The 113090-nt window shown below is 74.1% G+C and carries 109 protein-coding genes, 4 tRNA genes and 1 pseudogene (2 of these 114 running past the window's edge); 69 read left to right on the forward strand and 45 right to left on the reverse strand.

The window, feature by feature from the left end; all coding sequences use genetic code 11:
- Window positions 1-1182, forward strand: the 3' portion of a protein-coding gene (locus G9H71_RS08840) for a GNAT family N-acetyltransferase (protein WP_231134458.1). 186 nt of this gene lie to the left of the window's left edge; the window shows 1182 of its 1368 coding nt (coding positions 187-1368); its start codon lies off the left edge, out of view; the stop codon is at window positions 1180-1182.
- Between the two features lie 7 nt (window positions 1183-1189).
- Here the strand turns inward: G9H71_RS08840 and G9H71_RS08845 are convergent, their stop codons facing one another.
- A complete protein-coding gene (locus G9H71_RS08845) occupies window positions 1190-2128 on the reverse strand; it encodes an HDOD domain-containing protein (protein WP_166280869.1) in 939 nt (312 codons plus the stop codon).
- Between the two features lie 215 nt (window positions 2129-2343).
- Between G9H71_RS08845 and G9H71_RS08850 the strand changes: the two genes are divergently transcribed.
- Complete coding sequence (locus G9H71_RS08850) at window positions 2344-2556, forward strand: hypervirulence associated TUDOR domain-containing protein (protein WP_166280871.1); 213 nt, start codon at window positions 2344-2346, stop codon at window positions 2554-2556.
- A gap of 37 nt (window positions 2557-2593) precedes the next feature.
- Here the strand turns inward: G9H71_RS08850 and G9H71_RS08855 are convergent, their stop codons facing one another.
- The 4 genes from G9H71_RS08855 to G9H71_RS08870 form a co-directional block, all read right to left on the reverse strand.
- Entirely contained in the window at window positions 2594-3865 is a 1272-nt protein-coding gene (locus tag G9H71_RS08855; RefSeq protein WP_166280873.1) for an HRDC domain-containing protein, read from the reverse strand.
- A 160-nt stretch (window positions 3866-4025) separates the two neighbouring features.
- Entirely contained in the window at window positions 4026-4673 is a 648-nt protein-coding gene (locus tag G9H71_RS08860) for a response regulator transcription factor (RefSeq protein ID WP_166280874.1), read from the reverse strand.
- Window positions 4674-4802: 129 nt separating this feature from the next.
- Complete coding sequence (locus G9H71_RS08865; RefSeq protein ID WP_166280876.1) at window positions 4803-5453, reverse strand: DUF3000 domain-containing protein; 651 nt, start codon at window positions 5451-5453, stop codon at window positions 4803-4805.
- 26 nt (window positions 5454-5479) lie between these two features.
- The gene (locus G9H71_RS08870; RefSeq protein ID WP_166280647.1) at window positions 5480-5764 is read right to left on the reverse strand and encodes a hypothetical protein; all 285 of its coding nucleotides are present in this window, start codon (window positions 5762-5764) and stop codon (window positions 5480-5482) included.
- Between the two features lie 226 nt (window positions 5765-5990).
- Here G9H71_RS08870 and hemE point away from each other — a divergent pair, with 226 nt between their 5' ends.
- From hemE to G9H71_RS08890, 4 genes are all read left to right on the forward strand, one after another.
- Window positions 5991-7136: a uroporphyrinogen decarboxylase gene (gene hemE / locus G9H71_RS08875; protein ID WP_331272856.1), complete on the forward strand. Its 1146-nt coding sequence runs from the start codon at window positions 5991-5993 to the stop codon at window positions 7134-7136.
- A gap of 140 nt (window positions 7137-7276) precedes the next feature.
- A complete protein-coding gene (locus G9H71_RS08880; protein ID WP_166280880.1) occupies window positions 7277-7693 on the forward strand; it encodes a hypothetical protein in 417 nt (138 codons plus the stop codon).
- Entirely contained in the window at window positions 7690-8055 is a 366-nt protein-coding gene (locus G9H71_RS08885; RefSeq protein WP_166280882.1) for a hypothetical protein, read from the forward strand. The genes G9H71_RS08880 and G9H71_RS08885 overlap by 4 nt, the downstream gene beginning before the upstream one ends.
- A 5-nt stretch (window positions 8056-8060) precedes the next feature.
- Window positions 8061-8678, forward strand: a complete 618-nt coding sequence (locus G9H71_RS08890; RefSeq protein ID WP_166280884.1) for a PRC-barrel domain-containing protein — start codon at window positions 8061-8063, stop codon at window positions 8676-8678.
- A 30-nt stretch (window positions 8679-8708) separates the two neighbouring features.
- Here G9H71_RS08890 and G9H71_RS08895 read toward each other — a convergent pair whose 3' ends face one another.
- Together G9H71_RS08895 and G9H71_RS08900 are read right to left on the reverse strand one after the other, a co-directional pair.
- On the reverse strand, window positions 8709-9422 hold the full coding sequence (locus G9H71_RS08895; RefSeq protein ID WP_231134459.1) for a spermidine synthase family protein: 714 nt from the start codon (window positions 9420-9422) through the stop codon (window positions 8709-8711).
- On the reverse strand, window positions 9419-10357 hold the full coding sequence (locus G9H71_RS08900) for a DUF4349 domain-containing protein (protein WP_166280886.1): 939 nt from the start codon (window positions 10355-10357) through the stop codon (window positions 9419-9421). The genes G9H71_RS08895 and G9H71_RS08900 overlap by 4 nt, the downstream gene beginning before the upstream one ends.
- Before the next feature lie 115 nt (window positions 10358-10472).
- On the opposite strand from G9H71_RS08900, the gene hemG reads away from it, so the two are divergent.
- Both hemG and hemQ read left to right on the forward strand, forming a co-directional pair.
- Window positions 10473-11894 (forward strand): protoporphyrinogen oxidase, encoded by a 1422-nt coding sequence (gene hemG, locus G9H71_RS08905; RefSeq protein ID WP_196791871.1) that lies wholly within the window; start codon window positions 10473-10475, stop codon window positions 11892-11894.
- On the forward strand, window positions 11891-12631 hold the full coding sequence (hemQ, locus tag G9H71_RS08910; protein WP_407939688.1) for a hydrogen peroxide-dependent heme synthase: 741 nt from the start codon (window positions 11891-11893) through the stop codon (window positions 12629-12631). The genes hemG and hemQ overlap by 4 nt, the downstream gene beginning before the upstream one ends.
- An 85-nt stretch (window positions 12632-12716) precedes the next feature.
- Here the strand turns inward: hemQ and msrB are convergent, their stop codons facing one another.
- Entirely contained in the window at window positions 12717-13148 is a 432-nt protein-coding gene (gene msrB / locus G9H71_RS08915) for a peptide-methionine (R)-S-oxide reductase MsrB (RefSeq protein ID WP_166280888.1), read from the reverse strand.
- Window positions 13149-13381: 233 nt separating this feature from the next.
- Here msrB and G9H71_RS08920 point away from each other — a divergent pair, with 233 nt between their 5' ends.
- The 3 genes from G9H71_RS08920 (at window position 13382) to ligD (ending at window position 19090) form a co-directional block, all read left to right on the forward strand.
- On the forward strand, window positions 13382-16489 hold the full coding sequence (locus tag G9H71_RS08920) for an ExeM/NucH family extracellular endonuclease (protein WP_166280889.1): 3108 nt from the start codon (window positions 13382-13384) through the stop codon (window positions 16487-16489).
- A gap of 151 nt (window positions 16490-16640) precedes the next feature.
- Window positions 16641-17876, forward strand: coding sequence for a pyrophosphate--fructose-6-phosphate 1-phosphotransferase (locus G9H71_RS08925; RefSeq protein ID WP_166280890.1), 1236 nt, complete (start codon window positions 16641-16643; stop codon window positions 17874-17876).
- A 122-nt stretch (window positions 17877-17998) separates the two neighbouring features.
- Window positions 17999-19090, forward strand: a complete 1092-nt coding sequence (gene ligD, locus G9H71_RS08930) for a non-homologous end-joining DNA ligase (RefSeq protein ID WP_166280891.1) — start codon at window positions 17999-18001, stop codon at window positions 19088-19090.
- Window positions 19091-19468: 378 nt separating this feature from the next.
- Here ligD and G9H71_RS08935 read toward each other — a convergent pair whose 3' ends face one another.
- A complete protein-coding gene (locus G9H71_RS08935; RefSeq protein ID WP_166280892.1) occupies window positions 19469-19948 on the reverse strand; it encodes a phosphoenolpyruvate carboxylase in 480 nt (159 codons plus the stop codon).
- A 24-nt stretch (window positions 19949-19972) separates the two neighbouring features.
- Complete coding sequence (locus G9H71_RS08940) at window positions 19973-21037, reverse strand: ATP-dependent DNA ligase (protein WP_166280893.1); 1065 nt, start codon at window positions 21035-21037, stop codon at window positions 19973-19975.
- Window positions 21038-21055: 18 nt separating this feature from the next.
- Here G9H71_RS08940 and G9H71_RS25650 point away from each other — a divergent pair, with 18 nt between their 5' ends.
- Entirely contained in the window at window positions 21056-21460 is a 405-nt protein-coding gene (locus G9H71_RS25650; protein WP_231134460.1) for a DoxX family protein, read from the forward strand.
- Here the strand turns inward: G9H71_RS25650 and G9H71_RS08955 are convergent.
- A complete protein-coding gene (locus G9H71_RS08955) occupies window positions 21429-22760 on the reverse strand; it encodes a hypothetical protein (RefSeq protein ID WP_166280896.1) in 1332 nt (443 codons plus the stop codon). The two genes, G9H71_RS25650 and G9H71_RS08955, sit on opposite strands and share 32 nt — an antisense overlap.
- 31 nt (window positions 22761-22791) lie before the next feature.
- Window positions 22792-23550 carry a pyrimidine reductase family protein gene (locus G9H71_RS08960; RefSeq protein WP_166280897.1) on the reverse strand — a complete coding sequence of 253 codons (759 nt, stop codon included), beginning with the start codon at window positions 23548-23550 and terminating at the stop codon, window positions 22792-22794.
- A 71-nt stretch (window positions 23551-23621) separates the two neighbouring features.
- Here G9H71_RS08960 and zapE point away from each other — a divergent pair, with 71 nt between their 5' ends.
- Window positions 23622-24662, forward strand: a complete 1041-nt coding sequence (gene zapE / locus G9H71_RS08965; protein WP_331272857.1) for a cell division protein ZapE — start codon at window positions 23622-23624, stop codon at window positions 24660-24662.
- A gap of 8 nt (window positions 24663-24670) precedes the next feature.
- Here zapE and G9H71_RS08970 read toward each other — a convergent pair whose 3' ends face one another.
- Window positions 24671-24955: a YciI-like protein gene (locus G9H71_RS08970; protein ID WP_166280899.1), complete on the reverse strand. Its 285-nt coding sequence runs from the start codon at window positions 24953-24955 to the stop codon at window positions 24671-24673.
- A gap of 12 nt (window positions 24956-24967) precedes the next feature.
- Window positions 24968-25228, reverse strand: a complete 261-nt coding sequence (locus G9H71_RS08975) for a GlsB/YeaQ/YmgE family stress response membrane protein (RefSeq protein WP_166280901.1) — start codon at window positions 25226-25228, stop codon at window positions 24968-24970.
- Between the two features lie 32 nt (window positions 25229-25260).
- On the opposite strand from G9H71_RS08975, the gene G9H71_RS08980 reads away from it, so the two are divergent.
- On the forward strand, window positions 25261-25959 hold the full coding sequence (locus tag G9H71_RS08980; RefSeq protein WP_331272858.1) for a class I SAM-dependent methyltransferase: 699 nt from the start codon (window positions 25261-25263) through the stop codon (window positions 25957-25959).
- Here the strand turns inward: G9H71_RS08980 and treZ are convergent.
- The gene (treZ, locus tag G9H71_RS08985; protein WP_331272859.1) at window positions 25899-27638 is read right to left on the reverse strand and encodes a malto-oligosyltrehalose trehalohydrolase; all 1740 of its coding nucleotides are present in this window, start codon (window positions 27636-27638) and stop codon (window positions 25899-25901) included. The two genes, G9H71_RS08980 and treZ, sit on opposite strands and share 61 nt — an antisense overlap.
- A 78-nt stretch (window positions 27639-27716) precedes the next feature.
- On the opposite strand from treZ, the gene G9H71_RS08990 reads away from it, so the two are divergent.
- The gene (locus G9H71_RS08990) at window positions 27717-28583 is read left to right on the forward strand and encodes a PPK2 family polyphosphate kinase (RefSeq protein ID WP_166280907.1); all 867 of its coding nucleotides are present in this window, start codon (window positions 27717-27719) and stop codon (window positions 28581-28583) included.
- A 70-nt stretch (window positions 28584-28653) separates the two neighbouring features.
- Here the strand turns inward: G9H71_RS08990 and G9H71_RS08995 are convergent, their stop codons facing one another.
- From G9H71_RS08995 to G9H71_RS09045, 11 genes are all read right to left on the reverse strand, one after another.
- Window positions 28654-29382, reverse strand: coding sequence for a calcium-binding protein (locus G9H71_RS08995; protein WP_166280909.1), 729 nt, complete (start codon window positions 29380-29382; stop codon window positions 28654-28656).
- Window positions 29383-29574: 192 nt separating this feature from the next.
- Entirely contained in the window at window positions 29575-30264 is a 690-nt protein-coding gene (locus tag G9H71_RS09000; protein ID WP_166280911.1) for a calcium-binding protein, read from the reverse strand.
- A gap of 107 nt (window positions 30265-30371) precedes the next feature.
- Window positions 30372-32825, reverse strand: a complete 2454-nt coding sequence (gene treY, locus G9H71_RS09005; RefSeq protein WP_166280913.1) for a malto-oligosyltrehalose synthase — start codon at window positions 32823-32825, stop codon at window positions 30372-30374.
- Window positions 32825-34930: a glycogen debranching protein GlgX gene (gene glgX, locus G9H71_RS09010; protein ID WP_166280915.1), complete on the reverse strand. Its 2106-nt coding sequence runs from the start codon at window positions 34928-34930 to the stop codon at window positions 32825-32827. Before glgX ends, treY begins: the two co-directional genes overlap by 1 nt.
- Before the next feature lie 162 nt (window positions 34931-35092).
- Entirely contained in the window at window positions 35093-36310 is a 1218-nt protein-coding gene (gene cobA / locus G9H71_RS09015) for a uroporphyrinogen-III C-methyltransferase (RefSeq protein ID WP_407939691.1), read from the reverse strand.
- 59 nt (window positions 36311-36369) lie between these two features.
- Window positions 36370-37266, reverse strand: coding sequence for an ABC transporter permease (locus G9H71_RS09020; protein WP_166280917.1), 897 nt, complete (start codon window positions 37264-37266; stop codon window positions 36370-36372).
- Window positions 37253-38089, reverse strand: a complete 837-nt coding sequence (locus G9H71_RS09025; protein WP_166280919.1) for an ABC transporter ATP-binding protein — start codon at window positions 38087-38089, stop codon at window positions 37253-37255. Before G9H71_RS09025 ends, G9H71_RS09020 begins: the two co-directional genes overlap by 14 nt.
- Before the next feature lie 60 nt (window positions 38090-38149).
- The gene (locus tag G9H71_RS09030; protein WP_166280921.1) at window positions 38150-39268 is read right to left on the reverse strand and encodes an ABC transporter substrate-binding protein; all 1119 of its coding nucleotides are present in this window, start codon (window positions 39266-39268) and stop codon (window positions 38150-38152) included.
- A gap of 360 nt (window positions 39269-39628) precedes the next feature.
- Complete coding sequence (locus tag G9H71_RS09035; protein ID WP_407939692.1) at window positions 39629-40348, reverse strand: phosphoadenylyl-sulfate reductase; 720 nt, start codon at window positions 40346-40348, stop codon at window positions 39629-39631.
- A gap of 2 nt (window positions 40349-40350) precedes the next feature.
- Entirely contained in the window at window positions 40351-40551 is a 201-nt protein-coding gene (locus G9H71_RS09040; protein ID WP_166280925.1) for an Insertion element protein, read from the reverse strand.
- Window positions 40548-42209 carry a nitrite/sulfite reductase gene (locus tag G9H71_RS09045; protein ID WP_166280927.1) on the reverse strand — a complete coding sequence of 554 codons (1662 nt, stop codon included), beginning with the start codon at window positions 42207-42209 and terminating at the stop codon, window positions 40548-40550. The genes G9H71_RS09040 and G9H71_RS09045 overlap by 4 nt, the downstream gene beginning before the upstream one ends.
- A 393-nt stretch (window positions 42210-42602) precedes the next feature.
- Between G9H71_RS09045 and G9H71_RS09050 the strand changes: the two genes are divergently transcribed.
- The 6 genes from G9H71_RS09050 (at window position 42603) to G9H71_RS09075 (ending at window position 46214) form a co-directional block, all read left to right on the forward strand.
- Entirely contained in the window at window positions 42603-43565 is a 963-nt protein-coding gene (locus tag G9H71_RS09050) for a YihY/virulence factor BrkB family protein (protein ID WP_331272860.1), read from the forward strand.
- Between the two features lie 78 nt (window positions 43566-43643).
- The gene (locus tag G9H71_RS09055) at window positions 43644-43817 is read left to right on the forward strand and encodes a hypothetical protein (protein ID WP_231134462.1); all 174 of its coding nucleotides are present in this window, start codon (window positions 43644-43646) and stop codon (window positions 43815-43817) included.
- Between the two features lie 116 nt (window positions 43818-43933).
- Window positions 43934-45025: a ribosome small subunit-dependent GTPase A gene (gene rsgA, locus G9H71_RS09060; protein ID WP_407939693.1), complete on the forward strand. Its 1092-nt coding sequence runs from the start codon at window positions 43934-43936 to the stop codon at window positions 45023-45025.
- 68 nt (window positions 45026-45093) lie between these two features.
- Window positions 45094-45306, forward strand: coding sequence for a hypothetical protein (locus G9H71_RS09065; RefSeq protein ID WP_166280933.1), 213 nt, complete (start codon window positions 45094-45096; stop codon window positions 45304-45306).
- Between the two features lie 88 nt (window positions 45307-45394).
- The gene (locus tag G9H71_RS09070; protein ID WP_166280935.1) at window positions 45395-45691 is read left to right on the forward strand and encodes a hypothetical protein; all 297 of its coding nucleotides are present in this window, start codon (window positions 45395-45397) and stop codon (window positions 45689-45691) included.
- A 55-nt stretch (window positions 45692-45746) separates the two neighbouring features.
- Window positions 45747-46214 (forward strand): universal stress protein, encoded by a 468-nt coding sequence (locus G9H71_RS09075; protein WP_166280937.1) that lies wholly within the window; start codon window positions 45747-45749, stop codon window positions 46212-46214.
- 181 nt (window positions 46215-46395) lie between these two features.
- Here the strand turns inward: G9H71_RS09075 and G9H71_RS09080 are convergent.
- The 3 genes from G9H71_RS09080 to G9H71_RS09090 all read right to left on the reverse strand — a co-directional run bounded on the left by G9H71_RS09080 (window position 46396) and on the right by G9H71_RS09090 (window position 46681).
- A tRNA-Val gene (locus tag G9H71_RS09080) sits at window positions 46396-46470 on the reverse strand.
- A gap of 36 nt (window positions 46471-46506) precedes the next feature.
- Window positions 46507-46577: transfer RNA gene (locus G9H71_RS09085), tRNA-Cys, on the reverse strand.
- 31 nt (window positions 46578-46608) lie between these two features.
- Window positions 46609-46681, reverse strand: a tRNA-Gly gene (locus G9H71_RS09090).
- 158 nt (window positions 46682-46839) lie between these two features.
- Between G9H71_RS09090 and G9H71_RS09095 the strand changes: the two genes are divergently transcribed.
- Together G9H71_RS09095 and G9H71_RS09100 are read left to right on the forward strand one after the other, a co-directional pair.
- The gene (locus G9H71_RS09095) at window positions 46840-47844 is read left to right on the forward strand and encodes a chorismate-binding protein (protein ID WP_166280939.1); all 1005 of its coding nucleotides are present in this window, start codon (window positions 46840-46842) and stop codon (window positions 47842-47844) included.
- A complete protein-coding gene (locus tag G9H71_RS09100) occupies window positions 47841-48680 on the forward strand; it encodes an aminotransferase class IV (protein ID WP_166280941.1) in 840 nt (279 codons plus the stop codon). Before G9H71_RS09095 ends, G9H71_RS09100 begins: the two co-directional genes overlap by 4 nt.
- 93 nt (window positions 48681-48773) lie before the next feature.
- Here G9H71_RS09100 and G9H71_RS09105 read toward each other — a convergent pair whose 3' ends face one another.
- The gene (locus G9H71_RS09105) at window positions 48774-49193 is read right to left on the reverse strand and encodes an SsgA family sporulation/cell division regulator (protein ID WP_166280943.1); all 420 of its coding nucleotides are present in this window, start codon (window positions 49191-49193) and stop codon (window positions 48774-48776) included.
- Between the two features lie 218 nt (window positions 49194-49411).
- On the opposite strand from G9H71_RS09105, the gene G9H71_RS09110 reads away from it, so the two are divergent.
- The 6 genes from G9H71_RS09110 to G9H71_RS09135 all read left to right on the forward strand — a co-directional run bounded on the left by G9H71_RS09110 (window position 49412) and on the right by G9H71_RS09135 (window position 55947).
- A complete protein-coding gene (locus G9H71_RS09110; protein ID WP_331272862.1) occupies window positions 49412-49846 on the forward strand; it encodes a TIGR02611 family protein in 435 nt (144 codons plus the stop codon).
- Between the two features lie 45 nt (window positions 49847-49891).
- A tRNA-Val gene (locus G9H71_RS09115) sits at window positions 49892-49966 on the forward strand.
- 466 nt (window positions 49967-50432) lie between these two features.
- On the forward strand, window positions 50433-50786 hold the full coding sequence (locus G9H71_RS09120) for a histone-like nucleoid-structuring protein Lsr2 (protein WP_166280945.1): 354 nt from the start codon (window positions 50433-50435) through the stop codon (window positions 50784-50786).
- 109 nt (window positions 50787-50895) lie between these two features.
- Window positions 50896-53247 (forward strand): putative bifunctional diguanylate cyclase/phosphodiesterase, encoded by a 2352-nt coding sequence (locus G9H71_RS09125; protein ID WP_331272863.1) that lies wholly within the window; start codon window positions 50896-50898, stop codon window positions 53245-53247.
- A 146-nt stretch (window positions 53248-53393) separates the two neighbouring features.
- On the forward strand, window positions 53394-55373 hold the full coding sequence (gene thrS, locus G9H71_RS09130) for a threonine--tRNA ligase (RefSeq protein WP_166280949.1): 1980 nt from the start codon (window positions 53394-53396) through the stop codon (window positions 55371-55373).
- Between the two features lie 16 nt (window positions 55374-55389).
- Entirely contained in the window at window positions 55390-55947 is a 558-nt protein-coding gene (locus tag G9H71_RS09135) for an HIT family protein (RefSeq protein WP_196791872.1), read from the forward strand.
- Here G9H71_RS09135 and G9H71_RS09140 read toward each other — a convergent pair.
- From G9H71_RS09140 to G9H71_RS09155, 4 genes are read right to left on the reverse strand one after another with little or no spacing between them, the layout of a single operon-like run.
- Window positions 55856-56776 (reverse strand): hypothetical protein, encoded by a 921-nt coding sequence (locus G9H71_RS09140; protein WP_166280953.1) that lies wholly within the window; start codon window positions 56774-56776, stop codon window positions 55856-55858. The two genes, G9H71_RS09135 and G9H71_RS09140, sit on opposite strands and share 92 nt — an antisense overlap.
- On the reverse strand, window positions 56761-57204 hold the full coding sequence (locus tag G9H71_RS09145) for a hypothetical protein (protein WP_166280955.1): 444 nt from the start codon (window positions 57202-57204) through the stop codon (window positions 56761-56763). Before G9H71_RS09145 ends, G9H71_RS09140 begins: the two co-directional genes overlap by 16 nt.
- Window positions 57189-58106, reverse strand: a complete 918-nt coding sequence (locus G9H71_RS09150; RefSeq protein WP_166280957.1) for an MFS transporter permease — start codon at window positions 58104-58106, stop codon at window positions 57189-57191. The genes G9H71_RS09145 and G9H71_RS09150 overlap by 16 nt, the downstream gene beginning before the upstream one ends.
- On the reverse strand, window positions 58094-58564 hold the full coding sequence (locus G9H71_RS09155) for a hypothetical protein (RefSeq protein ID WP_166280959.1): 471 nt from the start codon (window positions 58562-58564) through the stop codon (window positions 58094-58096). Before G9H71_RS09155 ends, G9H71_RS09150 begins: the two co-directional genes overlap by 13 nt.
- Window positions 58565-58618: 54 nt before the next feature.
- On the opposite strand from G9H71_RS09155, the gene G9H71_RS09160 reads away from it, so the two are divergent.
- Window positions 58619-60103, forward strand: coding sequence for a glycoside hydrolase family 15 protein (locus G9H71_RS09160; RefSeq protein ID WP_166280961.1), 1485 nt, complete (start codon window positions 58619-58621; stop codon window positions 60101-60103).
- Between the two features lie 165 nt (window positions 60104-60268).
- On the opposite strand, the gene G9H71_RS09165 is transcribed toward G9H71_RS09160, so the two are convergent.
- The gene (locus tag G9H71_RS09165; protein ID WP_166280963.1) at window positions 60269-62431 is read right to left on the reverse strand and encodes an elongation factor G-like protein EF-G2; all 2163 of its coding nucleotides are present in this window, start codon (window positions 62429-62431) and stop codon (window positions 60269-60271) included.
- A 268-nt stretch (window positions 62432-62699) separates the two neighbouring features.
- On the opposite strand from G9H71_RS09165, the gene pgsA reads away from it, so the two are divergent.
- The 8 genes from pgsA (at window position 62700) to G9H71_RS09205 (ending at window position 70001) form a co-directional block, all read left to right on the forward strand.
- Complete coding sequence (gene pgsA / locus G9H71_RS09170) at window positions 62700-63377, forward strand: phosphatidylinositol phosphate synthase (protein WP_166281217.1); 678 nt, start codon at window positions 62700-62702, stop codon at window positions 63375-63377.
- 11 nt (window positions 63378-63388) lie between these two features.
- Window positions 63389-64330: a phosphatidylinositol mannoside acyltransferase gene (locus tag G9H71_RS09175; protein ID WP_331272864.1), complete on the forward strand. Its 942-nt coding sequence runs from the start codon at window positions 63389-63391 to the stop codon at window positions 64328-64330.
- Window positions 64327-65499 (forward strand): glycosyltransferase family 4 protein, encoded by a 1173-nt coding sequence (locus tag G9H71_RS09180; RefSeq protein ID WP_166280965.1) that lies wholly within the window; start codon window positions 64327-64329, stop codon window positions 65497-65499. The genes G9H71_RS09175 and G9H71_RS09180 overlap by 4 nt, the downstream gene beginning before the upstream one ends.
- Window positions 65499-66038 carry a hypothetical protein gene (locus tag G9H71_RS09185; RefSeq protein ID WP_166281221.1) on the forward strand — a complete coding sequence of 180 codons (540 nt, stop codon included), beginning with the start codon at window positions 65499-65501 and terminating at the stop codon, window positions 66036-66038. The genes G9H71_RS09180 and G9H71_RS09185 overlap by 1 nt, the downstream gene beginning before the upstream one ends.
- 196 nt (window positions 66039-66234) lie before the next feature.
- Window positions 66235-67098, forward strand: coding sequence for a M20/M25/M40 family metallo-hydrolase (locus G9H71_RS09190; protein WP_166280967.1), 864 nt, complete (start codon window positions 66235-66237; stop codon window positions 67096-67098).
- A 62-nt stretch (window positions 67099-67160) separates the two neighbouring features.
- The gene (locus tag G9H71_RS09195; RefSeq protein ID WP_166280969.1) at window positions 67161-68171 is read left to right on the forward strand and encodes a DUF3048 domain-containing protein; all 1011 of its coding nucleotides are present in this window, start codon (window positions 67161-67163) and stop codon (window positions 68169-68171) included.
- A 131-nt stretch (window positions 68172-68302) separates the two neighbouring features.
- On the forward strand, window positions 68303-69226 hold the full coding sequence (gene pdxS / locus G9H71_RS09200) for a pyridoxal 5'-phosphate synthase lyase subunit PdxS (RefSeq protein ID WP_166280971.1): 924 nt from the start codon (window positions 68303-68305) through the stop codon (window positions 69224-69226).
- A 40-nt stretch (window positions 69227-69266) separates the two neighbouring features.
- Window positions 69267-70001 (forward strand): SDR family NAD(P)-dependent oxidoreductase, encoded by a 735-nt coding sequence (locus tag G9H71_RS09205; RefSeq protein ID WP_166280973.1) that lies wholly within the window; start codon window positions 69267-69269, stop codon window positions 69999-70001.
- 16 nt (window positions 70002-70017) lie between these two features.
- On the opposite strand, the gene G9H71_RS09210 is transcribed toward G9H71_RS09205, so the two are convergent.
- Window positions 70018-70221: a hypothetical protein gene (locus tag G9H71_RS09210; RefSeq protein ID WP_166280975.1), complete on the reverse strand. Its 204-nt coding sequence runs from the start codon at window positions 70219-70221 to the stop codon at window positions 70018-70020.
- 148 nt (window positions 70222-70369) lie between these two features.
- On the opposite strand from G9H71_RS09210, the gene pdxT reads away from it, so the two are divergent.
- The 10 genes from pdxT (at window position 70370) to G9H71_RS09260 (ending at window position 81301) form a co-directional block, all read left to right on the forward strand.
- Window positions 70370-70972 (forward strand): pyridoxal 5'-phosphate synthase glutaminase subunit PdxT, encoded by a 603-nt coding sequence (pdxT, locus tag G9H71_RS09215; RefSeq protein WP_166280977.1) that lies wholly within the window; start codon window positions 70370-70372, stop codon window positions 70970-70972.
- A gap of 10 nt (window positions 70973-70982) precedes the next feature.
- Window positions 70983-71735: a YebC/PmpR family DNA-binding transcriptional regulator gene (locus G9H71_RS09220; protein ID WP_166280979.1), complete on the forward strand. Its 753-nt coding sequence runs from the start codon at window positions 70983-70985 to the stop codon at window positions 71733-71735.
- 540 nt (window positions 71736-72275) lie between these two features.
- Window positions 72276-72875, forward strand: a complete 600-nt coding sequence (gene ruvC, locus G9H71_RS09225) for a crossover junction endodeoxyribonuclease RuvC (RefSeq protein ID WP_166281223.1) — start codon at window positions 72276-72278, stop codon at window positions 72873-72875.
- Window positions 72872-73495, forward strand: a complete 624-nt coding sequence (ruvA, locus tag G9H71_RS09230; RefSeq protein ID WP_166280981.1) for a Holliday junction branch migration protein RuvA — start codon at window positions 72872-72874, stop codon at window positions 73493-73495. Before ruvC ends, ruvA begins: the two co-directional genes overlap by 4 nt.
- Complete coding sequence (gene ruvB / locus G9H71_RS09235; protein WP_166280983.1) at window positions 73492-74541, forward strand: Holliday junction branch migration DNA helicase RuvB; 1050 nt, start codon at window positions 73492-73494, stop codon at window positions 74539-74541. The genes ruvA and ruvB overlap by 4 nt, the downstream gene beginning before the upstream one ends.
- Before the next feature lie 273 nt (window positions 74542-74814).
- Window positions 74815-75198 carry a preprotein translocase subunit YajC gene (gene yajC, locus G9H71_RS09240; RefSeq protein WP_166280985.1) on the forward strand — a complete coding sequence of 128 codons (384 nt, stop codon included), beginning with the start codon at window positions 74815-74817 and terminating at the stop codon, window positions 75196-75198.
- 65 nt (window positions 75199-75263) lie between these two features.
- Window positions 75264-76955 carry a protein translocase subunit SecD gene (gene secD / locus G9H71_RS09245; protein WP_166280987.1) on the forward strand — a complete coding sequence of 564 codons (1692 nt, stop codon included), beginning with the start codon at window positions 75264-75266 and terminating at the stop codon, window positions 76953-76955.
- A 2-nt stretch (window positions 76956-76957) separates the two neighbouring features.
- A complete protein-coding gene (gene secF, locus G9H71_RS09250; protein WP_166280989.1) occupies window positions 76958-78166 on the forward strand; it encodes a protein translocase subunit SecF in 1209 nt (402 codons plus the stop codon).
- A gap of 81 nt (window positions 78167-78247) precedes the next feature.
- Window positions 78248-78748, forward strand: coding sequence for an adenine phosphoribosyltransferase (locus G9H71_RS09255; RefSeq protein WP_196791899.1), 501 nt, complete (start codon window positions 78248-78250; stop codon window positions 78746-78748).
- Window positions 78749-78829: 81 nt separating this feature from the next.
- Window positions 78830-81301 carry a RelA/SpoT family protein gene (locus tag G9H71_RS09260; protein WP_166280992.1) on the forward strand — a complete coding sequence of 824 codons (2472 nt, stop codon included), beginning with the start codon at window positions 78830-78832 and terminating at the stop codon, window positions 81299-81301.
- 94 nt (window positions 81302-81395) lie between these two features.
- On the opposite strand, the gene G9H71_RS09265 is transcribed toward G9H71_RS09260, so the two are convergent.
- The 3 genes from G9H71_RS09265 to G9H71_RS09275 all read right to left on the reverse strand — a co-directional run bounded on the left by G9H71_RS09265 (window position 81396) and on the right by G9H71_RS09275 (window position 84485).
- On the reverse strand, window positions 81396-82313 hold the full coding sequence (locus tag G9H71_RS09265) for a hypothetical protein (RefSeq protein WP_166280994.1): 918 nt from the start codon (window positions 82311-82313) through the stop codon (window positions 81396-81398).
- A 109-nt stretch (window positions 82314-82422) separates the two neighbouring features.
- On the reverse strand, window positions 82423-83652 hold the full coding sequence (locus G9H71_RS09270; RefSeq protein ID WP_166280996.1) for a DUF349 domain-containing protein: 1230 nt from the start codon (window positions 83650-83652) through the stop codon (window positions 82423-82425).
- 5 nt (window positions 83653-83657) lie between these two features.
- A complete protein-coding gene (locus G9H71_RS09275) occupies window positions 83658-84485 on the reverse strand; it encodes a peptidylprolyl isomerase (RefSeq protein WP_166280998.1) in 828 nt (275 codons plus the stop codon).
- Between the two features lie 234 nt (window positions 84486-84719).
- On the opposite strand from G9H71_RS09275, the gene G9H71_RS09280 reads away from it, so the two are divergent.
- The 5 genes from G9H71_RS09280 to G9H71_RS25005 all read left to right on the forward strand — a co-directional run bounded on the left by G9H71_RS09280 (window position 84720) and on the right by G9H71_RS25005 (window position 90798).
- Window positions 84720-85394 (forward strand): MBL fold metallo-hydrolase, encoded by a 675-nt coding sequence (locus tag G9H71_RS09280; protein WP_166281000.1) that lies wholly within the window; start codon window positions 84720-84722, stop codon window positions 85392-85394.
- A gap of 1 nt (window position 85395) precedes the next feature.
- Window positions 85396-86694 carry a histidine--tRNA ligase gene (hisS, locus tag G9H71_RS09285; protein ID WP_166281002.1) on the forward strand — a complete coding sequence of 433 codons (1299 nt, stop codon included), beginning with the start codon at window positions 85396-85398 and terminating at the stop codon, window positions 86692-86694.
- Window positions 86691-88421, forward strand: a complete 1731-nt coding sequence (gene aspS, locus G9H71_RS09290) for an aspartate--tRNA ligase (RefSeq protein ID WP_166281004.1) — start codon at window positions 86691-86693, stop codon at window positions 88419-88421. Before hisS ends, aspS begins: the two co-directional genes overlap by 4 nt.
- 149 nt (window positions 88422-88570) lie before the next feature.
- Window positions 88571-89293, forward strand: a complete 723-nt coding sequence (locus tag G9H71_RS09295) for a GAF and ANTAR domain-containing protein (RefSeq protein ID WP_166281006.1) — start codon at window positions 88571-88573, stop codon at window positions 89291-89293.
- Complete coding sequence (locus tag G9H71_RS25005; protein ID WP_331272866.1) at window positions 89290-90798, forward strand: PP2C family protein-serine/threonine phosphatase; 1509 nt, start codon at window positions 89290-89292, stop codon at window positions 90796-90798. The genes G9H71_RS09295 and G9H71_RS25005 overlap by 4 nt, the downstream gene beginning before the upstream one ends.
- 22 nt (window positions 90799-90820) lie before the next feature.
- Here the strand turns inward: G9H71_RS25005 and G9H71_RS09305 are convergent, their stop codons facing one another.
- The 3 genes from G9H71_RS09305 to G9H71_RS09315 are packed head-to-tail and all read right to left on the reverse strand — an operon-like array spanning window position 90821 to window position 93194.
- Window positions 90821-92008 (reverse strand): sensor histidine kinase, encoded by a 1188-nt coding sequence (locus G9H71_RS09305; RefSeq protein ID WP_166281008.1) that lies wholly within the window; start codon window positions 92006-92008, stop codon window positions 90821-90823.
- Window positions 92005-92652, reverse strand: coding sequence for a response regulator (locus G9H71_RS09310; RefSeq protein ID WP_166281010.1), 648 nt, complete (start codon window positions 92650-92652; stop codon window positions 92005-92007). Before G9H71_RS09310 ends, G9H71_RS09305 begins: the two co-directional genes overlap by 4 nt.
- Window positions 92649-93194 (reverse strand): hypothetical protein, encoded by a 546-nt coding sequence (locus G9H71_RS09315; protein ID WP_166281012.1) that lies wholly within the window; start codon window positions 93192-93194, stop codon window positions 92649-92651. The genes G9H71_RS09310 and G9H71_RS09315 overlap by 4 nt, the downstream gene beginning before the upstream one ends.
- 438 nt (window positions 93195-93632) lie before the next feature.
- Here G9H71_RS09315 and G9H71_RS09320 point away from each other — a divergent pair, with 438 nt between their 5' ends.
- The 12 genes from G9H71_RS09320 (at window position 93633) to G9H71_RS25010 (ending at window position 108096) form a co-directional block, all read left to right on the forward strand.
- Window positions 93633-95273: an EAL domain-containing protein gene (locus G9H71_RS09320; protein ID WP_166281014.1), complete on the forward strand. Its 1641-nt coding sequence runs from the start codon at window positions 93633-93635 to the stop codon at window positions 95271-95273.
- A 101-nt stretch (window positions 95274-95374) separates the two neighbouring features.
- Window positions 95375-96718 (forward strand): replication-associated recombination protein A, encoded by a 1344-nt coding sequence (locus G9H71_RS09325; protein WP_166281227.1) that lies wholly within the window; start codon window positions 95375-95377, stop codon window positions 96716-96718.
- 10 nt (window positions 96719-96728) lie between these two features.
- Window positions 96729-97127, forward strand: coding sequence for a DUF948 domain-containing protein (locus G9H71_RS09330; protein WP_166281016.1), 399 nt, complete (start codon window positions 96729-96731; stop codon window positions 97125-97127).
- Window position 97128: 1 nt separating this feature from the next.
- Entirely contained in the window at window positions 97129-97404 is a 276-nt protein-coding gene (locus G9H71_RS09335) for a hypothetical protein (RefSeq protein ID WP_231134466.1), read from the forward strand.
- Between the two features lie 2 nt (window positions 97405-97406).
- The gene (gene alaS / locus G9H71_RS09340) at window positions 97407-100085 is read left to right on the forward strand and encodes an alanine--tRNA ligase (protein ID WP_166281018.1); all 2679 of its coding nucleotides are present in this window, start codon (window positions 97407-97409) and stop codon (window positions 100083-100085) included.
- A gap of 11 nt (window positions 100086-100096) precedes the next feature.
- Window positions 100097-100765 (forward strand): Holliday junction resolvase RuvX, encoded by a 669-nt coding sequence (gene ruvX, locus G9H71_RS09345; RefSeq protein WP_166281020.1) that lies wholly within the window; start codon window positions 100097-100099, stop codon window positions 100763-100765.
- A complete protein-coding gene (gene mltG / locus G9H71_RS09350; protein WP_166281022.1) occupies window positions 100762-101820 on the forward strand; it encodes an endolytic transglycosylase MltG in 1059 nt (352 codons plus the stop codon). Before ruvX ends, mltG begins: the two co-directional genes overlap by 4 nt.
- Window positions 101821-102696: a shikimate dehydrogenase gene (locus tag G9H71_RS09355; RefSeq protein WP_166281024.1), complete on the forward strand. Its 876-nt coding sequence runs from the start codon at window positions 101821-101823 to the stop codon at window positions 102694-102696.
- A 114-nt stretch (window positions 102697-102810) separates the two neighbouring features.
- Entirely contained in the window at window positions 102811-104115 is a 1305-nt protein-coding gene (locus G9H71_RS09360; protein WP_331272868.1) for a type IV pilus twitching motility protein PilT, read from the forward strand.
- A gap of 13 nt (window positions 104116-104128) precedes the next feature.
- Window positions 104129-105352: a type II secretion system F family protein gene (locus G9H71_RS09365; protein ID WP_166281026.1), complete on the forward strand. Its 1224-nt coding sequence runs from the start codon at window positions 104129-104131 to the stop codon at window positions 105350-105352.
- 129 nt (window positions 105353-105481) lie between these two features.
- Window positions 105482-107041 carry a Na+/H+ antiporter gene (locus tag G9H71_RS09370; RefSeq protein ID WP_166281028.1) on the forward strand — a complete coding sequence of 520 codons (1560 nt, stop codon included), beginning with the start codon at window positions 105482-105484 and terminating at the stop codon, window positions 107039-107041.
- Complete coding sequence (locus tag G9H71_RS25010; protein ID WP_331272869.1) at window positions 107038-108096, forward strand: PP2C family protein-serine/threonine phosphatase; 1059 nt, start codon at window positions 107038-107040, stop codon at window positions 108094-108096. The genes G9H71_RS09370 and G9H71_RS25010 overlap by 4 nt, the downstream gene beginning before the upstream one ends.
- A gap of 262 nt (window positions 108097-108358) precedes the next feature.
- On the opposite strand, the pseudogene G9H71_RS25495 reads toward G9H71_RS25010, so the two are convergent.
- Window positions 108359-108643: pseudogene (locus tag G9H71_RS25495) on the reverse strand (glycoside hydrolase family 15 protein); the annotation flags it as partial.
- Between the two features lie 196 nt (window positions 108644-108839).
- Here G9H71_RS25495 and G9H71_RS09385 point away from each other — a divergent pair.
- Window positions 108840-109355, forward strand: coding sequence for a DUF421 domain-containing protein (locus G9H71_RS09385; RefSeq protein ID WP_166281029.1), 516 nt, complete (start codon window positions 108840-108842; stop codon window positions 109353-109355).
- 51 nt (window positions 109356-109406) lie between these two features.
- On the forward strand, window positions 109407-110564 hold the full coding sequence (locus G9H71_RS09390; RefSeq protein WP_166281030.1) for an AI-2E family transporter: 1158 nt from the start codon (window positions 109407-109409) through the stop codon (window positions 110562-110564).
- A gap of 209 nt (window positions 110565-110773) precedes the next feature.
- Here the strand turns inward: G9H71_RS09390 and G9H71_RS09395 are convergent, their stop codons facing one another.
- Window positions 110774-111097, reverse strand: a complete 324-nt coding sequence (locus G9H71_RS09395) for a BON domain-containing protein (RefSeq protein ID WP_166281031.1) — start codon at window positions 111095-111097, stop codon at window positions 110774-110776.
- A gap of 404 nt (window positions 111098-111501) precedes the next feature.
- Here G9H71_RS09395 and G9H71_RS09400 point away from each other — a divergent pair, with 404 nt between their 5' ends.
- Window positions 111502-111789, forward strand: coding sequence for a BON domain-containing protein (locus G9H71_RS09400; protein ID WP_166281032.1), 288 nt, complete (start codon window positions 111502-111504; stop codon window positions 111787-111789).
- Between the two features lie 126 nt (window positions 111790-111915).
- On the opposite strand, the gene G9H71_RS09405 is transcribed toward G9H71_RS09400, so the two are convergent.
- Window positions 111916-112698 (reverse strand): N-acetylmuramoyl-L-alanine amidase, encoded by a 783-nt coding sequence (locus G9H71_RS09405; protein WP_331272871.1) that lies wholly within the window; start codon window positions 112696-112698, stop codon window positions 111916-111918.
- 77 nt (window positions 112699-112775) lie between these two features.
- Here G9H71_RS09405 and G9H71_RS09410 point away from each other — a divergent pair, with 77 nt between their 5' ends.
- Window positions 112776-113090: the 5' portion of a methyl-accepting chemotaxis protein gene (locus G9H71_RS09410; RefSeq protein ID WP_166281033.1), read on the forward strand. 1806 nt of this gene lie beyond the right edge of the window; 315 of the gene's 2121 nt are visible here — the first part of the coding sequence; its start codon is at window positions 112776-112778; its stop codon lies off the right edge, out of view.

A 113090-nucleotide genomic window follows, 5' to 3' on the forward strand; every position in this document is an offset into this window, starting at 1 on the left:
GCGAGCGTCCGCCGCTTGGGGACGGCCGACCACACCGCCGCCTGGCGGCTGAGCCAGCTCGCGTTCGGCGGGGACCAGCCGCCGCCCGGCCCCGAGGGGCTCCCGACGGCGGGCCTGCGGCGCTGGGGCGTGGTCTCGGCCGACGGGGCGCTGCTGGCGAAGGCGACCGACCGGGAGCAGGATCACTGGTTCGGCGGCCGGTTGGTCGCGGCGAGCGGGATCGCCGGCGTGGCCGTGGCCCCCGAGGCACGCGGGGAGGGGCACGCACGCCGGCTGCTCGCGACGGTGCTCGAGGCGGCGCGTGAGCGCGGGGCGGCGGTCAGCACGCTCTTCCGGACCGCGCCGCAGCTCTATCGACGGCTGGGCTACGAGCACTGCGGGGCGCTCACGTGGACCGCCCTGCCCACGGCCGCGCTCGCCGGGCTGCGCCGGCCCCCGGGCGTCGCGCTCCGTGCGGCGGCCGCGTCCGACGTGCCGTCGATCCGCCGGCTGTACGCCGCGGTGGCCGCGGCCGGCAACGGCTACCTGGCCCGGACCGGCCCGCTGTTCGCGACCTCGGACGAGGACCTGGTCACGGCCTTCGACGGGCTGACGGTGGCGGTCGACGACGACGGCCGGCTGGTCGGCTACTGCTCGTGGGACCGGGGCAAGGGCTACGACGAGGACGCCCGCGTGACGGTCTACGACCTGCTCGGTGCGACCGGTGGCGCGACGGCGGCCCTGCTCGCGATGCTGGGCAGCTGGGCGAGCGTCGCCCCGACGATCGCGATCCGGCTGCCCGACCCGGACCCGGTGCCGCTGCTCGTCCCGCTGGCTGGGTCCCGCGTCGAGTCGAGCGTCGGCTGGATGCTGCGGGTCCTCGACGCGCCGGCGGCCGTCGCGGCCCGCGGCTGGCCCGTCCACTTGCGCGGCTCGGTCGGGGTGGAGCTGCACGACGAGCTGTGCGGGTGGAACGCGGGCAGCTGGACGCTCGAGGTCGCCGGCGGTGAGGCGCGGCTGGTGCCGGGAGGCCGGGAGGGCGTACGCCTCGATGTGCGCGGCCTGGCGGTGCTCTATGCCGCGGCGGCGTCGCCAGCCGTCCTGCGCCGGGCGGGGCTGCTCGACGGCGGGGGCCGGGACGAGGACGCGTTCCTGGCGGCGGCGTTCGCCGGGCCGCCGCCCGCCCTCCTCGACTACTTCTGACCCGGTGTCAGGCCGTGACGGCTTCCTCAAGGTCCGCCGCGGCCTGGGCGAGCCGCGGTAGCAAGGGCGCCATGTCCTCGTCGTCGATCCGGCCCCGGGACAGCCGCTCCAGCGGCACGGGCTCGTGCTCGGGGTTCGTGAGCCGCTCTCCGATCTCCAGCGACAGCCGCACGCAGACGGCGGCCGGCGCGACCACGCCCGTCGGGGGCTCGTCGACCGCTCGCAGGACCTGCGGCATCTCCACCGGGAACGACCAGGCGGCGAGCGCGGCCGACGAGACCTGCGTGTGCCCCATGCCGTAGCGAGCGCGCTCGGCCTCGAGCAGCCCCGCGCGCCCCGAGGCGGCGGTCAGGAGCCGGGCGTACTCGGGGTCGTGCTGGTTGAGCAGCGCCTGCCCGACCAGCGCCAGCAGCCCGAGGCAGAAGGTGTCGGGGGCGGGGAGCCCGAATCGCCGAGCCAGCTCGCCGGCGGTCACCGCAGTGGCCGTGGAGCGCTGCCAGAAGCCGGGCGGCAGCGCGTCGACGTCGTCCAGGCCGGCGGCGGCCACGACGGCGAGGCTGCGGACGGTGGAGAAGCCGACGGCCGTGACCGCGAAGGGGACGGTCCGGACCCGGCCGGACAGCCCGTAGTACGCCGAGTTGGCCAGCCGCATCAGCCGGGCCGTCAAGGGGGCGTCCGCGCCGAGCACGCCGGCCAGGCCCGCCGCCGAGACGTTGGGGTCGTCGGTCAGCGAGATGACGTGCGCGGCCACGGGCCGCCTGGCCGGGACGGCGTCGAGCCCTAGCAGGAGCGTCGTCAGCGAGACGCGCTCGTCGCCGCCCTCGGCGTCGCCGCCCTCCGCGTCGCCGGCCACCGCGGCCTCCTCCGCCGGGCGGCGCCCGCCGGGCCGCCGGGCAGCCGCGCCGATCCCGTTGCTCCTGCCCCAGGCCCGGTACACGGTGCTCATCTGTCGGGATCCCTCCTCCCGCCGCTGCCTCCATGGTCGGTGCCGAGACGACGGATCCGCGGGGTGCGCGCGATCTCCACTCGCCCGGCGCAGCCCGTTCGTCCCGGGCCCTTCGGGCGCCGATGAGGGAATCGCCCGCGGTGAGCGGTTTGCCCCAGCTGTGAATCGCTCGCCGCGACGGGGGTAGGCCACCGGCACCGACGAAGGAGGCCGCCATGGGTGAGGCGCTGCACAAGGGCGACAAGGTCGAATGGAGCTCGCACGGCGGGAAGGCCGTGGGGAAGGTCGAGGAGAAGATCACCTCCGACACGCACGCGGCAGGCCGGACCGTGCGGGCCAGTGAGGACGACCCGCAGTACCTCGTCAAGTCCGAGAAGAGCGGCGGGGAGGCGGTCCACAAGCCGGGCGCGCTCCGTCCCGCGGACTGACCTCACGCCGGGGTCCCGGTCGCGGGGCGCCTGCCCGTCAGTCGCCCCGCTGCTCGGCCGCGCCCGCCGGCTCCCGCCCCGCACGGTCGAGCGCGCCGGTCAACGGCGAGGCCGTCAGCCGCACCTGCCACTCGCGGGCGCCGTGGCGGCGCAGGAAGCCCGCGACCGTCGCCACGTCGACCGACTCCGGCGGCGCCCAGGCCAGCCGGCGGACGGTGTCCGGAGTCAGGAGGTTCTCGACCGGGAGCTCGTGCTCGTCGGCGAGCGCGCCGACGGCCGCCCGCGCGGCCGCGAGCCGGGCCGCCGCCGCCGGGTCGCGGTCCGGCCAGGAACGGGCCGGGGGAGGGCTGTCGTGCGGGGGCGACACCTCGGGGAGCGTCGACTCGGCAGCGTCGAGGCCGCGGCGGATCGCGTCCACCCACAGGCCCGCGCGGCGCCGGGTCGAGCGCCCGCCGAACACCGGCAGCGCGAGCAGGTCGGGCACGCTGCGCGGGGAGGCGAGGGCGGCCTCCACGATCGCGGCGTCCGGCAGCACGCGGCCGGGAGCGACGTCGCGGTCGCGGGCGACGCCGTCGCGGGCCTGCCAGAGCTCGCGCACGACGGCGAGCTGGCGGCGCTTGCGGATGCGGTGCAGCCCCGAGGTCCGGCGCCAGGGGTCGGTCCGCGGGGCGGGGGGAGGCGCGGCGGCGAGCGCGGCGAACTCCTCGCGTGCCCACTCGAGCTTGCCCGCCGCGCGCAGCCGCTCCTCGAGGACGTCGCGCAGCTCCACCAGGACCTCGACGTCGAGAGCGGCGTAGCGCAGCCAAGGCTCGGGCAGCGGGCGGGTCGACCAGTCGGCGGCCGCGTGCCCCTTCTCGAGCGCGTAGCCGAGGACATCCAGCACCATCGCGCCCAGCCCGACGCGCGGCATGCCGAGCAGGCGGCCGGCCAGCTCGGTGTCGAACAACAGGGTCGGGCGCATGCCGATCTCGGCGAGGCAGGGAAGGTCCTGGCTGGCCGCGTGCAGCACCCATTCGGTGTCGGCCAGCGCGGCCCCCAGGCCGCTGAGGTCGGACAGTGCGATGGGGTCGATCAAGGCCGTCCCGGCGCCGGCGCGGCGCAGCTGGACGAGGTAGGCCCGGGCCGAGTAGCGGTAGCCGGACGCGCGCTCGGCGTCGATGGCGACGGGGCCGCTGCCCGCGGCGAACGCCGCGACCGCCTCCTCGAGCTCGCCGGCGGCCTCGAGCGGGGCGGGGACGCCGTCGCGCGGCTCGAGGAACGGGGCGGCGTCCTCCTCGCTGCTCGGTCCCGCCTCGGCGCGTGAAGTCATGGACCGAACCGTACGACTACGCAGCCCTGTGTCGTGCGACGGCGCTCCGGCGCGCCGCCGGCGCCGCCCCCGACTGCCGTCCGGTGCCGGGCACGCGGACGCCCGCTGGCGCACCCGCGAGGGGCGCGGCCGGCGGGCAGGCGCAGCGCCACCGGCACGGTCAGTCGATCGCTCCGGCACGCAGCGCGACCATGACCATCTCCGCCCGGTCGCCCGTGCCGAGCTTGCGGGCGATGCGGGCCAGGTGGCTCTTGACCGTCAGCGCGGACAGGCCGAGCGCCTCACCGACGTCCTTGTTGGACTGGCCGTCGGCCACGAGGGAGAGGACCTCGAGCTCGCGGGTCGACAGCTGGGCGACCGCGCCGCGGGACGCGGGACGCGCGTCGACCGGGCGCAGCGGCCCGCCCGTCAGCGGCTGCGCGGGCAGCGCGGGGACCGGGTCGCCGGACACGACGAAGCCACGGGCACCGGCCGTCAGGGCGGCGCGCACCGCGTACGGGTCGGGGTTGCCGGCGAGGACGACCCCGTGCTGCCAGCCGGCCGAGCGCAGCTCGGACAGCAGGCCGAGGCCCACGCCGTCGGGCAGGGCGGTGGCGACGACGGCCAGGTCACGGCTCGCGCTGCTGCGCGAGCGGGCGCGGGCCTCCGCTGCGCTGGCGGCCTCGAGGACGTCACGCGCGCCCAGGGCGCGCAGGGTGCGCGCGACCGACTCACGGGCGAACGGGTTGCCTACGACGACGAGCGCCGTGAAACGGGCCGGGCGACCGGTGGGCAATGCCCCGGTCGCGCGGTCGACGAGTGTCGTCATGGTGATCCTCCGTGATCGAACCTGCCTAGCTCCTGACTCCCTCATCGGCGAGCCGGAGGCCGGGCTGAAGCTTTCGGCGGCGCTGCGCCGCGTCACGGAGTGGACGAACCGTCACTAAACGGACGGCTTCTAGCGACGGCTCCCAAGCAGTGCGACCCCCGGCGGCAGCGGCGGCAGCCCGGCGGAGCTCGCGCACAGCTGCGCGAACGCGGAGACGTGCGCGTGCAGAGGGTGGTCGGGAGAACTGCTGTCCGGGCCCGTCCTGAGGGTGTGGCCGAGGTCGATGTCGGCCGGGGTCCACGAGGCCCTGAGCTCCAGCTGTGCGGTCGCCCGCTCCGCCATCGCCCCGAAGCCCTCGGACGTCACCCGGGTGACCGTTCCGCTGAGGTTGGCCGCCCGCGCCCCGTTCGCCTCGAGCGCCTCTTCGAGCCACGCCCAGCCCACCCGCGGAAGCAGCGGGTCCGCGGCCATCTCGAGCTCGAGCTCGGCCCGCACGTACGCGACGAGGCGCGTCGTGCCCTGCCAAGCCTCGTGCCCGGCCGGGTCGTGCAGCAGGACCAGGCGGCCTGTCGCCGCCTCCTCGCCGTCGACGAGCACGTCGGCGGTCAGTGCCGCACTGAAGGGGGCGAGCCGCTGCGGCCCGGCCGTCTCCTCCAGCTCCACCTCGGGCCGGACCCGGACGTCGCGCAGCCCGCCTCGCAGCCGCAGCCAGGCGGCCTGCTCCGGCGAGAGCGTGCCCTCGGCGGCCGGCGGCTGGGGCGGGACCTGCGAGCCTGCCATGCTTCCCGCCGCCCGGGGAGCGGTCCTCAGGCGGTACGGGGGAGCGTCGACCATCGGGCAGCCGTCTCGTCGGTGGGCAGGGGCACGGCGGTGCGCGCCCGGAAGCGCGCGGCCGACGGCGCGGGGTCGGGCGCGGGGTCGGTGAGGCCGACCACGACCGCACTGCCGCAGTCGGTGCAGGCCAGGTCGGGACAGTCGGTGTGGCCCTCTCCGCAGGGCGGCGCCTCGAAGGCGCGCGGGCCCCCGCACTCGGCGCAGTCGAGCAGGTGAAGGGGACGCATCGTCACGGTGCTCAGTGAGACAGTGGTCATGAGGCCTCCTCCGGCCGGGCCGCCCGCACAGGGATGTCGTCGGGTGGCACGGTTGCTTCGCCGAACGCCCTCACCGTCGCACGAGCCACCGACAGAACGCCGTCAGCGCCGCGGGCCGGGCGTGTCGCGCCCGGCGTGTCGCGGCTTCCCGCCGCTGGCGTCGGTGCACCGGCGCTGGCGCGCGGACGGTTCGCGGCACCCGCTGCGCTCTGGGAGCATTGAGCCGGTGAGCAGCCCTGTCGCCGACGTCCCCGCCTCCCTCCCGCCGACGCCCGCCGCGGGGCCGAGGCCCGGCTCCTCCGTCCCGGTCGGGGCGTCCCGCCCGGCCGCGGGCTGGCGCGACCGGCCCGGCGACCCGTCACCGTTCCTCGCGGCCTGCCGCGGCGAGCGCGGGTCGTGGACGCCGGTCTGGTTCATGCGGCAGGCGGGACGCTCGCTGCCGGAGTACCGCCGCGTCCGCGAGGGTGTGCCGATGCTCGAGAGCTGCGCGCGTCCCGACCTCGTCGTCGAGATCACCATGCAGCCGGTGCGTCGCTACGGGGTCGACGCCGCGATCTTCTACAGCGACATCGTCGTCCCGCTGAAGGCGATCGGGCTGGACCTCGACATCGTGCAAGGGGTCGGGCCGGTGATCGCCGAGCCGATCCGCACGGCCGCCGACGTCGAGCGGCTGCGCCCGCTGGAGCCGGACGACGTCGCATACGTCACCGAGGCCGTGCGGGGGCTGGTCGGCCAGCTCGGGGCCACGCCCCTCATCGGCTTCGCCGGGGCGCCGTTCACCCTGGCCAGCTACCTCGTGGAGGGCGGGCCGTCCAAGGACCACGCCCGCACCAAGGCCCTCATGCTCGGCGAGCCGGCGGTGTGGGCGGCCCTGATGGAGCGGCTGGCCGGCATCAGCGCCGCGTTCTTGCAGGTGCAGGTCGACGCGGGCGCGCGAGCCGTGCAGCTCTTCGACTCCTGGGCCGGTGTGCTTCCGCGGCGGATGTACGCCGAGCACGTGGCCCCCTGGTCGGCGCAGGTGCTCGCCCGGCTCGAGGGCCAGGTGCCGCGGATCCACTTCGGCGTCGGGACGGGTGAGCTGCTCGCCGACATGGCCGGGGCGGGGGCCGACGTCATGGGCGTCGACTTCCGGGTGCCGCTCGACGAGGCCGCTCGCCGCGTCGGCGCGGAGCGCCCGCTGCAGGGCAACCTCGACTCGGCCGTCGTGCTCGCGCCGTGGCCGGTGGTCGAGCGCGAGGCGCGCCGCGTCCTGGGGGAGGCGCGCGAGCTGCCCGGGCACATCTTCAACCTCGGGCACGGCGTGCTCCCGGCGTCGGACCCGGACGTCCTCGCCCGGCTCGTCGAGCTGGTCCACACCGAGACGGCGCGGTAGCAGCGCCGGACCCGGCGGGCATCGAAGCGGCCGGCCGGGCCGGGCTCGGCCCGTGCCGGCGTGTGGTTCCGTCCGGCCGGGATGGGTAGCGGTTCCTGCGAAGGCGCGCCGTCGGGCGCGGCCGACGCGAGGAGGAACGGATGAGCGGGCCGGACGAGATCGTCCCCGGCGTGACGGTGCGAGACGAGGACGGCGGGGTCGTCGGTGCCGTACGGCTGGTCTATGCCGACGACGAGACACGGCGGCCGGAGTGGGTCGTGATCGACCTCGAGGAGGGAGCCCGCTTCGTGCCGGTCTTCCCCGCCGTCGTGCGCGACGGCGAGGTCCACGTGCCGTTCTCCGCGGCGACGATCGCATCGGCCCCGTACTTCGACCCCGACGCGGGGCACCTGTTCCGGCAGAACGAGGCGGACCTCTACGACCACTACGACCTGCCCTACGACCGGACCGCGATCCTCGCGGTGGGGCAGCCGAACGCCGAGGACTACACCTCCGGTCAGCCCGCGCCGGGCACGCAGCCGACGCACTCGGCCCAGGCACCCGGGGGCGCGCTGTGACTTCGGGAGCCTCGGAGCAGGACAGCACCGTCGACCCGGCGCTGCACGGCGAGGCCTCGCCGCACGCCGCGACGACGGTCGGCGGCCAGAGCAGCCGGATCAGCGGCGACGAGCCCGGCCTGGAGGGCGCCGACGCCGAGCCGCGGCCGACCGACGGCGGGCAGCCGGCGTACGAAGGCCATCTGCCGAGCCCGGGAGCGCCCACGCCGGCCCAGACCGGTGGGCTGTCCCCGCGCGAGGAGATCCAGCAGGCGGTGGACATCGAGCTGAGCGGGGAGCAGTTGAGCGCCGAGCAGTCGGCGCGGCGGGCAGAGGGCGAGCGGTACGCGGCGGGCAACGCCGCCGGCGAGAACGCGAGGTGAGCCAGATGGTCGACAGCGAGCTGATCCAGCGCCTCATGGGCGTCGAGGTCCACGGGAGCGACAAGACCCTCATCGGCCGGGTCGCGGAGGTCTATCTCGACGACGACAGCGGCGTCCCGGCCTTTGTCACGGTGAACAGGGGAGCGCTCTCCTCCCGGCAGGCGTTCGTCCCGCTCGCCGGGGTGAAGGAGGGGAAGACCGGCCTCGTCGTGGCCTGGCCCGCGGACAAGGTCAAGGACGCCCCGAGCGTCACCGCGAGCGGTGGCGGCATCACGCCCGAGCAGCGTGACGAGCTGCTGCGCTACTACGAGGTGACGCGGGAGGACGTCGCGCGCGGCCCGCAGCTGCCGATGAAGTCGGGAGACCTCTCGGGCGCGCACGGCGGCGAGGTGACGATCGGCACCGGCCCGGACGGGACGCGGACCGGCACGGCAGGGTTCAACAGCGCGGCGGGGACCGCCTCGCTGCGCGAGCGGGGCACGGACGCGGGCGACAGCTACGACCCGAAGGAGTACTACGCCGTCAGCGACTCCGGCGAGCACCTGCCCATCGAGGTCGACGCGGCCGGCCAGCACGTGGTGGACGTGTCCGTGCGCGAGCGGCAGCGCGACCAGCAGCCCTGACCCTCGGGCGGCACCGGGCGGCACCGGGCGTCACGGGCGGACGACCCAGACGACGTCGGGTGCGCCCCTGACGACGGGCACCTCGTGGGCCTGCACGCTGCCGAAGGCGGCGCGCAGCCGCCGCTCGAACTCGGGTGAGGGCGCCGCGCTCCACACCCCGACCGCGCCGTACGGCGCGACCAGCCCGTGGGCGAGCGCGAGCCCGTCGGCCGACCAGAGCACGCCGTTGGCGGGCCGGACGAGCCAGTCCGGCCCGTTGTCGGTGTCCAGGCACAGCGCGTCCACGAGGCTTGCCTCCGGGCCGGCGCCCGCGAGCTCGCGGAGCCGGTCGGCGAGGTCGGCGACCACGACGCGGACGCGCGGGTCCTCGAGCGCGCCGCCGGTGACCCGGCGCAGCGGGCCCTCATGCCAGGCGACGACGGCCGGCTCGAGCTCGACCACCTCGACGGCGGCGACGTCCGGGCGCCCGAGCGCCTGCAGCAGGCTGAAGCCCACCCCGAGGCCGCCGATGAGGACGCGCTTGCCCTGCCCTGCGACCGCATCGAGGGTTGCGTCGACGAGGAGCCGCTCGGACCGGCCGTCCAGGGTGTCCATGAGGAACGTCCCGTCGGCGACGATCTCCAGAGTGCCGTCGCGCTCCTGCAGGACGAGCTCGCCACTGATCCCGCGGGCCCGCTCGAGCACCGTCGCCGGCCCGGCGCCGCTGCGGTCCGGGCCGACGCCGCGCCGTTCCGCCGAGGTCACTCCGGCACGGTAGCCGCCCGCCCGCGGCGCTCGGCGGCACGGCTCGCCACCCTCCGCGCGTACCACGCGGCCAGCCCCAGCAGGGCGAGCACGGGGAGGAACGGCAGCACGGCGCCGAGCACCGTCAGCAGCACGGCGACGCTCGCGGTCAGCGCCTTCCACCCGCCGGAGAGGCCGGCCCCGAACCCCTCGTCGCCGTCGCCCTCGGAGACCGCTCGGCCGACGAAGGTGACCGTCACGGTGGAGTACGTCGTGCTGTCGCGCAGTGCGGTCTGCCGTGCCTCGAGCGCCTCGAGCTCGGCGGTCCGGGTCGCGAGCTCGCGCTCGAGCGACACGACGTCACGGACCGAGGCCGCCCGGCGGTAGAACCCGCGGACGCGCTCGACGCTCTCCCGGGCGTTCGCCAGTCGGGCGTCCACGTCGGCGACCTGCTGGGTGACGTCGGAGACCGACCGCCCGCGGGCGAGCACGTCGCCGTAGCCCTCAACGGCGCGGACGACCTGCTCGGCCTGCTCGGGCGGCACGCGCAGCGTGACGACGGCCCGGGCGTGCTCGGGGTCGTCGGGGTCGCCGCTGCCGTCCTCCCCGTCCAGTCGCCCGCCGCGCTGCGTGGCGAGGTCCGCGGCCCGGCGCGCGGCGTCCGACACGTCGTCGACGCGGACCGTCCGCGTGACCGACACGATGAGGGCGCGCGCGGTCAGGACGGCCGGCTGCGCAGGGGCGGCGACCCCGGCCGACCCTCCGGCCGCGGCGTCCGCGGCGCTCTGCGGCGGGGCGCCCCGCTCGGCGCCGGGGGCCGCGGCCGGAGCCGGCGCGGCCACGTTGGCCGCCGCCGAGTCGCTGTCGTCGTCGTTGGCCGTGCAGCCGGCCAGCCCCACCACCCCCAGCACCAGCACGGCCAGCGCCGTCCCGCGTACTCCCGCTCGGTCGTCCATCGGCTTCCCCTCCAGCCCGGGCCGCTGCTGCGGCGCTCCTTCCTCCGACGCGGCGAGCACGTCCTCGGTTGCGCCCCCGGGTCTCGGTTCGGTTGCGGCTTGGGAGACTGCTGCCATGCACGTGGTGGTCGTGGGTGCCGGCATGGCGGGCCTCGCGGCCGCCTGGGACCTGCTGTCCGGGCCGGGCGCACCCCGGGTCACGATCCTCGAGGGCGCGCCGCGCGTCGGCGGCCCGCTGCTCGTGTCGGAGGTGGCCGGGGTGCCGGTCGACGCCGGCGCCGAGTCCCTGCTCGTGCGGCGGCCGGAGGCGCTCGAGCTGGCTCGCGCGGTCGGGCTCGGGGACGACCTGCGGCCGGCGGCGACGACCGCGGCCGGCGTCTGGAGCCGCGGCGGGCTCCGCGGGCTACCGGCCGGCTCCGTGATGGGCGTGCCCACGTCGGTGGCGTCCCTCGCGGGCACCGGCCTGCTCACCGACGCGGAGCTCGAGCGCGCCGCGCAGGACGAGTCGATGCCGGGCGAGCCGCCGCAGGACGACGTCGCCGTCGGACGCCACGTCGCGCAGCGCCTCGGCGCGGCAGTGGCCGACCGGGTGGTGGAGCCGCTGCTGGGCGGGGTCTACGCCGGGCACGCCGCCGAGCTGTCGCTGCAGGCCACCGTCCCGCAGCTCGCCGCCGCCGTCCGCTCCGAGCGCTCGCTGCTCGCGGCGGCCCGCCGGGCCCGCGGCTCGGCGCCAGGGGGCAGCGGCCCGGTGTTCGAGGCACCCGTGGGCGGGGTGGGCCGGCTTCCGCTCGCCGTGGCGGACGCGGTGGCCCGGCTGGGCGCCGAGGTCCGGCTCGGCGCGCCCGTGCGCGAGCTGCACCGCACGCCGGGCGGGTGGCGGCTCGTGACCGGGGACGCCCGCCACCCGGTCGCCGTCGAGGCGGACGCGGTCGTGCTCGCGGTGCCGGCCGCTCCGGCCGCCCGCCTGCTGGCCGGCGAGGTGCCCGCGGCCGCCGCCGAGCTGGCGACGATCGAGTACGCGAGCGTCGGGCTCGTCACGCTCGCCTGGCCGCTTCCCGCCGCGGCACGCGCGCCGCAGGGGAGCGGGCTGCTGGTTCCGCCCGTCGAAGGCCGGCTGGTCAAGGCCGTGACGCTCTCGTCGCGCAAGTGGGGGTGGTACGCCGACGCCGCCCCCGGGCTGCTGCTCGCCCGCGCCAGCGTCGGGCGCCACCGCGAGGAGGCCGCGCTGCAGCGCGACGACGACGACCTTGTGGCCGCGGTCCGGGCCGAACTGCGCGAGCTGATCGGTGTCGACGCCGAGCCGCTGGACGCGCGGGTGACCCGCTGGGGCGGTGCGCTCCCGCAGTACGCCGTGGGCCACCTGGACCGGGTCGCGCGCGTCCGGGCCGCCGTCGCGGGCGCCCCCGGCCTGGCGGTCGCCGGAGCCGCGTACGACGGGGTCGGCGTCCCGGCGGTCATCGCGAGCGGTCGGCGGGCGGCCGAGCAGGTGCGTGCCCACCTCTCGGATGCCGCCGCACGAGCGGGAGGGGGACAATGAGCGGCATGACCGATGCTGCTGCCCCCGTCGACGCCCCCGCCGCCAAGCCGAAGGCCCGCGACCTCAACAAGGTCGTCCGCTACACGATGTGGTCGGTCTTCAAGGTCGACGGCAGCCTCGGCGACGACGCGCACCGCGCGGCCCTCGCAGCGGAGGCGGCCGAGATCCTCGCCGAGCTGGGGGAGAAGTCCGACCTGGTGGTGCGGGGGACGTACGACCTCGCCGGCCTGCGCGCCGACGCGGACATGATGATCTGGGCGCACGCGCCGACCAGCGACGTGCTGCAGGAGGCCTACGCGCGGTTCCGCCGGACCCGGCTGGGCCGCGGGCTGGCCCCGGTGTGGTCGCAGATGGCGCTGCACCGGCCGGCCGAGTTCAACAAGAGCCACATCCCGGCCTTCCTCGCTGAGGAGGAGGCGCGGCAGTACGTCTGCGTCTACCCGTTCGTCCGGTCCTACGAGTGGTACCTCCTGCCCGACGAGGAGCGGCGGGCGATGCTGTCCGAGCACGGGCAGATGGCGCGCGACTTCCCCGACGTGCGGGCGAACACCGTCGCGTCCTTCGCGCTCGGCGACTACGAGTGGATGCTGGCCTTCGAGGCCGACGAGCTGCACCGCATCGTCGACCTGATGCGCGTGCTGCGCGGCTCGACCGCCCGTCGCCACGTGCGCGAGGAGGTGCCGTTCTTCACCGGCCGGCGGCTGCCGCTGCGCGAGCTGGTTGCCGCCCTGCCCTGACTTCAGCGCGTCGACGGCGCACGCCGCGAGCCGCCTCCCCGACGGGGAGGCGGCTCGCCGCGTCTGCGGCAGCAGGCGGTGCGCCTCAGCCCGCAGTGGGCTCGAGCTTTATCGACACCGAGTTGATGCAGTAGCGCAGGTCCGTGGGCGTGGGGTAGCCCTCGCCCTCGAACACGTGGCCCAGGTGGGAGCCGCAGTTGGCGCAGCGCACCTCGACCCGCACCATCCCGAGCGAGCGGTCCTCAATCAGCTCGACCGCGTCGCTGTCCTTCGGGTCGAAGAACGACGGCCAGCCGCAGTGCGACTCGAACTTGGTCTCGGAGCGGAACAGCTCCGCGCCGCACGCCCGGCACGCGTAGACGCCCTCGGCCTTCGTGTCGACGTACTCGCCCGTGAAGGGGCGCTCGGTGCCGGCCTGCCGCAGGACGTGGAACTCCTGCGGCGAGAGCTGGGCACGCCATTCGTCCTCGGTCTTCTGGACCGGATAGGTCTTCTCGTTCTGCACTCCGGATGCCATACCCCGACGGTACGTCCCCTGCCCCGCCCCGGTCCCGTGCCGCCCGCTCCCGTGCTCCAGGGGGCCAGCCGTCGTCCACAGGCCTCCCGCCCGGCGGACCGGATCCACAGCTTTCGGTCACGGTTCACCGCAACGCCACGACGAGGACATACTTCGGGAGCCCTCACCCGGTTGGGTGCACGCCGACCGCACGGCGCCGCCCTCCGGCGTCACGAGCCGAGAAGGACCGTTCCATGCCCTTATGTCGCACGGCCGGCGCGCTCGCGTTGTCCGCCCTGGTGCTCGCGCTCCCCGCGACGCCGGCCCTCGCCGACCAGACTCCGGCGACCCTGCCCTTCGCCCAGAACTGGTCCGACCCGGGCCTCATCGTCACCGCCAACGACTGGGGCGGCGTCCCGAGCATCGTCGGCTACCGCGGCGACGGCCTCGCGGCGACCAACCGCGACCCGCGCACCGTCGTGGCCGACGGCTCGTCGACCCCGCTCAACGTCTTCGCCCAGTCCACGGCGGCGAACACCGGCGGCGGGGTCCACGAGGTGACCGCCGCGCAGACCATCGCGCTGCAGGGCAGCGGCACGGCCCAGGCCCCGCACATCGTGGTCCGCCTCGACACCCGAGGCCAGACCGAGGTCAACGTCGCCTACACGCTGCGCGACCTCGACGCCGACGACGCCGGCGCCCAGCAGGTCGCGCTGCAGTACCGCGTCGGGGGCAGCGGCAACTACGTCGACGTCCCGGCCGGCTACGTCGCCGACGCCTCGCAGCCGCCCGCGGCCGACGGCACCCCGTGGAGCCAGCGCGTGAGCGCCGCGCTGCCCCCCGCCGCGGCCGGCCAGGCCGTCGTCGACGTCCGCATCCTGACGACCGACACGACGGGCAGCGACAGCATGACCGGGGTCGACGACATCTCGATCACGGGCGCGGGCGGGCAGGGCCCGGCCTCGCCGGTCGCGGCCTGCCCGTCGTCGCTGGCGACCGTCGTCGGCACGGCCGCGTCCGCCCCGGTGAGCGCGGCGGACGCGGACAGCGGAGTGGCTGCCGTCACGATCACGTCGGCGCCCGTCGCCGGCATCGGGCTCACGGCCGTCACGCCCAGCCCCGCGGTCGGCCAGCCGGCGACGGCGACGCTGTCGGTCGGGGCGGCGACCGCGGTGGGCGCCTACCCCGTGACCCTCGCCTTCTCGACCGCGGACTCGCCCGCGCAGACGGTGTCGTGCACGGTCCAGGTCCGCGTGCTGCCGCTGTCGCTCGTCTCCCAGGTCCAGGGCGGCGGGGCCGAGTCCCCTGTCGTGGGCAGCGCGGTCGCGGTCGAGGGCGTCGTGACGTCGCTCCTCACCGCCTCCGACGTGCTCACCGGGTTCTTCCTGCAGGAGGAGGCCGCCGACGTCGACTCCGACCCGACGACGTCCGAGGGCGTCTACGTCTTCTGCGGCGCGGCCTGCCCGGCCTCGCTCACGCCCGGCAGCCGGGTCCTCGCCATCGGCACCGCTGCCGAGTACTTCGGCATGACCCAGGTCGACGTGCGCAGCGGCTCGGCCCGCGTCACCGGCACCGCCACGGTCCCGGCCCCCGTCGACGTGGCCCTCCCGGCGCCGGTGGCGACGACGGACCGCTCGGCCTACGAGAGCGTCGAGGGCATGGTCGTGCGCTTCCCGGCGAAGCTGACGGTCACGGAGTACTTCGAGCTCGCCCGCTACGGCCAGCTCGAGCTCACCGCCGGCAGCCGGCCCTTCCAGTTCACCCACGTCTCGGCGCCGAGCGCGGCGGGCAACGCCGCCTACCTCGCCGAGCAGGCCAAGAGCCGGATCATCCTCGACGACGACAACGACGACCAGAACGACGCCGTCTCGGGGCCGCAGTCGAACGAGCCGTTCCCCTACCCGTCCGGCGGCCTCTCCGTCATCAACCGCTTCCGCGGCGGCGACACGATCAGCGGTCTCACCGGCGTCCTGCACTACTCGTTCAACGGGACGTCCGGCACCGACGCCTGGCGGGTGCGGCCCCTGGCGACCGCGACCTACGCCTTCACCGCGCAGAACCCGCGGACCGCGTCTCCGAGCGTCGGCGGCCGGCTCAAGGTCGCCAGCTTCAACGTCCTCAACTACTTCACCACCATCGACACGACGCCGTCGGACAACACCGGTCCGTGCGGCCCGCTGGGCAACCAGGACTGCCGCGGAGCCGACTCGGAGGTGGAGCGGCAGCGCCAGCTGACCAAGATCGTCGAGGCGATCAGCGGCATCAACCCCGACGTCGCCGGTCTGATCGAGATCCAGAACGACAGCGGCCAGGCGCTGGCCGACGTGGTCGCCGCGCTCAACGCCAAGGTCGGCGCCGGCACCTACGCCGGCCTGGACACCGGTGTCATCGGCGGGGACGCGATCAAGGTCGCGATGATCTACAAGCCGGGCGTGGTCGACCTCGCCGGCGGCTACAAGGTGCTGACCTCGGCCGTGGACCCGCGCTTCCTCGACAACCGCAACCGGCCGACGCTCGTCCAGACCTTCCGCGAGCGGTCGACGGGCGAGAAGTTCACCCTCGCGGTCAACCACTTCAAGTCCAAGGGCTCGGCCTGCACCGGCGACCCCGACCTCGGCGACGGCCAGGGGAACTGCCCGGTCACCCGGCGCGACGCCGCCCGGGCGCTGGCCGACTTCCTGGCGACCGACCCGACCGGCAGCGGCGACCCCGACGTCCTCGTCGTCGGCGACCTCAACGCCTACCGGATGGAGTGGCCGCTCCAGGAGCTCGAGGCGCGCGGCTACGTCGACCTCGCCGAGCGCTTCGTCGGTGACGAGGCCTACAGCTACGTCTTCGACGGCCAGCTCGGCTACCTCGACCACGCGCTCGCCAACCGCTCCCTCAACTCCCAGGTGACGGGGGCGGCCGAGTGGCACATCAACGCCGACGAGCCCCCGCTGTTCGACTACAACGACGAGGTCGCCGACGCCGGCGAGGCCGCGTTCGAGCGCGAGTCCGACGCCCGCCCGCTGTACGCCGCCGACCCCGCCCGGGCCAGCGACCACGACCCGGTGGTCGTCGGCCTCGACCTCGCTCCGGCCCTCCTCGACGCGCCCGCGCTGACCGTCCGCGCCGGGCAGACGTTCAGCGCAGCGCTCGGCCGGCTGCCGTTCGCGGTGCCGAGCACGGCCGGCCTCTCGGCGACCGTCGAGTGGGGCGACGGGACCACGTCGGCGGGCACACTGGCCGGCCCGCTGTCCTCGCTCGGCGTCTTCGCCAGCCACCGGTTCGCCGCGGCCGGCAGCTACCCGGTGGTCGTGCGCGTCGTGCGCGGCGGGACGACCGTGGCCTCGGTCAGCACCACGGTGACCGTGAGCTGACCTCGACCCTGCGCGGCGTGACGCGTCCCGGCGGGCCCCTTCCGCCGGGACGCGTCGTGTGCGCGGCTCCACTCGTCCGCGTGCACGGGGCGCAGGGCCGCTCCCACTACGCTTGACCTGCCACGTTTCGCATCTGCCGGAGGCTTCTTCGATGACCGTACGTCGTGTTGCGCTGCTCACCGCCGGGGGCCTCGCGCCCTGCCTGTCCTCTGCCGTCGGGGGCCTGATCGAGCGCTACACGGAGATCGCGCCCGAGGTCGAGATCCTGCTCTACCCGGACGGCTACGCCGGTCTCCTCGAGGGCCGCGGCACGCTCGTGACTGCTGAGGGCCGGGCCCAGGCCGGCCGGCTGCACGCCTTCGGCGGCAGCCCGATCGGCAACAGCCGCGTCAAGCTCACCAACGTCAAGAACCTCGTCGAGCGCGGGCTGGTCAAGGAGGGCGACGACCCGCTCAAGGTCGCGGCTGACCAGCTCGTCAAGGACGGCGTCGACGTGCTGCACACCATCGGCGGCGACGACACCAACACCACCGCGGCGGACCTCGCGGCGTACCTCAAGACCAACGACTACGACCTGACGGTCGTCGGGCTGCCCAAGACGATCGACAACGACGTCATCCCGATCCGGCAGAGCCTCGGCGCGTGGACCGCCGCCGAGCAGGGCGCGCTCTTCGCCCGCAACATCCTCAACGAGACGACCTCGAACCCGCGGATGCTCATCGTCCACGAGGTCATGGGGCGCCACTGCGGCTGGCTGACCGCCGCGACCGCCAAGGCCTACCACGACCAGGTCCGGCTCGACGACCTCGCCGGCAAGTTCGCGCCGGCCCTCGGGCTGGACCCGCGCCGCTTCGACGTGCACGGCGTCTACCTGCCCGAGCTCGAGTTCGACATCGACGCCGAGGCCGAGCGCCTGAGCAAGCTCGTCGACGAGCTGGGCGGGGTCAACCTCTTCGTCAGCGAGGGCGCGGGCGTCTCCACCATCGTCGCCGAGCTCGAAGCGAGCGGCGCCGAGGTCCAGCGCGACCCGTTCGGCCACGTGATGATCGACAAGATCAACCCGGGCGCGTGGTTCGCCAAGCAGATGGCCGGCAAGATCGGCGCCGAGAAGACGATGGTCCAGAAGAGCGGCTACTTCAGCCGGTCGGCCGCGGCGAACCCGCAGGACCTGCGCCTCATCAAGAGCTGCACCGACCTCGCCGTCGACGCCGCGCTGCGCCACGAGGGCGGCGTGATCGGCCACGACGAGGAGCGCGGCGACGTGCTGCGCCCCATCGAGTTCGAGCGCATCAAGGGTGGCAAGGCGTTCGACACGACCGTGCCGTGGTTCGTCGAGCTCATGGAGTCGATCGGCCAGCCGATCGGCGCCGTCGCCGCGTCGCACTGACCTGCGTCGCACTGACCTACCTGGACGCAGAACGGCGCACGTCCCTGCCGGGGCGTGCGCCGTTCTGCGCCCACGCGGGGTGGCGGGTGGCACCTGTCGGTGCCCGGCCCTAGGTTGACCGCATGCCGTCGCCGTTCACCGAGGTCGAGGTGGGGGACCGGGTCGTCAAGGTGACGAACCCGGACCGCGTCTACTTCAGCCAGCGCGGGGAGACCAAGCTCGACCTGGTCAACTACTACCTCGCCGTGGGCGACGGCATCGTGCGCGCGCTGCGCGAGCGCCCCTGCATGCTCAAGCGCCACCCCGAGGGCGCGGACGGCGAGGCGGTCTACCAGAAGCGCGTGCCCGTGCAGCACCCCGACTGGCTGCAGACGGTCCGGGTGAAGTTCCCCAGCGGCCGCCACGCCGACGAGCTGTGCGTCACGCACCTGGCCGACGTCATCTGGTGCGTGCAGATGTCCACGATCGAGTTCCACCCCTGGCACTCGCGCCGCGCGGACACCGAGCGCCCCGACGAGCTGCGCATCGACCTCGACCCGCAGCCCGGCACCGGGTTCGAGGAGGCGCGGCGGGTCGCGCTCGACGTGATCCGGCCGATCCTGGACGAGCTGGGCTGGGTCGGCTGGCCGAAGACGAGCGGCAACCGCGGGATGCACATCTACGTCCGGATCCGCCCCGAGTGGGGCTTCACCGACGTGCGCCGCGCTGCCCTCGCGCTCGCCCGCGAGGTCGAGCGGCGGGCGCCGGAGCTCGTCACCACCAAGTGGTGGAAGGAGGAGCGCGGGGAGCAGGTGTTTGTGGACTACAACCAGAACGCCCGCGACCGGACGATCCGCTCGGCCTACTCGGTGCGGGCGACGGGGGAGGGGCGGGTCTCGACCCCGGTGACGTGGGGCGAGCTCGAGCACCTGGACCCGCACGACTTCACGATCGCCACCGTGCCGGCCCGGTTCGCCGAGCTCGGGGACGTGCATGCGGGCATCGACGAGGTGGCGGTCGGGATCGAGCCGCTGCTCGAGTGGGCCGATCGCGACGCGGCACAGCACGGGCTGGGCGACGCGCCGTACCCGCCGAACTATCCCAAGATGCCCGGCGAGCCGATGCGCGTGCAGCCGTCGCGGGCGCGGGCACGTCGGGACACGCAGGACGAGGGCGTCGAGGACGCCGCAGCCGGGGTGCAGGCCGGCGACGCGGCCGAAACTCCCGCGAGCTGAGCGATAGCTCACACCGGTAGCATTTGCTATGCGGAATGCCCTCCGCCTGTCGATCGTTGCAGCAAACGACAAGAGATGGCTCGCTGGGCCGCACGGGTGAACCCCCGACGGCTCCTGTCCGAGGCCCGCACCAGGGCCGGGCGGGCGGGAGACACTGCGCAGGCGGGTCGATGCCATGAGGGGGAACGGATGGAGGACGCAGTGCGTGACGCAGTGCTGGATCTGACGACGTCTGAGGAGCCGACCACGAGCGGCGTGGCGAACCCGAAGCGAGTCCGGCTGTAGCTGCGGCGCCGCGAGCGGCCGAGACGTGACGAGGGGCGGGGCACCGGCAGGTGCCCCGCCCCTCGCGCTGTCTGCGGAAGCTGCAGCGGAAGGTCAGCTCACGACCCGGTCGGTGCCGGCGATGACGTGCAGGACGGGCCGCCCGCTGGCCTCGCGCAGCCGGCTCGCCCAGTCACGGCGGACGGCCTCCTCGACGTAGTGCGGCTCCGTCACGACGATGACCTCGTCAGCGCCCAGGTCGCTCGCCGCGACGGCCGCCTCGTCCACCGGGTCGTCCCCGGTGAGCGCCCCGGCGGCCTCGACCCCGGCGGCCTGCAGCGCCGCGACCGAGGCCTCGAGCGCCTGCTGCGCGGTGGCCCGCGCCTCGTCCGGCGCCGGGGCGCCCGGCTCGCGGACGGCCTCGGCCAACCGGCCGAGCGCCACGTCGTCCAGCGCCTCGACCAGCCGGTTGCGCCGGGTGTCGACCGGCACGAGCACGTGCGCGCGGACGGGCTCGGGGTCGTGCAGGTGCGCCACCCGCTCGACGTCGTGGGGGGTCAGGGCGTCCTCGGTCAGCACCAGGATCGTGTACACGTCCCGCACGCTAGCGCCCGCCGGTCACGCGCCGGAGAGCACCTCGGCCAGGTCGTACCTCGCCGGCACCTCGAGCTGGGCGTAGGTGCAGCTCTCCGGCTCCCGGTCCGGCCGCCAGCGGCGGAAATGCGCGGTGTGCCGGAACCGCGTCCCCTCCATCGCGTCGTAGCGCACCTCGCACACCAGCTCCGGGCGCAGCGCGACCCACGACAGGTCCTTGCCGGCGTTCCAGCGGGACTGGGCGCCGGGCATCCGGTCGGCCTCGTGCGCGGAGGCCTGCGCCCAGGCGCCCCAGGGATGGGCGGCCAGGTCGTCGGTGCGATAGGGCGCCAGCTCCTCCACGAGCTCGGCCCGCCGCTTCATCGGGAACGACGCGGCCACGCCGACGTGCTGCAGCGCGCCGTCGGCGTAGAGGCCGAGCAGCAGCGAGCCCACGACGCCGCCGGACTTGTGCCACCGGAACCCGGCGACCACGCAGTCGGCCGTGCGCTCGTGCTTGATCTTGAGCATCGCGCGGACGTCCTGCTGGTACGTCAGCGTCTCCGCCTTGGCGACCACCCCGTCCAGCCCGGCCCCCTCGAACTCGCCGAACCACCGGTGCGCGGTGGCGACGTCGCGGGTGACCGCGGTGACGTGGACTGGTGCCGAGACGCCGGCGAGCGCCTCCTCGAGCCGCGCGCGCCGCTCGGCCAGCGGCCGCTGGGTCAGGTCCTCGTCGCCGAGGGCGAGCAGGTCGAACGCGACGAACGAGGCCGGCGTCTCCGCAGCCAGCCGGTTGATCCGGGAGGCGGCCGGGTGGATGCGCTGCAGCAGCGCCTCGAAGTCCAGCCGCGGCCCGTTCGGGACGATGATCTCGCCGTCGACCACGCACCGCTCGGGCAGGTGCTGCTTGACCGCCTCGACCACCTCGGGGAAGTAGCGGGTCAGCGGCCGCTCGTTGCGTGATCCCAGCTCGACCTCGTCGCCGTCACGGAAGACGACGCAGCGGAAGCCGTCCCACTTCGGCTCATACAGGAATCCCCCTTCGGGGATCTCCTTGACGGCCTTCGCGAGCATGGGCGAGACGGGGGGCATGACCGGAAGGTCCATGCGTGCATCCTGGCACTCATGAGCTCGACGGATGTGCGCAGGCGGGCGCTCGCGGGGCTGCTGCTCGGTGCCGGGACGACGCACTTCGCGTTCCCGCGCGTCTACGAGGCGGTCGTCCCGCCGGCTCTCGGCAGCAGGCGCGCCTGGGTGTGGGGGAGCGGGTCAGCCGAGCTCGCCGTCGGCACGGCGCTCCTCGCGCGGCGTCCCGCTCACCGGCGCGCAGCCGCGCTCGCCGCGGCGGGCCTGTTCGTCGCGGTCTATCCCGCCAACCTCTGGATGACGTACGCCGCGGTGCGCGACCGCCGTTCGCGGGCGTACGTCGTCGCGACCCTCGTCCGGCTGCCGATGCAGGTGCCGCTGGTGCTGGCGGCGCTGTCGGTGGCGCGGGACGTCAGCCGAGCCGCCCCTTCTCCAGGACGGTGACGGCCACCGGCGGGAACCAGGACAGCCGGCGGATGAAGGGCGTGACGCGGCCCGACGTCGGCGACAGCGCATAGACCGCGGTGCGGGTCGCCCCGCCCGGGCGCGGGACCAGGCCGGTCATGAGGAGCGCGTTCCCGCGCCGGCCCAGCACCGGGTTGAGGAAGCCGGTGGGCGCCGGCAGCTGCCGGGCCCGCACCACGCGCGCCGCGCGCCCGTCGACCGGCGAGCGGACGAGCACCGTGCGCGCGGTGCGGTAGTCCTCCCTGTCCTGGGCGAGGAGCCAGACCTCCCGGCCGTCGGAGGAGAAGACCGGCCCGCCGCGCTGCTGCCCTCCCGGGCGCGCGAGCGGCGTGGCCCGCCCGCTCGCGACGTCGACCAGCACCGACCGCCGCGCGACGAGCGTCGGCTCGTTCCCGGCGTAGTCGTAGTCGTCCACGGCCGCCGCGACCCGGCGCGAGTCCGGGCTCCAGGCGAAGGACCCGTAGCGGTCTGCCAGCAGGGTGCGGACGGCGCCCGAGCGCAGATCCAGCACCGCCAGGTCGGTCCGGTTCCAGCGCGGCCCGGGAGCCGCCCGCCCGAGGGCGAACGCCAGCCGGTGGCCGTCGGGGGAGAACTGCAGGTCGGTGGCGGTCGCCCCGCTGGCGACGGGATAGCTGCGCGTCCTCCCCGACGCGACGGCGAGGACCGTGATCCGGGCCGCGCCGCGCGACGCTGTGCCGAAGCCGACGTGGCGCCCGTCCGGGGCGAGGACCAGAGGAGCTCCGAGCCCGCTGCTGGGGAAGGTCTCGCGCCGGGTGAGGGACGACGGGAGCCGGAGCCACTCGCGGCCGCCGTCGGCGTCGAGCGCGACGCGGTCGTAGTAGCCGTCCAGGACCCGCACCGGGCGCCGCGGACCGGCGGGCGGTGCGGAGATCCGCTCGCCGGTGAGGGGGTCCTCTACCACCGAGCGGCTCCAGTCGAGGACCTCCCGCACGGTGAACACCCGCTGCACGGCTGCGTCCGCGAGCCGGCGCAGGCCCGCTGAGTCCTGGGGCACGGCGGGCACCGATCGCGGGACGATCCCATAGCCAGCGGTCGCCGCGGCGCGGCCGGCCGGCGCATCGGCCAGGAGCGGCACGGTCGTCGGGTCCGCCGGCGCCGGTGGCACGGTCCGCGGCAGCAGCCCGGGGCCCGGGGCGACGGCGGCCACGACGGGAGGCACCGCGCCGGCTCCGGGCGCCGCGTACGCGGGCGGAAGGGCTGCAAGCGTCGCGGCGAGCGGCAGCAGGGCGAGGACTCGCAGCGGGCGCGCAGGTGCCATGACGTTCCCCCGTCGGTCGTCGAGCAGGCGATCACCCTGCCACGGGCGACGCCTCCCCGGCAGCCGATCGGTAGCGCAGGAACAGCTCGCCGTCCTCCTCGAGCAGGGACGCAAGCGAGAGGCGCGCCGGCGGCTCGAGCCCCGGGCCGACGAGCAGGCGGCCCGCGCCGCCCCCGCGCAGCTGCGGCGACACGGTGAGGCAGAGCTCGTCCAGCAGGCCGGCGGCCGCCACGTCGCGCAGCAGCGACGGCCCACCCTCGCAGAGGACGGAGGCGAAGCCGCGCCGCCGGAGCGCGTTCACCGCGGCCGGTACGTCCACGGTCTGCTCGCCCACGACGTCCACGTCGGCGACCCGGCGGGCGGCGGCGATGCGGTCGGCGCCTGCTGCCGCGCAGGTCAGCACGACCGTGCGCGCGGGGCCGGCGAACAGGGCCGACGTGAGGTCGAGGTCGAGCGCGCGGGTGACCACCGCGATCGCGGCGGTGGGCGGGCGGCCGGCGGCCACCCTGCGCTCGGGGTAGGTCTCGTGCGGCTGAACGGCGGCGTACCCCTCGGCGCGGGCCGTCCCGGCGCCGACCAGCACCACGTCGGCGAGCGCGCGCAGGACCCGGAAGACGCGCTTGTCGGCGGGGCCCGACAGGCCGCCGGACCGGCCGTCGGTGCTGGCAGCCCCGTCGAGAGAGGCGACCATGTTGGCGCGCAGCCAGGGGCCGTCAGGGCAGGCGTAGGCCGCGAAGAGCGCGTCGATGTCGAGGCCCTCGACGGCCGGGACCGGGAGCAGGCGCCGCACGCCGGGATCCTCGCACGGGGGCGCGCGCCCGGCGGCACGCGGAGCTGGGGCCGGACATAGAGTTCGGGCCCGTGACCGCCGCTGCGCCCGACGCCGTGCCTGCCGCGCAGCCGTCCCGGCTGGTCGACCGGGAGCCACGCGTGCCCGCCGACCGGCTCGTGGCCGAGCTGGTCCCGCCGCCGCACTTCGACGGCGTGCGCTTCGAGACGTACGTCCCGGACCCCGCCCAGCCGTCGCAGTCCGCGGCCGTCGCCGCGCTGCGGTCGTTCGGCGCCACGCTCGCGGCCCCGCCCCCGCGCCGCGGGCTCTTCCGCCGCTCCGCGCCGCCGGAGGGGAGGCCCGGGGTCTACCTCGACGGCGGCTTCGGGGTCGGCAAGACCCACCTGCTGGCCTCGCTCTGGCACGCGTCGCCGGGGCCGAAGGCGTTCGGCACCTTCGTCGAGGTGACCAACCTCGTGGGCGCCCTGGGCTTCGGCGCCACCGTCGAGGCGCTCGGCGGGCACAAGCTGCTCTGCATCGACGAGTTCGAGCTCGACGACCCCGGCGACACCGTGCTGGTGTCGACGCTGCTCGGGCGCCTCGTCGACTCGGGCGTGCGCCTCGCCGCGACGAGCAACACCCTGCCCGGGGCGTTGGGCGAAGGCCGCTTCGCCGCACAGGACTTCCTGCGTGAGATCCAGGGCCTCTCGGCGCGCTTCGACGTGGTGCGCGTCGACGGGGAGGACTACCGCCACCGCGGGCTTCCCGCCGCTCCCGAGCCCGGCGACGACGAGGACGTGGCCCGGCGTGCGGCGACGACGCCGGGGGCGACGCTGGACCGCTTCGACGAGCTGCTCGCTCATCTCGGGCGGGTTCATCCGAGCCGCTACGGCGCCATGCTGGACGGCGTGGCCGCCGTGCACCTGCTCGGCGTGCAGCCGGTGTCGGACCAGAGCGCCGCCCTGCGGCTGGTCGCGCTGGTGGACCGGATGTACGACCGCGACGTCCGCGTGGTCACGAGCGGAGTCCCGCTCGACCGGCTCTTCCCCGACGAGCTGCTGCGCGGCGGCTACCGCAAGAAGTACCTGCGCGCGGTCAGCCGCATCGTCGCGCTCTCCCGCGTCGCCGGCTGACCCGGCGCCTACTGCGGAAGAGCGCTTCCCACGACTGTCGTCCAGGGGCGGATCGACCACTCGAGGACGAGCCCCTCGCGGACGTACGGGTCCTGCTCCACGAACGCCTCGACGACTGCCCGGTCCTCGACGTCCCACACGAGCAGCGCCCGGTCCGCCGGCTCGGACAGCGCCCCGCCGAGCACCAGCTCGCCGCGGTCAGCGGCGGCGCGGGCGAGGCCGAGGTGCTCGTCGCGGAGCGGCGCGCGGCGCTCGACGTAGTCCACGACGAGGGCGTACTCCAGAAGCAGCATTCGTGAACTCTACTACCAGCGGTTGCGACGGGAGCGCTCGAGCGCGCTCACCAGCGAGACGAGGACGGCGGCGACGACAACCTGGATCGCGAACGTGGCGATGCCGCCGGCGTCGATCGAGTTGCCGATCGAGAGCCCGGCGACCGCGCCGACGATGCCGATGAGGATGGTGAAGAGGCAGCCGATGGGGTTGCCACCGGGGGCGATGAGCCGGCCGAGCAGCCCGATGAGGATGCCCGACCCGAGCGCGCCGAGCAGGCTCGAGGTGTCCACGATTCCAGCGTATGCGGCGGCAGGATGGGTGGGTGAGCCGTCTCGCGTGGGACCACAACGAGTACTACCACCGGCTGCTGCTGCGCCAGCTGCCCGCCCGGCCGCAGCGCGTTCTGGACGTCGGCTGCGGCGCGGGCCTCCTCGCGGGCAAGCTGGCCGCCCGCGCCGACCGCGTGGACGCCGTCGACCGGGATGCAGGCATGGTGGCGGCGGCCGCCCGGGCCGTGCCCGCCAACGTGTCCTGCCGCTGCGCGGACTTCCTGCTCGACGACGTGCCGATCGGGGCGTACGACGCTGTGGTGTCGGTGAGCGCCCTGCACCACATGCCGCTCGAGCCGGCGCTGTCCCGCATGGCGGAGGCCCTGCGCCCCGGCGGCGTGCTGGCGGCCGTGGCGCTGCCCAGGGTCGACCTGCCGCGCGAGCTGCCCGTCGAGCTCGCCGCCGCGGTGGCCCAGCGCGGGCTCGCCGTGACGTTCGGCATCGGCCGCGCGGTGCACGGTGGTGGCTGCCACGCCCATGAGCCCGACTCCGACGCCATGCCGATGGTCGACCCGGTCCTGACCACCGACGAGGTGCGCCGGCAGGCGCAGGCCGTCCTGCCGGGAGCGCAGGTGCGCAGGCTGCTGTTCTGGCGCTACCTGCTGCGCTGGCGCAAGCCGCTCGGCGACGGTCAGGCCAGCTCCACGACCGCGACCGAGTCGGCCGGCACCTCCAGCACCTCGCCGTCGTAGGAGACGCCGCCGCTCTCCAGCAGCACCTGCACCTGCTGGTCCTCCGAAAGCACGACGGACGCTGCCTCCTCGGCGAGGTTGACCACGACCCGGATCGGCCCGCGGTGCACGACCAGCAGGCCGCCCTCGTCGTCGAGCTCGACCGCGACCTCGTCCAGCCTCGGGTCGGTGAGCTCCGGGCGGGAGCGGCGCAGCGCGATGAGGGCGGAGTACCACGCCAGCAGGCCCCGCTCGTCGCGCTGGCGCTCGTCCCAGTCGAGCACGGAGCGGTCGCGCGTCGCGGCGTCCTGCGGGTCGGGCACGTCCTCCTCGGCCCAGCCGTGGGACGCGAACTCGCGGCGCCGGCCCTGGCGTACGGCCTCGGCGAGCTCGGGCTCCTGGTGGTCCGTGAAGTACTGCCACGGCGTGGCGGCGGCGTACTCCTCGCCCATGAACAGCATCGGGGTGAACGGCCCGGTCAGCACCAGCGCCGCTGCGATCTTGAGCCGCCCGTCGGTGAGCGTGGCCGCGAGCCGGTCGCCGGTGGCGCGGTTGCCGACCTGGTCGTGGGTCTGGGTGTACGCGACGAAGCGGTACGCCGGGATCCGTGGGTCGACGGGGGCCCCGTGCGTGCGGCCGCGGAAGGAGGACCAGGTGCCGGCGTGGAAGAACGCACCGGTGAACGTGGCGGCCAACGCCTCCGTCGGGTCCTCGGCGAAGTCGGCGTAGTAGCCCTGCGACTCGCCGGTGAGCAGCCCGTGCAGCGCGTGGTGCACGTCGTCGTCCCACTGCGCGGTCAGGCCGTAGCCGTTCGCCTCGCGGGCGGTCACGAACGACGCGTCGTTGCGGTCGCTCTCGGCGATGAGCGAGAGCGGGCGGCGCAGCGCCGTCGAGAGCCGGTCCACCTCGTCGGCCAGCTCGGCCAGGACGTGGGTCGCGCGCTCGTCGACCAGCGCGTGCACGGCGTCCAGGCGCAGCCCGTCCACGTGGAAGTCGCGCAGCCACGTCGTGGCGTTGTCGATGAGAAAGCGCCGGACCTCGTCGGACCCCTCGTCGTCGAGGTTGACCGCGTCGCCCCACGGGGTCGAGTGGCGGCCGGTGAAGTACGGCCCGAAGCGGCTGAGGTAGTTGCCGCTCGGCCCGAGGTGGTTGTAGACGACGTCCAGCACCACGCCCAGCCCGCGCGCGTGCGCCGCGTCGACGAAGCGCTTGAAGCCGTCGGGCCCGCCGTAGGGCTCGTGGGCCGCGTAGAGGTGGACGCCGTCGTACCCCCAGCCGTGCCGCCCGGGGAACGACGCGATCGGCATGACCTCGACGAGGTCGATCCCGAGCTCGGCCAGCTCGTCGAGACGCCCGATCGCGGCGTCGAACGTGCCCTCGGCCGTGAAGGTCCCGACGTGCAGCTCGTAGACCACCGACCCCGCGAGCTGCCGGCCCGTCCACCCGGTGTCGGTCCAGCCGAAGCGGTCGTGCTCGTAGACCCGGCTGGGGCCGTGCACGCCCTCGGGCTGCCAGAGCGAGCGCGGGTCGGGCGTCGGCCCCTCGCCGTCGACGACGTAGCCGTAGTCGGTCCCGTGCCCGGCGTCCGGCACCTCGAGCGTCCACCACCCGCCCTCGCCGGAGGTCATCGGGCTGCGCTGCCCGGACAGGTCGAGCTCGACGTCGTTGGCCTTGGGCGCCCATACGCGGAAGGTCGTCACGGCGCACTCTCTGCCCCGCGGCGGCCCCGGCCACTCCACCAGGTTTGAGAGCCGGGGGAGCCCCGACATGATCCCGTCATGGCGAAGCACAAGAAGGCGCCGGCGCCGAGTGTCAGCGAGCTGCTCCGGCTGGTCCCGGCCGAGCCCGTCGATCTCGCAGGCATCGATCCCCGCGGCACGCCGGGCGTCACCGGGGGCAAGGGGGCGGCCGGAGACGCCCAGCAGGAGCTGGCGGTGCAGCTGGCCGACCTGCAGGAGCGGCTGTACGCCTCCGGGCGCACCGGTGGGCAGCGCCGGGTCCTGCTGGTCCTGCAGGGCATGGACACCTCCGGCAAGGGCGGCACGGTCCGCCACGTGCTCGGCCAGGTCGACCCGCAGGGCGTCACCGTCGCGGCGTTCGGGCGGCCCACGGAGGAGGAGCTGCACCACGACTTCCTCTGGCGCGTCGAGCGCCGCCTCCCGCCGGCTGGGTCGATCGGCGTGTTCGACCGCTCGCACTACGAGGACGTCGTCGTGACCCGCGTGCGCGGCCTCGTGCCGCGCAGCACGTGGAGCCCGCGCTTCGGCATCATCAATCGCTGGGAGGAGCGGCTGGTCGACGAGGGCTGCACCGTGCTCAAGGTCTTCCTGCACATCAGCCGCGAGGAGTCCCGGCGCCGGCTGCTGGCCCGGCTCGACGACCCGCGCAAGCACTGGAAGTTCTCCGGCGACGACATCGACGACTGGGGCCGCTGGGACGCCTACACGGACGCCTACGAGGAGGCGCTGCGCCGTTGCGGCACCGAGCGGTCGCCCTGGTACGTCGTGCCGGCCGACCGCAAGTGGTACCGCAACTGGGCGGTCACCGCGCTGCTCGTCGAGCACCTCACGGCGCTCGGCCTCGAGTGGCCCGCCGGGACGTTCGACGTCGCCGCCGAGCGGGCGCGGCTGCTCACGGCACCCTGACCGCAGGCGAGCCCGCCTTCCGGGGCAGGAAGGCGGGCTCGCGGTCTTTCCGGCGGGAGAGAGCGCTCGCTCAGAGCCACTTCTGGCAGCTGCTGAGCGTGTCGCCGGCGTCCTTGCGGCAGGAGTTGGTGCCGGTGGAGCCGTCGCCGAAGTCGCCGCCGACGCCGTCCCTGGTCCTCAGCACGTCGTCGTCCGCGCCGCCCCAGACGTAGTCGTAGACCCCGTTGTCGCCGCTGGCCGCGTCCAGGACGTCGTCGCCGGCGCCGCCGTCGGAGTAGTCCGAGTCGCCCTGGCCGTAGATCACGTCGTCGCCGCCGTCGCCGGAGAGCGTGTCGGCGCCGTTCGAGCCCGCGATGTAGTCCTCGTCGGCGCCGCCGGAGACTACGTCCTTGCCGCCGCCCCCGATGATCGTGTCGATCCCGGAGCCGCCGTAGATCTCGTTGAGGCCCTCGGCGAAGGTCGGGGTGTCGTCGTCGCCGTAGACGCGGTCGTTGCCCGCGCCGGCACAGATCGTGTCGTTGCCGGTGTAGCCGTAGATCCAGTCGTTGCCGCCGTAGGCCACGATGACGTCGTCGTTGGGCGTGCCGTGCAGCGCGTCGTTGCCGCTGGTGCCGACGATCGTGGCGACCTTGCCGTCGCAGATCGGCAGCTGCATCACGTCGCCGGGGCCCGGGAAGGGCGTCTCCGACTGCCCGGGCGGCGGCACCGTGGCGTGCGCGGCCTGCGGGGCGACCACCGAGAGGCCGGCGCAGAGGGCGGTGGCGGCGAGCGTCGTCCAGCGGACGGAGTTGGCGAACATCATTGTCTCCTCAGGAATTGTCCGTGGGGCACCGTGCCCCGTCGCTGATTAGGAATGCTAGGGCCGCCATCTGATGCGAACTGTCAGCGGAATGACGCGCCGAATGTCATGGCGCTGACATTCCACTCCTCGGGTGGAAGCGGAAAACCCCCCGGCCAACAGGCCGGAGGGCTTTCTGCGCCACGTCACCGCTCAGATCAGGACGTTGCAGCCCGCGACCGCGTCACCGCCGTCCTTCGCGCACTTGTCCGAGCCGGTCCCGGCACTGCCGGTGTCGTTGCCGACCCCGTCGTCGGTCCAGAGGGTGTCGTCCTCGGTGCCGCCGTAGACGAGGTCCATCGAGCCGTCGTCGTGGAGCACGGCGTCGAGCCCGTCCTTGCCGGCGCCGCCGTCGGTGTAGTCGATCCCCGCACCGCCGATGAGGTGGTCGTTGCCGTCGCCCCCGACGAGCGTGTCCCCGCCGTCGTTGCCGCTGACGAAGTCGACTCCCGCCCCTGCGTCGACGGCGTCGGAGCCGCGGCTGCCGAAGACGGTGTCGTTGCCGTCGCCACCGAAGACGGTGTTGAGGCTGTCGTAGTTCTGCGGGTACGGGACGTCCGCGTAGACGAGGTCGTTCCCCGCGCCCGCGCAGATCGTGTCACCGCCGCTGAGGCCGTCGATCCGGTCGTTGCCGCCGAGCGCCACGATGACGTCGTGGCCGGCCGTGCCCACGATGACGTCGGCCGCACTCGTGCCGACGATCGTCGCCGGTTTGTTGTCGCACACCATGATGCCGAAGTCGGGAGGCCCGACGATGCCGGCCGAGGCCGATTGCGGAGCGGCGAGCACGAGCAGGCCGGTGACACCGACACCCGCGACGACTGCCTGGAGAGATACGCGCATGAGCAGTTCCTCCTGTCTCCTGTGGCGGCGGTTTGCCGCCCACAGGAGACAGGAGGGACTGTGAAAGGATTAGATTCCGGACTGTCAGCGCAATGACGCAGCGTTTGTCATCCGGCTGACACTTCGCGGGCGAGCAGCACGACCGGCAGCGTCGAGAGCAGCCCGCCGAGGCGCACGCTTCCGCCGGCGAACGACGCTCCCGTCAGGCGGTCGACCCACCGGCCCGCGGGCAGTTCGACCGTCTCCTCGGCCCAGCCGCCGGCCCGCTCGAGGCCCGCCCCCAGCCGGGTGGTGACGACCGCGACCGAGCCGCCGCGTACGAACCCCAGGGCGTGGGGGGAGGACGACGTCAGCGGCTCGTAGGAACCGGAGGCCCCGAACGCCTCGGGCCGCTCGCTCCGCAGGCGCAGCGCCTGCGACACGACCAGCAGCTTCTCCGCGTCCAGGCCGTCGGGCTCCATGCCCCCGTCGAGCGCGGACAGCAGGTCCTTGCGCCGGTCGTAGTCGACCGGGCGGCGGTTGTCCGGGTCGACGAGCGAGAGGTCGACGATCTCGGTGCCCTGGTAGACGTCCGGGACGCCCGGCATCGTCAGCTGCAGGAGCTTCTGCCCCAGCACGTTGACCCGGAAGTACGGCGCCAGCCGCTCGACGAACGCCTCGACCGATTGGGTGATCGAGGGATCAGCAATCACTGCTTCGGCGAACTTCTTGACGTCCGTGTCGTAGCGCTCGTCCGGCTCGGTCCACGTCGTGTGCACCTTGGCCTCGCGCGTGGCCTTCTCGAGGTACGCCGTGAGCCGGTCGGCGGTGAGCGGCCAAGCTCCGACGACGATCTGCCAGAGGAGGTACTCCGTCGCGGCGTCGGGCCAGCCGACGTCCGACCGGTGCTTCGCGGCGAGCGCACGCCACTCGGTGACCGCGCCGGCCCACGCCTCCGGCAGCTCGCTGAGGACCGCGAGCCGCGCGCGCACGTCCTCCGATCGCTTGGTGTCGTGCGTCGACAGCGTCGTCATGGCGTACGGCCAGTCGCTCTGCTGCCCGGCGCACCACTCGTGCCACTCCTGCGGCCCGACGCCGAAGCGCGCCGGGTCGCCGCCCACCTCGTTGAGCGAGACCAGCGGGTGCCAGCGGTAGAACGCGGTGTCCTCGACGCCCTTGGCCATGACCGGGCCGCAGGTCTGCTGGAAGCGGGTGACGAACTCGTCGAGCCGCCGCCCACGGCCGAGCCGGCCGAGCACCAGGTCACGCACGAGGTCGAGCGTGGCGTGCCGCTCCTCGGGCAGCTGCTCGCGGGCGGCGGCGGCCGCGTCCTCGACCACGCGGACGCTGTCCGGGTGCGGCTCCTCGCCGGGCACGACGTAGGCCCGGTAGACCGGGAACGCGACGAGCAGCTCCACGATCGCCTCGCGCAGCCCGCGCCGCGTGTGGTCGCGCAGGTGCACGTCGTCCGCGCAGACCGCGGCCGCGACCTCGACGAGCCGGGCGACCTCGGCGTAGAGCCCGTGCTCGACGACCCACCGCTTGGCCTCGGCGACGACCTCGTCGAAGTCCTCGGGCAGCGCGGTCAGCTGGGTGTGCAGCGTCCGCAGCGGGTCGGCCCCGTCCGGGTCGACGAAGACCCCGCCGGCCCGGAGCAGGGCGTCGTAGCCCGTGGTGCCGGCCGTCGGCCAGTCGGCCGGCAGCGACTCGTGCCCCTCGGTGATCTTCTCGACCACGACCCACGCGCCGTCCGACGCGCGCTCGAGCCGGCGCAGGTAGTCGCGCGGGTCCGCGAGGCCGTCCGGGTGGTCGATGCGCAGGCCGTCGATGCCGCCCTCGCGCAGCAGCGACACGAGCACCGCGTGCGTCTCGGCGAAGACCTCCTCCTTCTCCACGCGCAGGCCCGCGAGCGTGTCGATGTCGAAGAAGCGCCGGTAGTTGAGCTCCTCGTCCGCGACCCGCCAGTAGGCCAGGCGGTACCACTGCCGGTCCACGAGCCGGTCCAGCGGCAGGTCCTCCGTGCCCTGCCGGACCGGGAAGACGTGGTCGAAGTAGCGCAGCACGGGCTCCCCGCCCGGCCCGCCCTCGCGGTCGAGCGTGATCTCGCCGTCGTCGAGCGCCTCGCCGATGCGCTTGCCGAGCACCGGCATCAGGACGGCGTGCGACTCCACCGACCAGTCGACGTCGAACCACGCGGCGTAGGGCGAGCGCGGGCCGTCGCGCAGCACCGACCAGAGCGCGCCGTTGAGCGTCTCCGGCGTCGGGACGGCCATGTGGTTGGGGACCACGTCGACGACGGCGCCGAGCCCGGCCCCGCCGAGCGCCTCACGCAGCCGCGAGAAGCCCTCGGCGCCGCCCAGCTCCTCGTTGAGCCGGCTGTGGTCCACCACGTCGTAGCCGTGCTGGGAGCCCGGGGCGGCCTGCAGGATCGGGGAGAGGTACGCGTGGGAGACCCCGAGCGAGGCGAGGTAGCCCGCCTGCTCGGCGAGGTCGGTGAAGCCCCACGACGGGTTCAGCTGCAGCCGATAGGTCGACGACGGGACGGGCTTGCCCGACGAGGGCAGGTGGCGCGGCTCGCTCATCAGTGCGCTCGTCGCAGGATGAGCAGGGACCGGGCCTCGACCTCGATCTCGCCGCCGGCCTTGACCGGCGGGCGGTCCTCGACGAGCGGGGCGGCGGTGTCGCACTCGATGTCCCAGGCCGAGCCGTAGTCGCCGTCCGGGATCGTGAACGTGACGTCCTCGTGGCCGGCGTTGAACAGCAGCAGGAAGGAGTCGTCGACGACCTTCGCGCCGCGGGTGTCCGGCTCGCTGATGGCGTCGCCGTTGAGGAAGACCGCGACCTCCTTGGCCGAGGCCTCGCCCCAGTCCTCCCCGGTCATGTGCGAGCCGTCGGGGCGGAACCACGCGATGTCGTCGACGCCCTCGCCGGAGAGCGGGCGGCCCTGGAAGAACCGCCGGCGGCGGAAGACCGGGTGCTCCTTGCGCAGCCGCACGAGCCGCTGGGTGAACTCGAGCAGCGACCACTCCGACCGCGACTCGTCCCAGTTGACCCAGGAGATCTCGTTGTCCTGGCAGTAGGCGTTGTTGTTGCCGCCCTGGCTGCGGCTCATCTCGTCGCCGTGCAGGACCATCGGCACGCCCTGGCTCAGCAGCAGCGTCGCGAGGAAGTTGCGCTTCTGCTGCTCGCGCAGCGCGATGATGTCGACGTCGTCCGTCGGGCCCTCGGCACCGGAGTTCCACGAGCGGTTGTGGCTCTCGCCGTCGGCCCCGCCCTCGCCGTTCGCGTCGTTGTGCTTCTCGTTGTACGACACCAGGTCGTGCAGGGTGAACCCGTCGTGCGCGGTGACGAAGTTGATCGACGCGAAGGGCCGCCGGCTGTCGTTGTGGTAGAGGTCGCTGGACCCGGTGAGCCGGGACGCGAACTCGCCGAGCGTCGAGGGCTCACCGCGCCAGAAGTCGCGCACGGTGTCGCGGTACTTGCCGTTCCACTCGGTCCACAGCGGCGGGAAGTTGCCGACCTGGTAGCCGCCCTCGCCGACGTCCCACGGCTCGGCGATCAGCTTGACCTGGCTCACCACCGGGTCCTGCTGAACGAGGTCGAAGAACGCGGACAGCCGGTCCACCTCGTGGAACTGGCGGGCGAGCGACGCCGCCAGGTCGAAGCGGAAGCCGTCGACGTGCATCTCGGTGACCCAGTAGCGCAGCGAGTCCATGATCAGCTGCAGCACGTGGGGGTGGCGCATCAGCAACGTGTTGCCGGTGCCGGTGGTGTCGTAGTAGTGCTTCGGGTCGCCGTCGACCAGCCGGTAGTAGGCGGTGTTGTCGATCCCGCGGAACGACAGCGTCGGGCCCATGTGGTTGCCCTCCGCGGTGTGGTTGTAGACCACGTCGAGGATGACCTCGATGTCGGCCGCGTGCAGGGCGCGCACCATCGACTTGAACTCGAGCACCTGCTCCCCGCGCTGCCCGCTCGAGGAGTACTCGTTGTGCGGGGCGAAGAAGCCGATCGTGTTGTAGCCCCAGTAGTTCGACAGGCCACGCTCCATGAGGTGGTGGTCCTGGACGAACTGGTGCACCGGCATGAGCTCGACCGCCGTGACGCCCAGCGCCTTGAGATGGTCGATCATCACCGGGTGGGCCAGCCCCGCGTACGACCCGCGGATCTCCTCGGGGATGTCCGGGTGCTGGATCGTCAGGCCCTTGACGTGGGCCTCGTAGATCACGGTCTCGTGGTAGCCGTGCCGCGGGTGGCGGTCGTCCTGCCAGTCGAAGTAGGGGTTGATGACGATCGACTTCATCGCGTGCGGCGCGCTGTCGACGTCGTTGACGGCGTCCGGGTCGTCGAACTTGTAGTCGAAGAGCGCCTCGTCCCAGTCGATGCCGCCCTCGATCGCCTTGGCGTAGGGGTCGAGGAGAAGCTTCGCGGGGTTGAAGCGCTGCCCGGCGTCGGGGTTGTGCGGCCCGTGGACGCGGTAGCCGTAGCGCTGCCCGGGGCGGACCCGGGGCAGGTAGCCGTGCCACACGAACGCGTCGACCTCGGGCAGGTCGATGCGCGTCTCGTTGCCGTCCCGGTCGAACAGGCAGAGCTCGACCCGGTCGGCGCCCTCGGTGAAGAGTGCGAAGTTCGTGCCCGCTCCGTCGAACGTTGCTCCGAGCGGGTACGCGCTTCCCGGCCAGACCTCCATGCTCTCCCTCTCTCGTTGCACTTTCACATCACGTGCCCAGCTTGAACACACTGCCGACCCGGGGTACGCGAAGGCACACCGGGGGCTCCGGCGCTCTCACCCTCCCCCGGGGAGGCGAGCCCCATGCCTGTCGGCCTTCTCACGCGGTCGGCGGGCGATCGGTCAGCCCGTCGCGACGCGGCCGACGACGATCACCGCGGGCGCGCGGACCCCTTGCTCCTCGGCCAGCCGGGCGATGTCGGCGAGCGTGCCCCGAGTGACCCGCTGCTGCGCGGTGTAGGCCGACTCGACGATCCCGACCGGGAGGGCGGGGTCGGCGCCGGCCGCCTGCAGCCCCTTGGCCGCGTCCGCGAGGTGGGTGACGCCCATGAGCAGCACGAGGGTCGAGCCGCGCTCGAGCAGGCGCGCGTACGCCTCGAGGGTGTCGGGCTCGACCACGTCGTGGCCGGTCGCCACGGTGAACGAGCGGGCCACGCCGCGGGACGTGACGGGCATGCCGGCCACGGACGGGGCGGCGATCGCGCTGGTCACGCCAGGCACGACCTCCACGGGCACGCCCGCGGCGCGGCAGGCGGCGACCTCCTCGGGGCCACGGCCGAAGACGTAGGGGTCCCCGCCCTTGAGCCGGACGACACGACGGCCGGCCAGCGCGTGCTCCACGAGCAGCCGCTCGATCTCGCGCTGGGGCACGGGGTGGTGCCCGGGCTGCTTGCCCACGTCCACGACGACGACGTCCTCGTCGAGCTCGTCGAGCAGGGCGGTCGGCCCGAGCCGGTCGGTGACGACGACGTCGGCCTCGGCGAGCAGCCGGCGGCCGCGGGTCGTGAGCAGACCGGGGTCGCCCGGCCCGCCGCCGACCAGCGCCACGGTGCCGACGCCAGTGGCGGGCGGGCGGTGCCGGCGCAACGGCAGCTCGCCGCTGTCCAGCGCGCGCGCGACCGCGTTGCGCAGGGCGCGGGCGCGCAGTGGGTCGCGCCCGGCCGACACGGCGACCAGCACGTCGTCGCGGCGGGTGGCCGCGGGCGTCCAGGCGGCCGAAGCGGCGGCGTCGTCGGCGCGCACGCACCACACCCGGGCCGCTTCCGCATCGGCGGCGACCGCGGCGTCGACGGCCGGCAGCCCGGTGGCGGTGTGGACGAGCCAGACCCCGTCGAGGTCGTCGGGCTCGTAGCCACGGCGCTCCCAGCGCAGCGCGCCGGAGTCGGCGAGCGTGCGCAGGTCCCCGATCGCGTCCGGCGCCACGACGGTCACGTCCGCGCCTGCGTCGAGCAGGCCGCGGGCACGCCGCAGCCCGACCGGGCCGGCGCCGACCACGAGGGCACGGCGCCCGGCGAGGCCGAGCAGCAGCGGGTATCCGGATGCGGTGTCGATGCCGGAGATTGTCGCAGGCCCCGCCGCCCGCGCAGGCCGCTGCGGGGGAGCAGGCGGCCGGCAGTGCGTCAGCCGCGTTCGAGGAGCAGCCCGCGCCGCTTGAGGACGCGGCGCTCGAGCGGGGTGAAGAAGGCCAGCTCGATGACGATGCCGACGAGCAGGATGAAGAAGACGCCGGAGAAGACCCACGGCATGTCGCCGAGCGTGCGCGCGTCGTCGAGGTAGCCGCCGAGGCCGCGCCGGATGTCGTTGCTCTTCACGATCAGCTCGGCGGCCATCAGCGAGCGCCAGGAGAACGCCCAGCCCTGCTTGAGGCCCGCGATGTAGCCCGGCAGCGCGGCGGGCAGGACCACGTGCCAGACGGCGCGGAAGCCGCGCGCGCCGAGGACGTGGCCGACCCGCAGCAGCAGCGGCGGCACCTGATCGACGCCGGAGAGCAGCCCGTTCGCGATGGACGGGACGGCGCCGAGCAGGATGACGGCGAGCATCGCCTTCTCGGTCAGCCCGAACCAGATGATGGCGACCGGCACCCACGCGACGGACGGCAGCACCTGCAGGCCGGACAGGAGCGGGCCGAACCCGGCCCGCAGGAACTTCACCTGCGCGACGACGACCCCGATCGCCGTGCCGACCAGCACGGACAGGGCGAAGCCGACGGCTCCGCGCTGCAGGCTCCCGCGGAAGGAGTCCACCACCGCACCGTCGGCCCACTGGTCTGCTATGGCGTGCCCGACGTCCATCGGCCCGGGGAACTTGTTGACCGGCGGGTCGAGGACCACGATCGCGAGGTTCCACAGCACGTAGAGCCCGACGAGGACGACGAGCGGGGGCAGCGCGGCCTGCAGCCAGCGGCGCCACAACGGCCGCTCGGAGCCGGTCTCGAGCGCGAGCGCGTCCAGGCCGGCCTCGAGCTGGCCGTCGTCGACCGAGCGGGCGTCGTGCTTGACGGGGTCACTGACGGACATCGATGGAGCCCTTCTGCTCGGCAGCGGCCTCGGCGGTGGCGTGCCGGCGGATCTCGGTGCTGAGCCGCTCGGTGATCTCGCCGGCCAGGGCCGACACGTCGGGTGCCTCGATGCGCCGCGGCTGGGCGATGTCGACCTGCCACTCGCGGATCACCCGGCCCGGCCGGGACGAGAGCAGGACGACACGCTGCCCCAGGCGCACGGCCTCGCGCACATTGTGCGTGACGAAGACGATCGCGACGCCGGTCTCCTCCCAGATCCGGATCAGCTCGCCGTGGAGCGCGTCCCGGGTGATGGCGTCGAGCGCGGAGAACGGCTCGTCCATGAGCAGCACGGGCCGCTTCTGCGCGAGGGCACGCGCCAGCGCGACGCGCTGGCGCATGCCCCCGGACAGCTCGTGCGGCCGCTTGTCGTACGCACCGTCGAGACGCACGAGCGAGAGGAGCCGCTCGGCCTCGGTGCGCCGGTCGGACCGGGAGACCCCGCGCAGCCGCAGGGCGAGCTCGACGTTGCGTCCTGCCGTCAGCCACGGGAACAGCCCGCCCTCCTGCGGCATGAGGGCGGCGCCGTCGCCGGCCACCGCCACCTCGCCGGCCGTCGGCCTGTCCAGGCCGGCGATCAGCGAGAGCAGGGTGGACTTCCCGCACCCCGAGGCGCCGAGCAGGGCGACGAACTCGCCCGGTGCCACGTCGAGCGACACCCGGTCCAGTGCGAACACGGCCCCTTCGCCGCGGCCGAAGGCCTTGCGCACGCCGCGCACGGAGACGACGGGCGTCGTGCCGGCCGGGCCCGCAGGCGTGCCGACCGCGTCGATCAGGGTCATCGTGCTACCTCTCAGTCCTTGGGACGTGGTCCTCAGCGAGCCGCCGGCCGGCCTGTGGGCTCAGACGCCGAGCCCGGCGTCGTCGACCGCCGGCTTGCCCTGCTCCTCGAGCACCTGGTTGAGCAGCGACAGGTCGTAGATCCCGTTCAGGTCGGGCTCGTCGAGCAGCCCGGCCTCCACGGCGTTGTCCGCGGCCTGCTTGAGCGAGGACGCCACGGGGTCGTCGGTCACCTCGATGTTGGAGAACGCGCTGTCCAGGATCGGCTGAGCCAGCCCCTTGCCTGTCTCCTTCTCGATCTGGGCGTTGAGGTCGGCCTTGGCCTCGTCGGGGTTCGCGGCGATCCAGGCGTTGGTCTCGACCTGCCCCTCGAGCAGCGCCTTGACCGTCCCGGGGTAGTCCGCGAGGAACTTCTGCGACACGACCAGGTGGGTCGTCACGAAGCGGCCCTGCGGCCAGAGCGTCTTCTCGTCGACGAGGACCTTGGCCCCGGCCTCCTGGACCAGGCGCGAGGACCACGGCTCCGGCAGCCAGGCACCGTCGATGTTGCCGTCCTGGAACTGCTGCAGCGTGGTGGCGTTCTCGGTGTTGACGATAGAGACGTCGCCCTTGCCGGTCACGGGGACCTTGAGGCCGTTCTCGGCCAGCCAGGCGCGCAGCGCGACGTCCTGGGTGCCGCCGAGCTGCGGTGTCGCGAGCTTCTTGCCCTTCAGGTCCGCGGCCGAGTCGATCCCGGGCTTGACCACGAGCGCGGCGCCGCCGGAGGTCGCGCCCCCGACGATGCGCAGCAGCGTCCCGTTGCTCTTGACGTAGCCGTTGATGGCGGGGTTGGGGCCGAGGTACGCGGCGTCGAGCGAGCCGCCCGTGATCGCCTCGACGGCGGCGGGCCCGGCGTTGAAGATCGACGTCGTGATCTTGGTGTCGCCGAGAGCCTTCGCGTAGAACCCCTCGGCGATGCCGACCAGCGGCGTCGCGTGGGTGACGTTGGCGAAGTACCCCAGGCGCAGCTCCGACGCGGTCGGCGCGTCGGTGGCGGCGGCCACGGAGGCGGCCGGCGCCGCGGCGGGGCCGCCGCTGTTGTCGTCGGCGCTCGCGCACGCGCCGAGCGCGGCGAGGAGCGGGAGGGCGAGCAGCGGTGCGACGGAGCGCCGCCAGCGGCCGGGGCGGGACGTTCGGGTCACGGTCGGAGTCCTTCGTGGGAAGCGGCAGGGCGGAGCGTGCACGGATGCGGCGCGGTACGCCCGGAAGCCCTCGAGCGCGGGGGGCGGTCGGGGCCCGGACGGGTGGCGCCTAGCGACATCGCTCCTGGGCCCGCGGCGCAAGGAGGAAGCCGGAGGAGCGGTCGGACGGCTCCCGGACTACGCGGATCTGCACCGACTCCTCCTCACGGTCTGATCGCGCCTACAAGTTTGGTAGGCAATTTAGCCGGGCAAAGCCGGTCCTCGCGACCCGACACGAGGACCGGCTGAAAATTTCTCCGGACAGCCCGGACGAATCAGGCGGGATGCGCTCCACGCCCCGTTGATCCAGTCCGCCCGGCCTCACATGTGGATGCCGCACTCCGTCTTCGACATCCCCGCCCAGCGGCCGGCGCGGGCGTCCTCGCCGGGTGCGACGCGCCGCGTGCACGGCTCGCACCCGACCGACGGGTAGTCGTCCCAGACCAGCGGGTTGAGCAGGACGCCGTGCTTCTGGGCGTACGCGTCCACCTCGTCCTGGGTCCACCGTGCAAGCGGGTTGACCTTGACCTTCTCGCGCTTGGCGTCCCAGCCCACGACCGGCGTGCCCGCCCGCGACGGGCCTTCGTCCCGGCGGACCCCGCTGCCCCACGCGTCGTACTCGGCGAGCACGCGGTTGAGCGGGTCGACCTTGCGCATGGCGCAGCAGAGGTCGGGGTCGCGCTCGTAGAGCCGCTCGCCGTAGACCTCGTCCTGCTGCTTGATCGACAGCAGCGGCAGCACCGTGCGGACGCGGACCGGGTAGGTCGCCTGCACCGCGTCGCGGGTGCCCATTGTCTCGGCGAAGTGGTAGCCGGTGTCCAGGAACAGCACGGTGATGCCTGGCACGACCTGGCCCGCCAGGTGCGAGAGCACGGTGTCCCCACCCATAGAGCCGGTGATGGCGAAGCGGTCGCCGAACGTCTCGCCCGCCCACGCCAGCACGTCCTCGGCCCGCGCGTCCTCGAGGTCACGCCCGGCCTGCAGCGCCAGCTCGCGCAGCTCCTCCGGGGAACAAGCGCCCAGCAGGGGCTCGGTCGTCAACGTCATGCGCTCGTCCCTCCTTCGACGGTGCCGGTGCCGGCCGCGCCCGGAGCGGAAGATCCGCCCAGGGCGAGGCCGACCAGCTTGACGGTGAACACCCGCAGGCACGCCCCGCATGCCCACGCCGCATGTGACGCTTCACTCGGGCGCAGGTCCTCCTCCCCGCAGTAGGGGCAGTGGAACGGGACGGCGCGCTCGCTCATCGCAGGTCGGCCTCCTCGGCCCGCGCCACCCAGGCGGCGAAGGCCTCGCCGTCGGAGCGCTGGGCGTCGAAGCGCGTGGCGACCCGCTCGATGTAGTCCGGCAGCTCGGCCGCGGAGACCTTGAGCCCGCGCAGCTTGCGGCCGAAGCCGGCGTGGGCGCCGAGGCCGCCGCCCAGGTGGACCTGGAACCCGTCCTCGTGCTCGCCGTCCGGCCCCTGCACAACCATGCCCTTGAGGCCGATGTCGGCGGTCTGGATGCGGGCGCACGAGTTCGGGCAGCCGTTGAGGTGCACCGAGAGCGGCTGGTCAAAGGCCGGCAGCCGGCGCTCGAGCTCGTCCATGAGCGCGCTCGCGCGGCCCTTGGTCTCGACGATGGCGAGCTTGCAGTACTCGATGCCCGTGCACGCCATGGTGCCGCGGCGGAAGACGCTGGGCCGGGCCTGCAGGTCGAGCGCCTCGAGCGCGGCGACCAGGGGCTCGACCTTCTCCAGCGGCACGTCCAGCACCAGCAGGTGCTGCTGCGCGGTGAGCCGGACCCGGTCGCTGCCGACGGACGCGGCGAGGTCGGCGACCTTGCTCAGGATCGCGCCGCTCACCCGGCCGGTGCGCGGGGCGACGCCGATGTAGTAGTGCCCGTCACGCTGCTGGTGGACGCCGATGTGGTCCCGCTCGTGCGGCGGCGGGGGCACCGGGGCCGGGCCGTCGACGAGCTTGCGGGAGAGGTACTCGTCCTCGAGCACCTGGCGGAACTTCTCCGCGCCCCAGTCGGCCATCAGGAACTTGAGCCGGGCCCGGTTGCGCAGCCGGCGGTAGCCGTAGTCGCGGAAGATCGAGCAGACCCCGGCCCAGACGTCGGGGACCTCCTCGATCGGGACCCAGACGCCGAGCCGCTCGGCGATGCGCGGGTTCGTCGAGAGCCCGCCGCCGACCCAGACGTCGAAGCCGGGGCCGTGCTCGGGGTGGACGACGCCGACGAAGGACACGTCGTTGACCTCGTGGGCCACGTCCTGGCGCGGGGACCCGCTGATCGCGGTCTTGAACTTGCGGGGGAGGTTCGAGAACGCCGGGTCGCCGATGAACCGGCGCTTGATCTCCTCGACCGCCGGGGTGCCGTCGAGGATCTCGTCAGCCGCCACGCCCGCCACGGGCGAGCCGAGGATGACGCGCGGGGTGTCGCCGCAGGCCTCCTCGGTCGTGAGGCCGACCGCCTCGAGCCGCTGCCAGATCGCCGGAACGTCCTCGATGCGGATCCAGTGCAGCTGGATGTTCTGCCGGTCGGTGACGTCGGCGGTGTCCCGGCCGTACGCGGTGGAGACCTCGGCGATCGCGCGCAGCTGGGCGAGGCTGAGCTGCCCGCCGTCGACGCGGACGCGAAGCATGAAGTACTCGTCGTCGAGCTCGTGCGGCTCGAGCACCGCCGTCTGGCCGCCGGGGATCCCGGGCCGGCGCTGGGTGTAGAGGCCCCACCAGCGCAGTCGGCCGCGCAGGTCCTGCGGGTCGATGGCGTCGAAGCCGCGCTGGGCGTAGACGTCGAGGACCCGCCGGCGGACGTTCAGCCCGTCGTCGTCCTTCTTGAACTGCTCGTTCGGGTTGAGGGGCGTGAAGTATCCGAGGGCCCACTGGCCCTCACCCTTCTTCCGCCGCGGCGCGGGAGGCAAGCGCGATCCTTACGTGTTCGGGACGGCCCTCGCCGCGGCGCGCCGGTGCGCCGACAGGGGGGCGACATGCGAGGGGGACAATCGAGGGGACATCTGCAGGGGCCAGTCAACAGGGCCAGGGCCCGACGTGCGGCGGAAAGGGCGTCAACGCCGTCAGCAGCCGGGACAGACCGCGCTCGACACGTGGCCGTGGTCCACGTGGAGCCGCGCGACGAGGCGCACCGAGGTCATGGTCCCCTAGGGTCCTCCGTCGGTCCGGCGGGAGCAAACGTCGTCCACATGCTGAGACGGGAATGGGGGAGGCTTGACACCGCACGTCCCGGCAGTCCCATCGCGACGCGCGCGGAGCCTCCGGAGACGTTCCGGGGCCGCCGTGACGACTACGGTGAGTGTGTGAGCACCGGCGCTGCGGGGCGGGCAGCCGGGCGGGTACGCACCTCCTCGGCCCGCGCCGTGTTCTGGCGGCTGCTGCGCGGGACCATCGCGACCTGCTTCCGCTACCGCGTCACGGGGCTGGCCGCCGAGGCGGGGTTCTTCGCCCTGCTCAGCCTGCCGCCGCTGGTGCTCGGCCTGGTCGGCGCGCTGGGCTACGTCGACTCCTGGCTGGGCAGCGACACCGTCTTGCAGGTGCAGACGTCGATCACCAACACCGCGAGCGACGCGCTGACCCAGCAGACCGTCGACGAGGTCATCACCCCGATGCTCGACGACGTGCTGCGCGGCGGGCGCCCCGACATCATCTCGATCGGCTTCCTGCTCGCCCTCTGGTCCGGCTCGCGCGCCCTCAACGTCTACGTCGACACCGTGACGATCATGTACGGCCTGTCCGGCCACCGCGGCATCGTGCGCACGCGCGCCCTCTCGTTCACGCTCTACGTCTTGGCGCTGGTGCTCGGCACCGCCGTGATCCCGCTCGTGATCGCCGGCCCCGGGCTCGTCGGCAAGACGCTGCCGGAGGGCTACGAGCTGCTGCAGCGGATGTACTGGCCCATCGTCCTGCTCGTCTCCGTGCTGCTCGTGGCCTCGCTCTACCACATCGCCGTGCCGGTGCGGACGCCGTTCCGCCGCGACGTGCCCGGGGCCGCGCTCGCCGTGGCGCTGTGGGTCGTCCTGAGCTTCGCGCTGCGCTGGGTCATCCGCGAGAGCGTCGGCGGCACGTCGATCTACGGCCCGCTGACCGCGCCGATCGTCGTGCTCGTGTGGCTGTACTTCCTCGCCATCGCCGTGCTGATCGGGGCCGCGATGAACGCCGCGTGGGACGAGGTGTGGCCGCTGCGGGCGGTGGCCGAGGAGCGGCGCCGCCCGGTCGCGCACCCCGCGGAAAACCCGCTGACACCGGTCCCCGGGGACCGCTAGCGTCGTCATCGACGAGCTGGACGGCCCGCCGGGACACGCCCCGGGCCCTCGTCGGAGGCACGCAGCGGAGAGGGGGCGATGAGGATGGACGCCGTCTTCGTGGTGCCCGCCGCCGGCCCCGGCCGCGGGACCAGCCGCTGCGCCTTCGTCGGCCGATCGCCCTCGGCCGCCCCGGGACTCCTCGCCTCGACGGTCTTCTCGGCCCGCTCGACGACCCAGGACCCGGACTCCGACGACCCGGCGCCCCGCTAGCGCCGTCCGCGCCGCAGGGGCGCCCCTCCTCGACAGGGACCCCTGACGTGCATCTGCTTCCGTCCACTTCCCCTTCCACCTCTTCTTCCTTCTCGGCTCCGCCCACCGACGACCCCGTGCTCACGGCCCTCGGCTGGGACGCCTCCCTCGCCGCGGCGTACGCCTCGGCATGCTCGTCCCTGCGCGGTGGTTCGTCCGCGCCCGACGGGGTGCAGCTGGCCCCGGCGCGCGTGGCCCGCGTCGACCGCGGCGCTTCCGAGGTCCTGACCGCGCAGGGCCCGCTCCGGGTCGAGCACGCGGCCGCCGTGCTCGAGGCCGGCCGGATCGACCCGACCACGGCGCCCTGCGTCGGCGACTGGGCCGTCGTACGCGGCGGCGAGGTCCCGCGCCTGGTCGCGCTGCTGACTCGCCGGACGGCGTTCGTCCGCCTCGGCTCGGCGCCCGGCACCTCCGCCGGGCAGGTGCTGGCCGCCAACGTCGACGTCGCGCTCGTCGTCGAGCCGCTCGACCCCCAGCCCCACCCCGGCCGGGTGGAGCGGCTGCTCGCGCTGGCGTGGGAGAGCGGCGCCCGGCCGCTGGTCGTCCTCACCAAGGCCGACCTCGTTCCGGACGCTGAGGCGCTGCGCGACGAGGTCGCGGCGGCGGCGCCCGGCGTCGACGTGGTGCTGGCCAGCTCGTGGACCGGGAAGGGGCTGGACGTGGTGGCGGCGTACGCCACCCCGGGCACGACGCTCGCCCTGCTCGGCCCGTCCGGTGCGGGCAAGTCGAGCCTGCTCAACGCCCTGTCCGGCGGGGACGTCGCCCGCACCGGGGCGACACGGGCCGACGGGAAGGGCCGGCACACGACGGTCTCCCGGGAGCTGGTCCGGCTGCCCGGGGGCGCGACGCTGATCGACACCCCCGGCCTGCGCGGCATCGGGGTGGTCGCGGGGGAGCAGGCGCTGGAGCAGGCGTTCGCCGACGTGGCGGCGCTCGCGCGCCGCTGCCGCTTCGCCGACTGCGGCCACGGCGTCGAGCCGGGGTGCGCGGTCCTCGAAGCGGTCGAGGCCGGGGAGCTGCCCGAGCGACGGCTGCACAGCTGGCGCAAGCTCGAGCGTGAGGCGCGCTGGGTGGCGAGACGTCAGGACGCCCGGGCGCAGGCGCAGGAGCGCAACCGGTGGAAGGCGGTGCACAAGGAGATGCGCCGCAGCGGGCGGGCCCGGCCCTAGCCCGTCGCGCCGGACACGCCGGGAGGGCCGCCGGGTGTCCGCTCGGGGGTGCCGGGCAGAATCGGCGCATGTCGACTGCGTCCCGGACCCCCGACGGCCCCGCCCGCTCCGCCAGCCGCCCCGCGATCGGGGACGAGCCGTACTCCGCGCGCCGGCACGGCAGCTCCGAGGACGCGTGGGACCTGCTCGGCCGCGTCGTGCTGGTGGTCGGCGGCCTGGCCTTCCTCGCGGTCGTGATGGCGTACGGCATCTGGCTCTTCGTGGAGGCCTCCGGCCTCTGACCGGAGGCCGTCTGCCCGGATGCCATCTGTCCGGATGCCCCGTTCGCCCGGCTTTCGGAAACAGTACGTTCCGAATAGGCTGCGGTTCGTGAGCAACGTCGGTGAGCTCGTCGCGGCCCACCTTCCCGAGCTGACGGCCCTGGCGGCCACGCACCGCCTGGTCGACCTCGCGCCCGCGGAGGGCGCCGAGGTGAGCGCGGAGCTCGCGCCGGGCGCGACGTACGCCGATGTGCATCGGTTCGAGCAGGCTGCTGCGGCCCTGCTCGGCGTTCCCGTCGCGGTCGTCAGCAAGGCGGCCGCCGCGGTGCCCGGAGCCGGCGCGACGCCCGATGCCCCCGCTCGCCAGGTGGTGCTCCCCGAGGGCCGGGTCTCGGCGCACGGGTGAGGCCGGCCGCGCCGGAGCACGGGAGATGTGCGGGCGAAACGGGTAGGTCAACAGCATGACCGACCAGGCGACGCAGGCGACGATCGTGATCGGGACCGACGGGTCGGAGTCCTCGCGGGACGCCCTGCTGTGGGCCGCCGACGCGGCCCGCCGCACGGGCGCGAGACTGCGGGCCGTCTACGCCTGGGAGGTGCCTGCCGTCTCGGGGCTGGCCCTCGGCTTCGTTCCCGAGCCGGACCCCGACGTGTCGGCCACCGCCGGGCGCGAGGTCACGAAGAACGTCACGCAGGCGCTCGTCGACGCGGGCTACGCCGACCTGCCGTTGGAGGTGCGGGTCCGCGAGGGCCACGCCGCCCAGGCCATCCTCGACGAGTCCGCGGACGCCGACCTCATCGTGGTCGGGAGGCGGGGGAGCGGCGGCTTCGCGGCGGCGGTCATGGGCTCGGTCAGCCGCTACGTCAGCGCCCACGCCGACCATCCCGTCGTGGTCGTGCCGTGCGGCGGGAAGCGCAAGAAGCGCTAAGAGCCGAGCGGACGGGGCGCCGAGTAGCGCTGGGACCGCAGCGACGGGAAGCGCAAGGCGACGGAGGGCCCCAGTGGGGACAAGCACCCAGCCACGCAAGGCGGCAGTGCGGAGACCCTCAGTCGAGCCCGGTCCGGGAACGCAATAAGCCGCACGCGTGAAGCGTGCGGCTTATCCGGGATGGTGGGCGATACTGGGATTGAACCAGTGACCTCTTCCGTGTCAAGGAAGCGCTCTCCCACTGAGCTAATCGCCCGAGGCGTTGCCGCCGACGATGTCGCGGCAATCTGCGAGGTGGAGACGGGATTTGAACCCGTGTAGACGGCTTTGCAGGCCGTTGCCTCGCCTCTCGGCCACTCCACCGAGGTGAGGCACGGGAGTCCCGACCTCTCCGAGCGGACGACGGGATTCGAACCCGCGACCCTCACCTTGGCAAGGTGATGCTCTACCAACTGAGCCACGTCCGCGTGTCGTCTCGGTGAGGGCTTCCGCTCTCCCCGGCGACGAGAAGAACTCTACCCCACGCCAGGACCGGGGTGCACCGCCCCTCCCTGTCGTGTCCCGCCGCATCCGCATCCCGGGACCGGACGGCCCGGCCGCCGGTGCCCCGGCTAGCGTCGCCACCGTGCGTCGACCTCCCCTGGCCTGGCTCGGGGGCCGCCTCGCGACCGGGCTGCAGGCGGTGACCGACGACCCGGCCGACCTCGACGGCGGCGGCTGGTGGGCGGTGGTGCAGACGTTCGAGGGAGCCTTCCGGGCCGCCCGGTTCGCGGACGTCCGACGTGCCCCGCTCCCGCCGGCGCCCCCGTGGGCCCGGCTCGCGCGGGACGGCTGGCACTCGTCGGTGGGGCGGGAGGCGTACGTCGAGGCCGTGCAGGACGTCCGCGCCCGCATCGGCCGCGGCGAGGTCTACCAGGTGAACGTCTGCCGGGTGCTGCACGCGCCGGCGCCCGCAGCCGACGTCGTCGCGCTCGGCCACGTCCTCGCGGCGGGCAACCCCGCGCCGTACCTCGGAGTCATCGACGTGCCCGGGGTCGCGCAGCTCGCCACGGCGAGCCCCGAGCTGTTCCTCGCCCGGCACGGCGCCCGCGTGACGTCGATGCCGATCAAGGGGACGGCGCGCACGCCCGATGGCCTCACCCCCAAGGACACGGCGGAGAACGTGATGATCGTCGACCTGGTGCGCAACGACCTCGGCCGCGTGTGCCTCCCCGGGTCGGTGCGGGTGGAGTCGCTCTGCCGCGTCGAGCGCCATCCCGGGCTCGTCCACCTCGTCTCGACCGTGACCGGCGACCTGCGGCCCGGGACGGGCTGGGCGGAGCTGCTCGCGGCCGCGTCCCCGCCCGGCTCGGTCAGCGGCGCGCCCAAGCACACCGCGCTGGCGGCGATCGCAGAGCTCGAGCCGGCGCGGCGCGGCCCCTACTGCGGGGCGGTCGGTTGGGTGGACGCCGGTCGCGGCACCGCCGAGCTCGCGGTGGGCATCCGCACGTTCTGGGTGGAGGACGGGGTGCTGGGGTTCGGCACCGGAGCGGGGATCACCTGGGGGTCGGACCCGGAGCGCGAGTGGGAGGAGACCGAGCTGAAGGCCGAGCGGCTGCTCGCCCTGGCCTCGGACGGGGAGGCCCGGTGACCGGGGTCGGCGACGTCACGGTCTGGCTCGAGGGGCGCGTGCTCCCGGGCTCTCAGGCCCGGGTGAGCGCGCTGGACACCGGGTTCACGCTCGGTGACGGGGCGTTCGAGACCGTTCGGGTCCAGGACGGCGTCCCGCTCGCCCTGACCCGCCACCTGAGCCGGCTCGCCGCGTCGGCCGCACAGCTGGGCATCCCCGCCCCCGGGCCGCGGGTGGTCCGTGCGGGCGTCGCCGAGCTGCTCGCCGCCGCCCCGGGCGCCCCGGCTCAGCGCCTGCGCATCACCGTGACCGGGGGTCCGGGGCCGCTGGGCCCCTCGCGCGCCGACGGCCCGGCGACGCTCGTGCTCGCCGTCGCCCCGCTCGGCCCCCTCCCCGCGGACGTCGGGGTCGTGCGGCTGCCCTGGGTGCGCAACGAGCGCTCTGCGCTGGCCGGCGTCAAGGCGGTGTCGTACGCCGAGAACGCGCAGATCCTGGCCGAGGCGCGGCGTCACGGTGCCGATGAGGCGCTGCTGGCGAACACCCGCGGCGAGCTCTGCGAGGGCGCCGCGGCCAACGTCTTCGTACTCCTCGGCGGGCGGCTGGTGACCCCGCCGCTGTCCAGCGGCTGCCTGCCCGGGGTCACCCGGGCGCTCGTGCTGGAGGCCACCGGGGCGGTCGAGGCTCCGGTCCCGTATGCCGCCCTCGACGAGGTCGAGGAGGCGTTCCTCACCTCCTCGATCCGCCGGGTCGCGTCGGTCGCCAGGATCGACGGGCGGCTCCTGCTGGCGCCGCGCCGGCGTACGCGCGACGCCGCCGCCGCCCTGGCCGCGCTGCTGGCGGCCGACCCCGACCCGTGAGGTGCGCCGGTGCCGGCGCTCTGTCCCCTGAGGCGCGCTCAGAGAACGAGGGTCGAGAGGGGAGTGGCGAGAAGGACCTTCAAGCGGCGAGCGTCAGGTCGCGAGCAGGGCGGCCAGGGTGGAGTCGAGATCGAGGTAGCGGTGCTCCTCGCCGGGCGGGACGACGAGGGCGGTCCGCGCCACGAAGTCGCGCAGCACCTCCGCGGGTGCCTCGAGCAGGGCCTTGCCGTCGGGGGAGGACAGGGCCAGGTAGACGACCTCGTCGTCCGGGTCGGTGCTGGGCCACACGCGGACGTCGCCCTGGCCGACGGGACGGTTGACCCCGGCGGCGATCAGCTCACGAGCGAAGACCCAGTCGACGCCCTGGCCGCCCGTGCGGAAGGTGGCCTGCACCGCGTAGGGGTCCGCGGAGTCGTAGCGGAGGACGACGGGCACGGGGACGGACGCCTCACCGGGTACGACCAGGCGCACGTCCAGCTCGCAGGTCACCGTGGCGGCAGGGCGACGGTCCATGGTCGAGAACCCTTCGGCTCGGGGGCAACGCGTTGATGCTCGACGCTGAGTTGCCCGGGCCGGGAGACCCCAAAACGCCGTAGGCTCGGCGACAGCGGCCGCGCCCTCCCGGCGTGGCTGCCCGGGGGGCAGCGCGCGGCGCCGTCCCTCCGGTGGCGGCGACAGTACTCCACCGGCCTTTCCTTCCAAAGGCCCGAATCCGGACAGGGAGCGACGTGGTGAGCGCGCAGCAGGGGCCGGCCGAGGTCGATCAGGGCGGCGCGACCCGGCTGGAGCGCTACCACGCCTGGCGGGACCGGCGGATCGCCACGAGCCGTACCCGGCGGATGGTCTGGCGCGCGATCGTCGGCGCGCTGGGCGGCCTCATCGTCGTCGTCGGCCTCGCCCTCGTGCCGCTGCCCGGGCCCGGCTGGCTCATCGTCTTCCTCGGGGTCGGCATCCTCGCGACCGAGTTCACCTGGGCCGAGCGGGTGCTCGAGTTCGGCAAGGACCTGCTGGACAAGTGGACCGACTGGCTCGGCCGCCAGCCCCTGTGGGTGCGCGGTCTGATCGGCCTGGCCTGCTTCGCCTTCGTCTGCGCCGTGGTCGTCGTGACGCTGCGGATCCTCGGCACTCCGGGATGGGTGCCGGAGTGGGTGCCGCTGGTCCGCTAGAGTGTGCGCAGCACGTCGGGGCCGGCGACGCCGGTTCCCGAGCGCGGGCGATTAGCTCAGTGGGAGAGCGCTTCGTTCACACCGAAGAGGTCACTGGTTCGAACCCAGTATCGCCCACCACGGCCCTGCCGGCTTCGGCCAGCAGGCTGCGGTCGACCAGCCGCACCCCTCGGGGTGCGGCTTTTTCGTTCCCGCCGCCCCGGCGGGTGAGCCGCGGTCGCCGCGGTCGATCCCAGAATTCCGCAACGGTGGTAGTGAAAAAAGGTAGGCCGCCGGTGAACGGTGGCGGTCGCTCGATCGAGAGCATCGCGGTTGGACGTGCAAGCAATTCCGTCCTTCACGGGCAACGGCCCGCCGCCGCCGCTGTCGCACGATGCGCGAAGGCTTCGGCCGCTGATGAGGTCGCACGACGACACGCTTGCTCGTGCGGGCTCGCCCCCTCGCCGGTGAGCCGACTGCAATTCCTCGCGCATTCAGCGGGAATGCCCGGCCTGCTTTGCGCCCGACCGCGTGCCGTCGGCGCGCCGGTCGCCGATCATGGTCTACTTCGAACGAGCCCTGTTGATGGAGGAGGAGTCGGAGACGCATGGCGCAGCGGGTGGTCACTGAGCTGATCGACGATCTCGACGGTGAGAGCGAGGCGGTCGAGACCGTCACGTTCGGCATTGACGGGGTGACCTACGAGATCGACCTCAACGAAGAGCACGCCGAGGAGCTCCGCACCCTGATCGAGGGACACGCGCTGCACGGTCGCAGGCTCGCCGCGAGCCGCGGCGGCCGCCGGCGCGGTGGTGCGCGGAGCGGTCCGGCGTCGTCGGCCGGGGCGTCCGGTGCGGACCCGAAGCTCATCCGCCAGTGGGCCCAGGAGCAGGGCTACGAGGTCAGCGCGCGTGGCCGCGTCAGCAAGGCGCTGATCGAGGCCTATCACGCCGCGCAATAGCCTGCCGGGCGCCGGCACCCCGTCCGGCCGTCGCGGTGCGAATGCGCCGGACCGGGTACTGGTCGAGCTGTAGGGCGCCAACCAACACGACGTCGGGTGGCCGGGCGAAGTGGCACATCGGGGGAGCGGGCCGGCTGCGACGGCCGAGCCGATCGAACGAGCGGTCGACGCTGCTTCTCGGCTGTCCGCAGCCCGGGGCGCGCAGAACGACCTGGCGCCGTTGGGGGAGAGCCTCGACGCCTTGGCCCGGTTGGCGGCCCGGGTCAGCGGAGCCGAGAGCGGCCGCGTCACGCTGGTCCTGCCCGGGCGGCAGGTCCACGTCGGGCGCAGCGACGCTGCCCTGCCGATCGAGGAGCACTGCCCGGACGGCGAGGAGCCTTGCGCGGCCGTGGTCGCGAGCGGCCGGCCCGTCGTCGTGCCGGACTCCATGCAGGACGCGCGCTTCGGCCGCGCCTGCGCCGGGCCCAACGGCTTCCGCTCGTACGCGGGGGCGCCGGTGTTCGCGGCCGACGGCCAGTGCGTGGGCACCGTCTCGGTCCGCGACAGCTCGCCCCTCCCGGCGGGCACGCGCGTCGACGTGCTGTCCGCGGGGCTGGTCGACGTCGCCCGGCAGGTGACCGCGCTGCTGGCCGTCGCTGGCCGGCAGGGCGAGCGGGCGGCGCAGCTGCGGGTGCTGGCTGCCGTGGCCGCCGGCAGGCCGCTCGGGGAGGTCCTCGACCTGCTCGCGGCCGAGGTCGAGGCCCTGCTCGGGCCGGGGCTGCGGTGCTCCGTGCTCGTGATGGACGAGGCGACCCGGACCCTCTGCGACGCCGCCGGGCCGAGCCTGACCCGGGAGTTCCGGCTGGCCGTGGACGGGCTGGCCGTCGCGGAGGGGCAGGGACCGTGCGGCACGGCGGCCCATCGGCGCGAGCCGGTCGTCGCCACGGACCTCAGCGACCCGGTCTGGCGGCCGTTCCTGCGGCTGACCGCCGAGCTCGGTATCGAGGCATGCGCCTCGTTGCCCGTCCTCTCGCCAGGTGGGGAGCCGCTCGGCACGTTCGCGCTCTACCGTGACCGGCCCGGGGAGCCCACCGCGTACGAATGGGCGACGTTGCGCAGCTTCTGCGACCTGACCCGGCTGGTGATCGAGCGCTCCCGGGCCCAGTCCGAGCTGACCCGGCTCGCCACGCTGGACGAGGTCACGGCGCTGCTCAACCGGTCGACGTTCCTCTCGCACGCGGCCGCCGCGCTCGCCCGCGCGCCGGCGCCGGGGACGGACCATGTGCTGCTCTTCTGCGACGTCGACCAGTTCAAGCTGGTGAACGACTCGCTGGGGCACGCAGCGGGCGACGCCTACCTCGAGCGTGCCGCCGAGGCGCTGCGCGAGCGGTGGCCGGGCGACGTCATCGCCCGGTTCGCCGGCGACGCCTTCACCGTCCTCGCGGCGGACGTCCCCCGGCAGGGCGTGCAGGCGCTCGCGGAGCGCGCGTGCACGGCCTTCTCCGTGCCGCTGCGGCTCGGCGGGCACGACCTCCAGCTGTCCGCCAGCGTGGGGGCGGCGTACACGGATGTCAGCGGGTCCGCGCTGGACGGACTGCTGCGCGACGCGGACCTCGCGATGCACGAGGCCAAGCTCGCCGGCCGCGCTCGCGCCCGGGTCTGCGACGCGGGGCTGAGAGGACGGGCCGCGTCCCGGGCAGAGCTGGTGCTCGCGCTCCGCCAGGCGATCGCGGCCGGCGGGACGTCGCTCGCCTACCAGCCCGAGATCGACCTGGTCACCGGAGAGCTGCTCGGGCTGGAGGCGCTGTGCCGCTGGGCCCGGCCGGAGAGCGGGCCGGTGAGCCCCGCGGAGTTCATCCCGCTGGCGGAGGAGGCCGGGCTCATCGGCGAATTGGGCCGGCACGTCCTCGCCACCGCCCTCGCCGACCTGGCCGGATGGCGCGCCCGGACGCCGGTGCGCAGCGAACTGACCGTCTGGGTCAACGTCTCCCCGCTCCAGCTCAACGACCCGCGATTCGCCGCCGTCGTGGCGGAGCTGCTGGAGCAGAGCTCGGTGCCCGGCGGCTGCCTCGGGCTGGAGGTGACCGAGAGCGCGGTCATGGCCCAGGACGCCGCCACCCGCGCCCAGCTGCACGCGCTGCGCGAGCTCGGTGTCCGGGTGGCTGTCGACGACTTCGGGACCGGATACTCCAGCCTCGGCGCGCTCAAGGCGCTGCCGGTCGACCTGCTCAAGATCGACCGGTCCTTCATCGACGGGCTGCGCGGACGCGGGTCCGACGCGCAGATCGTCACGGCGATCCTCGCCATGGCGGACGCGCTGGGCCTGGCCGTGCTCGCCGAGGGCGTCGAGCGCGACGACCAGCTCTCCACCCTGATCGGCCTCGGGTGTACGCGGGGGCAAGGCTTCCTGCTCGGCCGGCCGGCCCCGGCCGGTGTCGTCGAGGCCGTCATACGCGGCTCCCGCCGACGGGCGGGGACGTGACGCCGGCCGGCCGGCCGCGCCGGCGGGCGCCTCTGCGCCGATCGCCCGCGCCGCCGGCTCGCGCGCGACGGTAGGGTCGGCGCTCGACCCACCGTTGCCTGCGACCCGGCGTGCCCGGTGCAGGCAGCCCGACTAGGAGGCCAGCCGTGCCCGACCTGCGCATCACCGTCGCGTCCCCTGCCGAGCGGGCGGAGCGCGAGGTTCCGCAGGGCACGACGGCGGCGGACGTCGTCGGGGGCGACCGGGCCGTGGTCGTCGCCCGCGTCAACGGCGTGCTGCGCGACCTCACCCACGTCCTGGCCGACGGCGACGTCGTCGAGGCGGTGCGCAACGACGAGCCGGACGGCCGCGCGGTCGTCCGCCACTCGGCCGCGCACGTGCTCGCCCAGGCAGTCCAGGAGCTGCACCCCGAGGCGAAGCTCGGCATCGGCCCGCCGATCGAGAACGGCTTCTACTACGACTTCGACGTGGACAAGCCGTTCACTCCGGAGGACCTGTCGGCGCTGGACAAGAAGATGCAGGCCATCGTCAAGGAGGGCCAGGCCTTCGCGCGCCGCGTCGTCACCGAGGACGAGGCCCGGGCCGAGCTCGCCGACGAGCCCTACAAGCTCGAGCTGATCGGGCTCAAGGGCGGCTCCGACGGCTCCTCCGGCGGCGAGGAGTCGGTCGAGGTCGGCGGCGGCGAGCTGACGATCTACGACAACCTGCGCCGGGACGGCAGCCGCGCCTGGCGCGACCTCTGCCGCGGCCCGCACGTCCCGACCACCCGCGCGATCCCGGCCTTCAAGCTGATGCGGACGGCGGCGGCCTACTGGCGCGGCAGCGAGAAGAACCCGCAGCTGCAGCGGGTCTACGGCACCGCGTGGGAGTCCAAGGACGCCCAGAAGGAATACCTGAACTTCCTCGCCGAGGCCGAGAAGCGCGACCACCGTCGGCTGGGCGCCGAGCTCGACCTCTTCAGCTTCCCCGACGAGATCGGGTCCGGGCTCGCGGTCTTCCACCCCAAGGGCGGCGTGATCCGCAAGGTGATGGAGGACTACTCGCGGCGTCGCCACGAGGAGGCGGGCTACGAGTTCGTCAACACCCCGCACCTCACCAAGGGCAAGCTCTTCGAGGTCTCGGGCCACCTGGACTGGTACGCCGAGGGCATGTACCCGCCCATGGAGCTGGACGAGGGCCAGCGCTACTACATGAAGCCCATGAACTGCCCGATGCACAACCTGATCTTCCGGGCGCGTGGGCGGTCCTACCGCGAGCTGCCGCTGCCGCTGTTCGAGTTCGGCACCGTCTACCGCTACGAGAAGTCCGGCGTGGTGCAGGGCCTGACCCGTGCACGCGGATTCACGCAAGACGATGCACACATCTACTGCACGCGCGAGCAGATGGCCGAGCAGCTGGACAGGCTGCTCACCTTCGTGCTGAACCTGCTGCGCGACTACGGCCTCGACGACTTCTACCTCGAGCTGTCGACCCGCGACCCGGAGAAGTCGGTCGGCACCGACGAGGCGTGGGAGGAAGCGACCGAGACGCTGCGCCAGGCCGCGCAGAAGCAGAGCCTCGAGCTCGTCCTCGACCCCGGCGGCGCCGCGTTCTACGGGCCGAAGATCTCGGTCCAGGCCAAGGACGCGATCGGCCGCACCTGGCAGATGTCGACCATCCAGCTGGACTTCAACCTGCCGGAGCGGTTCGAGCTGGAATACCAGGCGGCCGACGGCACCCGTCAGCGCCCGGTCATGATCCACCGCGCGCTCTTCGGCTCCATCGAGCGGTTCTTCGCCGTGCTGCTCGAGCACTACGCCGGCGCCTTCCCTCCCTGGCTCGCCCCGGTGCAGGTCGTCGGCATCCCCATCACCGACGCGCACGTGCCCTACCTGCAGGACGTGGCGGCGCAGCTGCGGGCGCGCGGCATCCGCGTGGAGGTCGACACCTCCGACGACCGCATGCAGAAGAAGATCCGCAACGCCCAGAAGCAGAAGGTGCCGTTCATGCTGCTGGCCGGCGACGAGGACGCGGCGAAGGGCGCGGTGTCGTTCCGCTACCGCAACGGCGAGCAGAAGAACGGCGTGCCGGTGGCCGACGCCGTCGCCGAGGTGCTCGATGCGGTCGAGCGCCGCGTACAGGTCTGAGCGTGGCGGCTCCGGCATGACGGGGGAGCAGCCCGACCTCGTCGAGCAGCAGGGCGTCGGGGTGCCCGACGCCCTGGGCCGGCTCTGGACCCCGCACCGGATGGCGTACATCCGCGGGGAGAACAAGCCGTCCGCCGACGGCGCGCAGGCCTGCCCCTTCTGCCACATCCCCTCGCTGTCCGACGAGGAGGGGCTGGTCGTCGCGCGCGGCGAGCTCGTCTACGCCGTGCTCAACCTCTACCCCTACAACGCCGGGCACCTGCTCGTGGTCCCCTACCGCCACCTGCCCGACTACACCGACATCGACCTGGCCGAGACGGCCGAGCTCGCCGCCTTCACCCAGGCGGCGATGCGCACCGTCCGGCTCGTCAGCGGCGCACAGGGCTTCAACATCGGCATGAACCAGGGCAGCATCGCGGGCGCGGGCATCGCCGCGCACCTGCACCAGCACGTCGTGCCGCGCTGGGGCGGGGACACCAACTTCATGCCCGTGGTGGCCCACACGCGGGTGCTCCCGCAGCTGCTGGGCGAGACGCGTCGGCTGCTCGCCTCGGCGTGGCCCGGCGACGCCTGAGGCCGGTGACGGCAGGGACGATCCGCTCGAGAGGCAGGAACGCCGCCAGGCACACGACCAGCGGCAGGAAGTGGATGCGCGTCGCGGCCCAGGTCGCCAGGTGGAAGCCCACGAGCACCGTCGCCCCGACCGCCTGCCAGCGCGCACGCACGAAGAGCAGTGCAGGTGTCAGGGCCTCCATGACGAGGACGCCCCACTGGCCTGCGCGCAGCAGCCACGGGAACTGCGCGAGCACGTCGCCGAGCTGCGTGCCGCGCCGCGACATCGCCCAGGCGAACGTGGCCCCCGTGGCCCATCCCCACCCGCCGAAGCGCACCTTGGCGACGGCGCTGAGGAAGTAGGTCGCGACGCAGGCGACCTGCACGGCGCGGAGGGCGAAGCCGGCTGCCGCGCTCGTCCGCGGGTCGCGCAGCCCGGCCGGCCCGACGGTCGCCACCGCGAAGAGCCCGACGACGAGGGCGAAGTGGTCGTGGTCGATCTTGCCGTAGGAGAAGGCGATCGAGACCCAGTCGAGGAACGCGACGGCGAGGACGGCGCCGGCCAGCCGGGGCAGCCGGCCGACGGCCACGACCAGCGCGGCCACGACGAGCACGGCGGCCAGGCCCTCGACGTACGCCGGGCCCGGCGCCGGCAGGTCCAGCGCGCGCCGCAGGAGCAGCGGCTGGTAGAGCTCGTCCGGCCCCTTGGCGTGCGGCACCACGTCCGCGGTGAGGAGGGCGATGTCGGCCAGCACGAAGAGGGCCAGCAGCCGCCGGACGACGGCCAGCCGGGCGAGCGGCACGGCGGGCGCCAGCCAGCGCTCCAGCCGGCTCGTCACGGGGCGCCCCACGCGGCCACCGGCTCCTGGACCGGGTCGAGCAGGCGGCCGCCGCGCATCCGCGTGACCCGCTCGAGCAGCTCGACGCGGACCAGTCGCGGGCGGTCGGGATGGAGCGCGGCCCAGGCGTCCGCGAGCGCCGCCAGCCGCTCGGGCCGGGACCGGAAGCCCTCCAGCTGGCCCTCGACCTCGGCCCGGTTCATCCCCACGGTCTCGTTGGTCAGGGCGAGCTCGCGGCGGTCGCCGCGCGCGTCGACCGCCATCACGAAGGCCGCGCGCACCTCGCCGTCGGGGTCGGTGCGGAAGGCGAACTGCGACATCGGGGCGAACGGCCAGTGGTCGTCGACCCCCCGCAGGCTGCCGTAGGCCGCCCCGGCGGTGACGGCCGCCAGCGCCACGCCCCGCCACAGCAGCGCACGGCGGGTCAGCGGGAGGTCCACGCCGGCCTTCCCCCGGCCACGCGTCCGCGGGCCCGCCGCACGACGGCGTCGAGCCGCGGCGCCAGCCGCTCCAGCGGCAGGAAGGCCGCGAGGCACAGGGTGTGCGGCCAGAAGAAGATGCTCGTGCCGGCGTACGTCGCGATGTGGAAGGCCAGGAAGAACGCAACGATCCGGGCGCGCCAGCGCGGCCCCACGAAGAGCACGACGGGGGAGAGCAGCTCGAACGCCACGATCACCCACTGGCCCGCGTGCAGCGTCCACGGGACGTCGAGCATCCATTCGGAGAGCACGGTCCCGCGCCGGTCGACGGCCCGGGCGAGCGTGGCCGAGTTGACCCACTCCCAGCCCCCGAACCGAACCTTCGCCCAGGCAGCGTAGAAGTAGGTCGCCACCACCGCGAGCTGCACGGTGCGCAGCGCCCACCCGGCGGCCTCGGACGGACCGCCTCCACGCAGCCGTGCCCGCCCGACCGTGGGGAGCACGGCGAGGGCGACGAGGAAGGCGAACCGGTCGTGGTCGACCTTTCCGTAGGAGAAGGCGACGACCTGGTACTCCGCCCAGAGCAGCAGGACGGCCGTCCCGAGCAGCCGCGGCGCGCGCCCGCTGAGCGCCGCGAGCGCGAGCAGGGCCGCACCCCACTTGCAGACGAGGACGAGGGCCTCGGTCGGCACCGGCAGGTGCAGCAGCCGGCCGACGAGGAGCGGGGAGTAGAGGTCGGCGTTCGCCGCGCTGCGCGTGTCGCCGATCGTGTGCAGCAGCAGGACGTCGAGGGGGACGAACAGGTAGACGAGGACGCGGAAGACCGCGACGCGCTCGAGCGGCACCGCGGGGAGCAGCCAACCCCGGGCGCGATCGAGCCGGGCCGGCGCGGGCGCTGCCGTCGGGGAGGTCACCGTTCCCATGTCGCGAGCACTTCCCTTCGCACCTCGCCGGTCGGCCGCCGGTCCTGCAGCACCGTCGCGACGCGGACGAGCCGCACCGCGGCCCAGGCCGGGTCCGCCGGGTGCAGCCGGGCGTGGGCGTCGGCGAACCGGGCGAGCAGCGCCGGATCGGCGACCAGCCGCGGCTGCTGGCCCTCCGCCTCGGCGCGGTTCATCCCGACGTTCTCGGCCGTGAGCGGCGTCTCGGCCCACGTGCCGTCGGCCGTCTGCCGCTCGAGCGTGAGGACGGTGACGACGCCGGAGGGGTCGGTGCTGGTGGCGTACATCCGGAAGGGCCCGAACGGCCAGGCGTCGTCCTGGCCCCAGAGCGTCCCGGCCGTGAGCAGCAGGGCGCCGACGGCCGTCAGGGCCACGCGCCACGACACGGCCGTCAAGGAGAGCCGGCCCTCGGCTGCTGGCACCACTGGACCCCCCGGCACCCGGGGAGACTAACCGGCCCCACCCGTAGAGTGCCCGTCATCAGGAGGCGAACGATGTGGGCGGCGTGGCACGGGGTGGCCGCGGTCCTCGTCGCATCCGCGCTCGTGGCGGGCGTCACCGCGGCGGCTCCCGGGCCACCGCCGCCGCTGCAGCTGCGCAGCCAAGGGCTGGCCGGTGTCCCCGGGTCGGTCCGCGTCCTGCACGAGGAGCGGCCGGGCGCGGAGTACCTCCCGGGCAGCAGCGTCCTGCGCCTGCCGGACGGAAGCCTCGTCCTGGGCGCCGCGGCGCCCTCGGTGCAGCGGCCCGCTCGACTGGATCTCGACGCGTCCGAGCGGGTCGAGCGGCAGGCCGCCGAGCTCGCCGCCGAGTCCCGGCGCTGGCTCGCCGCCGGCACGGTGCCGGATGGCGATCCCGACGGCGGCCCCGTCGGCGGCCGCGGCGACGGCGCTGATGGCGACTCGGGGGCGACGGCGCAGCTGCGCGACATGGCCGAGCGGGCGCTGCTCGACCTGCGGCTGTTGACCCGGCCCGACGGAGCCTCGCTTGCCGCGCCCGAGGGCATCTGGGCGTACGTCTGGCCGCGCGACGCGGCGTTCGTCGCCGCCGCCTTCGCGGCCACCGGGCATGCGGGCGAGGCGGAGGCGGTCCTGCGCTGGCTCGCCCGCGAGCAGCGCCCGGACGGGACCTGGGCCGCCCGCTCGCTGCCCGACGGCTCCGGCCCGCCCGACGACCGGCCGGACCAGCTGGACGCCACCGGCTGGGTGCCGTGGGCGGTGTGGGCGACGGTCGAGGAGATGCGCCGGGCCGGCGACCGCACCCGTGCCCGCGCGCTCTCGTCCGAGCTGGCCCCCACGGTCGCGCGCGCCGTCGCCGCCGTGGTCGGGCGGCTCGGCCCGGACGGGCTGCCCCCGGCGACCCCGGACTACTGGGAGGTCGCCGTCGACGGCCCGACGCTGGGGACCGTCGGGCCGCTGCTGGCCGGGCTGCGCGCCGCCGGGGAGCTGGCCCGGCAGAACGGGGACCTCGCGACCGCTGGGGCCGCGGCCGAGGGCGTACGCCGGCTCGAGCCCGCGGTCCGCGCGGCCTGGCCGCCCGCCACCCCGACGAGGTACGCCGACGGCGCCGGCGGTGTGGACTCCGCCGTGGTCTGGCTCGCTCCGCCCTTCGGGGACGGCTCACTGCTCGGCCCCACGACCCTCGACCGCGCCGAGCAGGCCCTGCGCACGCCGAGCGGCGGCGTGCGGCCGGGGGAGGAGTTCACCAACCCCAGCACCGCATGGACGCCGGAGACCGCGGGCTTCGCCCTCGCGTACGCCGCCATGGGCCGCCGGGCCGACGCGCTCCGGCTGCTGGACTGGCTGGCCGCGCACCGCACGTCCCTCGGCGCGCTGCCGGAGAAGGTCGACGCCTACGGAGCCCCGGCGTCGGTCGCGCCGCTGGGCTGGACCGCCGCGACCGTCCTGCTCGCGCTGACGGCCCTCGAACGCCCGCTCGGCGTGCCCGGTGAGCAGGAGGAGCCGGCGCGACCGGGCGGCTGACCCCGCGCACCTCGGCGGCGGCCCGGAAGAGCGCCAGGCCCAGCGAGGAGGGGTTCCCGGGAGCCTCGTCGAACCTGCGCGCCGGCGGCGGGCCGTCCTGGGAGGACGCCGGCCGCGCTGCGCTCGGGCCCACTGCTGCGCACCGCCTTCCCGGCACCGGCTCCGCTAGTGCGCGGCGGTCAGCACCTTCGCCGCCAGGTGGCTCGGCATCGGCTCGTGCCGGGCGTAGGACCGGGTGAACGTCCCGCTGCCGTGCGAGAGCGAGCGCAGCTCGATGGCATAACGCGTGATCTCGGGTTCCGGAACCTCGGCGCGTACGAGCGTGCGCCCGCCCGGCGCCGGCTCGGTCCCGAGCACGCGGCCCCGCCGCCCGGACAGGTCGCTCATGACGGCCCCCACGTATTCGTCGGAGACCATCACCACGAGCTCGTCGACGGGCTCGAGCAGCGTCACCGAGCCGCCGGCGGCCGCGTCGCGCAGCGCGAGGCCGCCGGCCATCTGGAAGGCCATGTCCGAGGAGTCGACCGAGTGCGCCTTGCCGTCGACGAGCGTGACGCGGACGTCGACGACCGGGTAGCCGGCACTGACGCCCTTCTCCATCTGCGCCCGCACGCCCTTCTCCACCGACGGGATGAACTGGCGCGGGACCGCCCCGCCGACGACCTTGTCCACGAACTCGAACCCCGCGCCGGTCGGCAGCGGCTCGACCTCGATGTCGCAGATCGCGAACTGCCCGTGGCCGCCGGACTGCTTCACGTGGCGGCCGTGCCCCTTGGCCGGCGCGGAGAAGGTCTCCCGCAGCGAGACGCGGAGGGGCTCGGTCTCGACCCCCACGCCGTAGCGCCCCTGCAGGCGCGAGAGCACCACGTCGACGTGCGCCTCGCCCATGCACCAGAGCACGAGCTGGCCGGTCTCGCCGTCCTGCACGAGCCGCAGCGTCGGGTCCTCCGCGACGAGCCGGCCGAGGGCGACGCCGAGCTTGTCCTCGTCGCTGCGCGAGCGCGCGCGGATCGCGACGGGCAGCAGCGGCTCCGGCATCGTCCACGGCTCGACGAGCAGCGGGTGCTCCTTCGCCGAGAGGGTGTCGCCCGTCTCGGCCCGCGTCAGCTTCGCCACCGCGCAGATGTCGCCGGCGATGCAGGCCTGCACCGTCCGCTGCACCTTGCCGAGCGGGGACGAGAGCGCGCCGATCCGCTCGTCGACGTCGTGGTCCGCGTGGCCGGCCGTCTCGCCGAAGAACGACGCGGCGTGGCCGGAGACGTGCACCGGCAGGTCCGGGCGCAGGGTCCCCGAGAAGACGCGCACGAGGCTGAGCCGCCCGACGTAGGGGTCGGTCGTCGTCTTGACGACCTCGGCCACCAGCGGGCCCTCGGGCGAGCAGGCCAGCGGTGGCTGCGGCTCCCCGTCGGGCGTCGTGACCGCCGGGAGCGGGTGCTCGAGCGGGGAGGGGAACGCCTGGGTCATCAGCTCCAGCAGCTCGACCATGCCGACGCCGTCGAGGGCGGACACCGGCAGCACCGGGTAGAAGCTGCCGCGCGCGACCGCCTTCTCCAGGTCCTCGATGAGGGTCTTGACGTCGAGGTCCTCCCCGCCGAGGTAGCGGTCCATCAGCGTCTCGTCCTCGGACTCGGCGATGATCCCCTCGATGAGCGCGGCGCGCGCGTCGGCCGTGCCCTCGATGTGCTCGGGCTCGGCGTCGTGCTCGGCGCGCGCGCCCTCGGAGTAGTCCGCGATCCGCTGCGACAGCAGCGCGTAGAGCCCGGCGACCTTGCCGTCGTCGGCGAGCAGCGGGACGTACGCCGGCAGCACCCCGTCGCCGAACACCCGCTGGCACACGGCGACGGACTCGTCGAAGTCGGCCCGCTCCTTGTCCAGCTTCGTGACGACCACCGCACGCGGCATGCCGACCGCCGCGCACTCCTCCCACAGCATCGAGGTGGAAGCGTCCAGCCCATCCACGGCGGAGACCACGAAGAGCGCTGCGTCCGCCGCGCGCAGCCCGGCCCGCAGGTCGCCCACGAAGTCGGCGTAGCCCGGGGCGTCGAGCAGGTTGACCTTGACTCCGTCGTGCTCGAGCGGCGCGAGCGCGAGGGAGACGGTGCGCTGCTGGCGGGCCTCGGCCTCGTCGAAGTCCGTCACGGTGCTGCCGTCCTCGACCCGGCCGGGGCGCGGGATCGTCCCGGCCGCGACGAGGACGGCCTCGACCAGCGTGGTCTTCCCCGCGCCGGAGTGCCCGACGAGCACGACGTTGCGGACCTGCTCCGGTCGGTCGACGACAGGTGCCGGCCCGCCTCCCGCGGCTCCTGACTGGCTCGCTGTGGGTGCCACGAGGCCCTCCTCGGTGTGCGGTCGGACAGATCGGCTCGCGACGAAGCGTCCTCCGACCGCCCGGCCGCCCGCAAGGGCCCCGGGGCGTGCCCGCGAGCGGGCGCGCTGCTAAGGCGGGCGTGCGCCGCGGCGCCGGCCCGTCGCCACGCCGCGGCCCGCCGGCGCGTGCCCGGAGGTGCTCGACGCCGTCACTACGATGGCAGACACCACCGCGCAGCTCAGCGAGGACGACCTGCCCGGCGCGGTGGCCGCCGGCGACAGGACGAGGATGCTCAATCGGTACGCGCGCGCCTTCTTCTCGCGCGTCATGACCCCGATCGCGCGCGGGCTGCTGCGGGCCGGCGTCAGCCCCGACGTCATCACCCTGCTCGGCACGCTCGGCGTCTGCGTCGGCGCGCTGGTGTTCTTCCCGCGCGGGGAGTTCTTCTGGGGCAGCTTCTTCATCACCTGGTTCGTCTTCAGCGACATGATCGACGGGACCATGGCGCGGCTGTCGGGCCGGTCCTCGGTGTGGGGGGCGTGGCTCGACTCCTGCACCGACCGCGTCGGCGACGCGGCGATCTTCGCCGGGATCCTGCTCTGGTGGGTGGGCGACGGCGACAACCCGTTGCTCGCGGGGCTCGCGCTCTACGGCCTGGTCGCAGGCTCGGTCGTGTCCTACGTCAAGGCGCGGGCCGAGGGGCTCGGGATGCGCGCCGACGTCGGCGTCATGGAGCGCTCCGACCGGCTGGTGACCATCCTCGTCGCGACCGGCCTCGACGGGCTCGGGGTCCCCTGGATCCACACCGTCGCGCTGTGGCTGGTCGCCGTCGGCGCGACCGTGACGGTGGTGCAGCGCGCGCTGCTGGTCCGCCGCCAGGCGCTCGCGCGGGCCGATGCGACCCCCTCCGGGGGCCAGGGTGCGGGATCCCCGCGCACCGGTACGCCCGCCGGGCCCGGCGCCTGAGGACGCCGGGGGTGCGCGAGCGGCTGGTCCAGCGGCTGACGCTCGCGGGCTACTCCGCGGGCTGGGCGCTCGTCCGCCGGCTGCCCGAGCGGGCGGCGTACGCGCTGTTCGGCGCGCTCGCCGACGTGGCGGTGCGCCGCGGCGGGCGCGGGGTGCGCCGGCTCGAGGCGAACCTGCGCCGCGCCGCGCCCGCGGCCGGCCCCGACGAGCTCGCGGCACTGGTGCGGGCGGGCATGCGGTCCTACCTGCGCTACTGGTGCGACACCTTCCGCATGTCGGACTGGCCGCGCGAGCGTGTCATGGCCACGACGACCGTGGTGGACGGCCACCACGTCAGCGAGGCGCTGGCCGCCGGCCGCGGGTTCATCGGCGCGCTCCCGCACATGGGCAACTGGGACCACGCCGGCGCCTGGGCCGCGGCCGTCCACGCGCCGGTGCTCAGCGTCGCGGAGCGGCTGCGCCCGGAGGAGCTCTACGACCGCTTCGTCGCCCACCGCCGGCGCCTTGGCATCAGCGTCCTGCCGCTGACCGGAGGCGGCGCGCTTGTGCCGGCGCTGCGCGACTGGCTGCGGGCCAACCGCATCGTGTGCCTGCTGACCGACAGGGACCTCAGCGCGACCGGCGTGGAGGTGCAGCTGCTGGGGGAGCGGGCGCGGGTCGCCCCGGGGCCGGCCATCCTCGCGCTGCAGACGGGCGCCCCGCTGCACCCGATCACCGTGGCGTACGACGAGCGCGGCATCGTCGTGACCTTCCACCCGCGGGTGGTGCCGCCCGCGGCGGGCACGACCCGGCAGCGGGTGCAGGCGATGTGCCAGCAGGTGGCGGACGCGTTCGGGGCGGCGATCACCGCGGCCCCGCAGGACTGGCACATGCTGCAGCGGGTGTTCGTGGCCGACCTGTCCCAGGGCCACGCCCCGGGCGCCGCCGCCGACGACGCCGTGCCCGCGCGATGAGGGTCGGGCTGGTGTGCCCCTACGCCTGGGACGTGCCGGGCGGGGTGCAGTTCCACGTCCGCGACCTCGCCGAGCAGCTCCTCGTGCTCGGCCACGAGGTGTCGGTGCTGGCGCCCGCGGACGAGGACATGCCGCTGCCGGCGTACGTCGTCCCCGCCGGGCGGGCCGTCCCGGTGCCCTACAACGGCTCCGTCGCACGCCTGAGCTTCGGCCCGCTGTCGGCCGCGCGGGTGCGCCGGTGGCTCGCGGTCGGCGAGTTCGACCTCGTCCACATCCACGAGCCGGCGTCGCCGAGCCTGTCGCTGCTGGCCTGCTGGGCGGCGTCCGGGCCGATGGTCGGGACCTTCCACACCGCCTCGTTGCGCTCACGCGCCTACTCGGCGTTCTACCCCGTGCTCTACCCCGCGCTGGAGAAGCTCTCGGCCCGCATCGCGGTGAGCGAGCAGGCCCGCCGCACCGTCGTCGAGCACATCGGCGGCGACGCGGTGGTCGTCCCCAACGGCGTCTACGTCGACCGCTTCGCCGGGGCCGAGCCGCAGCCCGCGTGGCGCGGGGCGGGCGGGACGATGGCCTTCCTCGGCCGCCTCGACGAGCCGCGCAAGGGGCTGTCCACGCTGCTCGCGGCGTTCCCGCGCATCCTCGAGCGGCACCCGGGCGTCCGCCTGCTCGTCGCCGGCCGGGGCGACGTGGAGGAGGCCCGGGCCGCGCTCCCGGAGCCCGCCCGCCCCTGCGTCACGTTCCTCGGCCAGGTGAGCGACGAGGACAAGGCCCGGATGCTCGCGACCGCCGACGTCTACGTCGCGCCCAACACCGGCGGCGAGAGCTTCGGCATCGTGCTGGCCGAGGCGATGGCAGCGGGCGCCGTCGTCGTCGCCAGCGACCTGGACGCGTTCCGGCAGGTGCTGGACAACGGCACGGCGGGAGCACTCGTCCCGGTCGGCGACGCGCCGGCGCTGGCCGACGCCGTCGTGGGCCTGCTCTCGGACTCGACCCGGGCGGCCCGGCTGCGCGCCACGGCGTCGACCGTGGTGCGGCGCTACGACTGGCCCGGGGTCGCGGCCCGGGTCCTCGCGGTCTACGAGACCGTCACGGCCGGCGCCGGGAGCGTGGCGCCGCTGCCCCCGGGCCGCGGCGGCCGGCTGGGGCTGCGGGGCCGGGGGGCCGAGTGATCCCCGACGCCGTGGCCCTCGTCGTCCTCGTCGTCGCCCTGCTCGGGCTGCTCGGGTGGTACCTCTCCTGGACGGCGACCAGGCTGGACCGGCTGCACGCCCGCGTGGAGGGCGCCCGGGCGGCGCTGGACGCCCAGCTCGTCCGGCGGGCCACGGCCACGCTGGAGCTGGCCGGCTCCGGGCTGCTCGACCCCGCCTCCAGCGTGATCCTCGCCGACGCCGCGCACGCCGCGTCCGTGGCGGACGACGAGCGCCGCGAGCTCGCCGAGTCCGATCTGTCCCGGTCGCTGCGGGCCGCGCTCGAGGCCGATGCGGTCGCCGCGCTCCACGACGAGCCGGGCGGGCCAGAGGCGGTCCGCGACCTCGCTGCGGCGACCATGCGCGTGCAGCTCGCGCGGCGCTTCCACAACGAGGCGGTCCGGGCCACGGGCGTCGTACGCCGCAAGCGCGTCGTGCGCTGGCTGCGGCTCGCCGGCCACGCGCCCATGCCCATGACGTTCGAGATGGACGACGACCCGCCGCCCGCGCTGGCCGCCTGACGGCCTCGCGGCGTACTAGGTTCAGGGGATCTTCGGAGCAGCCGAGCCACGCCTGCGCCCGCTGGACCGCGCGGCGGCCGAGCGGGCCCGAGCGCTGCGTGCGGCCGTCGACGAGGCCCGGCTGCGCGCGTTCGTCGATGCGCTGCCGGCCCCGCGCGTACGCCGCCTGGCTCCTGAGCTGCGCCGGCAGGCCGACGTGCTGCTGCGCGACGAGCTGGCGGCCGCCGGCTGGCCCGCGCGCCTGCACGGCTTCACCGTCCGCGGGGCGAACGACTGGGACCCCGCCCGCCCCGGGCGGACCGAGCCCGTGGCCGAGCTGCCGGGCGTCAACGTCGTCGCCGTGAAGGAGGGCGAGCGGCCGGACGCGCTGGTCGTCCTGGCCCACGCCGACACCGTCCCGGGCAGTGGAGGAGCCGACGACAACGGCAGCGGGCTCGCCGCGCTCGTCGAGGTCGCGCGGCTGCTCGCGCCCGAGCGGATGCGGCTGTCGGTGGTGCTGGCCGCCGTCGACCACGAGGAGCACGGCTTCTCCGGGTCGCGCCAGCTGGTCGCCTGGCTGGCGGCGCGGCGCCCGGTGCGCGCCGCGTACGTCTTCGAGATGCTCGGGTACGTCAGTGCCGAGCCGGGCTCGCAGCGCCTCCCGCCCGGCGTCGGCGCGCTCTACCGGGGCCAGGTCGGCCGGCTGCGCGCCCGCGGCATGCCGGGCGACTTCCTCGCCCTGATCCACCAGAAGCGCAGCCGGCTCGCCGCCACCTGCCTGGCCTCCTGCCTCGCGGAGGTCGCCGGCCCGCGGGCCCCTGTGCTGCTTCGGGCGCCGACGGACCTGCCGGGCCTCGGGGTCGCCGCACGCCGGGTCGCGATGGCCCGCGACTTCGCGCGCAGCGACCACGTGCCGTTCTGGGAGGCGCGGCTGCCCGCGGTGCAGGTGACCGACACCGCCAACTTCCGCAACCCGCACTACCACCGCGCCTCCGACCTGGCGGAGACCCTGGACTACGGCCGCATCGCGGACGTGGCCGCGGCGACCGCCCTCGCGCTGCTGGTCCTGTCCGGGCTCTGAGCCGCGGCATCGCTGCGCCACCGGCCTTCAGCCGCCCCCGCGAGCTGCCGAGATGCAGCGTGATGCGTACTCCGACCGCCCTTCGCCGCTCGCTGCTCGCCGTCGCCCTCGGCTGCGCCCTCGCCGGCTGCTCCGCGCTGCCGGTCGAGCTCGGTGCGGCCTCGTCCCCGGGACGGGAGGCCGCGGCGCCCGCGGCCCCGGCCAAGCAGGCCTCCGTGCTCTCGGGCCGGGCCAAGGCGGACGGACGGACGCTCGTCGTCAAGATCGACAACACGGCCGCGGCGCGCCCGCAGGCCGGGCTCGAGGACGCCGACGTCGTCTACGTCGAGCCGGTCGAGGGCGGCCTCACCCGGCTGGCCGCGGTCTTCTCGACCAAGCTGCCCAGGGTCGTCGGACCGGTCCGCAGCGCGCGGATCAGCGACGTCGAGCTCTTCGCGCAGTACGGGCGGCCGGCGTTCGCCTACTCCGGGGCGCAGAAGAAGTTCCTGCCGACGCTGCGCAGCGCCTCGCTGGCCCTGGTGTCGGCCGACGACGACCCGTCGCTGTACTACCGGCGCAGCAGCCGGCCGGCGCCGTACAACCTCTTCGCGAACGCCCGCACGCTGCTCGCGGCCGCCGACGGCGCGACCAAGGCGTCGGACATCGGCTTCCGGTTCGGCAAGCCTCCCGTCGGCGGGGCCCGCGCGCGCTCGGTGCGGGCGACCTGGCGCGCCGCGAGCACCGGCTTCACCTGGTCGGCGAAGACGAAGCGGTGGCTCGCGACGACCGACGGCACCCCCGCGGTCTCGGCGGCCGGCGCCCGGCTCGGCGCCACCACCGTCCTGGTGCAGTACGTCGACGAGACCGACTCGGTCTACGTGGACAAGAACGGGTCGGTGACCCCGTACGCCCACACCGTCGGCAGGGGGAGCGGGCTGTTGCTGCGCGGGGGCAAGGCCTGGAAGGCGGAGTGGTCGCGGTCGAGCGCGGCGTCCGGCACGCGGTGGACCGTGGGCGGGGAGACGGCGCGCTTCGCGGCCGGGCAGGTGTGGGTGCTGCTGGTGGACAAGGACCGTCCTTTACGCCTCGGCTGAGCGCGCTGGGACGCGGCCGGTCGGGCCCGCGGCGGGTCGACCGGGCCAAGACCGTGTCATTGGCCCGGGTCACCACCTCACGAGTGGGCCTACCCTTATGGGGAGAGCAGTCCCCGACCAGCGAGGTCCCGTTGAGCGTCCCTTCCGCCCCTCTCGAGAACGAGTCTTCGTCCGGCAGCACCGGCACCGCGCGCGTGAAGCGCGGCATGGCCGAGATGCTCAAGGGCGGCGTGATCATGGACGTCGTCACGCCGGAGCAGGCCAAGATCGCCGAGGACGCCGGTGCCGTCGCCGTCATGGCGCTCGAGCGCGTGCCCGCCGACATCCGCAAGCAGGGCGGCATCGCCCGCATGAGCGACCCCGACATGGTCGAGGGCATCGTCAACTCGGTCTCGATCCCGGTCATGGCGAAGGCCCGCATCGGCCACTTCGTCGAGGCGCAGGTCCTGCAGTCGCTCGGCGTGGACTACGTCGACGAGTCCGAGGTGCTGACCCCGGCCGACGAGGCGCACCACATCGACAAGTGGGCCTTCACGGTCCCCTTCGTCTGCGGCGCGACTGACCTGGGCGAGGCGCTGCGCCGCATCGCCGAGGGCGCGGCGATGATCCGCTCCAAGGGCGAGGCCGGCACCGGCAACGTCGTTGAGGCGACCCGCCACATGCGCCAGATCCGCTCCGACATCCGCCGCCTGGCGACGCTCGACGAGACCGAGCTGTTCGTGGCGGCCAAGGAGCTGCGCGCGCCGTACGACCTGGTCGCCGAGGTGGCCAAGCTCGGCAAGCTGCCGGTCGTGCTGTTCACCGCCGGCGGCATCGCGACCCCGGCCGACGCGGCGATGATGATGCAGCTCGGCGCCGAGGGCGTCTTCGTCGGCTCGGGCATCTTCAAGTCCGGCGACCCGGCCAGGCGCGCCGAGGCGATCGTCAAGGCGACGACGTTCTACGACGACCCCGACGTGATCGCGAAGGTCTCGCGCGGCCTCGGCGAGCCCATGGTCGGGATCAACATCTCCGAGCTGCCCGCGGACCAGCGCTACTCCGACCGCGGCTGGTAGTCCCTTTGAGCACGTCGCGGCCGGGGTATCCGCCCCGGCCGTGACTGCTTTCCAGGACCGGACGGTCCTTCTCACCGGCGCTTCCGGCGGCATCGGCCGAGCCCTCGCCGAGCGCCTCGCTCAGGAGGGGGCGCGGCTCGCCCTCGCGTACTCCGGTGATCGTGCCGGCGCCGAGCGGACGGCCCAGCTCGTGCGGGAGGCAGGCGGGGAGCCCGTCGTCCTGCAGGCCGATCTCGCCGACGCCGAGGCCCCGCTGCGGCTGGCCGACGAAGCCGAGCAGGAGCTCGGGCCGGTCGACGTGCTCGTTTCGGCAGCCGGGGCGGGCGAGCAGCGCGAGCTCGCCGACGTCGGCCTCGAGCTCTGGGACCGCACGCAGGCGGTCAACCTGCGGGCGCCGTTCCTCCTGATGCAGCGCCTGGTGCCGCAGATGGCCGAGCGCGGGTACGGCCGGGTGCTGCTCTTCTCCTCGATCGCGGCCTTCACCGGCGGGGTGGTCGGCCCGCACTACGCGGCCTCCAAGGCCGGGCTGCACGGGCTGGTGCACTGGTTCGCGTCGCGCTACGCCGACCGCGGCGTGACGGTCAACGCGGTGGCGCCGGCGCTGATCGAGGACACCAAGATGCTTCCGGGCAACGGGCGCGACATGCCGCTGCCGATCCCGGTGGGCCGGCTCGGGCGCCCCGAGGAGGTCGCGGACCTGGCGCTCGCCGTGCTGCGCAACGGCTACGTCACCAACCACGTGCAGCTGGTCGACGGCGGGCTCTTCGCGCTGTGAGCCCGCCGCCGGGCGGTCAGTCGTGCCCGCCGCAGTCGTGCGCGACGTTCGCGTCGAACGGCTCGAGCCGCCCGTCCTCCTTGCGCACGCAGAGCAGGTACGCCGTCCCGCCGTCCAGCCACGGGCGGACGTGGCCGCGGGTGACGACGACGGCGTCCGGCTCGGGCTCGAGGCGGTCGACCAGGTGAACGGATGGCGAGAGAATCGTTAGCTCAAGCAACGTCAGGAACGTCGTCCCCGTAGTTGCGAACGGCTCGCAACTGGTTCGCTCAGGAAAGCGGGCAGAGCGGCCGCCGCGGTCCTTGCGCGTGCCCCGCCGGTAGCATCGAAGGAGTTGGAACTGTCGTCGGACGAGCAAGGCGGAGCCCGTGCCGCAGCCGCAGATCGGCGTCCTCGCCCTGCAGGGGGACGTCCGGGAGCACCTGTACGCCCTGGAGGCGGCGGGCGCGCGCGCCGTCCCCGTACGCCGCCCGTCCGAGGTCGAGGCGGTCGACGCGATCGTCCTGCCCGGGGGCGAGTCCACGACGATCAGCAAGCTGGCCCGCACGTTCGAGGTGCTCGAGCCGCTGCGCGAGCGGATCGGCGGGGGGATGCCGGCCTACGGCTCCTGCGCGGGGATGATCCTGCTCGCGGACCGGATCGAGGACGGGGTCGAGGGGCAGGAGACGATCGGCGGGTTGGACGTCACGGTCCGACGCAACGCCTTCGGCCGCCAGGTCGACTCGTTCGAGGCCGACGTCGAGGTCGACGGGGTGCCGGGCGACCCGGTGCACGCGGTCTTCATCCGGGCGCCGTGGGTCGAGGCGGTCGGCGAGCGCGTGGAGCAGCTCGCCCGAGTGAAGGGCGGGCCGGCCGACGGTAGGATCGTCGCGGTCCGGCAGGGACACCTGCTGGCCACCTCATTCCACCCGGAGCTGACGGGTGACCTGCGCGTGCACGCGCTGTTCGTCGAGCTGGTGAAGGGCCGGTGACCTCCGCGCTATGAGCGGCCACTCCAAGTGGGCGACAACCAAGCACAAGAAGGCCGTCATCGACGCGAAGCGCGGCAAGCTCTTCGCGAAGATGATCAAGAACATCGAGGTGGCCGCGCGGACCGGTGGCGGTGACCCGGCCGGCAACCCGACGCTCTACGACGCCATCCAGAAGGCGAAGAAGTCCTCGGTCCCGAACGACAACATCGACCGCGCCGTCAAGCGCGGGTCGGGCGCCGAGGCCGGCGGGGCGGACTACTCGACGATCATGTACGAGGGCTACGCCGCCGGCGGGGTCGCCGTGCTCGTCGAATGCCTGACCGACAACCGCAACCGCGCCGCGGCCGACGTCCGCATCGCCTTCACCCGCAACGGCGGCTCGATGGCCGACCCGGGCTCGGTGTCGTACATGTTCAACCGCAAGGGCCTCATCGTGGTGCCGAAGGCCGACGGGCTGACCGAGGACGACGTGCTCGGCGCGGTCCTCGACGCCGGCGCGGAGGAGGTCACCGACGACGGCGAGCAGTTCGAGGTCGTCTGCGAGGCGACCGACCTCGTCGCGGTGCGCACCGCGCTGCAGGACGCCGGCATCGACTACGACTCCGCCGACCCGACCTTCCTCCCGTCGGTCAAGGTCGAGCTGGACGAGGAGACCGCGCGCAAGGTCTTCAAGCTGATCGACGCGCTCGAGGACAGCGACGACGTCCAGGACGTCTACGCCAACTACGACGTGTCCGACGAGGTCATGGAGGCTGTGGGCTGACGCCCTCTGCTGCTGAGCGCCGGCCGCCCCTCGGGTGGCCGGCGTTTCTGCTCCGACACCACGCTCGACGCGGTCACCGACCCGGTGCAGCGGTCCCGGCAACCTCTGCGGCCGCATCGTCGATCCGTCGACGCGGACGGGCGCGAGAAGGGCCAGTTCCTCGGCGGCGCCGTCGACACCGCGTACCGAGCGATGCGGGCCCAGGCCGGGCGCGACGCGTCACGACAGCTGACCGGCAGTTCCTGAACCCGGCTTTGCCGTACTCGAACTCCGGCAACGCCCTTTTGGCGCCATGACGTGGCCCACCAGTCCGCCGACCGGCACCGGCGAGCGGCCGCGGCTCGGAGCACGCCCGGGTGGAGGACTGACGCGCGGTCTTCGAGGTCGGCTCGGGCTGGACCGTGTTCACCCCCGGCGCGCGCTGACGACGGGACACGCCGGGCCGGCGCTCCGACCGGCCAGGCGGCCCGGCGGGTAGCGTCTGCTCGAACGCGTGTTCGGATCGGGCACGCCGCGAGCGAGGGGTGCGACACGGTGACGGTGCGGGTGCTCGGCGTAGACCCAGGCCTCACCCGGTGCGGCATCGGCGTCATCGAAGGCGTCCCGGGCCGGCCGCCCCGGCTGGTCGCCGTCGGGGTCGTGCGCACCCCGCCGGACGCGGAGATCGGCCCCCGCCTCGTCGCGCTGCAGCGCGGCGTCGAGGAGTGGCTCGACGAGCAGCGCCCCGACGCCGTCGCCGTCGAACGCGTCTTCAGCCAGAACAACGTCCGCACCGTGATGGGCACCGCCCAGGCCAGCGCGATCGCCATCGCCGCCGCGGCGCACCGCGGGCTCCCGGTCGCGCTGCACACCCCCAGCGAGGTGAAGGCGGCGATCACCGGCAGCGGCCGCGCGGACAAGGCGCAGGTGGCCTCGATGGTGATGCGCGTGCTGCGGCTCGACGAGGCACCGCGCCCGGCCGACGCCAGCGACGCGCTCGCCCTCGCCGTCTGCCACTTGTGGCGCGGGGCCGCCCAGTCCCGGCTCGCCAGCCTGACCGCGCCCCGTCCCGCCTCCGCCGGGCAGCCCGCGGCGTCCGGGCAGACCCGGGCCCAGGCCCAGCTCGCGGCGGCGATCAAGGCAGCGGGGGCGCGCCGATGATCGCCTTCGTCGCGGGCCGGGTGGCCGCGATCGGCCTGGACTCCGCCGTCGTCGAGGTCGGGGGCGTCGGACTCGCCGTGCGCTGCACGCCGGGGACGCTGGCGACGCTGCGGCCGGGGGAGCCGGCCCGGCTGTCGACGCACCTCGTCGTGCGCGAGGACGAGCTGACGCTCTACGGGTTCGCCGACGACGACGAGCGCACGGTCTTCGAGACCGTCCAGACGGTCAGCGGCGTCGGGCCTCGGCTCGCGCAGGCGATCCTCGCCGTGCTGTCCCCGGACGACGTGCGCCGCGCCGTCGCGACCGAGGACCTGGGAACCCTCACCAAGGTCCCCGGCATCGGCAAGAAGGGCGCGCAGCGGCTCGTGCTGGAGCTCCGCGACAAGCTCGGCGCCCCGGTCGGCGGTGCGCCGGCGGCCCGCGCGGCGAGCGTCCCCGCGCAGGAGGGCTGGCGTACCCAGCTCGCCGAGGCGCTCACCGGGCTCGGCTGGGCCGCCCGCGAGGCGGAGGCGGCGGTCGACGCCGTCGCGCCCGAGGCGCAGGCCGCCGTGGACGCGGGGTCCGCTCCTGACGTCGCGGCGCTGCTGCGGTCGGCACTGCGCGGGCTGAGCCGCGCATGAGCGACAGCCTGCGGCTGGTCGACGGGGCCTCCGACGAGGAGGAGCGCGCCGCCGAGCTTGCGCTGCGCCCGAAGTCGCTCGACGAGTTCATCGGCCAGGAGCGCGTGCGCGACCAGCTCGGCCTGGTGCTCGACGCGGCGAAGGGGCGCGGCCGCCCGGCCGACCACATCCTGCTCTCCGGCGGCCCGGGCCTGGGCAAGACGACGCTCGCGATGATCGTGGCCGCCGAGATGGAGGCGCCGCTGCGCATCAGCAGCGGCCCGGCCATCACCCACGCCGGCGACCTGGCCGCGGTCCTGTCCAGCCTCGCCGAGGGCGAGGTGCTCTTCCTCGACGAGGTGCACCGCATGGCGCGACCGGCCGAGGAGATGCTCTACATGGCGATGGAGGACTTCCGGGTCGATGTCGTCGTCGGCAAGGGCCCGGGCGCGACCGCGATCCCGCTCGACCTGCCGCACTTCACGTTGATCGGCGCGACGACGCGGGCGGGCCTGCTCCCCGCCCCGCTGCGCGACCGCTTCGGCTTCACCGCGCACATGGACCTGTACGAGCCGGCCGAGCTCGAGCGCGTGCTCGCCCGGTCGGCCCGGCTGCTCGGCATCGACCTGCGCAAGGACGGCGGGCGCGAGGTCGCGCTGCGCTCACGCGGCACGCCGCGCATCGCCAACCGGCTGCTGCGCAGGGTCCGCGACTTCGCCGAGGTCCGCGCCAAGGGCGTCGTCACCGGGCCGGTCGCCGCCGCGGCCCTGGAGATCTACGAGGTCGACGCGCTCGGGCTGGACCGGCTCGACCGCGCCGTCCTCACCGCGCTGGTCAAGCTCTTCGGCGGCGGGCCGGTCGGGCTGTCCACGCTGGCCGTCGCGGTCGGGGAGGAGGCCGAGACCGTCGAGGTCGTCGCCGAGCCCTTCCTCGTGCGCGCCGGGCTGCTCGCGCGTACGCCGCGCGGGCGCATCGCGACCCCGGCGGCCTGGGCGCACCTCGGGCTCGCCCCGCCGGGGGCGGACCGGGTCACCGGCGCGATGACGCTGCCGCTCGACGAGGACTGATCGGCGGCCCCCGACGCGACCGGCGCGAGGGCGTGGCGGTGATGCAGGGGCCGCCGCTGCAGAACCGCCCGGGCAGGAGTGCCCATGAGTCAGGGGTATTCGCGCCGCGCGCTCGGCGCACGTCGATTCTTCGGTATTCGTTGTGTCTTCGTTGTCCAGCCCCGGGCCCGCCGCACTAGACTTCCCCGTTGGCTGGCGACCGGAAATCCTCCGGCGCGGCCTGAGCCCTGCCGGAGACCCGGCGCCACCGGGGAACCGACTGGGAGGACGTTGGTGCGATCACTCGCAAGCCTGCTGCCGTTCGTGCTGATCGGCCTGGTGTTCTGGCTGCTGCTCATCCGCCCCGCGCAGTCGCGTCAGCGGCGGCTGGCGCAGATGCAGGCCGAGCTGCTGCCGGGGGCGCGGGTCATCACGACGGCGGGCCTCCACGCCACGGTGGTGGCCCTCGAGGACGACGTCGTCGTGCTCGAGACGTCCCCCGGCATCACCAGCCGCTGGGCACGTGGCGCGGTCGGCCAGGTGCTTCCCAGTAGCTCCGGCTCCGGCGCGGACGACACCACCCACCGGGCCTCTGACGAGGCTCCCGGCGCGGGGGAGGGCCCGGTGTCGTTCGACAAGCGCGACAAGCCAGCTCCTCCCGACAGCGCCACCGGCTGACGCCCGCCGGCACGTACGTTCCCGCAGTTCCTCCGTCTGAAGCACGCACAGGAGACACGACAGCAGTGGCTACGAAGAAGGGCCCGGCGACGGCCTCCCGGCCGGGGCGCACCTTGCTGGTGCTCCTGGTGATCATCGTCGCGATCTTCGGCGGCATCGTCGCCAGCGGGGACTACGAGCCGCGCCTGGGGCTCGACCTGCAGGGCGGCACCAGCGTCGTGCTGCTGCCGCGCACCGACACCGGTGCGGCGCCGACGGACGACCAGCTCGACCAGGCGGTGGACATCATCCGCCAGCGCGTCGACGCGCGCGGTGTCACCGAGTCCGAGATCCAGACGCAGGGCGACAACATCGTCGTCTCCGTGCCGGGCGCGACGGGCGCCGAGACGGTCAAGCTCATCGCCTCGACCGCGAAGCTGACCTTCCGGCCCGTCCTTGCCGTGACCGGGGCGGCCCCGATCGCCGAGCCGACCCCGACGCCGTCGGGAGAGGCCAGCGCGCCCGCCGCAGAGCCGAGCCCGACCGCCTCGTCGAACGGCCGCGTGGTCCCGAACGCCCTGCGCGCCGCGGAGCCGACGCCGGCCGCGACGCAGACGGCGCCGGCCCCCGAGCCCGCTCCCGTGCCCACCGAGGACCCGGCCGCGGCCGACCCGACGGCCAACATCCCGCCCGAGGTGCAGCAGGAGTTCACCGACAAGGACTGCACCGCGGCCGAGAACCGCGGCGGCGGCGTCGAGTTCCCGGCCGAAGAGACGGTGGTGGCCTGCGACCGCGAGGGGTCGGCGAAGTACCTCCTCGGCCCGGTGCTCGTGCAGGGCGAGAACGTCGACGACGCCACTGCGGGCCTGACCCCGAACACCGCCAACGACTGGCTCGTCCAGCTCGACTTCGACGGTGAGGGCACCCGCCAGTTCTCCGACGCGACGCAGAGCCTGGTCGCCAAGGCCGCGCCGGAGAACGCGTTCGCCATCGTCCTCGACAACGCGGTCATCTCCGCGCCGACCGTCCAGGGCGCCATCACCGACGGCAACGCGCAGATCACCGGCGATTTCAGCGAGACCGAGGCCCGCGACCTGGCCAACGTGCTCCGCTACGGCGCGCTCCCGCTCGCGTTCGAGCAGGGCGAGGTCAACACGATCTCCGCGACGGTCGGCGAGGACCAGCTCGACAAGGGCATCCTGGCCGGCGCCATCGGCCTCGTGCTCGTCCTCGTCTACTCGCTGCTCTTCTACCGCGGCCTCGGCCTGGTCAGCGTCGCGAGCCTGGTGGTCGCCGGCGTCCTCACCTGGGGCCTGATCGTCCTGCTCGGCAGCCTCATCAGCTTCACGCTGATCCTCGCCGGCGTCGTCGGCGTCATCGTCTCGATCGGCATCACCGCCGACTCGTTCGTCGTCTTCTTCGAGCGGCTGCGCGACGAGATCCGCGAGGGCCGCACGATCCGCACCTCCGTCGAGCACGCGTGGCGCCGCGCCCGGCGCACGATCCTCGTCGCCGACGGCGTCACGATCCTGGCCTCGGCCACGCTCTACTTCCTGGCGATCGGCCGCGTGCAGAACTTCGCCTTCACCCTCGGCCTGTCGACGCTCATCGACCTCGTGGTCGTCTTCCTGTTCACCAAGCCGCTGGTGTCCCTGCTGGTGCGCACGAAGTTCTTCGGCAACGGCCACCCGCTGTCCGGCCTCAACCCCGAGGCCGTCGGCCGCCACACCTCGCCCGCCGCTCCGGCGGCCCGCGTCCGCACGGCCAAGGAGGCCTGAACATGTCCCGCCTCGGACAGCTCGGACACCGGCTCTACACCGGCGAGGTCGCCTACGACTTCGTCGGCCGCAAGCGCACCTGGTACGCCGTGTCGGCGGCGATCCTCGTCATCACGCTGCTCGCGTTGTTCTTCCGCGGGCTGAACTTCGGCATCGAGTTCAAGGGCGGGGCGGAGTTCCGCGTACCCAACGCGAACTGCTCGATCGAGGACGCCCGCGGCGCGGTCGGCGAAGAGGTCGAGGGCGAGACGATCGTCCAGAAGCTCAACGACAACACGCTGCGCGTGCAGACCGGCGACCTGACCGGCGAGCAGCCCGACGCCGTGACGAACGCGCTCGCCGACGCGTGCGGCGTCGCCGCGTCCGAGGTCAACGTCCAGGTCGTGGGCCCCTCGTGGGGAGGCGCGGTCACCGAACGCGCGGCGTGGGGGCTGGTGGTCTTCCTCATCCTCGTCGCGGTGTTCATCGCCATCGTCTTCGAGTTCAAGATGGCCATCGCCGCGTTCGTCGCGCTGTTGCACGACATCCTCATCACGGTCGGCGTCTACGCCCTCGTCGGCTTCGACGTCACGCCGTCCACCGTGATCGGCTTGCTGACGATCCTGGGTTATTCGTTGTACGACACGGTCGTCGTCTTCGACTCACTACGGGAGAACTCGGCCGGCCTGCAGGGCAGCAGCCGGATGACCTACAGCGAGGCCGCGAACCTCTCGGTCAACCAGACCCTGGTGCGCTCGATCAACACCTCGCTGCTGGCGCTGCTGCCGATCGGCGCGATCCTGTTCGTCGGCGCGTTCCTGCTCGGCGCGGGCACGCTCAAGGACCTGTCGCTGGTGCTCTTCGTCGGTATCGCGGCGAGCACCTACTCCTCGATCTTCATCGCCACGCCGCTGCTCGCCGACCTCAAGGAGCGCGAGCCCGGCATGAAGGCGCTCGCCAAGCGTGTGGAGATGCGGCGTGCGGGCGGGGCGGCTCCGCGCCGCACTGGCCAGCCCCGGGCGGCGGCCGCCGGCCAGGCCGCGCCCGCCTCCGGCGGGGGTGCGACCTCGCTCGCGACGCTCGAGGAGGCGGGCGCCGGTCCGGACGACGACGTCCCGCCCACCCCGGGCCCGACGCGTCCGCGCCCCGGCGGCGCCGCCGGGCAGCGCCCCCAGCCGCGCCGCGGCGGAGGCTCGCGCCCCGGTAGCGGCCCCCGCGGCAAGCGCAGGTAGGGCTCGTACGTGACGCACGACCTCAGCGAAGGCCCGGCCGGTCAGGCCGGGCCTTCGCGTCAGCCCGTCGGCCGGGACGGGCTGGCGGCGTACATCCGCGACGTCCCGGACTATCCGCAGCCGGGGGTGCTCTTCAAGGACATCACCCCGCTGCTCGCCGACGCCGCGGCCTTCGCCGCGACCGTCGACGCCCTGGCGGAGCTGGCCGGTGACGTCGACGCCGTGGTCGGGATCGAGGCCCGCGGCTTCATGCTCGCGGCGCCCGTCGCGTTCCGGGCCGGCGCGGGCTTCGTCCCGGTGCGCAAGGCGGGCAAGCTGCCGGCCCCGACGCTCTCCGCCGCCTACGCGCTCGAGTACGGCGAGGCCGTCCTGGAGCTCCGCGAGGGCACGCTCGCTCCCGGAGCCCGGGTGCTCGTCGTCGACGACGTGCTCGCCACGGGCGGCACGCTCGCCGCGACGGTCGGGCTGCTCGAGCGCAGCGGCGCGCAGGTCGTCGGCATCGCCGTGCTGCTCGAGATCGCGGCGCTTGGCGGCCGCCAGGCGCTGCCCGGGCGCTCGATCTCCGCGCTGCTGCAGGCCTAGGCTCGCCCTCCCTGCCCGGCAGCCCGCACGGATGCTTCCCCGCGCATAGACTGATGGCTCGAGGCGACGAGGGGGTAGCGCGTGGGCGAAGACCGGGCAGGCGCAGCGGTCGAGGTCGGCCGCGCCTCCGCCGGGACGTCGGGCAACGGCGCCGCCGCTAGAGCCGGCGGTGCGTCCGAGAGCGCGCCGGCCGCGCTCGCCCCGTCGGCACGCCCGTCGCGTCCCGCGCCCGAGCCCCCGGCGCCGCCGGCCCGGCCCGAGGCGCCGGCGACCGCCCGCGTACGCAAGCGGCTCGCGCGGCTCGGCGCCCAGCGCAGCGGCACCAACCCGGTCCTCGAGCCGCTGTTCCGGCTCGTCCGCGAGACCCAGCCCAAGGCCGACCTACGCGACCTCGAGCGCGCCTACGCCGTGGCCGAGCGATGTCACCGCGGCCAGCGGCGCAAGAGCGGCGACCCCTACATCACCCATCCGCTGGCGGTCGCGACGATCCTCGCCAGCTTCGGCATGAACCCCCCGACCCTGTGCGCGGCCCTGCTGCACGACACGGTCGAGGACACCGACTACACCCTCGAGCAGCTGCGGGCCGACTTCGGTGACGAGGTCGCCGGCCTGGTCGACGGCGTGACCAAGCTCGACAAGGTCAAGTACGGCGACGCCGCCCAGGCCGAGACCGTGCGCAAGATGGTCGTCGCGATGTCGCGCGACATCCGCGTCCTCGTCATCAAGCTCGCCGACCGGCTGCACAACGCCCGGACCTGGCGCTACATCCCGGCCGAGAAGGCCGAGCGCAAGGCACGCGAGACGCTGGAGATCTACGCCCCGCTGGCCCACCGGCTCGGCATGAACAAGGTCAAGTGGGAGCTCGAGGACCTCTCGTTCGCGACGCTCTACCCCAGCCTCTACGAGGAGATAGTCAACCTCGTCCGCGATCGGGCGCCGAGCCGCGACGAGTACATCGCCGGCGTCATCGACTCGGTCCAGCAGGACATGACGGCGGCGAAGATCCGCTGCACGGTCACCGGTCGGCCGAAGCACTACTACTCCGTCTACCAGAAGATGATCGTGCGCGGCCGCGACTTCGCCGACATCTACGACCTGGTGGGCATTCGCATCCTCGTCGACACGGTCCGCGACTGCTACGCCGCCCTCGGCACGGTCCACGCCCGGTGGAACCCCGTTCCCGGGCGTTTCAAGGACTACATCGCGATGCCGAAGTTCAACATGTACCAGTCGCTGCACACGACGGTGATCGGCCCCGAGGGCAAGCCCGTCGAGCTGCAGATCCGGACGCACGCGATGCACCGGCGGGCGGAGTACGGCGTCGCCGCGCACTGGAAGTACAAGGAGGACGCCACCGCGGTCAGCGGCGGCGGCAACGACGACGGCTCGACCGGCGACATGAGCTGGCTGCGGCAGCTGCTCGACTGGCAGAAGGAGACCGAGGACCCGGGAGAGTTCCTCGACTCGCTGCGCTTCGACCTGTCCAGCGGCCAGGTCTACGTCTTCACGCCGAAGGGTGAGGTCGTCGCGCTGCCGACGGGCTCGACCCCGGTGGACTTCGCCTACGCCGTCCACACCGAGGTCGGCCACCGCACGGTCGGCGCCCGGGTCAACCAGCGCCTCGTCCCGCTCGAGTCCAAGCTCGAGAACGGCGACACCGTCGAGATCTTCACCTCCAAGGCGACCAACGCCGGGCCGTCGCGGGACTGGCTGACCTTCGTCGCGTCCCCCCGGGCGCGCAACAAGATCAAGCACTGGTTCTCCCGCGAGCGGCGCGAGGAGGCCATCGAGCACGGCAAGGACGCGCTCGCCCGCACGCTGCGCAAGCAGGGCCTGCCGCTGCAGCGGCTGCTGTCCAGCGAGGCGCTGACCGCGCTGGCCAACGAGCTGCGCTACCCGGACATCTCGGCGCTCTACGCCGCCATCGGCGAGAACCACGTGAGCGCCCAGTCCGTCGTCGCCAAGCTCGTCCAGTCGCTCGGCGGCGAGGAGGCCGCCGAGGAGGACATGGCCGAGGCCACGGTCCCGACCGCGAGCCACCTGGCTCGCGGCCGCGCCCGCCCGGCCGGCGACCCGGGCGTCGTCGTCAGCGGCGCGCCCGACGTCTGGGTCAAGCTCGCCCGTTGCTGCACTCCGGTGCCCGGCGACCCCATCGTCGGCTTCGTGACCCGCGGCAACGGCGTCTCGGTGCACCGCGCCGACTGCGTCAACGTCGCCAGCCAGTCCCTCTCGCCCGAGCGCATGGTCGGGGTCGAGTGGGCGCCGACGTCGCAGAGCGTCTTCCTCGTCCAGATCCAGGTCGAGGCGCTCGACCGCAGCCGCCTGCTCTCGGACATCACGCGGGTCCTCTCGGACCAGCACGTCAACATCCTGTCCGCGTCGGTCACGACGACGCGTGACCGGGTGGCGGTCTCCCGCTTCACCTTCGAGATGGGCGACACCACCCACCTCGGCCACGTGCTCAAGGCGGTCCGCGGCATCGAGGGCGTCTATGACGTCAACCGGCTCACCAGCCCCGGCGCCGGCTCCACGCCCGCCCCGACCCCGGTCTGACGCCCGTACGGACCCGGTCTGACGCGCACGGGCCCGGACTGCACCCCACCCTCGCTGATCATGCACATGTGGCGAGTTGTCTATAGACCACGGGTCACCGCCAGTCGCTGGCCGGCCCGCGGGTAGGAGGCATGCCGAGCAGTTCGGCGACGACCTGCTCGAAGCCGGTGCCGCCGCCGAGCACGTGCTCCTTCGTGACGACGGCGACGTCCCAGCCAGCCCTCCGCAACAGAGCGCGCCGCTCCTGGTCGGAAGCGCGGTCGTCCGCCGACGAGTGATGGGCCTCGCCGTCGTACTCGAGCGCCTTGCGCCTCGCCTTCCACCCCATGTCGAGACGGAAGCTGCGGTCCCCGATGCGTACGCAAATCTGCAGCTCGGGGGCCGGGAAGCCGGCGTCGTGCAGGCGCAGCCGGCAGCGTGACTCGCCCCACGACTCGCTGCCCGCGTCGGCAAGGACAAGCACTTCCCGCGCCTGCACCACGAAGGCGTGCTCCGCCCAGCGGACAATTCCCGCGCGCGCCTCGTCCAGGTCGAGTACGCCGGTGTGGGCCAGCGCGTCGAGCGCGCAGAGCGCGTCCGGTCGTGGCAGCCAGCGGGCGAGATCGATGCCGGTCCGCAGCGGCGAGGTCACGGCGACGCCGTCAAGCAGCCGGAGGTCGACGGGGGAGAGGTCTTGGACGAAGCACCTGATGCCACGGCGCCGGACGATCGTCGTTCCCCGAGGCACCGCGATGTCGAGACGGGGTGGGTCGTCGCGGCGGGCCGGGTCGCGGGTGTCGACGCCGTACAACCACGCGGCACCTTCGCGGCAGAGCGCCGCACCGGCCGGCAGTGCCAGCGCGACGGCGGCGCATCGCAGCTCGAACGAGTCCGGTACGTCCGCCCCCACGTACACGCCGTCCAGCACGCGACGGACGAGCCGGGCAGAGACCAGCCCCCGGAGCTCGCCGGGCGTGAGGCCGGCAGCCAGCGCGGATCTGCGGGAGAAGGGGCGGTCGAGCAGAAGGGGCATGGGGCCACGGTGGTGGCCCCATGCCCCTGCAGAACGCCGTCCGCCGTCAGCTGTGGATAACTCGCCACATGTGCATGATCAGCGGGGGGGGAGGGAGGGTGGGGGAGGGTCAGCGCGAGAACTCGGCGAGCGCGCGCTCGGCCTCCTCCAGCCACGAGCGACGGGCCTCGATGGCCGACTCGGCGTCCGTGGCCTGCTTCTCCTTGCCGGCGGCGCGGGCCTTCTCGGCCTGGTCGGTCAGCTTGTCGATGGCTGCCCGCAGCTGCGTGACGGTGGCCTCGGCGCGGGCGCGCGCCTCGGGGTTGGTCCGCCTCCACTCGTCCTCTTCGGCGGCGCGCACGGCGTCCTCGACCCGGCGCAGCCGGCCCTCGACGCGGTCACGGTCGCCGCGCGGGACGTGGCCGACCGCCTCCCACTTCTCGGAGATGGCGCGGAGCGCACGGCGCGCAGCCCGGTGGTCGGTGATCGGGAGCAGCTGCTCGGCCTCGGCGGCGATCGCCTCCTTGGCCTCGAGGTTGGCCCGCTGGTCCGAGTCACGCTCGGACATCACCGCGTTGCGGGCGCTGAAGAAGGCGTCCTGTGCGGCGCGGAAGCGCGTCCACAGCGCCTCCTCGTCGTCGCGGCCGGCCCGGCCGGCGGCCTTCCACTGCGACATGAGGTCACGGAAGCGGCCGGCCGTCGGGCCCCACTCGGTGGACTCGGAGAGCTCCTCGGCCTGCTTGACCAGGGCCTCCTTGCGCACCTTGGCCTCGGCCCGCTCGGCGTCGAGGGCCGCGAAGTGCTGGCGGCGGTTGCGGTCGAAGGTGGACCGCGCCCCGCTGAAGCGCTTCCACAGCTCGTCGTCGGTCTTGCGGTCGAGCCGCGGCGCGGCCTTCCACTCGTCGAGCAGCGTGCGGAACCTCTCGCCCGTGGCCTTCCACGCCGTCGCCTCGGCCAGGGACTCGGCCTCGGTGACGATGTGCTCCTTCGTCTCACGGGCCTCGTCGCGCGCCTTCGCGCGGGCGGCGTCGGACTCGGCCCGGCGCTGCTCGGCGAGCGAGGAGAGCGAGTCGAGCCGGCCGCTGAGGGCGTCGAGGTCACCGACGGCGTTGGCCGTGGCGATCGCGATGCGCAGCCGCTCGATCGAGGAGCCCGCGTCCTTGGGGCCCAGCTCGGCCTTGCGGACCCGCTGCTCGAGCAGCGCGACCTCCGCCACCAGCGCGTCGTACTTGCGGGCGAAGTAGGCGAGGGCCTCGTCGGGCGTGGCACCGGGGTAGGAGCCGACCGGGCGCTCCACCTCCCCGACACGCACATAGACGGTGCCGTCCTCGGCCACCCGGCCGAAGTCGCTGGTTGTCATGGGAGTCAGCCCCCTGCCTTGGCGACGGTGACGGTGTTGAGGGTGACGGGCTGGTTCGGCTTGCCGTCGCCACCGCTGTCGTCACCGGCGGCCGCGACCTTCTCGAGGATGTCGAGGCCCTTGGTGATCTTGCCGAAGACGGAGTAGTTCGGCGGGAGCTGCGTGTCCTTGTAGACCAGGAAGAACTGGCTGCCGTTGGTGCCCGCGCCGCTGTTGGCCATGGCGACGGTGCCGGCCGGGTAGTTCGCGGCCCCGTCCTTCGGCAGGTTCTCGTCCTGGAACTGGTAGCCCGGCCCGCCGGTGCCCGTGCCCGTGGGGTCGCCGCACTGGAGGACGAAGATGCCGCTCGTCGTGAGGCGGTGGCAGGACGTGCCGTCGAAGTACTTCTCCCCGGCCAGGAAGGCGAAGGAGTTGACGGTGTGCGGCGCCTTCGCGCCGTCCAGCGTGAGCTCGATGGTGCCGCAGTTGGTGTCGAGAGTGGCGGTGTAGTCCGCCTTCTCGACCGTGAGCTCGGGCTCCTTGTCGAAGCTCGGAGCATTCAGGCTGCCGGCGGCGCTCGTCGCCGTGCAGCCGGCGACGACCGGCGCGGCGGGAGTGGCCTCGGCGGAGGCGGTGGTGTCGGGCGCGGCGGCCGGGGTGTCGAGCGTGTCGTCGTCGTTGTTCAGGATGAACGAGAGCACGGCCACGCCGGCGATGACGGCGACTACTGCGACGACGGCGGCGATCACCTGGGTCCGCTGGCGGCGTCGCCGCCGAGCCTCGGCCCGGCGGGCCTGCTGGCGGACGTAGCGCTCGCGCGCCAGCTGACGCTCCCTCTTGTTGCTGGCGGCCAAGGCCGGCCCTCCTCGCGCCTCACGGCGTTACACCTGACGGATGACGGGCACAGTCTAGGCAGCCCCGCCCCTTCCGCACCGGCCGTCCCCGCACCCGGCGTGGTCGCGAGGTAGTCTCGGCGCGCCCGCCGTCGTTCCCGACGTCCGTCGCCGCGGGAGCCCGGACCGAGGAACGCGCCGCCCGGGCGGCCGCGACGGACGGCTCTCGAGACACTGTGGAAGCGGAGGACGCCAGTGCTGGTCGCCGCACTCCCGGCTGCGGCCTTCGGCACGAACTGCTGGGTCCTCGCGCCGGGCCCCGGGGAGGAGTGCGTCGTCGTCGACCCCGGCATCGGCGTCGTCCCCGGGCTGGACGAGCTGCTCGCGCAGCACCGGCTGCGGCCCGCGGCGGTGCTCCTGACCCACGGTCACATCGACCACGTCTTCTCCGTCGTCCCGGTCTGTCATGCGCGCGGCGTCTCGGCCTACCTGCACGATGACGACGGCTTCCTGCTGCGCGACCCGCTCGCCACGATGAGCCCGCAGACCCGCGCGGCGTTCACCGCCGCCGGGCTGGAGTGGACCGAGCCGGAGGACGTACGCCCGCTCGAGGACGGCGCGGAGCTCGAGGTCGCGGGCCTGCGCCTGCGCGTCGACTCCGCTCCTGGGCACACGCCGGGGTCGGTGCTCTTCGGGCTCGCCGAGGACGGGCGCCCCACCTACCTCACGGGCGACGTGCTGTTCGCCGGCTCGATCGGCCGCACCGACCTGGCCCGGGGGAGCGCCGCGGACATGCGCCGCAGCCTGGAGACGAAGATCCTCCCGCTGCCCGACGAGACCCGGGTGCTGCCCGGGCACGGGCCGGAGACCACCATCGGCGCGGAGCGCGCGTCGAACCCGTTCCTGCTCGACCTCGCGGAAGTGCGCTGACATGGCCGGCTCCTCGACGTTCCAGGCCCCCAAGGGGGTCGCGGAGTACGTCCCCCCCGACTCGAACGCCTGGCTCGCCGTGCGCGACGCGCTCAGCGCGCCCGCCCGCCGCGCCGGCTACGGCTACGTCGAGCTCCCGGTCTTCGAGGACACCGGCCTCTTCGTCCGTGGCGTCGGCGAGTCAACCGACGTGGTGAGCAAGGAGATGTACACCTTCGAGGACCGCGGCGGCCGCTCCATCACGCTGCGCCCCGAGGGCACGGCGGGCGTGATGCGCGCGGTCATCGAGCACGGCCTCGACCGCGGTCAGCTGCCCGTGAAGCTCTGGTACGCCGGGCAGTTCTTCCGCGCGGAGCGGCCGCAGGCCGGGCGCTACCGCCAGTTCTCACAGGTCGGCGTGGAGGCGATCGGCACCGACGACCCTGCGCTGGACGCCGAGGTGGTCGCGATCGCCGACGAGGGCTTCCGCTCGCTCGGCCTTTCCGGCTACCGGCTCGAGCTCACGTCGCTGGGATGTGCGCAGTGCCGGCCCGCCTACCGCGAGCGCCTGCAGGAGTTCCTCAGCGCGCTCGACCTCGACGAGGCGACCCGGGCCCGTGCGGCGCTGAACCCGCTGCGCGTGCTCGACGACAAGCGCGAGGAGGTCCGCCGCCAGCTCGTCGACGCGCCGCTGATGCTGGACAACCTTTGCGCCGAGGACGCAGCGCACTTCAGCGAAGTGCGCGTCCACCTCGACGCGCTCGGCGTCGGCTACGACATCAACCCCCGCATGGTCCGCGGCCTGGACTACTACACCCGCACGACCTTCGAGTTCGTGCACCCCGGCCTCGGCGCCCAGTCCGGCATCGGCGGCGGCGGCCGCTACGACGGCCTGATGGAGTCCCTCGGCGGCCAGGCCCTGTCGGGCATCGGCTTCGGGCTCGGCGTGGACCGCGCGCTGCTGGCTTGCCGCGTCGAGGGCCTGATGCCGGCCGACGAGTCCCGCTGCGACGTCTACCTGGTGCCCCTCGGCGCGACCGCCAAGGCGCGGCTGGTCACGGTCGCCGGCGCGTTGCGAAAGGGCGGCGTCCGGGTGGACATGGCGTACGGCGACCGCGGCATGAAGGGCGCCATGAAGGGCGCGGACCGGAGTGGCGCCGCCTACGCCGTCGTCCTCGGCGAGCGCGACCTCGACGCGGGCTCCGCGCAGGTCAAGGACCTGCGCTCCGGCGAGCAGGCCGCCGTCCCGCTCGACAGCCTGACGAACCACCTGACCGAAGCCGTCGCACAAGCACACGTCCCGCAGGGAGAGCCCCAGTGATCCGCACGACCGAAGCAGGCACGCTGCGCGCCGAGCACGCCGGCCAGCCCGTGGTGCTCGCCGGATGGGTCGCGCGCCGTCGCGACCACGGGGGCGTCGCGTTCCTCGACCTGCGCGACGCGTCCGGCATCGTCCAGGTCGTCGTCCGCGAGTCCGACGTCGCGCACGACCTGCGGGCGGAGTACTGCGTCAAGGTCACGGGAGAGGTCCGCACCCGCCCCGAGGGCAACGAGAACACCGAGATCCCGACCGGCGCCGTCGAGGTCGTCGCGTCCGAGGTCGAGGTGCTGAGCGAGGCGGCTCCGCTGCCGTTCCAGCTGGACCAGCAGGAGGTCAACGAGGAGACGCGGCTGCGCTACCGCTACCTCGACCTGCGCCGTGAAGGCCCCGCCCGCGCGCTGCGCATGCGCAGCGAGGTCAGCCGGATCGCGCGCAACGTCCTGGCCGAGCGCAACTTCGTCGAAATCGAGACCCCGACCCTGACGCGCTCCACCCCTGAGGGGGCACGCGACTTCCTGGTCCCCGTACGCCTGCAGCCTGGTTCCTGGTATGCGCTTCCGCAGTCGCCGCAGCTCTTCAAGCAGCTGCTCATGGTCGCCGGCATGGAGCGCTACTACCAGATCGCCCGCTGCTACCGCGACGAGGACTTCCGGGCCGACCGGCAGCCGGAGTTCACCCAGCTCGACATCGAGATGAGCTTCGTCGAGCAGGAGGACGTGATCGAGCTCGGCGAGGCCGTGATCCGGGCGATCTGGCAGGGCGTGCTCGGCCACGACATCGGCGAGGTGCCGCGCATGACCTACGCCGAGGCGATGACGCGCTACGGCTCGGACAAGCCGGACCTGCGCTTCGGCAATGAGCTCGTCGACCTGACCGGCTACTTCAAGGACACGCCGTTCCGCGTCTTCCAGGCCCCGCACGTCGGTGCCGTCGTGATGCCGGGAGGCGCCGCCCAGCCGCGCAAGACGTTCGACGCGTGGCAGGAGTGGGCGAAGCAACGCGGCGCGCGCGGCCTCGCCTACGTCACCTTCGGCCAGGACGGGGAGCTCGGCGGCCCCGTCGCCAAGAACCTCTCGGAGCAGGAGCGCGCCGGCCTGCGGGAGGCGGTCGGCGCCCAGCCGGGCGACTGCGCGTTCTTCGCGGCTGGCGAGCGCAACAGCGCGCTGGCCCTGCTCGGCGCGACGCGGCTCGAGGTCGGCAAGCGGACCGGCCAGATCGACGAGTCCGCGTGGTCCTTCCTCTGGATCGTCGACGCGCCGATGTTCGAGCAGACCGAGGAGGGCGGCTGGACCTCACTGCACCACCCGTTCACCTCGCCGAAGGCCGAGTGGCTCGACCGGCTGGAGGAGGCCCCGGGCGAGGCGCTCGCCTACGCGTACGACATGGTCTGCAACGGCAACGAGATCGGCGGCGGCTCGATCCGTATCCACCGCGGCGACGTCCAGCGCCGCGTCTTCACGCTGCTCGGCATCTCCGACGAGGAGGCGGCGGACAAGTTCGGCTTCCTGCTCGACGCGTTCGCGTTCGGCCCGCCTCCGCACGGCGGCATCGCCTACGGCTGGGACCGCATCTGCATGCTCCTCGCCGGGGTGGACTCGTTGCGCGACGTCATCGCCTTCCCGAAGACCGGGGCGGGCTACGACCCGCTCACCGGCGCGCCGACCCCGATCACGCCGCAGCAGCGCAAGGAGGCCGGCGTCGACGCCGTGCCGGAGCCGAAGGGGTAGCCGCCGGCCCCGCATCGAGGTGTGGATCCTCGGCGCGGGGGCTATACCCTCCAGTCAGTACCAACGGTCGAGACACGGCCTGGCCGCCGACCCGGCGGCCTGCTAGCTCCTCCCTCCTAGCCGCCCGTCCGCGGGCTGAGGGGACCGTGGTGACCGAGCCTTCGCAGTTGGCCGACGAGCTCACCGGTGTGTTCGCCCGGATGTCGGGCCTGCTGATGACCGAGGAGACGGTCCAGACCGCGCTCCGCCTGGTGACGTCGCTCGCGGTCGAGGCGGTTCCCGGTGCGTCGGGCTGCGGTGTGTCCCTCATGGGAGCGCGTGGCGAGCGCTCGTCGTGGGCGGCCACCGACGAGTTCGTCGAGCAGGCCGACGCGGTGCAGTACGAGCTCGACGAAGGGCCGTGCCTCGCCGCGTGGGCGGGACGGATGCTCGTGCGGGTGGACGACACGGCGGGCGAGGGCCGGTGGCCGCGCTGGGCCGGGCGCGCGGTCCAGCTGGGGCTGCAGTCCTCGCTCAGCGCACCGCTGGTGGCCGGGGACCAGGGGCTGGGCGCGCTCAAGGTGTACGCCCGGGAGCCGAAGGCCTTCGACGCGCACGCCGAGCGCATGCTCGTGCTGTTCTCCGCGCAGGCCGCCATCCTCGTGGCCAACATGCAGGCCTACGACTCGGCGCAACGGCTGTCCGAGCAGCTGAAGGAGGCGCTGCGGACGCGGGATGTGATCGGTCAGGCGAAAGGCGTCCTCATCGCCGCGCGCGGCGTCGACGAGGAGACCGCCTTCGCCCTGCTGGCCGCGACGTCCCAGCGGGAGAACCGGAAGCTGCACGACGTGGCCCGGGCCCTGGTGGAGACCTACACCCGCCGCCGCCGGTGACGGACGGGCAGCGGGACCGGCCGGACTTCGCCGTCGAAGGCCACCGACGTGCGATGAAGGCCGTCCTGCGCCGCGGTGCCGTGAGCCCGGAGCAGCTGTGGCTGCGCTACTTCGCCTGCGGCGGCAGCGCCGGGATGCTCGAGGTCGAGGGCTACCTGCAGGAGGCCCTCGAGCTCCCGGCGCTCGAGCGCGACATGCTCGCCCAGGCGGCGAACGAGCTGCTCGACGAGCTCGCCGGGCGGCTCCGGGTGCCGTACAGCCGCCAGTTGCGCGACCCGCTGCCCGCGGCCGGGCCGTTGCCCGCCTTGGTCCGCCTGCTCCGGGAGACCCCGCGCGCGCTCGCCGGCGAGATCGACGACGCCATCGGCGACTCCATCGCGATGCTCGGCCAGGGGGTCGAGGCCGCCGTCTACGTCGCGGACTACGGGCAGACACGGCTGGTCCCGCTGCCGGGGCGCCGGCACGACGGCCGCCCGCCTCTGAGTATCGAGGGGACCCTCGCGGGCCGCGCTTTCCAGCTGGTCGAGACCCAGGCCGCGTTCACCGACCCGCAGCCGCGCTTCTGGGTGCCGCTCGTCGACGGCGTCGAGCGGCTGGGAGTGCTCGACGTCATGCTGCCGTCCGCCAGCGAGCTGACGGACCCGCTGCTGCGCGAGCAGTGCGAGTGGGTGGCCTCGCTGGCCGCCCACCTGATCACGAGTGCCGACGCCCACGGCGACGCCGTCGACCGGGCCCGGCGCGGCCGGCCGAGGGGCCCGTCCGCGGAACTGCTCTGGAGCCTGCTGCCGCCCCTGACGGCCGGCAGCCAGGCCTTCACGCTCAGCGGGCGGCTGGAGCCGGCCGAGCAGGTGGGCGGGGACGCCTTCGACTACAGCCTGGGCCCGGAGCGGGTGCAGCTCGCGGTGTTCGACGCGATGGGGCACTCGCTCGGCGCGGGGCTGATCGCGGCCACGGCGCTGGCCGCGTACCGCGCGGCCCGCCGGTCCGGGGCCGGGCTGTTCGGGCAGGCGGCGGCGCTCGACGATGCGATCGCGGAGCACTTCCCCGACGCGTTCGCCACGGGGGTGCTCGCCGAGCTCGACCTCGGCTCGGGGACGCTGCGCTACATCGCGGCAGGGCATCCGGAGCCGCTGCTGCTGCGCGGTGGGCACGTCGTCGCGGGCCTCGAGGGCGGTCGACGCCTCCCCTTCGGCCTCGGCATCGGGGAGATGTCGGTGGGTGAGGCCGCGCTCGAGCCGGACGACTGGGTCGTCCTCTACACCGACGGGCTGGTCGAGGCTCGGGACGCGGGCGGCGAGTTCTTCGGCCTGCCGCGGCTGGTGGACCTGCTCGAACGGGAGGCGGCGGCCCAGCAGCCGCCGGCCGAGACCGTGCGGCGGCTGACCGCGTCGGTGCTGCGGCACCAGCACGGCGTCCTGCAGGACGACGCGACCGTGCTGGCCGCGCACTGGGGCCCGCCGCCGCCCGTGCCCGGAGCGTTGGCCGATGCCTCCGGATGGCGCTGACCGGCGGCCGGGCGCGCTGTCGTCAGGCGGGCACCTCCACGGTGACGCGGGTTCCCTCGCCCCGTGCGGTCGCCAGCGTGAGCCGTCCGCCCGCGGTCGCGACGCGCAGCCGCTGGGACGCGAGCCCGATGTGCCCCTCGCGGAGCCGGTGCACCTCGACACCGGTGTCGAAGCCGACCCCGTCGTCGGCCACCACCAGCCGCCGCCCGTCGGCTGCCCGGTCCAGGCGGACGCAGACCTGTGTCGCCCGGCCGTGCTTGACCACGTTGGTCAGGAGCTCACGGGCCACGCCGTAGAGCAGGTCGTCGGTCTCGTGCGGCTCGACGTCGTCGACGTGCAGGTCCAGCTCGAGCCGGCCGCGCCGCGCCTGCTGACCCGCCAGCTCGCGGACGGCCGGGCCGAGCCCGAGGCGGCCGAGCACCTGCGGGTGCAGGACGGTGACCGCGGCCCGCAGCTCTCCGGCGGCCCCGCGCAGCAGGTCCTCGGCGCGTGCGAGGCCTTCGCCCTCGTGCCGGTCGCGGGCGCCCTCGACGTCCATCCGGGCGGCGAGGACGCTCTGCAACGGGCCGTCGTGCAGGGTCTCTGCGATGCGGCGGCGCTCGCGCTCCTCGGCGGTCAGCGCGTCCGCGACGAGCCGTTGCCGCGCATCGAGCAGCCCCAGGACGGCGGCCGACCGGCGCACCAGCAGGACGGAGAGCCCGGTCGTGGCCGCCGCGAGCCAGAGCAGGAAGCCGAAGTGAAGCCACACGACCGGCGCCGCGGTGCCACCGGCGTACGCGGGGGTCTGCAGCGAGACGACGAGGTAGCCGACCGACGTCGCCACACCCACCGCCGCGGTCAGGGCGGGCCGGTACTGGAAGGCCAACACGATCGGGAGCAGGAAGAAGACCGGCTGCAGCAGCGAGCCGGACCCTCCGCTCGCTGCCGCGAGACCGGCGAGCGCGACCACGTCCACCGCGGTCGTCATCCAGCTCGTCCACGGCCGCGCCGCCGCCCGCGCCGGGACGAGCAGCCACGCTGTGGACCAGGCCGCGTACGCCGCGAGCACGAGGCGGAAGGCGTCCGCGTGGAAGTGCTCGACGGGCACCGCCCAGCCGAGCAGCGAGAGCAGCGCCAGCAGGGGCAGCCGGAGGCCGGCGGTGACCCGGGCGGCGCCGCTCGCGTAGCGGGCCAGCACGTCCTGCTGCTCTGCGACAGGGAGCGGGCTCATTCGAGCATCCGGCGGCGCATGGCCTCGGCGACGGCGGCGCCTCGGTCGGACACCCCGAGCTTCTCGTAGAGCCGCTGGACGTGGGTCTTGACGGTGGAAGGGGCCAGGAACAGCTCCCTGGCCATGGCCGGCACCGACCGGCCTTCCGCGATCAGCGCGAGCACCTCGCGCTCGCGCTCGCTCAGCGCCGGCCGGTCGTCCTCGCGCCGCTGCCGGATCTCGGAGACGAGGGCGGACGCGAGCTCCGGAGGCACCACGTCGCGGCCCTTGGCGCAGGCGAGGACGGCCGCGACGAGCTCGGCGCGGCTGGACTCCTTGGGCAGGAAGCCGGCCGCGCCCTCCTGCAGGGCGTGGTAGACGATCGCGCTCTCGGTGTGGGCCGACAGCAGCAGCACCCGGGTCGTGGCCCCGTCGCGCTTGAGGGCGCCCACGACCTCGGCGCCGTCCAGCTCGGGCATGCGGAAGTCGAGGACGGCCACCTGCGGCGTCTCGCGCCGGATCGCCTCCAGCGCGGCGCGGCCGTCGTCGGCCTCGGCCACGACGTCCACGTAGCCGCTGGACGTCAGGGCCCGGACGACCCCTTCGCGGAACATCGGGTGGTCGTCACCGACGACCACGCGCAGCCGCTCGGCGGCCCCCCTCACGAGACGCTCCCCGGCGCGGTAGCCAGCTCGGGCCCGGCCTGCGGGCACCAGCGCGGAGGGCCGCCGCGCAGGGCCGCGAGGCGGCGCTCCGCCGCCCGGCGCACGCGCAGGTGGACGACCTGCGCCTGCAGCGCCAGGAGCACCGCGACCACGGCCAGCGTCTCGCCCAGCCCGCTGGAGCCGCTGCGGTCGAGGGCGTACGCGGCGGTGCCGAGCGCGACCTTGAACCCGATCAGGCCGAGGAACAGGCCGGCCGTCACCCGCGTCCCGCGCGCCCAAGCCTGCCCGTCGGCGTCGACCTCGACCTCGGTGAGCAGCCCGCGGGCGACGCCGACCACCACGCTGGCTGCCAGGCCGGGAAGGAGCAGGGCGGTCGCGACCTCCCCTTCGGGTGGCCGGAAGCCGCCGATCACCAGCCCTGCACCTGCGTAGCAGAGGGCGGACCGGAAGCGCCCGGCTCGGCTGAAACGGGTACGCCGGGTCTGGCGGCGAAGGCTCAGGGCCAGCAGGGGCAGGGCGACGGCGAGCTCGAGGGCGAGCATCTGGGGCCTCCTGGGACAGGTGAGATACGCGGCGGTCGAGCCGACGGGAACGCTTCCGGCGGCCGGAAGGGACTCTGCCGGCGCACGGCGGCGGCGTCTGTCATCCGCCGAACACCCGGACCGACAGGGGGCGGACAGTCCGGGCCTCGCTCCGCGCACGAACGCGGCCCGCGTCAGCGACGGTGTCAGCGGGCGCTCGCGGTTCGCTCGGGGCCTGCTCGGGTCGTCCCGCGCGGGCAGCGCGAGCCCTGGCAACCGCGGCTTTCGCGTACACCTCGGCCGCTCTTCTACAACTACGGAGGAGGTTCGCGATCCGTCACGGAACTCGCGCGAGTGCGCTATGTGGCTGAGCGCGTACACAGCGGTACCTTCTGTCTCACAGATCTTCTCGGGCATCCGGCACGGCTCCTCCCGCGGGCGCCGATGAAGGGCGGCGGCGTGGGCGTACGAGCGGTGCGCGGCTGGACCGCGTCACCGGCCGGACGGCCGATCGCCCTGCTGACCGGCGGCGCCGGGCTCGCGGCGCTGGTCTGGACGGTGTTCGCGACGGCGTGGGACGGGCCGCAGCGCGAGGCGACGAGCGTCGTCCTGATCGGCCTGACGTCGTTCGCGCTGCTCGTCAGCGCGGGCCTGCTCGCGGTCCGCGTGCCGGCCGACGGGCGCGTCGCGTGGATGCTCACCGGCTACCTCGCCGTCGGGGTGCTGATGATGCTCCGGTCCACACTGATGCCCCGCTCCGCGGACCTCACCGCGCCGCTGCGCTCGCCGGAGCAGCTGTGGGCCAACGCCGCCGGCACGAACGCCGCGGTGACCGCCGCCGTGCTCGTCGGGGCTGCGCTGCTCGCGGCGTTCCGGCCCTATCCGCGGGCGCGCACGTGCCTCGTCGTGGGCACGGCGGCGGCCGCCGCAGGGGTCTACGCGTGCGTACGGGACCAACCGCTGCTCGTGCTGGCCGACGCACACGGCCACGCCACCGCGTACGCGCTGGCCGCGCACGGCACGCTGGCGGTCCTCGGCGCGGTCGCGCTCGTGCGGATATGGCGAGCGGCCGGCCCGGCTCCGGACTTCGCGGCGTTCTGGCCGGCCTGCCATCTCGGGCTCCTCGTGGGCTGCATCGCGCTGCGCGCCGTGTCGCACGAGGTCTTTGGCGCCGCGTGGTGGACCGCGCTGGTGCTGCAGGCGCTGGCCTCCGTGCTGCTGGTCACCGGGCTCCTCGTCGGGGTCGCGAGGCTCGTGCTGGTGCTCGAAGGCCGGAGCGGCTCCCGCACGGGGCCCCTCGTGCGCGGCGTCCGCGCCGAGCCCCGGCAGGGGGCCGCGGCGGCGGAGCGCCCCGTCACTCGCCGTGAGGTGCTCGAGGTGCTCACGGCCGGGCAGCTCGACCTGGCCGTCCAGCCGGTCGTCAGCCTGCCGTGCGGCAAGCCGGTCGGCTGGGAGGCGCTCTCGCGCTTCCACCGGGGCCCGTCGTCCGCGCCGCTGCCGCCCGCCGCCGTCTTCGCGGCTGCGGCCGACGCCGGGGTCGGGGTCGAGCTCGAGGTGCTGGCGGTCGGCCGTGCGCTCGACGTGCTGGCCCGGCTGCCCGCCCCGCTCTGGCTGTCGGTGAACGTGTCGCCGTCGACCGCCGCCAGCGGGCGGCTCGCGCGCGAGCTCCGACGGGCCGGCCCGGAGACGCTGCGCCGGGTCGTCCTCGAGCTCACCGAGCACTGTGCCGTGGCGGAGTACGACCAGCTCGTCGACGCCCTGGCTCCGCTGCGCGCCGCGGGTGTGCGGGTCGCGGTGGACGACGCCGGTGCGGGCTTCGCCAGCTTCCGCCACGTCGTGCGGCTGCGCCCGGACATCGTCAAGCTCGACATGAGCCTCATCGCCGGGATCGACGCGGACCCGGTCCGGCGCTCGCTCGTGTCGTCGCTGCTGGTGTTCAGCGCCGACATCGGCGCCACCGTCGTCGCGGAGGGGATCGAGACCAGGCAGGAGCTCGACACTCTCCTGGAGCTCGGGGTGTCGTGGGGGCAGGGCTACCTGCTCGGCCGGCCCGTGGCGGCGCCGGCCGCCCTGGAGGCGCTGCTCGCCGAGCGCGTCTGACCTCGCTGGGACCGCTGGGCCGTAGCCTGGCGCGGGTGACCGACCTGTTCAGCTCCGCCGGGGAGGACGTCGCCCGGGCCAACGCGCCGCTGGCGGTGCGCATGCGGCCACGGGCCCTCGACGAGGTCGTCGGCCAGGCCGGCCTGCTCGGGACGGGCGCCCCGTTGCGCCGCCTGGCCGAGGGCGGGCCCGCACCGGCGTCGGTCGTGCTGTGGGGCCCGCCGGGCACGGGCAAGACGACCCTCGCGCACCTCGTCTCGGCGGCCGGCGGCCGGCACTTCGTCGAGCTCTCGGCGGTCATGGCGGGGGTCAAGGACGTCCGTGCGGTGGTGGAGGACGCGCGCCGCCGGCTGGGGTCGACCGGGCAGGAGACGGTCCTGTTCGTCGACGAGGTCCACCGCTTCTCCCGAACCCAGCAGGACGCCTTGCTCCCGTCGGTGGAGAACCGCTGGGTCGTCCTCGTGGCGGCGACGACGGAGAACCCCTACTTCTCCGTGGTCTCGCCGCTGCTGTCCCGGTCACTGCTGCTGACCCTCTCCCCGCTGGGCGACGAGGACGTCCGCGTGCTCGTCCGCCGGGCGCTCGAGGACGAGCGCGGGCTGGGCGGCGCCGTACGCCTCGACCCGGCCGCGGAGGAGCACCTGCTGCGCATCGCCGGTGGGGACGCCCGGCGTGCGCTGACCGCGCTGGAGTCGGCCGCCGGGGCGGCGCTCGAGGCGGGCGTGGAGGAGATCGACGTCGAGACGCTCGAGCGCGCCGTCGACCGGGCCGCGGTGCGCTACGACAAGACCGGGGACCAGCACTACGACGTCGCGAGCGCCTTCATCAAGTCGATCCGTGGCTCCGACGTGGACGCCGCCCTGCACTACCTCGCGCGCATGGTCGAGGCGGGGGAGGACCCGCGCTTCATCGCCCGACGGCTGATGATCTCGGCGAGCGAGGACATCGGCATGGCCGACCCCACCGCGCTGCAGACCGCCGTCGCCACCGCCCAAGCCGTCGCCCTCATCGGAATGCCGGAAGCCCGCATCATCCTTGCCCAGGCCGTCGTCGCCCTAGCGCTCGCGCCGAAGTCCAACGCGGTGATCCGCGCCGTGGACGCGGCCCTCACCGACGTACGCCGGGGGCTGGCCGGCCCGGTCCCGTCCCACCTGCGCGACGCGCACTACTCCGGCGCCAAGCGCCTCGAGCACGGCGCCGGCTACCGCTACGCCCACGACTACCCGCACGGCGTCGTCGCGCAGCAGTACGCGCCGGACGCCGTCGTCGGGCGCAACTACTACGACCCCACCACCCATGGCGCCGAGCGCGTGATCGGGGACCGGGTCGACCGGCTCCGCCGAGCGGTCCGTGGCCTGCCCGCGCCGGAGCCAGCGGCCGGAGAGCAGCAGCCCGCGCCGGGCGCCGCACCGTCGGCACCGGAGGAGCCGGGGGCCACGGGGTAGGGTTCCCGCCATGTCCCCAGGGGAGATCGCCGGCCTCGTGGCGGCGTTCGCATTCGTGCTGCTCGTCGGCGTCGTGGCGATCCCGCTCGTCAAGCTCGGCCGCCTGATCGACGAGGCCCGCGGCACGGTCCGCGGGCTCACCGACGAGACCGTCCCGCTCGTGCGGGAGGTCACCACCACGGTGTCGACGACCAACGGCCAGCTCGTGAAGCTCGACGGCATCACGGGCAACGTGCAGGAGATGTCCACCAACGTCTCCGCCTTCACCGCGCTGCTGGTCTCGACCCTCGGGCGCCCGATGCTGAAGGCCTCGTCGTTCAGCTACGGCGTGCGCCAGGCGCTGGCCGAGCGCCAGCGCCCCGCCGGCGCCCGTCGCGTCGACCGCCGGCCGACCCGCGGGAGGGGATGACGTGATCCGCAGGCTGTTCTGGCTCGGGCTCGGCGCCGCGCTCGGTGCTCTGATCGTCCGCCGCCTCACGCGCGCCGCGCAGGCGCTCACCCCGCAGAGCGTGGCCGCGTCGCTGGCCGACGCCATGCGCGAGCTCGGCTCCGGAATCCGCGACTTCGGCCAGGACGTACGCGCCGCCATGTCCGACCGCGAGGTCGAGCTGCGCGAGGCGCTCGGCATCGAGGACGCCGTGACGCCCGAAGACGGAATCCGGAATCGCGGAAGGACGAATTACTAGTCATGGAGTCGGCCGAGATCGCCCGCCGCTGGCTGTCGTTCTTCGAGGAGCGCGGGCACCGGGTCGTGCCCTCCGCGTCGCTCATCGCGGACGACCCCACGCTGCTGCTCGTCAACGCGGGCATGGTGCCGTTCAAGCCGTTCTTCCTCGGCGAGCAGACGCCGCCGTCGCCGCGCGCGACGAGCATCCAGAAGTGCGTCCGCACGCTGGACATCGAGGAGGTCGGCAAGACCACGCGCCACGCCTCGTTCTTCCAGATGTGCGGCAACTTCTCCTTCGGTGACTACTTCAAGGAGAAGGCCATCCCGATGGCCTGGGAGCTGTTGACGCGCTCGCAGGCCGACGGCGGGTTCGGCTTCCCCGAGGACCGGCTCTGGGTGACGGTCCTGCACGAGGACGACGAGTCCGCCGAGCTGTGGGCCAAGGAGGTCGGGGTGCCGCGCGAGCGCATCCAGCGCCGCGGCCCCAAGGACAACTACTGGCACATGGGCGTCCCCGGGCCCGGTGGGCCCTGCTCGGAGATCTACTACGACCGCGGCGCCGAGCACGGCCGCGAGGGCGGGCCCGAGGCCGACGAGGAGCGCTACCTCGAGGTCTGGAACCTCGTGTTCATGCAGTACTCCCTCAGCCAGGTCCGCAGCAAGGTGGACTTCGACGTGGCGGGCGAGCTGCCGGCCAAGAACGTCGACACCGGCATGGGCCTCGAGCGGATGGCGACGATCCTGCAGGGCGTCGACAACCTCTACGAGATCGACACCACCTGGCAGGTGCTGGACCGCGCCGCCGGCCTGGCGGGCAAGAAGTACGGCTCGGACACCCGGACCGACGTCGGCCTGCGCGTCGTCGCCGACCACGCGCGCACGGCCGTCATGCTCATCGGCGACGGCGTCGCGCCCTCGAACGAGGGCCGTGGCTACGTCCTGCGCCGCATGATGCGCCGCACCATCCGCAACATGCGGCTGCTCGGCGCTCCCGACGTCTCCATGGGTGAGCTCGTCGACGCCTCCATCAAGGCGATGGCGCCGCAGTACCCCCAGCTCGAGCAGGACCGCGAGCGCATCACGAAGACGGCGGTCGCCGAGGAGTCCAGCTTCCTGTCCACGCTGCGGTCGGGCACCCAGCTGTTCGACCTCGCCGCCGGCCAGGCCAAGAGCGCGGGCGCCGCGAGCCTGTCGGGCGAGGAGGCCTTCCGGCTGCACGACACCTACGGCTTCCCGATCGACCTCACGCTCGAGATGGCCGAGGAGCAGGGGCTCAGCGTCGACGCCGACGGGTTCCGCCGGCTCATGCAGGAGCAGCGCGACCGGGCGAAGGCCGACGCGCGGGCCAAGAAGACCGGCCACGCCGACGTCTCGGCCTACCGCGGCGTCGCGGACGCGATGGGGTCGGCGGTCACGTTCACCGGCTACAACGAGGTGGTCGGCGAGGGCACGGTGCGCGGCCTGCTCCGCGACGGCTCGGCGGTCTCGGTCGCCTCCGAGGGTGACGTCATCGAGGTCGTCCTGGACCGGACGCCGTTCTACGCCGAGGGCGGCGGCCAGCTCGCCGACGCCGGCTACCTCCAGCTGGCCAACGGCGCGCAGATCGAGGTCTACGACGTCCAGCAGCCGGTGCCCGGCGTCATCGTGCACCGCGGCAAGGTCATGGCCGGCGAGGCAGTGCTCGACCTCGGGGCGCAGGCGGTCGTGGACATCGAGCGGCGACGGGCCATCTCCCGCGCGCACACCGCGACGCACATGGTCCACAAGGCCTTCCGGGAGGCGCTCGGGGAGACGGCGACGCAGGCCGGGTCCGAGAACGCCCCGGGCCGCTTCCGCTTCGACTTCCACGCGGCGGGCGCGGTCCCGCAGACCGTCCTGCGCGACGTCGAGCAGACCGTCAACGAGCTGCTGGCGCAGGACCTGCCGGTCCACGCCGAGGTCATGACCCAGGCCGAGGCCGTCTCCTCCGGCGCGATGGCGCTGTTCGGCGAGAAGTACGGCGACGAGGTCCGCGTGGTCTCGGTCGGTGACTGGGCGCGCGAGCTCTGCGGCGGCACGCACGCCCAGCGCTCCGGCCAGCTCGGCCTCGTGACGCTGCTCGGCGAGTCCTCCATCGGCGCCGGCACCCGCCGGGTCGAGGCGCTCGTCGGCACCGACGCCTACCGCTTCCTCGCCCGCGAGCACCTGCTCGTCAACCAGCTCTCCGACGTGCTCAAGGCGCGGCCGGAGGAGCTGCCCGAGCGCATCGGGGGGATGGTCGAGCGGCTGCGCGAGGTCGAGAAGGAGCTGCAGCAGGTCCGGTCGGCCCAGGTGCTCGCCGCCGCGGGCGGGCTCGCCGCGAGCCCGGCGGACGTCTTCGGGGTGGCGGTCGTCACGCACCACGCCCCTGACGGCACGAGCGCCGACGACCTGCGCCGGCTCGCGCTCGACGTGCGCGGCCGCATCCCGGCCGAGCGCCCCGCCGTCGTCGCGGTCGCGGCGCAGGCGGGGGAGCGCCCGGTGGTCGTCATCGCGGTCAACCCGGCTGGGCGCGAGTGGCGGCTCAAGGCCGGCGCGCTCGTCCGCGTCGCGGCCCAGGTGCTCGGCGGCGGGGGTGGCGGCAAGGACGACGTCGCCCAGGGCGGCGGCACCGACGCGAGCAAGATCGACGAGGCGCTGCGCCAGGTCGAGCACACCGTGGGGTCGACGGTCACCGGCTGAGGCGAGCGGTGATGGAGCCCGACCAGGGCACGGCCGGTTCCGACTCGGGGGACGAGGCCGCTGCTGGCAGTGTCGTCCGCCCGGGTGCGCGCCTCGGCATCGACGTCGGCAGCGTCCGCGTCGGGGTCGCCGTCAGCGACCCGCGGGCGAGCCTCGCGGTGCCGCTGGAGACGGTGCCGCGGGCCTCGGCCCGCTCCGGCGCGGACCTGGACCGCATCCGCGGCCTCCTGGACGAGTACGACGTGGTCGAGGTCGTGGTCGGCCTTCCCCGCTCGCTGAGCGGGGAGGAGGGGCCGGCGGCGGAGGCGGCGCGCGCGTTCGCGAAGCGGCTCGCACGCCGGATCGACCGACCCGTCCGCCTCGTGGACGAGCGGCTCTCCACCGTGGCCGCCGCCCGCGACCTGCGGTCGGCTGGGATCGACGCCCGCCGCGGCCGTACAGTGGTCGATCAGGCAGCGGCTGCGATCGTGCTCCAGACCGCGCTCGACCTGGAGCGCTCCACCGGCCACCCGCCGGGGGAGGCGGTGGCTGGGCGGTCGCGCGGAACCGGCGGCTCGACGGGCACGTTCGCAACCGTGGGTGTCGAGCGCGGCACCATCGACCGCGCAGACGCCCGCGGCGCGACTGGCGATCGCACGGTCGCCGACGGAGCAGACACCGACCCCCAGGTGGAGGAATGAGCGGAACGAGAGCGACCGGACGCCGGCGCCGGGAGAGCCGCAGCAGCGCGATCGCCGTGGTCGTCTCGCTCGTCGTGGTCCTCGGCCTGCTCGGCGGCGCCTTCCTCGGCGTGCGCGCCCTCGTCGACGGCGTCGACCTCGCGGGCAGCACGGCGGACGACTTCGCCGGCCCGGGCAGCGGGACGGTGCTGGTCGAGGTGCACGAGGGCGACACCTCCTCGAAGATCGGCCGCACGCTCAAGGCCGAGGGCGTGATCAAGACGGTGGGCGCCTTCGTCGACGCAGCCACCGAGAACGTCGAGTCCAAGTCCATCCAGCCCGGGTTCTACAACCTGCGCAAGGAGATGGCCGCGGCCGACGCGCTCACCCTCATGCTCGACCCGACGTCGCGGGCCGAGAAGAAGGTGACGGTCCCGGAGGGCCTGCGGGTCACGGAGATCCTTCCGATCCTGGTCAAGAAGACCGGCATCGCGCGCGCGAAGTTCAACGCGGCCCTGAAGAGCCCCAAGCTCGGCCTGCCGGACTACGCCGACGGCAACCCCGAGGGCTTCCTGTTCCCGGCCACCTACACGGTCGCCCCCGACGCCACCGCGCTGTCGGTCCTGCAGCAGATGGTGAAGCGCTTCAACCAGGCGGCGAAGGAGGTCAACCTCGACGGGCACCCGCTCGAGCCGTACGACCTGGTCAAGATCGCCAGCATCCTGGAGAAGGAGGTCAACAACGAGGCCGACTTCGGCAAGGCCTCGCGGGTGATCTACAGCCGCCTGGAGCAGGGCATCACGCTCGGCATGGACTCGACGATCGTCTACCACTTCGACAACAAGCGGATCACCGACGACATGCTCGCGGCGGACACCCCCTACAACACCCGCCGTTTCCAGGGCCTGCCGCCGACGCCGATCAGCAACCCGGGCGAGGCCACGCTGCGCGCGGCCGCGAACCCGCCCGAGGGGCCGTGGCTCTACTTCATCACCATCGACGAGTCGGGCAAGACGCTGTTCACGACCAACCTCGACGACCACAACGCGCTGAAGCAGAAGTACGGCGTGCAGTAGGTGGCGCCGCCGCCCGAGGCGGCCCGGCGGGCCGCCGTGCTCGGCTCGCCGATCGCACACTCGCTCTCCCCGGTCCTGCACCGTGCGGCCTACGCCGCCCTCGGGCTCGACGCCTGGTCCTACGACGCGTACGACGTGGACGAGGCGGCGCTGCCGGGCTTCGTCGAGCGGCTGGACGGGTCGTGGGCTGGGCTGTCGTTGACGATGCCGCTCAAGCGGGCGGTGCTGCCGCTGCTCGACGAGGCGTCCCCGACCGTCACGGCCACGGGGGCGGCCAACACGCTCGTGCTGCGCGAGGGCCGGCGGGTGGGCGACAACACCGACGTGCCGGGGCTCGCCGCCGCGCTGCGCGAGCGGGGCGCGGCCCGCGCCGAGGCCCCCGTCGTCCTGGGCGGGGGAGCGACGGCCGCGTCGGCAGTCGCCTCGCTCGCCGTGCTGGGCGCGCGGGAGGCGCGCCTCGTCGTCCGCCGGCCCGAGGCCGCCGGCCCGCTCCGCGAGGTCGGGGACCGGGTCGGGGTGCGTCTTGCGGTCCAGCCCTGGGACGACCCCGGTCGGGTGGCCCGCGAGCTGGCCGGAGCGGACGTCGTCGTCGCGACCACACCGGCCGGAGCGGCCGACGGCGTGGCCGCCGTGCTGGCCGCCGTGCTGGCCACCGTGCCGCAGGGCGTGCTCCTGGACGTGGTCTACGCGCCTTGGCCGACCGCCCTCGCACTGGCGTGGGAGCGGGCCGGCGGCCCGGTCGCCGGTGGGCTCGACCTGCTCGTCCACCAGGCCACCCTGCAGGCAGTGGCGATGACCGGCGCCGCCGTCGAGGCGGCGCAGCTGGTCGCCCCGATGCGCGCCGCCGGGCTGGCCGCCCTCGCCGCCCGGGGCTAGCGGCCCTCCGGCTGGTCCGTCCGCTCGGCTCAACCTTCGCCCGGTCCGGCCGATCCCTCCGGGGAGACCTGCTGCCGTCCGGGCGTGCGGGCGAGCCGCGAGGAGGGCCACGGCGTGGAGCAGCGTGGGCAGTCGACGGACCCGGGGGCCACGTCCTTCGCGTTCTATGCCGAGCCTTCCACCACCGGGCCTGCGGCCAGCCCCGCCGCAGCGGCGGCCGCCCCTGCGTACGCCTTGGCCCCGGCGCTCGCGCCCGTCGTCCCCGTGCCGGCCCAGCCGGTCGCCGCGCGCGCCGAGGCCGTGGCGCCGGCAGGCATCGCCGGCAAGCACGCCGCCGACCCGGCCGCCGAGCCCGAGGTCGACCTGCCCGCGCTGCTGGTCCGGACGCTCGACTCCGGCGCGTCCGACCTGCACCTGACCGCCGGGGCGCGGCCCGCGCTGCGCGTGCACGGCGAGCTCCGCCAGCTCGAGGGGGAGCCGCTGCTCAGGCCCGGGACGCTGCAGCGGGCGGTCTACGGGATGCTGACCCAGCGCCAGCGCGAGCGGCTCGAGGAGACCCTCGAGCTGGACCTGGCCTACAGCCTGCCCGGCCGGGCCCGCTTCCGCGTCAACGTCTTCCGCCAGCGCGACTCGCTCGGCGCGGTCTTCCGGGTGATCCCGTTCGAGATCCGGCCGCTCGAGCAGCTCGACGTGCCGCCCGCGGTGGCTGGCTTCGCCGCCCTCGAGCGGGGCTTCGTGCTCGTCACCGGCCCGACCGGCTCGGGCAAGTCGACGACGCTCGCCGCGCTGCTCGACCTGGCGAACCGGACGCGCAACGACCACATCGTGACCGTCGAGGACCCCATCGAGTTCCTCCACAGCCACCAGCGCAGCCTGGTCAATCAGCGCGAGGTCGGCGAGGACACCCTGTCGTTCCAGGACGCGCTCAAGCACGTGCTGCGCCAGGATCCCGACATCATCCTCGTCGGTGAGCTGCGCGACCTCGAGACGATCAGCGTCGCGCTGACCGCGGCCGAGACCGGGCACCTGGTGCTGGCCACCCTGCACACCCAGGACGCCGCCCAGACCATCGACCGGCTCATCGACGTCTTCCCGCCGCACCAGCAGCAGCAGGTACGCACCCAGCTCGCGGCGGCGCTGCAGGGCGTCGTCTGCCAGACCCTGGTGAAGCGGGCCGACGGCACGGGGCGCGTCGTCGCCGCCGAGGTGCTCGTCGTCACGCCCGCCGTGCGCAACATGATCCGCGACGGCAAGACCCACCAGATCTACTCCGCCATGCAGGCCGGCGCGGCGCACGGGATGCAGTCGATGGACCAGTCGCTCGCCCAGCTGGTGCGCCAGGGGCGCGTCACGTACGACACGGCGCTGGAGAAGTGCCACAACGTCGAGGACTTCAAGCGCCTCACCGGCCGGGCCTGAGGAGGCAGCAGCGATGGCATCCACCACCACGTTCGAGTACAGCGTCCGCGACCGCTCCGGGACCATGGTCAAGGGCAAGCTCGACGGCGAGTCCCAGGCCGCGGTCGTCGCCCGGCTGCGGGCGCAGGGCTACGCCCCGGTGAGCGTGAAGAAGGCCGGCTCCGGGCTGCAGAAGGAGCTGTCGATCCCGGGCCTGGGCAAGCGGGTCACGCTCAAGGACCTCGCGGTCATGTCGCGCCAGTTCGCCACCATGATCAACTCGGGCCTGTCACTGCTGCGCGCGCTCGACATCCTCTCCTCCCAGACCGAGAACCAGGAGCTGGCCCGCATCCTGGGCCTCGTCCGCTCCGACATCGAGTCCGGCGTCTCGCTCTCCACCGCGCTCGGCAAGCACCCGCGCGCCTTCCCGCCGCTGTTCGTCAGCATGTGCCGGGCGGGCGAGGTCGGCGGCTTCCTCGACTCGGTCCTGCTGCAGGTCGCCGAGAACTACGAGTCCGAGGTGAAGCTGCGCGGCAAGATCAAGTCGGCGATGACCTACCCGGTCGTGGTCTTCGTGATCGCGATCCTCGCCGTCGTCGGCATGCTGCTCTTCGTCGTCCCCGTGTTCGCGAACATGTTCAGCGACCTCGGCGGCGAGCTGCCCGCTGCGACGAAGGCGCTCGTCTTCCTGTCGACCGCGTTGAAGTACGCCGCGCCCGCGCTGCTCGTCGCCGCCGTCGCGTACGTCATCGCGTGGCCGAAGGTGAAGCACAAGCCGCAGGTGCGCAACGTGCTCGACCCCATCAAGCTGAAGCTCCCGATCTTCGGCAAGCTGACGCAGAAGATCGCCCTCAGCCGATTCACGCGCAACCTGGGCACGATGATGAGTTCCGGAGTTCCGATTCTGCAGTCGCTGGAGATCGTCGGAGCGACGGCCGGCAACGTGGTGCTGCAGCGCGCCGTGACGGACGTGCAGGAGGCCGTGCGCCGCGGTGAGTCTCTCGCCCGCCCGCTCGAGCGGCACGCGGTCTTCCCGCCGATGGTCGTGCAGATGCTCGTCGTCGGCGAGGACACCGGTGCGCTCGACACGATGCTGCACAAGATCTCGGACTTCTACGACCAGGAGGTGGAGGCGACCGCGGAGGCGCTGACCAGCCTCATCGAGCCGCTGATGATCGCGGTGCTCGGCGGGATCATCGGCTCGATGATCATCGCGCTCTACATGCCGATCTTCGGGGTGTTCGACCTTATCCAGTGACGGTCGTCGGTCCTCCAGCTCTCATCGGCTCCTGGGCCTGCCGCCCAGCCGTCGACTCGACACCGGCTGGGCGGCAGATCGGCGTCCTGCTGACGCGGCCTCCGCCTCGTCCGCGGGTAGCACGCCTCCGTGTCGACCTTCGAGCTCTGTGCCGTCCTCGTTGCGGGCATCGTCGTCCTGACGCCCCTCAGCCGGCGGCTGGGCGTGCCGCAGCCCGTCGTGATCACGGTCTTCGGCGTGCTGCTCGCGCTCGTGCCCGGCGTCCCCGAGCTGCACGTCCCTCCCGAGCACATCCTCCCCGTAGTGCTCCCGCCGCTGCTGTTCGCGGCGACGCTACGGACCTCGCCCCGGGAGTTCCGCGAGAGCGCGCTGCCAGTTGCGTTGCTGGCGGTGGGGCTGACCATCGTCACTGCCGCCGTGGTGGCGGTCGCGGTCCACGCGGTCGGGCTGCCGTGGCCGGCAGCCTTCGTGCTCGGCGCCATCGTGTCGCCCCCGGACCCGGTGGCGGCGACGAGCGTGGCGCGCGGGCTCGGGCTCCCGGCGCGACTGGTGACGATCCTGGAGGGCGAGGGGCTGTTCAACGACGCCACGGCGCTGGTCCTCTTCCAGGTGGCCCTGTCAGCAGCCCTCGCGGGCGCCCTGTCGCCCGAGGACGCGGCCGTGGAGCTCGTCGTCGGGATTCTCGGCGGAGCAGCGATCGGCCTGGCCGGGGGCTACGGCGCCCGCCTCGCCCTTGCGCGTCTTCATGACGCCACGACCGAGACGACCGTGAGCCTCGTGCTTCCGTACGCTGCCTACCTGCTCGCCGAGCAGGTCGGCGGCTCTGGAGTGCTCGCGGTGCTCGGCGCCGGGCTCTACCTGCGGACCGGTGCGGCGCACCGGGCGCTCACCTCTCGGGGGTGGCTGGACGGGCGAGCCGTCTGGCGTTTCGCCGACTTCGCGTTGACCAGCCTCGCGTTCTCCTTCGTGGGCCTCGAGCTCACCGATGTGCTCGGCCGGGCAGACCTGACCAGAGAGTCTTGGATGGTCCTGATCAGCGCGCTGGCCGCGGTCGTGCTGACGCGGGCGGCCTGGGTCTTCCCGGCGTCCGCTGTGCTGCGTAGGCGCTCGCGCGAGGACGGAGTCGGGGTGTACGGAGGACGAGAGACGGCCGTGGTGGCCTGGTCGGGGATGCGTGGCGTGGTGACCGTCGCCACCGCGCTCGCGCTGCCGACGACCACCGACGACGGCGGCCCCTTCCCCCGGCACGACGACATCGTCCTGACCGCTCTCGGGGTCGTGCTCGTCACCCTCCTCCTGCAGGGTCTGACGCTCGCCCCGCTCGTCCGTGCGTTGCACGTCGGCGGCGCCGGCGACGGTCACGTCGCCCTGCTGACGCTGCGTCGGCGGGCGGCCGAGGCGGCGCAGGAGCGGCTGCACGGGCTCCGTGAGGCAGGCGTCGATCCCGAGGCGGTGGACGTCGTGGCCGCACGCTACGAGGCGATGCTGCGAGCCGCGCGATCACTACACGATGCAGGTCAGGACGAGCGGCGGCAGGAGGAGATCGCCCACGTGCTCGAGCAGGCGATCGACGCAGAGCGGGAGGCGCTACTCGAAGCACGGCGCAACGGGTCCGCCGGAGCGGAGGTCGTGGACGAGGTGCTCGCCGAGGTCGAGGCACGCTCGCTGCGGCAGGCGGAGTCCCTGTGAGCTCGAGGTCTCTGCGCTGGGCCGCACGACTGCTCGCTCCGGCTGCGGTGCTCGTCGTGGTGGCGCTCGCCGACATCGCCACCGGCCAGCGCGCCGTGGTGCTGTCCCTCGTCGTCGTCGCGCCTCTGCTGGCCGCCAGCCTGCTCGGACCGCTGCTCACCGCCGGCTACGCGTTCGCCGCGCTCGTCGTGGGCGCGGTGCTCGGTGCCGCCTCCGAGCTGTACGTCGAGCGCAGGCTCGGCGACCAGCTCGTGCGCCTGCTCACCATCGCCCTCGGCGGCGTGCTCGCCGTCGCCACGGCGTACGCACGCGTCCGACGAGAGGAGCGCCTGGCTCGCGTGCTGCGGGTCGCCGCAGTCGCCCAGCAGGCGATCCTCCCCGCGGTGCCGGAGCAGATCGGGCCGCTACGGCTCGCGGCCTCCTACGACAGCGCCGCGCAGGAGGCTGCGATCGGCGGAGACCTCTACGCCGCGGTGCCGAGCCCGTTCGGCGTCCGGCTGCTCATCGGGGACGTGCGCGGAAAAGGGCTGGACGCGGTACGCCTCGCCTCGGCGGTGGTGGGCGCGTTCCGTGAGCGCGCGCACGACCGCTCGGAGCTGGCCGAGCTCGTCCGGGACCTCGACCGGGCCGTGATCCGTGCAGCGGGGGACGAGGACTTCGTCACTGCGGCCGTCGCGCAGGTGAGCGGGGGCGAGCTGCTCCTCGTCAACGCCGGGCATGTCCCGCCGCTGCTCGTCCGAGCCGGAGTCGCCGCAGCGCTCGCTCCGACATCCGCGTCGTCACCGCTGGGCCTGGGGGTGAGCGCTCGTCCTGTCCCCGTGGCGCTCGAGCCCGGGGACCGTCTGCTGCTCTACACCGACGGCATCACCGAGGCCCGCCGTCCCACGGACCGCTCCTTCTTCCCGCTGGACCGCGTCGTCGTGCCGTGCCTCGGGTCGGGCACCCTGCCCGACGCGCTGCAGTCGCTGCGGGCGGCCGTGACCGAGTGGGTGGGCGGGACGCTGCAGGACGACGTCGCCCTCCTCGCCGTCGAGTACGCGCCGGGCGACGGCTGACACCTCGGAGCGGCCGGGCCAAGGGGCGGTCAACGGGCTGTCGAGGCAGTGCAGGGACAGTCAGCCGGACCGACCTGCTTGGCGTCCCCGGTCCCGCTCAGGTGCCGCGCAGCGTCGACCAGCCCGACGTGGCTGAAGGCCTGCGGGTGTTGCCGACCTGCCGCCCACCCCGGTGTCGTACTCCTCGCTGAGCAGGCCGAGGTCGCTGAGCAGGCCGAGCAGCCGATCGAAGAGGCCTCGGGCCTCGCGCGTGCGGCCCAGGCGGGTCTCCGGCGACCGCCCGCAGCAGCCACTCGCGCCACGCCTTGGCCTGGTCGATGTAGCCCGTGCCGAGCAACGCTTGCAGGGTGAACGTGGCGTCGCGCAGCCAGCAGAGGCGGTATTCCCAGTTGTGCGGCCCGCCCAGCTGCTCGGGAAGCGAGGTCGTGGCCGCCGCGACGATGCCACCGGTGGGGGCGTGGGCCAGCGCCTCGAGCCCAACGAGTGACCGGCGGACGGCGTCGTCCCACTCGCCGTCGTGGTCGCACTGAGCGGTCCAGTCCTGCCAGAGCTGCTGCGCGGTGGTGCCCAGGCGCACGAGTCAACGCCCGAAGGTCACAGGCGACACGAAGTCGACCTGAACCTCTTCAGGCCGGGATGGCGCTCGGCGACGTGTCGGGTTCGTGACGAATCCGGGCTCGGCGGTCCTTCGGGGTCTTGGCGGGTACGCCCGCGCCAGGTGCCGAGCGGGAGGCGGATGCAGCATGTGGTTCGACACGTGGTCCGATCTGGGGCGAGTGCTGGCGGTGGGCGCTGCGGCGTACGCCACCGTCGTGCTGGTTCTGCGGGCGTCGGGCAAGCGGACACTGGCCAAGCTGAACGCGTTCGACCTGATCGTGACGGTGGCCCTCGGTTCCACGCTCGCGACGATCCTGCTCAACGCGGACGTGTCGTGGGCCGAGGGCGCTGTGGCGCTCGCCTTGCTCGCGGCCCTGCAGTTCCTGGTGGCGTGGACGACGGTGCGGCTTCCCGGTGGCCGCCCGGTCGTCACGGCGCGTCCCACGCTGCTGCTCCTGGACGGTGCTCCGTTGCAGGCCGCGCTGCGCGCGCAGCGGGTGACGCTGGACGAGGTGCGCCAGGCGGTGCGCGCCTCCGGTTCCGGCGACCTGTCGAGCGTCGCGGCGGTCGTCCTGGAGAGCGACGGGACGCTCAGCGTCATCCCGGCGAGCAAGGCCGGCGACCGCTCCGCCCTCGAGGGTGTGTCGGGGGTGGTGCGGTGAGCGGGCAGGCGGGTGAGGCCGCATTGCTCGCCCAGCGGGTGGGCAGCCCCCGTGAGTGAGCCCTCCGCAGCGCGCCGGGACACGGTGCTCGCCGTGGCTTTGGGGCGGGTCGCGCTGTGGAGCCTGCGGCTGCTGGTCATCGCGGCAGGGCTGGCGGTGCTGGCCTGGGCGCTCGGGGTGCTGTGGATGGTCCTGCTCCCGGCGCTGCTCGGGCTCTTCCTCGCCGCGGTCCTGTGGCCTGCGACGAATGTGCTGCGCCGGCATTCCGTGCCTCCCGCGCTGGCTGCGCTCGGGGTCCTGCTGGCGGCCGTCGTCGTGCTCGTCGGGCTGGGCGCCGCGCTCGCGCCTCGGGTCGTCGACGAGACCCAGGAGCTCGCCGACTCGGTCACCGGCGGGTTGGAGCAGGTGCAGGGCTACCTCGAAGGCCCGCCGCTGAACCTGGACGACGAGCAGCTCGGCGGCGCGGTCAGTGACGTGGTGGGACGGTTGCAGGCGAACGCGCAGACCGTGGCGGCGCGCGTGCTGTCGGGCGCCGCGGCCGCCGGGTCGGCCTTGCTCACGGCGTTCCTTGCGGTCGTCCTGTGCTTCTTCTACCTCAAGGACGGCCCCCGGTTCGTCCCCTGGCTCGCGGGCCTGTCCGGCCCGCGCGCCGGGCCGCACGTCGCCGAGCTGTGCGGCCGGGTCTGGACGATGCTCTCGGGGTTCGTCCGGGCGCAAGCCGCGGTCGGCCTCGTCGACGCAGTCTTCATCGGACTCGGGCTCGTCGTGCTGGGCGTGCCCCTCGCCCTGCCGCTGGCCGTCCTGGTCTTCTTCGGCGCGTTCATCCCGATCGTCGGGGCGGTCGTGACCGGTGCCCTCGCGGCACTCGTGGCGCTGGTGTCCGACGGGTTGGTGACCGCCCTGATCGTCGTCGGGATCGTGCTGGTCGTGCAGCAGCTCGAGGGCAACGTCCTGCAGCCGGTCCTCGTCGGCCGCTCGCTCGACCTGCACCCGGCCGTGGTCATCCTCGCCGTCACCGCCGGCGGCACGCTGCGGGGCGTGGTGGGCGCGTTCCTGGCGGTCCCGCTCGTCGGGGCAGTGGCTGTTGCCGTCCGGTACGCCCGCCTGCAGCTCGCCGACACCGTTCCCGGACCGGAGTCGCCCCCGATGCCGGCCGGGCAGCCCATGAGCGCCGAGGAGGCCGGCGCGGAGGCTCGCGACGCGGGCTGAGGAGCGCCACCGGGAAGCCTCACTACGGCCGCTGCCGGCTCGGCCTCCCGCCGGACGCAGCCTCGTCCCGCACGTCGAACACCCATTGGAGCCCGGTACCTGCCCAGCAGGTCCAGGACCTTCGGTCCGTGTTGCAGCGATAGGGGCTGGCGTCGCCCGGCAGGCCGGGCCGGAGGAGCGGATCGAGCTCGTCGCAGCGCCGGACCGCCTCAGGACGGCCGGACGCTCTTCCGCGTACGCGGCTGCAAGCAGTTGCACACGTCACGGACCCCCGTGGCACGCCAAGCCGCGAGCCCCGCCGCCCGGGCGGTCTCGGCGTCGGGCACTTCTCCTTCGAGCACGACGACCCCGGTCAGGGCCTGGAGGGAGATGTCGCAGCCACGGAGGCGGCGGTCGGCCGCGAGTGATTGCAGCGCGGAACGGCGAAGGGACTCGTCCGCCGACGCCGTGCGACTGTGGCCCTCATCGCTGCTTGCACCGTCGCGCGCCACGTTGCCGTGTTCGGCATTCAGCGCGCTCTCGAGCCCGCTCATGTACCAGGACCAGAATTTGAACACTCGGCCTCCAGGACGGGTCGCGCCGGTCGGGGTCCCCGGTCTCCTGCGGCTCAGCGTGTCCACCGTGTGTTGCGATCGGACGTGCGAGGCTCGGTCGATTCCGTGACAGCCTCAGGGAGGGCGACGGTGCACGCCGGGGGGCGGCCGCAACAGGAACGTCGCCCTGCGACCAGGCGCCCGGAGCCACCACGTCCTCCGCACGGGCGTCGGCAGCATCGTGGCCGGCGAGGCAACGCCGCCATGGGGTCTGCGCCTCGCAACAGAGCCGTCAAGACATCGTCATCGAAATGATCGAGTAGCCGAGCCCCCGCGCGGCAAGGCAGGCTTCGAGCGCCTGTGGCGCGCTCACCGTCGCCGCGGGAGAAGCAGGAGGAGGAACCGTGTCCCTGACCCCCTGGTCCGACGAGGACCCGGCGTTGGAGTACGCCGTGCTGGCTCAGCCGTTGATCGGCTCGCTCCCGGACGCCGACCTCAAGGCGGACGTGGTGGACAAGGTCCGGGCAGCCGTCGACGGCGTGCCTGCTGACCTCGAGGTGGACGTCCGGGACGGGCTGGTCGTCGTCTCGGGGACCATCGGGTCGTGGAGCGGCAAGCAGGCCGTGAGCGAGGCCGTGAGAAGCACTCCCGGAGTGGTCGACGTCCGCAACGAGCTGTGCCCGACGACGTAGCCCAGCGCCATGAGCACCGTGGAGGGCGGCTGCGCCTGGTCTGCTCGGCTTGACATGGCACGGTCGCCGGCCGACGGCGAGAGGCTCCCCACCAGGACGGTGCGGAGCCTCCCGCCATGGGTCTCGCTAGCGCTCCGCGCCGAGGTACGCCAGCACGCCCTCGGCCACTGCCCGCGCGACCTTGCCACGACCTGAACCTGAGCTCAGGAATCGCGCATCGGTGGAGTTGCGCATGTTGCCGCACTCGATCATCGCTGCGGGCTGACGGGCGAGGTTGAGCCCGGCAAGGTCGGAACGGCGGGCCAGGCCCGGCTCCCTGATGCCCCCCGGGTAGGTGGCGCGGGGCAGCCCGGTGACCGAGGAGAACGACGCGCGCAGCGCGCGGGCCAGGCCGTCGGAGGAGGTGAGGATCCTGCGGTTGCCCTTGTCCGGGGCGAGCGCGGGCTCGATCACATGGAAGCCCCGGGCCCGTGCGGATGCCCCGTCGGCGTGGATCGAGACCACGACCTCGGCCCGGCGGGAGTTGGCGATCCGGGCGCGGCGGTCCACGCATGGGCCCACGCCCTTGTCGTCCGGGCGGGTCAGCGTGACAGTGGCGCCGAGGCCGCGCAGGATGCCCGCCGCGCGCACGGCCACGTCATAGGTGAACGCATGTTCGGCGTAGCCGGCGTTGGTAGAAGTCCCCGTGGTGTTGCACGGCTTCTTGAAGCCCCCGGCTTCCACCAGCCGGTTGATGATCTCGGGGTGGCGGGCGTTGGCGCCATTGTGCCCGGGGTCGAGCACGATGCGCCGCCCGTCCAGCGGGAGCGGGGCCGGTGGCCGCTCGGCGGCCGAGACCCCGCCGGGAGCTCCGGTCGCGACGGCCAGGGCGATCAGCGCCGACAGGGCGGGGCCGCGGGAGATGCGCACCGGTCCATTAGACCGGGTGGGTGAAAGGCGGTGCCCTGTGCTTCAGGCAACGGCTCTAGAAGCCCGACACCCGAGCCATGAGCACTCTGCGCGCCCGCGCCCGGCGGGGCATCCGCTTCCGGGTCACCGCCCTGCTGGTCGGGGGGACCGTACTGACGTCTGTCGTGCTGACCGCATTCGGCGCGCTGCAGGCCGGGGGCATGGGGGCTGACGTCCGCGACGAGGTCGCGGGGCTCACCGACCAGCAGCTCGACCGGGTGGCCGACGGCGTCTACGACGTCGTGTCGACCCAGGGCGACCTGACCAGCCTCAAGCTCGACAGCGACCTGCGGGTGGCGAGCGACGTGCTGCGCCGGGCCGGCGGGTTCGGCACCGGCGGGGGCACGGTCACC

The organism is Motilibacter deserti, assembly GCF_011250635.1.
Lineage (GTDB): Bacteria > Actinomycetota > Actinomycetes > Motilibacterales > Motilibacteraceae > Motilibacter_A > Motilibacter_A deserti.

What these genes read in the sequence shown, in the direction of transcription:
- treY (WP_166280913.1), bottom strand. Translation starts at nt 32,825, where the DNA reads ATGAGCGAGCCGCGCCACCTGCCCTCGTCGGGCAAGCCCGTCCCGTCG.
- G9H71_RS08925 (WP_166280890.1), top strand. Translation starts at nt 16,641, where the DNA reads ATGACCGTACGTCGTGTTGCGCTGCTCACCGCCGGGGGCCTCGCGCCC.
- hemQ (WP_407939688.1), top strand. Translation starts at nt 11,891, where the DNA reads ATGAGCGGCATGACCGATGCTGCTGCCCCCGTCGACGCCCCCGCCGCC.
- G9H71_RS08860 (WP_166280874.1), bottom strand. Translation starts at nt 4,673, where the DNA reads ATGACGACACTCGTCGACCGCGCGACCGGGGCATTGCCCACCGGTCGC.
- G9H71_RS09065 (WP_166280933.1), top strand. Translation starts at nt 45,094, where the DNA reads ATGTCGACTGCGTCCCGGACCCCCGACGGCCCCGCCCGCTCCGCCAGC.
- G9H71_RS08995 (WP_166280909.1), bottom strand. Translation starts at nt 29,382, where the DNA reads ATGTTCGCCAACTCCGTCCGCTGGACGACGCTCGCCGCCACCGCCCTC.
- G9H71_RS08855 (WP_166280873.1), bottom strand. Translation starts at nt 3,865, where the DNA reads ATGACTTCACGCGCCGAGGCGGGACCGAGCAGCGAGGAGGACGCCGCC.
- G9H71_RS09325 (WP_166281227.1), top strand. Translation starts at nt 95,375, where the DNA reads ATGCGGCCACGGGCCCTCGACGAGGTCGTCGGCCAGGCCGGCCTGCTC.
- G9H71_RS09315 (WP_166281012.1), bottom strand. Translation starts at nt 93,194, where the DNA reads ATGCTCGCCCTCGAGCTCGCCGTCGCCCTGCCCCTGCTGGCCCTGAGC.
- hisS (WP_166281002.1), top strand. Translation starts at nt 85,396, where the DNA reads ATGGCCGGCTCCTCGACGTTCCAGGCCCCCAAGGGGGTCGCGGAGTAC.
- ligD (WP_166280891.1), top strand. Translation starts at nt 17,999, where the DNA reads ATGCCGTCGCCGTTCACCGAGGTCGAGGTGGGGGACCGGGTCGTCAAG.
- G9H71_RS09040 (WP_166280925.1), bottom strand. Translation starts at nt 40,551, where the DNA reads ATGAGCGAGCGCGCCGTCCCGTTCCACTGCCCCTACTGCGGGGAGGAG.
- G9H71_RS09305 (WP_166281008.1), bottom strand. Translation starts at nt 92,008, where the DNA reads ATGAGCCCGCTCCCTGTCGCAGAGCAGCAGGACGTGCTGGCCCGCTAC.
- glgX (WP_166280915.1), bottom strand. Translation starts at nt 34,930, where the DNA reads ATGGAGGTCTGGCCGGGAAGCGCGTACCCGCTCGGAGCAACGTTCGAC.
- G9H71_RS09075 (WP_166280937.1), top strand. Translation starts at nt 45,747, where the DNA reads ATGACCGACCAGGCGACGCAGGCGACGATCGTGATCGGGACCGACGGG.
- G9H71_RS09135 (WP_196791872.1), top strand. Translation starts at nt 55,390, where the DNA reads ATGACGGGGGAGCAGCCCGACCTCGTCGAGCAGCAGGGCGTCGGGGTG.
- G9H71_RS09330 (WP_166281016.1), top strand. Translation starts at nt 96,729, where the DNA reads ATGTCCCCAGGGGAGATCGCCGGCCTCGTGGCGGCGTTCGCATTCGTG.
- G9H71_RS09055 (WP_231134462.1), top strand. Translation starts at nt 43,644, where the DNA reads ATGAGGATGGACGCCGTCTTCGTGGTGCCCGCCGCCGGCCCCGGCCGC.
- hemG (WP_196791871.1), top strand. Translation starts at nt 10,473, where the DNA reads ATGCACGTGGTGGTCGTGGGTGCCGGCATGGCGGGCCTCGCGGCCGCC.
- G9H71_RS09000 (WP_166280911.1), bottom strand. Translation starts at nt 30,264, where the DNA reads ATGCGCGTATCTCTCCAGGCAGTCGTCGCGGGTGTCGGTGTCACCGGC.
- G9H71_RS08970 (WP_166280899.1), bottom strand. Translation starts at nt 24,955, where the DNA reads ATGCTGCTTCTGGAGTACGCCCTCGTCGTGGACTACGTCGAGCGCCGC.
- G9H71_RS08865 (WP_166280876.1), bottom strand. Translation starts at nt 5,453, where the DNA reads ATGGCAGGCTCGCAGGTCCCGCCCCAGCCGCCGGCCGCCGAGGGCACG.
- G9H71_RS09020 (WP_166280917.1), bottom strand. Translation starts at nt 37,266, where the DNA reads ATGTCCGTCAGTGACCCCGTCAAGCACGACGCCCGCTCGGTCGACGAC.
- ruvA (WP_166280981.1), top strand. Translation starts at nt 72,872, where the DNA reads ATGATCGCCTTCGTCGCGGGCCGGGTGGCCGCGATCGGCCTGGACTCC.
- G9H71_RS09220 (WP_166280979.1), top strand. Translation starts at nt 70,983, where the DNA reads ATGAGCGGCCACTCCAAGTGGGCGACAACCAAGCACAAGAAGGCCGTC.
- G9H71_RS09265 (WP_166280994.1), bottom strand. Translation starts at nt 82,313, where the DNA reads ATGCCCCTTCTGCTCGACCGCCCCTTCTCCCGCAGATCCGCGCTGGCT.
- G9H71_RS09195 (WP_166280969.1), top strand. Translation starts at nt 67,161, where the DNA reads ATGCGTACTCCGACCGCCCTTCGCCGCTCGCTGCTCGCCGTCGCCCTC.
- G9H71_RS08990 (WP_166280907.1), top strand. Translation starts at nt 27,717, where the DNA reads ATGGCGAAGCACAAGAAGGCGCCGGCGCCGAGTGTCAGCGAGCTGCTC.
- G9H71_RS25650 (WP_231134460.1), top strand. Translation starts at nt 21,056, where the DNA reads ATGAGCTCGACGGATGTGCGCAGGCGGGCGCTCGCGGGGCTGCTGCTC.
- G9H71_RS08955 (WP_166280896.1), bottom strand. Translation starts at nt 22,760, where the DNA reads ATGGCACCTGCGCGCCCGCTGCGAGTCCTCGCCCTGCTGCCGCTCGCC.
- G9H71_RS09025 (WP_166280919.1), bottom strand. Translation starts at nt 38,089, where the DNA reads ATGACCCTGATCGACGCGGTCGGCACGCCTGCGGGCCCGGCCGGCACG.
- G9H71_RS09120 (WP_166280945.1), top strand. Translation starts at nt 50,433, where the DNA reads ATGGCGCAGCGGGTGGTCACTGAGCTGATCGACGATCTCGACGGTGAG.
- G9H71_RS09180 (WP_166280965.1), top strand. Translation starts at nt 64,327, where the DNA reads ATGAGGGTCGGGCTGGTGTGCCCCTACGCCTGGGACGTGCCGGGCGGG.
- G9H71_RS08850 (WP_166280871.1), top strand. Translation starts at nt 2,344, where the DNA reads ATGGGTGAGGCGCTGCACAAGGGCGACAAGGTCGAATGGAGCTCGCAC.
- secF (WP_166280989.1), top strand. Translation starts at nt 76,958, where the DNA reads ATGTCCCGCCTCGGACAGCTCGGACACCGGCTCTACACCGGCGAGGTC.
- G9H71_RS09270 (WP_166280996.1), bottom strand. Translation starts at nt 83,652, where the DNA reads ATGACAACCAGCGACTTCGGCCGGGTGGCCGAGGACGGCACCGTCTAT.
- G9H71_RS08900 (WP_166280886.1), bottom strand. Translation starts at nt 10,357, where the DNA reads ATGGACGACCGAGCGGGAGTACGCGGGACGGCGCTGGCCGTGCTGGTG.
- G9H71_RS08940 (WP_166280893.1), bottom strand. Translation starts at nt 21,037, where the DNA reads ATGGACCTTCCGGTCATGCCCCCCGTCTCGCCCATGCTCGCGAAGGCC.
- G9H71_RS09105 (WP_166280943.1), bottom strand. Translation starts at nt 49,193, where the DNA reads ATGGACCGTCGCCCTGCCGCCACGGTGACCTGCGAGCTGGACGTGCGC.
- alaS (WP_166281018.1), top strand. Translation starts at nt 97,407, where the DNA reads ATGGAGTCGGCCGAGATCGCCCGCCGCTGGCTGTCGTTCTTCGAGGAG.
- G9H71_RS08890 (WP_166280884.1), top strand. Translation starts at nt 8,061, where the DNA reads ATGGTCGACAGCGAGCTGATCCAGCGCCTCATGGGCGTCGAGGTCCAC.
- ruvX (WP_166281020.1), top strand. Translation starts at nt 100,097, where the DNA reads ATGGAGCCCGACCAGGGCACGGCCGGTTCCGACTCGGGGGACGAGGCC.
- ruvB (WP_166280983.1), top strand. Translation starts at nt 73,492, where the DNA reads ATGAGCGACAGCCTGCGGCTGGTCGACGGGGCCTCCGACGAGGAGGAG.
- G9H71_RS08880 (WP_166280880.1), top strand. Translation starts at nt 7,277, where the DNA reads ATGAGCGGGCCGGACGAGATCGTCCCCGGCGTGACGGTGCGAGACGAG.
- G9H71_RS09365 (WP_166281026.1), top strand. Translation starts at nt 104,129, where the DNA reads ATGGCATCCACCACCACGTTCGAGTACAGCGTCCGCGACCGCTCCGGG.
- G9H71_RS09150 (WP_166280957.1), bottom strand. Translation starts at nt 58,106, where the DNA reads ATGGGAACGGTGACCTCCCCGACGGCAGCGCCCGCGCCGGCCCGGCTC.
- G9H71_RS08920 (WP_166280889.1), top strand. Translation starts at nt 13,382, where the DNA reads ATGCCCTTATGTCGCACGGCCGGCGCGCTCGCGTTGTCCGCCCTGGTG.
- mltG (WP_166281022.1), top strand. Translation starts at nt 100,762, where the DNA reads ATGAGCGGAACGAGAGCGACCGGACGCCGGCGCCGGGAGAGCCGCAGC.
- G9H71_RS08870 (WP_166280647.1), bottom strand. Translation starts at nt 5,764, where the DNA reads ATGACCACTGTCTCACTGAGCACCGTGACGATGCGTCCCCTTCACCTG.
- G9H71_RS09160 (WP_166280961.1), top strand. Translation starts at nt 58,619, where the DNA reads ATGTGGGCGGCGTGGCACGGGGTGGCCGCGGTCCTCGTCGCATCCGCG.
- msrB (WP_166280888.1), bottom strand. Translation starts at nt 13,148, where the DNA reads ATGGCATCCGGAGTGCAGAACGAGAAGACCTATCCGGTCCAGAAGACC.
- pgsA (WP_166281217.1), top strand. Translation starts at nt 62,700, where the DNA reads ATGCTCAATCGGTACGCGCGCGCCTTCTTCTCGCGCGTCATGACCCCG.
- G9H71_RS08845 (WP_166280869.1), bottom strand. Translation starts at nt 2,128, where the DNA reads ATGAGCACCGTGTACCGGGCCTGGGGCAGGAGCAACGGGATCGGCGCG.
- G9H71_RS09395 (WP_166281031.1), bottom strand. Translation starts at nt 111,097, where the DNA reads ATGAGCGGGCTCGAGAGCGCGCTGAATGCCGAACACGGCAACGTGGCG.
- G9H71_RS09385 (WP_166281029.1), top strand. Translation starts at nt 108,840, where the DNA reads ATGTGGTTCGACACGTGGTCCGATCTGGGGCGAGTGCTGGCGGTGGGC.